At 62.3% G+C, this 115,343-nt stretch carries 91 protein-coding genes and 3 rRNA genes (2 of these 94 only partly in view); 48 read left to right on the plus strand and 46 right to left on the minus strand.

Annotation, left to right across the window (positions count from 1 at the left end; all coding sequences use genetic code 11):
* A protein-coding gene (locus KYT97_RS27465; RefSeq protein ID WP_425332411.1) for a stealth family protein crosses the window boundary here: on the plus strand, window positions 1-245 show its final stretch. 1,171 nt of this gene lie to the left of the window's left edge; the window shows 245 of its 1,416 coding nt (coding positions 1,172-1,416); its start codon lies off the left edge, out of view; its stop codon occupies window positions 243-245.
* Window positions 246-251: 6 nt separating this feature from the next.
* On the opposite strand, the gene KYT97_RS27470 is transcribed toward KYT97_RS27465, so the two are convergent.
* A complete protein-coding gene (locus KYT97_RS27470; protein WP_219111274.1) occupies window positions 252-1,169 on the minus strand; it encodes a phosphodiesterase in 918 nt (305 codons plus the stop codon).
* A 319-nt stretch (window positions 1,170-1,488) separates the two neighbouring features.
* Between KYT97_RS27470 and KYT97_RS27475 the strand changes: the two genes are divergently transcribed.
* Entirely contained in the window at window positions 1,489-2,859 is a 1,371-nt protein-coding gene (locus KYT97_RS27475) for a dicarboxylate/amino acid:cation symporter (protein WP_033236112.1), read from the plus strand.
* A gap of 58 nt (window positions 2,860-2,917) precedes the next feature.
* Here KYT97_RS27475 and KYT97_RS27480 read toward each other — a convergent pair whose 3' ends face one another.
* Both KYT97_RS27480 and KYT97_RS27485 read right to left on the minus strand, forming a co-directional pair.
* Window positions 2,918-4,012, minus strand: a complete 1,095-nt coding sequence (locus tag KYT97_RS27480; RefSeq protein ID WP_219111275.1) for an alpha/beta hydrolase — start codon at window positions 4,010-4,012, stop codon at window positions 2,918-2,920.
* A 120-nt stretch (window positions 4,013-4,132) separates the two neighbouring features.
* Window positions 4,133-5,227 carry an alpha/beta hydrolase gene (locus KYT97_RS27485; RefSeq protein WP_219111280.1) on the minus strand — a complete coding sequence of 365 codons (1,095 nt, stop codon included), beginning with the start codon at window positions 5,225-5,227 and terminating at the stop codon, window positions 4,133-4,135.
* A gap of 110 nt (window positions 5,228-5,337) precedes the next feature.
* Here KYT97_RS27485 and KYT97_RS27490 point away from each other — a divergent pair, with 110 nt between their 5' ends.
* Both KYT97_RS27490 and KYT97_RS27495 read left to right on the plus strand, forming a co-directional pair.
* The gene (locus tag KYT97_RS27490) at window positions 5,338-8,565 is read left to right on the plus strand and encodes a DEAD/DEAH box helicase (protein WP_219111282.1); all 3,228 of its coding nucleotides are present in this window, start codon (window positions 5,338-5,340) and stop codon (window positions 8,563-8,565) included.
* Window positions 8,566-8,677: 112 nt separating this feature from the next.
* Window positions 8,678-9,253 (plus strand): TerD family protein, encoded by a 576-nt coding sequence (locus KYT97_RS27495; protein WP_033235982.1) that lies wholly within the window; start codon window positions 8,678-8,680, stop codon window positions 9,251-9,253.
* Window positions 9,254-9,322: 69 nt separating this feature from the next.
* On the opposite strand, the gene KYT97_RS27500 is transcribed toward KYT97_RS27495, so the two are convergent.
* The 4 genes from KYT97_RS27500 to KYT97_RS27515 form a co-directional block, all read right to left on the minus strand.
* The gene (locus tag KYT97_RS27500) at window positions 9,323-10,639 is read right to left on the minus strand and encodes a plasmid pRiA4b ORF-3 family protein (RefSeq protein WP_219111284.1); all 1,317 of its coding nucleotides are present in this window, start codon (window positions 10,637-10,639) and stop codon (window positions 9,323-9,325) included.
* 325 nt (window positions 10,640-10,964) lie between these two features.
* A 5S ribosomal RNA gene (gene rrf / locus KYT97_RS27505) occupies window positions 10,965-11,081 on the minus strand.
* Between the two features lie 162 nt (window positions 11,082-11,243).
* A 23S ribosomal RNA gene (locus tag KYT97_RS27510) occupies window positions 11,244-14,377 on the minus strand.
* Between the two features lie 330 nt (window positions 14,378-14,707).
* A 16S ribosomal RNA gene (locus KYT97_RS27515) occupies window positions 14,708-16,225 on the minus strand.
* The 16S, 23S and 5S rRNA genes sit together here, the layout of an rRNA operon.
* Window positions 16,226-16,857: 632 nt before the next feature.
* Between KYT97_RS27515 and KYT97_RS27520 the strand changes: the two genes are divergently transcribed.
* Window positions 16,858-17,265: a VOC family protein gene (locus tag KYT97_RS27520; RefSeq protein ID WP_033236742.1), complete on the plus strand. Its 408-nt coding sequence runs from the start codon at window positions 16,858-16,860 to the stop codon at window positions 17,263-17,265.
* Window positions 17,266-17,334: 69 nt separating this feature from the next.
* On the opposite strand, the gene KYT97_RS27525 is transcribed toward KYT97_RS27520, so the two are convergent.
* On the minus strand, window positions 17,335-18,309 hold the full coding sequence (locus tag KYT97_RS27525; protein ID WP_033236741.1) for a sigma-70 family RNA polymerase sigma factor: 975 nt from the start codon (window positions 18,307-18,309) through the stop codon (window positions 17,335-17,337).
* A 90-nt stretch (window positions 18,310-18,399) separates the two neighbouring features.
* Between KYT97_RS27525 and KYT97_RS27530 the strand changes: the two genes are divergently transcribed.
* A complete protein-coding gene (locus KYT97_RS27530; protein WP_072782835.1) occupies window positions 18,400-19,185 on the plus strand; it encodes an HD domain-containing protein in 786 nt (261 codons plus the stop codon).
* Between the two features lie 683 nt (window positions 19,186-19,868).
* Window positions 19,869-25,355 carry an ATP-binding protein gene (locus tag KYT97_RS27535; RefSeq protein WP_219113158.1) on the plus strand — a complete coding sequence of 1,829 codons (5,487 nt, stop codon included), beginning with the start codon at window positions 19,869-19,871 and terminating at the stop codon, window positions 25,353-25,355.
* Window positions 25,356-25,409: 54 nt separating this feature from the next.
* On the opposite strand, the gene KYT97_RS27540 is transcribed toward KYT97_RS27535, so the two are convergent.
* Both KYT97_RS27540 and KYT97_RS31045 read right to left on the minus strand, forming a co-directional pair.
* Window positions 25,410-29,273, minus strand: a complete 3,864-nt coding sequence (locus tag KYT97_RS27540; protein ID WP_219113160.1) for a cation-translocating P-type ATPase — start codon at window positions 29,271-29,273, stop codon at window positions 25,410-25,412.
* Window positions 29,274-29,275: 2 nt separating this feature from the next.
* Window positions 29,276-29,713: a hypothetical protein gene (locus KYT97_RS31045; protein ID WP_245005939.1), complete on the minus strand. Its 438-nt coding sequence runs from the start codon at window positions 29,711-29,713 to the stop codon at window positions 29,276-29,278.
* 194 nt (window positions 29,714-29,907) lie between these two features.
* Between KYT97_RS31045 and KYT97_RS27550 the strand changes: the two genes are divergently transcribed.
* Window positions 29,908-30,855 carry an aldo/keto reductase gene (locus KYT97_RS27550; protein WP_033236751.1) on the plus strand — a complete coding sequence of 316 codons (948 nt, stop codon included), beginning with the start codon at window positions 29,908-29,910 and terminating at the stop codon, window positions 30,853-30,855.
* A 16-nt stretch (window positions 30,856-30,871) separates the two neighbouring features.
* Here the strand turns inward: KYT97_RS27550 and KYT97_RS27555 are convergent, their stop codons facing one another.
* Window positions 30,872-31,648 carry a hypothetical protein gene (locus KYT97_RS27555; RefSeq protein WP_033236739.1) on the minus strand — a complete coding sequence of 259 codons (777 nt, stop codon included), beginning with the start codon at window positions 31,646-31,648 and terminating at the stop codon, window positions 30,872-30,874.
* Window positions 31,649-31,796: 148 nt separating this feature from the next.
* Window positions 31,797-33,044, minus strand: a complete 1,248-nt coding sequence (locus KYT97_RS27560) for a hypothetical protein (RefSeq protein WP_233363604.1) — start codon at window positions 33,042-33,044, stop codon at window positions 31,797-31,799.
* Window positions 33,045-33,144: 100 nt separating this feature from the next.
* On the opposite strand from KYT97_RS27560, the gene KYT97_RS27565 reads away from it, so the two are divergent.
* Window positions 33,145-34,458, plus strand: coding sequence for a DUF5691 domain-containing protein (locus KYT97_RS27565; RefSeq protein WP_245005940.1), 1,314 nt, complete (start codon window positions 33,145-33,147; stop codon window positions 34,456-34,458).
* 60 nt (window positions 34,459-34,518) lie between these two features.
* Here KYT97_RS27565 and KYT97_RS27570 read toward each other — a convergent pair whose 3' ends face one another.
* The 5 genes from KYT97_RS27570 to KYT97_RS27590 form a co-directional block, all read right to left on the minus strand.
* Window positions 34,519-35,649 carry an acyl-CoA dehydrogenase family protein gene (locus KYT97_RS27570; RefSeq protein ID WP_219111287.1) on the minus strand — a complete coding sequence of 377 codons (1,131 nt, stop codon included), beginning with the start codon at window positions 35,647-35,649 and terminating at the stop codon, window positions 34,519-34,521.
* Between the two features lie 8 nt (window positions 35,650-35,657).
* Entirely contained in the window at window positions 35,658-36,833 is a 1,176-nt protein-coding gene (locus KYT97_RS27575) for an acyl-CoA dehydrogenase family protein (protein WP_033236736.1), read from the minus strand.
* 104 nt (window positions 36,834-36,937) lie between these two features.
* Window positions 36,938-37,384, minus strand: coding sequence for a hypothetical protein (locus KYT97_RS27580; protein ID WP_045069580.1), 447 nt, complete (start codon window positions 37,382-37,384; stop codon window positions 36,938-36,940).
* Between the two features lie 72 nt (window positions 37,385-37,456).
* A complete protein-coding gene (locus tag KYT97_RS27585) occupies window positions 37,457-39,991 on the minus strand; it encodes an ABC transporter permease (protein WP_219111289.1) in 2,535 nt (844 codons plus the stop codon).
* Between the two features lie 4 nt (window positions 39,992-39,995).
* Window positions 39,996-40,769 (minus strand): ABC transporter ATP-binding protein, encoded by a 774-nt coding sequence (locus KYT97_RS27590; RefSeq protein ID WP_033236733.1) that lies wholly within the window; start codon window positions 40,767-40,769, stop codon window positions 39,996-39,998.
* Window positions 40,770-41,026: 257 nt separating this feature from the next.
* Here KYT97_RS27590 and KYT97_RS27595 point away from each other — a divergent pair, with 257 nt between their 5' ends.
* The 4 genes from KYT97_RS27595 to KYT97_RS27610 all read left to right on the plus strand — a co-directional run bounded on the left by KYT97_RS27595 (window position 41,027) and on the right by KYT97_RS27610 (window position 45,644).
* Window positions 41,027-42,589: a long-chain-fatty-acid--CoA ligase gene (locus tag KYT97_RS27595; RefSeq protein ID WP_219111291.1), complete on the plus strand. Its 1,563-nt coding sequence runs from the start codon at window positions 41,027-41,029 to the stop codon at window positions 42,587-42,589.
* A gap of 22 nt (window positions 42,590-42,611) precedes the next feature.
* Window positions 42,612-43,013 (plus strand): YchJ family protein, encoded by a 402-nt coding sequence (locus tag KYT97_RS27600; protein ID WP_033236749.1) that lies wholly within the window; start codon window positions 42,612-42,614, stop codon window positions 43,011-43,013.
* Window positions 43,014-43,068: 55 nt separating this feature from the next.
* Complete coding sequence (locus tag KYT97_RS27605) at window positions 43,069-43,656, plus strand: AMIN-like domain-containing (lipo)protein (protein ID WP_219111293.1); 588 nt, start codon at window positions 43,069-43,071, stop codon at window positions 43,654-43,656.
* Between the two features lie 89 nt (window positions 43,657-43,745).
* Window positions 43,746-45,644, plus strand: coding sequence for an ABC transporter ATP-binding protein (locus tag KYT97_RS27610; RefSeq protein WP_033236730.1), 1,899 nt, complete (start codon window positions 43,746-43,748; stop codon window positions 45,642-45,644).
* Window positions 45,645-45,721: 77 nt separating this feature from the next.
* Here the strand turns inward: KYT97_RS27610 and KYT97_RS27615 are convergent, their stop codons facing one another.
* The gene (locus KYT97_RS27615; protein ID WP_033236729.1) at window positions 45,722-47,485 is read right to left on the minus strand and encodes a DEAD/DEAH box helicase; all 1,764 of its coding nucleotides are present in this window, start codon (window positions 47,483-47,485) and stop codon (window positions 45,722-45,724) included.
* Between the two features lie 102 nt (window positions 47,486-47,587).
* Between KYT97_RS27615 and KYT97_RS27620 the strand changes: the two genes are divergently transcribed.
* The 4 genes from KYT97_RS27620 to KYT97_RS27635 all read left to right on the plus strand — a co-directional run bounded on the left by KYT97_RS27620 (window position 47,588) and on the right by KYT97_RS27635 (window position 51,845).
* Complete coding sequence (locus KYT97_RS27620; protein ID WP_045069573.1) at window positions 47,588-48,415, plus strand: carbon-nitrogen hydrolase family protein; 828 nt, start codon at window positions 47,588-47,590, stop codon at window positions 48,413-48,415.
* A gap of 55 nt (window positions 48,416-48,470) precedes the next feature.
* Window positions 48,471-49,112 carry a phosphoribosyltransferase gene (locus KYT97_RS27625; protein ID WP_045069571.1) on the plus strand — a complete coding sequence of 214 codons (642 nt, stop codon included), beginning with the start codon at window positions 48,471-48,473 and terminating at the stop codon, window positions 49,110-49,112.
* Between the two features lie 108 nt (window positions 49,113-49,220).
* Complete coding sequence (locus tag KYT97_RS27630) at window positions 49,221-49,919, plus strand: hypothetical protein (protein WP_033236748.1); 699 nt, start codon at window positions 49,221-49,223, stop codon at window positions 49,917-49,919.
* A gap of 138 nt (window positions 49,920-50,057) precedes the next feature.
* Window positions 50,058-51,845, plus strand: coding sequence for an AMP-dependent synthetase/ligase (locus tag KYT97_RS27635; protein ID WP_033236726.1), 1,788 nt, complete (start codon window positions 50,058-50,060; stop codon window positions 51,843-51,845).
* A gap of 75 nt (window positions 51,846-51,920) precedes the next feature.
* On the opposite strand, the gene KYT97_RS27640 is transcribed toward KYT97_RS27635, so the two are convergent.
* The gene (locus tag KYT97_RS27640; RefSeq protein WP_095888554.1) at window positions 51,921-53,291 is read right to left on the minus strand and encodes an FAD-binding oxidoreductase; all 1,371 of its coding nucleotides are present in this window, start codon (window positions 53,289-53,291) and stop codon (window positions 51,921-51,923) included.
* The gene (locus KYT97_RS27645) at window positions 53,288-53,989 is read right to left on the minus strand and encodes a FadR/GntR family transcriptional regulator (protein ID WP_033236724.1); all 702 of its coding nucleotides are present in this window, start codon (window positions 53,987-53,989) and stop codon (window positions 53,288-53,290) included. Before KYT97_RS27645 ends, KYT97_RS27640 begins: the two co-directional genes overlap by 4 nt.
* 82 nt (window positions 53,990-54,071) lie before the next feature.
* On the opposite strand from KYT97_RS27645, the gene KYT97_RS27650 reads away from it, so the two are divergent.
* The gene (locus KYT97_RS27650; RefSeq protein ID WP_033236723.1) at window positions 54,072-54,689 is read left to right on the plus strand and encodes a cysteine hydrolase family protein; all 618 of its coding nucleotides are present in this window, start codon (window positions 54,072-54,074) and stop codon (window positions 54,687-54,689) included.
* A gap of 1 nt (window position 54,690) precedes the next feature.
* On the opposite strand, the gene KYT97_RS27655 is transcribed toward KYT97_RS27650, so the two are convergent.
* On the minus strand, window positions 54,691-55,332 hold the full coding sequence (locus tag KYT97_RS27655) for an alpha/beta hydrolase (RefSeq protein WP_033236722.1): 642 nt from the start codon (window positions 55,330-55,332) through the stop codon (window positions 54,691-54,693).
* Between the two features lie 82 nt (window positions 55,333-55,414).
* Between KYT97_RS27655 and KYT97_RS27660 the strand changes: the two genes are divergently transcribed.
* The gene (locus KYT97_RS27660) at window positions 55,415-58,858 is read left to right on the plus strand and encodes a TM0106 family RecB-like putative nuclease (RefSeq protein WP_219111296.1); all 3,444 of its coding nucleotides are present in this window, start codon (window positions 55,415-55,417) and stop codon (window positions 58,856-58,858) included.
* Here the strand turns inward: KYT97_RS27660 and KYT97_RS27665 are convergent.
* Together KYT97_RS27665 and KYT97_RS27670 are read right to left on the minus strand one after the other, a co-directional pair.
* Window positions 58,855-60,030 (minus strand): amino acid deaminase/aldolase, encoded by a 1,176-nt coding sequence (locus KYT97_RS27665; RefSeq protein WP_219111298.1) that lies wholly within the window; start codon window positions 60,028-60,030, stop codon window positions 58,855-58,857. The two genes, KYT97_RS27660 and KYT97_RS27665, sit on opposite strands and share 4 nt — an antisense overlap.
* Before the next feature lie 67 nt (window positions 60,031-60,097).
* The gene (locus KYT97_RS27670; RefSeq protein ID WP_033236720.1) at window positions 60,098-60,745 is read right to left on the minus strand and encodes a TetR/AcrR family transcriptional regulator; all 648 of its coding nucleotides are present in this window, start codon (window positions 60,743-60,745) and stop codon (window positions 60,098-60,100) included.
* Window positions 60,746-60,823: 78 nt separating this feature from the next.
* Here KYT97_RS27670 and KYT97_RS27675 point away from each other — a divergent pair, with 78 nt between their 5' ends.
* The gene (locus KYT97_RS27675) at window positions 60,824-62,137 is read left to right on the plus strand and encodes a D-arabinono-1,4-lactone oxidase (protein ID WP_045069558.1); all 1,314 of its coding nucleotides are present in this window, start codon (window positions 60,824-60,826) and stop codon (window positions 62,135-62,137) included.
* Between the two features lie 10 nt (window positions 62,138-62,147).
* Here the strand turns inward: KYT97_RS27675 and KYT97_RS27680 are convergent, their stop codons facing one another.
* From KYT97_RS27680 to KYT97_RS27695, 4 genes are all read right to left on the minus strand, one after another.
* On the minus strand, window positions 62,148-63,110 hold the full coding sequence (locus tag KYT97_RS27680; RefSeq protein WP_045069556.1) for an adenosine deaminase: 963 nt from the start codon (window positions 63,108-63,110) through the stop codon (window positions 62,148-62,150).
* 6 nt (window positions 63,111-63,116) lie between these two features.
* On the minus strand, window positions 63,117-63,878 hold the full coding sequence (locus KYT97_RS27685) for a crotonase/enoyl-CoA hydratase family protein (protein WP_033236717.1): 762 nt from the start codon (window positions 63,876-63,878) through the stop codon (window positions 63,117-63,119).
* 37 nt (window positions 63,879-63,915) lie between these two features.
* A complete protein-coding gene (locus KYT97_RS27690; protein WP_033236716.1) occupies window positions 63,916-65,109 on the minus strand; it encodes a class I adenylate-forming enzyme family protein in 1,194 nt (397 codons plus the stop codon).
* A 96-nt stretch (window positions 65,110-65,205) separates the two neighbouring features.
* Window positions 65,206-66,006 carry an enoyl-CoA hydratase/isomerase family protein gene (locus KYT97_RS27695; RefSeq protein WP_219111300.1) on the minus strand — a complete coding sequence of 267 codons (801 nt, stop codon included), beginning with the start codon at window positions 66,004-66,006 and terminating at the stop codon, window positions 65,206-65,208.
* A gap of 42 nt (window positions 66,007-66,048) precedes the next feature.
* On the opposite strand from KYT97_RS27695, the gene KYT97_RS27700 reads away from it, so the two are divergent.
* Entirely contained in the window at window positions 66,049-67,407 is a 1,359-nt protein-coding gene (locus KYT97_RS27700) for an FAD-binding oxidoreductase (protein ID WP_219111302.1), read from the plus strand.
* A gap of 164 nt (window positions 67,408-67,571) precedes the next feature.
* On the opposite strand, the gene KYT97_RS27705 is transcribed toward KYT97_RS27700, so the two are convergent.
* Window positions 67,572-68,375 (minus strand): hypothetical protein, encoded by an 804-nt coding sequence (locus KYT97_RS27705; protein WP_219111304.1) that lies wholly within the window; start codon window positions 68,373-68,375, stop codon window positions 67,572-67,574.
* 95 nt (window positions 68,376-68,470) lie between these two features.
* Here KYT97_RS27705 and KYT97_RS27710 point away from each other — a divergent pair, with 95 nt between their 5' ends.
* The 4 genes from KYT97_RS27710 to KYT97_RS27725 all read left to right on the plus strand — a co-directional run bounded on the left by KYT97_RS27710 (window position 68,471) and on the right by KYT97_RS27725 (window position 71,837).
* Window positions 68,471-68,617 carry a hypothetical protein gene (locus KYT97_RS27710; RefSeq protein WP_155276698.1) on the plus strand — a complete coding sequence of 49 codons (147 nt, stop codon included), beginning with the start codon at window positions 68,471-68,473 and terminating at the stop codon, window positions 68,615-68,617.
* A gap of 10 nt (window positions 68,618-68,627) precedes the next feature.
* Complete coding sequence (locus KYT97_RS27715; protein ID WP_141486235.1) at window positions 68,628-70,058, plus strand: MFS transporter; 1,431 nt, start codon at window positions 68,628-68,630, stop codon at window positions 70,056-70,058.
* A gap of 89 nt (window positions 70,059-70,147) precedes the next feature.
* Window positions 70,148-70,519, plus strand: coding sequence for a carboxymuconolactone decarboxylase family protein (locus KYT97_RS27720; RefSeq protein ID WP_219111307.1), 372 nt, complete (start codon window positions 70,148-70,150; stop codon window positions 70,517-70,519).
* Window positions 70,503-71,837 carry an MFS transporter gene (locus tag KYT97_RS27725; protein ID WP_187328603.1) on the plus strand — a complete coding sequence of 445 codons (1,335 nt, stop codon included), beginning with the start codon at window positions 70,503-70,505 and terminating at the stop codon, window positions 71,835-71,837. Before KYT97_RS27720 ends, KYT97_RS27725 begins: the two co-directional genes overlap by 17 nt.
* A 15-nt stretch (window positions 71,838-71,852) precedes the next feature.
* Here the strand turns inward: KYT97_RS27725 and KYT97_RS27730 are convergent, their stop codons facing one another.
* Both KYT97_RS27730 and KYT97_RS27735 read right to left on the minus strand, forming a co-directional pair.
* Window positions 71,853-73,337 (minus strand): DHA2 family efflux MFS transporter permease subunit, encoded by a 1,485-nt coding sequence (locus KYT97_RS27730; RefSeq protein ID WP_033236711.1) that lies wholly within the window; start codon window positions 73,335-73,337, stop codon window positions 71,853-71,855.
* A gap of 2 nt (window positions 73,338-73,339) precedes the next feature.
* Entirely contained in the window at window positions 73,340-73,963 is a 624-nt protein-coding gene (locus KYT97_RS27735) for a PadR family transcriptional regulator (RefSeq protein WP_219111309.1), read from the minus strand.
* Window positions 73,964-74,090: 127 nt separating this feature from the next.
* On the opposite strand from KYT97_RS27735, the gene KYT97_RS27740 reads away from it, so the two are divergent.
* Both KYT97_RS27740 and KYT97_RS27745 read left to right on the plus strand, forming a co-directional pair.
* Window positions 74,091-74,792: a GNAT family N-acetyltransferase gene (locus KYT97_RS27740; RefSeq protein WP_219111311.1), complete on the plus strand. Its 702-nt coding sequence runs from the start codon at window positions 74,091-74,093 to the stop codon at window positions 74,790-74,792.
* A gap of 25 nt (window positions 74,793-74,817) precedes the next feature.
* Window positions 74,818-75,843, plus strand: coding sequence for a glutathione S-transferase family protein (locus KYT97_RS27745; RefSeq protein WP_033236708.1), 1,026 nt, complete (start codon window positions 74,818-74,820; stop codon window positions 75,841-75,843).
* Between the two features lie 19 nt (window positions 75,844-75,862).
* On the opposite strand, the gene KYT97_RS27750 is transcribed toward KYT97_RS27745, so the two are convergent.
* Window positions 75,863-76,231 carry a VOC family protein gene (locus KYT97_RS27750; protein WP_095888734.1) on the minus strand — a complete coding sequence of 123 codons (369 nt, stop codon included), beginning with the start codon at window positions 76,229-76,231 and terminating at the stop codon, window positions 75,863-75,865.
* A 161-nt stretch (window positions 76,232-76,392) separates the two neighbouring features.
* Here KYT97_RS27750 and KYT97_RS27755 point away from each other — a divergent pair, with 161 nt between their 5' ends.
* From KYT97_RS27755 to KYT97_RS27775, 5 genes are all read left to right on the plus strand, one after another.
* On the plus strand, window positions 76,393-77,151 hold the full coding sequence (locus tag KYT97_RS27755) for a hypothetical protein (RefSeq protein WP_033236707.1): 759 nt from the start codon (window positions 76,393-76,395) through the stop codon (window positions 77,149-77,151).
* A gap of 54 nt (window positions 77,152-77,205) precedes the next feature.
* Window positions 77,206-78,246: an ABC transporter ATP-binding protein gene (locus tag KYT97_RS27760; protein ID WP_219111314.1), complete on the plus strand. Its 1,041-nt coding sequence runs from the start codon at window positions 77,206-77,208 to the stop codon at window positions 78,244-78,246.
* Window positions 78,243-79,016 (plus strand): ABC transporter permease, encoded by a 774-nt coding sequence (locus tag KYT97_RS27765; protein WP_219111315.1) that lies wholly within the window; start codon window positions 78,243-78,245, stop codon window positions 79,014-79,016. Before KYT97_RS27760 ends, KYT97_RS27765 begins: the two co-directional genes overlap by 4 nt.
* A 41-nt stretch (window positions 79,017-79,057) precedes the next feature.
* Window positions 79,058-82,807 (plus strand): ABC transporter ATP-binding protein, encoded by a 3,750-nt coding sequence (locus KYT97_RS27770; protein WP_219111316.1) that lies wholly within the window; start codon window positions 79,058-79,060, stop codon window positions 82,805-82,807.
* Between the two features lie 169 nt (window positions 82,808-82,976).
* Window positions 82,977-86,729: a multifunctional oxoglutarate decarboxylase/oxoglutarate dehydrogenase thiamine pyrophosphate-binding subunit/dihydrolipoyllysine-residue succinyltransferase subunit gene (locus KYT97_RS27775; RefSeq protein WP_033236703.1), complete on the plus strand. Its 3,753-nt coding sequence runs from the start codon at window positions 82,977-82,979 to the stop codon at window positions 86,727-86,729.
* A gap of 73 nt (window positions 86,730-86,802) precedes the next feature.
* Here KYT97_RS27775 and KYT97_RS27780 read toward each other — a convergent pair whose 3' ends face one another.
* Window positions 86,803-87,420, minus strand: coding sequence for a TetR/AcrR family transcriptional regulator (locus tag KYT97_RS27780; protein ID WP_033236702.1), 618 nt, complete (start codon window positions 87,418-87,420; stop codon window positions 86,803-86,805).
* 71 nt (window positions 87,421-87,491) lie between these two features.
* Here KYT97_RS27780 and KYT97_RS27785 point away from each other — a divergent pair, with 71 nt between their 5' ends.
* The 3 genes from KYT97_RS27785 to KYT97_RS27795 are packed head-to-tail and all read left to right on the plus strand — an operon-like array spanning window position 87,492 to window position 90,860.
* On the plus strand, window positions 87,492-89,066 hold the full coding sequence (locus tag KYT97_RS27785) for a flavin-containing monooxygenase (RefSeq protein ID WP_045069522.1): 1,575 nt from the start codon (window positions 87,492-87,494) through the stop codon (window positions 89,064-89,066).
* On the plus strand, window positions 89,063-89,893 hold the full coding sequence (locus tag KYT97_RS27790) for an SDR family NAD(P)-dependent oxidoreductase (RefSeq protein ID WP_045069520.1): 831 nt from the start codon (window positions 89,063-89,065) through the stop codon (window positions 89,891-89,893). The genes KYT97_RS27785 and KYT97_RS27790 overlap by 4 nt, the downstream gene beginning before the upstream one ends.
* Window positions 89,894-89,927: 34 nt before the next feature.
* Window positions 89,928-90,860 (plus strand): alpha/beta hydrolase, encoded by a 933-nt coding sequence (locus KYT97_RS27795; RefSeq protein WP_045069518.1) that lies wholly within the window; start codon window positions 89,928-89,930, stop codon window positions 90,858-90,860.
* On the opposite strand, the gene KYT97_RS27800 is transcribed toward KYT97_RS27795, so the two are convergent.
* On the minus strand, window positions 90,854-91,750 hold the full coding sequence (locus KYT97_RS27800) for a glycine betaine ABC transporter substrate-binding protein (RefSeq protein ID WP_219111317.1): 897 nt from the start codon (window positions 91,748-91,750) through the stop codon (window positions 90,854-90,856). The two genes, KYT97_RS27795 and KYT97_RS27800, sit on opposite strands and share 7 nt — an antisense overlap.
* Before the next feature lie 153 nt (window positions 91,751-91,903).
* Here KYT97_RS27800 and KYT97_RS27805 point away from each other — a divergent pair, with 153 nt between their 5' ends.
* From KYT97_RS27805 to KYT97_RS27820, 4 genes are read left to right on the plus strand one after another with little or no spacing between them, the layout of a single operon-like run.
* Window positions 91,904-92,845: an ABC transporter substrate-binding protein gene (locus KYT97_RS27805; RefSeq protein WP_141486246.1), complete on the plus strand. Its 942-nt coding sequence runs from the start codon at window positions 91,904-91,906 to the stop codon at window positions 92,843-92,845.
* A gap of 5 nt (window positions 92,846-92,850) precedes the next feature.
* Window positions 92,851-93,996: an ABC transporter ATP-binding protein gene (locus tag KYT97_RS27810; protein WP_045069515.1), complete on the plus strand. Its 1,146-nt coding sequence runs from the start codon at window positions 92,851-92,853 to the stop codon at window positions 93,994-93,996.
* A 4-nt stretch (window positions 93,997-94,000) separates the two neighbouring features.
* Window positions 94,001-94,684, plus strand: coding sequence for an ABC transporter permease (locus KYT97_RS27815; protein ID WP_033236696.1), 684 nt, complete (start codon window positions 94,001-94,003; stop codon window positions 94,682-94,684).
* Window positions 94,681-95,370, plus strand: a complete 690-nt coding sequence (locus KYT97_RS27820) for an ABC transporter permease (RefSeq protein WP_033236695.1) — start codon at window positions 94,681-94,683, stop codon at window positions 95,368-95,370. Before KYT97_RS27815 ends, KYT97_RS27820 begins: the two co-directional genes overlap by 4 nt.
* 69 nt (window positions 95,371-95,439) lie before the next feature.
* On the opposite strand, the gene KYT97_RS27825 is transcribed toward KYT97_RS27820, so the two are convergent.
* The 4 genes from KYT97_RS27825 to KYT97_RS27840 all read right to left on the minus strand — a co-directional run bounded on the left by KYT97_RS27825 (window position 95,440) and on the right by KYT97_RS27840 (window position 98,804).
* Complete coding sequence (locus tag KYT97_RS27825; protein ID WP_092807254.1) at window positions 95,440-96,633, minus strand: NAD(P)-dependent malic enzyme; 1,194 nt, start codon at window positions 96,631-96,633, stop codon at window positions 95,440-95,442.
* A gap of 297 nt (window positions 96,634-96,930) precedes the next feature.
* Window positions 96,931-97,335, minus strand: a complete 405-nt coding sequence (locus KYT97_RS27830; RefSeq protein ID WP_219111318.1) for a hypothetical protein — start codon at window positions 97,333-97,335, stop codon at window positions 96,931-96,933.
* Between the two features lie 3 nt (window positions 97,336-97,338).
* Window positions 97,339-97,953 carry a MarC family protein gene (locus KYT97_RS27835; RefSeq protein ID WP_165826381.1) on the minus strand — a complete coding sequence of 205 codons (615 nt, stop codon included), beginning with the start codon at window positions 97,951-97,953 and terminating at the stop codon, window positions 97,339-97,341.
* A complete protein-coding gene (locus KYT97_RS27840; protein ID WP_033234423.1) occupies window positions 97,950-98,804 on the minus strand; it encodes a PHP domain-containing protein in 855 nt (284 codons plus the stop codon). The genes KYT97_RS27835 and KYT97_RS27840 overlap by 4 nt, the downstream gene beginning before the upstream one ends.
* Before the next feature lie 120 nt (window positions 98,805-98,924).
* On the opposite strand from KYT97_RS27840, the gene KYT97_RS27845 reads away from it, so the two are divergent.
* Window positions 98,925-99,995 carry a magnesium and cobalt transport protein CorA gene (locus tag KYT97_RS27845; protein ID WP_045069510.1) on the plus strand — a complete coding sequence of 357 codons (1,071 nt, stop codon included), beginning with the start codon at window positions 98,925-98,927 and terminating at the stop codon, window positions 99,993-99,995.
* Between the two features lie 136 nt (window positions 99,996-100,131).
* A complete protein-coding gene (locus tag KYT97_RS27850; RefSeq protein ID WP_141486248.1) occupies window positions 100,132-100,584 on the plus strand; it encodes an SRPBCC family protein in 453 nt (150 codons plus the stop codon).
* A gap of 36 nt (window positions 100,585-100,620) precedes the next feature.
* Here KYT97_RS27850 and KYT97_RS27855 read toward each other — a convergent pair whose 3' ends face one another.
* The 4 genes from KYT97_RS27855 to KYT97_RS27870 all read right to left on the minus strand — a co-directional run bounded on the left by KYT97_RS27855 (window position 100,621) and on the right by KYT97_RS27870 (window position 103,979).
* Complete coding sequence (locus KYT97_RS27855) at window positions 100,621-101,205, minus strand: suppressor of fused domain protein (protein WP_033234425.1); 585 nt, start codon at window positions 101,203-101,205, stop codon at window positions 100,621-100,623.
* Window positions 101,206-101,276: 71 nt separating this feature from the next.
* Complete coding sequence (locus tag KYT97_RS27860) at window positions 101,277-102,383, minus strand: winged helix DNA-binding domain-containing protein (protein WP_219111320.1); 1,107 nt, start codon at window positions 102,381-102,383, stop codon at window positions 101,277-101,279.
* Between the two features lie 32 nt (window positions 102,384-102,415).
* On the minus strand, window positions 102,416-102,910 hold the full coding sequence (locus tag KYT97_RS27865) for a YflT domain-containing protein (protein ID WP_033234426.1): 495 nt from the start codon (window positions 102,908-102,910) through the stop codon (window positions 102,416-102,418).
* Between the two features lie 106 nt (window positions 102,911-103,016).
* Window positions 103,017-103,979, minus strand: a complete 963-nt coding sequence (locus KYT97_RS27870; protein ID WP_033234427.1) for an HpcH/HpaI aldolase/citrate lyase family protein — start codon at window positions 103,977-103,979, stop codon at window positions 103,017-103,019.
* A gap of 90 nt (window positions 103,980-104,069) precedes the next feature.
* On the opposite strand from KYT97_RS27870, the gene KYT97_RS27875 reads away from it, so the two are divergent.
* From KYT97_RS27875 to KYT97_RS27895, 5 genes are all read left to right on the plus strand, one after another.
* Window positions 104,070-105,356 carry a magnesium transporter MgtE N-terminal domain-containing protein gene (locus tag KYT97_RS27875; protein ID WP_141486249.1) on the plus strand — a complete coding sequence of 429 codons (1,287 nt, stop codon included), beginning with the start codon at window positions 104,070-104,072 and terminating at the stop codon, window positions 105,354-105,356.
* On the plus strand, window positions 105,353-105,901 hold the full coding sequence (locus KYT97_RS27880) for a DUF1003 domain-containing protein (protein WP_045069506.1): 549 nt from the start codon (window positions 105,353-105,355) through the stop codon (window positions 105,899-105,901). Before KYT97_RS27875 ends, KYT97_RS27880 begins: the two co-directional genes overlap by 4 nt.
* Before the next feature lie 114 nt (window positions 105,902-106,015).
* On the plus strand, window positions 106,016-107,476 hold the full coding sequence (locus KYT97_RS27885) for a lytic murein transglycosylase (RefSeq protein ID WP_245005941.1): 1,461 nt from the start codon (window positions 106,016-106,018) through the stop codon (window positions 107,474-107,476).
* Window positions 107,477-107,647: 171 nt separating this feature from the next.
* The gene (locus KYT97_RS27890; RefSeq protein ID WP_092807244.1) at window positions 107,648-108,508 is read left to right on the plus strand and encodes a lytic transglycosylase domain-containing protein; all 861 of its coding nucleotides are present in this window, start codon (window positions 107,648-107,650) and stop codon (window positions 108,506-108,508) included.
* 24 nt (window positions 108,509-108,532) lie between these two features.
* A complete protein-coding gene (locus tag KYT97_RS27895; protein ID WP_033234431.1) occupies window positions 108,533-109,669 on the plus strand; it encodes an Mrp/NBP35 family ATP-binding protein in 1,137 nt (378 codons plus the stop codon).
* A 10-nt stretch (window positions 109,670-109,679) separates the two neighbouring features.
* Here the strand turns inward: KYT97_RS27895 and tatB are convergent, their stop codons facing one another.
* The 4 genes from tatB to sigE form a co-directional block, all read right to left on the minus strand.
* Window positions 109,680-110,114, minus strand: a complete 435-nt coding sequence (gene tatB, locus KYT97_RS27900) for a Sec-independent protein translocase protein TatB (RefSeq protein WP_033234432.1) — start codon at window positions 110,112-110,114, stop codon at window positions 109,680-109,682.
* Between the two features lie 73 nt (window positions 110,115-110,187).
* Window positions 110,188-111,687 (minus strand): S1C family serine protease, encoded by a 1,500-nt coding sequence (locus KYT97_RS27905; protein ID WP_095888539.1) that lies wholly within the window; start codon window positions 111,685-111,687, stop codon window positions 110,188-110,190.
* 90 nt (window positions 111,688-111,777) lie between these two features.
* The gene (locus KYT97_RS27910) at window positions 111,778-112,113 is read right to left on the minus strand and encodes an anti-sigma factor (RefSeq protein WP_033234600.1); all 336 of its coding nucleotides are present in this window, start codon (window positions 112,111-112,113) and stop codon (window positions 111,778-111,780) included.
* Window positions 112,114-112,147: 34 nt separating this feature from the next.
* The gene (gene sigE / locus KYT97_RS27915; protein WP_033234434.1) at window positions 112,148-112,747 is read right to left on the minus strand and encodes an RNA polymerase sigma factor SigE; all 600 of its coding nucleotides are present in this window, start codon (window positions 112,745-112,747) and stop codon (window positions 112,148-112,150) included.
* A gap of 300 nt (window positions 112,748-113,047) precedes the next feature.
* On the opposite strand from sigE, the gene KYT97_RS27920 reads away from it, so the two are divergent.
* Complete coding sequence (locus KYT97_RS27920) at window positions 113,048-113,683, plus strand: O-methyltransferase (RefSeq protein WP_033234435.1); 636 nt, start codon at window positions 113,048-113,050, stop codon at window positions 113,681-113,683.
* Here KYT97_RS27920 and glgC read toward each other — a convergent pair whose 3' ends face one another.
* Window positions 113,684-114,898: a glucose-1-phosphate adenylyltransferase gene (gene glgC / locus KYT97_RS27925; RefSeq protein ID WP_033234436.1), complete on the minus strand. Its 1,215-nt coding sequence runs from the start codon at window positions 114,896-114,898 to the stop codon at window positions 113,684-113,686.
* A 109-nt stretch (window positions 114,899-115,007) separates the two neighbouring features.
* On the opposite strand from glgC, the gene glgA reads away from it, so the two are divergent.
* Window positions 115,008-115,343 carry the beginning of a glycogen synthase gene (glgA, locus tag KYT97_RS27930; protein WP_033234437.1) on the plus strand. 840 nt of this gene lie beyond the right edge of the window, so 336 of the gene's 1,176 nt are visible here — the first part of the coding sequence; it begins with the start codon at window positions 115,008-115,010; its stop codon lies off the right edge, out of view.

A 115,343-nucleotide genomic window follows, 5' to 3' on the forward strand; every position in this document is an offset into this window, starting at 1 on the left:
TGTACCACTACTACGCGCTGATGAGCGGCCGCTCCGTCGTACAGAAGTCGGCTACCGTCAAATACGTCGACACCACTGTCAAAGCCGGTTTGCGACAGATGAATTCACTACTCAAAGACCGTTCGATGGATTTCTTCTGCCTCAACGACGGTAGTGAACCGGAAATCGATCTCGAACTACGTACCCGTAAGGTCACCGAATTCCTCGAGAACTACTATCCCGTCAAAGCGCCGTGGGAGGCCTGACGGATACTACTGCGCGACGGCAATATCGTTGTGCTCACCGATGCGAATGCCTGCGTCCGCCAGACGCGCCGCAGCGTCGCGGGCGCTGACGGCCTCACCCACCGTATCGTCGCGGACAACGTCGTCGCGCTCGAGCGGCACTACCGAATGAACAATCGTGTCGGCGTACACGTGGACGAGATTGCAGCCTTGTGCGCTGTCTCGGCCACGCTGTCCGCCGACCGCTACGTTGAGGTCCTGGGTGTAGCAGGCCGACGATGCGACAGACACGGGAATTCCCGCGAACGTCGCCGACGTCGAGTAATGCAGGTGACCCGCCAGAATTGCCCGCACGTCACTTCCCCGGAGCACTTCGGCCAGCCGGGGCTGATCTCGTAGTTCGACCAGCACAGCCAGATCCTGGATACAGGGAATCGGCGGGTGGTGAAGGGCGAGAATCGTTCCGTCGGGCGCTGAAGTCGCTAATTGTGTTCGCAGCCAATCCAACTGGGCGTCGCTGATCGATCCGTAGTGGTGGCCGGGAACAGTGGAGTCGAGCGTGATGATGCGGAGACCGTCGATGTCGTAGACCCGATCGACCGACCGGGTCGACGGTGACTCGTTCAACAACCGCGTCCGGAAGTGTTCCCGATCGTCGTGGTTACCCATCACCCAGATGACCTCGGCACCAAGTCTGCCTGCCACCGGTTCCACGATCGATTTCAGCGTCTCGTACGCGTCCGACTCCCCTTTGTCGGTGAGATCGCCGGTGAACACCAACGCCCGCGGACGCGCCCCTGACGCCTCGACGCCGGCAAGAATCTGCCGCAGTCGAGCTGTCGCGTCGACGGCGCCGTACAGGTCCCCACCCTCGACGAGGTGCGTGTCGCTTATATGCACCAGGAAGTGCTTCGGACGTGGATATTCGGCATGTCGAACGCTCATCGGTCTCTCGCTTCCGCTAGCCGACGCGCAGGTACCGGTGCACCTACCGAACCTCGACAGTAGTCATCGAGTCTCCGGCCCTCGTTCACGCACACCCATGGACCGCCCGGAATCATCGGTAGTTGAAGCTGCGAGTAGAGTCTTCGCAGTGTTGTTCCTGACCTCTCGACGCTACGTCGACCTTCGCCTGCAGGCGAGCGCAATGTGTCCGCGCTCGGCCTGATAGACGCGTACCAGGAAACATTTTCACGAAACCCCGCCTGAACTTCTTCACGGCGTGCCGCGTTTCGCTCTCTTCAATTTTTTGAAAGGCATTGTCATGCCCAGCTCCACCTCTACCGGCGTGCCGGAATCAAAAACCCGGTTCCCCTCGTGGGCAACGTCATTCGGACCTCAGATTGTTGCCGGTCTGGTTATCGGTGTCATTCTCGGTCTGGTTGCCCGCGCGATGCCTGACGCCGCCGACGGCAATGTGAACTGGCTCGTCGGAACTGTCCAGACCATCGGCAGCAGCTACGTCAAACTGCTGACGGTCGCGGTCATTCCGCTGGTGTTCACCGCCATCGTCAGTTCCATCGCAAACCTGCGTCAGGTTGCCAATGCCGCTCGATTGGCTGTGCAGACTCTGTTGTGGTTCGCGATCACGGCATTCATCGCGGTCATCATCGGCATCGTCGTCGGCCTGATCACCGATCCCGGTTCACGTACCGACGTTGCCGTCGAATCTGCCAAGGAACCGAAGAGCTCCGGATCGTGGTGGGCGTTCATCACGGGCCTGGTGCCGAACAACTTCCTCGGCCTGGGTGCCAAGACGTCAGTCACCGAAGGTGTCGCGACAACCTCACTGAGCTTCAATGTTCTGCAACTGCTTGTCATCGCAGCGGCAATCGGAATCGCGGCGCTCAAGGTCGGCGCCAAGGCAGAGAAGTTCCTCGAGTTCAACGCTTCCCTCCTGGCAATCATCCAGAAGGTGCTGTGGTGGATCATTCGTCTCGCGCCGATCGGCACCGCCGGCCTGATCGCCACCGCCGTCGCAACCTACGGCTGGGACGCCATCGGATCGCTCGGTGTATTCACCGCCGCGGTCTACATCGGTCTGGCGATCGTCTTCTTTGTCGTCTACCCGGCTCTCATTGCTGCACACGGCCTCTCGGTTCGGAACTTCTTCTCCGGCGTCTGGCCTGCCACTCAACTCGGCTTCGTTTCCCGCTCGTCGATCGGCACACTCCCACTGACCGAACGCGTCACCGAGCGCAATCTCGGCGTGCCGCGCGAGTACGCGTCGTTTGCCGTGCCGCTGGGTGCCACCACGAAAATGGACGGTTGCGCCGCAATCTATCCCGCAATCGCCGCCATCTTTGTTGCCGGCTTCTACGACGTTCCGCTCAACTTCACCGACTACCTCTTGATCGTTGTCGTGTCGGTTATCGGTTCGGCCGCTACCGCTGGAACTACCGGCGCAACAGTCATGCTCACCCTGACGCTCTCGACACTCGGACTGCCGCTTGCCGGCGTGGGCCTGCTGCTTGCCGTCGAACCGATCGTCGACATGGGCCGTACGGCCGTCAACGTCACCGGGCAGGCACTCGTCCCGGTGATAGTGGCCAAGCGCGAAGGCATCCTCGACACGGCCCGCTTCAACGCGCCTCGCAACGGTAATCCGTTTGCCGAAGAACTCGTCGACGCATAATTCGGCCACACCAAAAGATGTCCCCGCACCGCGATCGGTGTGGGGACATCTTTTCTGGTCAGATACCGAGCGCCTTGGCCAAAGTTGGCCACGCTTTGGGGAAACGCTCACGCCAGTACGGCCACGAGTGCGTGCCGGTCGGTTCGTAGTCGATCGTGGCATCGATACCGAGTGCGGTGAGACGCTGGTCGAAAGCCTTGGTACACATGTGTGCAACCGCCTCGATACTGCCACCGACGACCAGACGATCGGCCAAGTCAGGCGTCTGCAAATTTTCGTTCTCGCCCGCCACGCCCGTCGCGACGGACAAGTAGATTTCCGTTCCGCGGAGTTGCTCGGCATTGAGGAGCGAATCGTGCGCTTCCCATTCCGGCCCGCCTGGAATCCCCCACATGTTGTCGGTGTTTCCGCCGCGCGACGTGACCGTCGATTGGATGCTGGCGCGCCCCCAGGTGTCCGTGGTCGAGTAGCACCCACTGAAACCCGCCACACCTTTGTACAGGCCCGGATTTCGGTGGGCGAGCATCATCGCACCCTGCGCGCCCATCGAAATGCCCGCAATTGCATTGACGCCGTTGGTGTTCAATCTCGCGTTCAGGAGCGAGGGCAACTCTTTCGCAATGAACGTTTCCCACTTGTGCAGTCCAAGTGCCGGATCCTCGTTCTCCCAATCCGTGTACATGCCGGCCTTGCCGCCGTTGATCATCACGACGTTGACGTTCTTGTCGGCAAAGAAATCCGGCGCGACGCCGTACCGCACCCACCCACTGGACTTCTCCTGAGCGTCGGCACCATCCAGGAGATAAAGGGTAGGTCCCGGCGCAGAGTTGTCCGCGGGAAGGATAACTTCGACGCCGACGTCACGTCGCAAGGCGGGAGATGCCACCGTCAGCCGAACGGACTGCGGTCCAGTCACGTTCTCTCCGACAATTGCGGGGGCCGTAATGCCGTCCAACAGTTGTGCTGGTGCCCCTGGGTCGCCCTGCATGGACCCGGGCACAGTCGAACCGTATTCCAACGTCTCGAGACTGTCGGAGATCGGCGTCGCGCCTACCGAAGTGATACCGAGCACCTGCAGTCCGAACACACACGCAGTGGTTACAACGATTCCCGCCCGCCTCACGGGGGTGAGCGGGGTCAGGCACTTCGACATCAGGCTCCCAAACAATTAAATACAGTCATTTGAAAGATACCGTGTAATTCGGACACACTCACCCGCTGGCCCATCGCACCACGCCTGATCAGCGGCGAAACGACAGCTGCGCATGTATCGTCAGACACCCAGAGCCTTCGACAGCGTCGGCCACGCCTTCGGCAAGCGCTCACGCCAGTACGCCCACGCATGGGTGCCGTTGGGCTCGTAGTCCACGGTGGCGTCGATATCAAGTGAACGCAATCGCTGATCGAACAACTTGGTGCACACCTTTGCGGCAGCCTCGATCCCGCCGCCGACAACCAGCCGCTCGAGCAGTTCCGGCGTCTGCAGCGTTTCATCCGCCCCGGGGGCGCCGTTGGCAGTGGAGATGTAGATCTCCTTGCCGCGCAGGCTTTCTGCGTTCAACACCGAATCATGTGCTTCCCACTCGGGCCCACCGAGCTCTCCCCACATATTGACCGGATCACCGCCGCGCGAGGTAATCGTCGCCTGCACGCTGGTTCGGCCCCAGGTATCCATCGTCGAATAGCAACCGCTGAACACCGCGACGCCGCGATACAGATCCGGATACCGATGAGCGAGCATCATCGCGCCCTGCGCACCCATCGACGTCCCGGCGATTGCATTGACGCCGTTGGTCCCGAAGTGAGCGTCGATCAACGGTGGCAACTCCTTCGCGATGAAGGTTTCCCACTTGTGCAATCCGAGCGCCGGATCCTCGTTCTCCCAATCCGAGAACAAGCTCGCTGATCCCCCGTTGATCATGACGACATGGGCATTCTTGTCAGCAAAAAACGCGGGGGCGCCGCCCATGGTCACCCAGCCGTTCGAGCCCTCACCACCGTCGACGCCCTGCAGCATGTAAAGCGTCGGGCGCGGAACCGAGTTGTCGGCCGGAAGTAGCACCTCGACACCCACCTCGCGCTTCAAGGCCGGCGACGCAACAGTCAGGCGCGACGCCTGCGCTCCGGTGTGCACTTCACCCACAATTGCCGGTGCCACTATGTCGTCGCGCAGAACTGGAAGCGGTCCGGGATCATCCCGAAATATCTCGGGAACACTCGATCCGAAATCGAAACTTCCGATACTGCCGGTGCTCTGCTGCGCGTTGGCCGTACCGGCACCGACCAGCGGCGCGGTCGCGACACACGCCGCGATCAGCGCGGCCCCGAGCTTCCCAATCCGCGCACGCGTGTTCACATGGACATTCATCCAGACTCCCAATTTCTAATCCGACAAAGTGAACATACCGTCCAGTTTAAAATCGGCGGTCATTACCGCTGTTTCACAGCGGTGTCGGACTCGCGGATTAGGGTGGAAAGATGCAGCCGGAATCAGTCCTAGTCCTCGACCTGGACCAAATCCGCGCTGTAGTCGGCACAACCACATTTCAACGCGGACTCGACTATTTCCGCCAAGGAGCCGTTCGCGAATTCGAGTGGGACGAGGCGACCCAGACTCTCGAAGGCGAGGTAATCGGCAACGAGGAGTACGTATCTACGGTCTTCCTCAGCCGGCGCACCCATAACAACACCACCAACGTCGCCACGATCCTCCGTGGCATTTGCACGTGCCCGGTGCGCATGAACTGTAAGCACGTCGCTGCCCTGGTCATAGCTGCCGCGGCGAGGTCCTCACAACCACCGGCGCCCAAGAACTGGGAAGACTCGATCCGGGCGTTACTTCGGCCGAATCCTGTCGAACGAGGCGCCAGTGATCTTGGCATTCAATTCACTCTGCGCACCAACGGCCCACGAAACCAACTACTGGTCAAACCCGTGCAACCAGGCGCGCGGGGATGGATTTCCGGGGGCCTCGCGTGGAACAAGCTGGGCAGCTTCCACCAACACCCGGCGCAACACATCCGGATACTCAATGACATCCACCTACTGATAAGTGCCAGGACGGCGTACCGCCACTACAACGCCACCGATTTCGATCTGGCGGACTTCCCCAGTCCTGGCCTGTGGGCGTTGCTCGCCGAGGCGCGCAATGCCGGCATCCCACTCCTCCATGCCAAGCCGAGCCTCGGACCAGTATTGATCGATGACGGAGTGGACGTGTGCATCGACGTGACGCACGGTCCGGACAACGGACTTCAGGTCACACCGCGCCCATTTTTCACGAACGACGGCGAGAGAACATCAGAGCCAACCCCACCGATCTGGGGAACAATCGGTAGCACTGTCCACGGCATCTACGCAGTCGACCACGACGGCAGAATCCGGTTGGCACCGCTGAACACCTCCGTCTCCCCCGCCCTCAAGGACTTCATCAACGCAGGCGACGCCATCGACGTGCCGGCAGAACACCGCGAAACCTTCACCTCCCGCTTCGCGGTCAGACTCAGCTCAATTGCCGACATCGTCTCCAGCGACAATTCGTACGCGTCACCCGAGATCAGCGGTCCGGTCCTTCACCTGCGAGCGAAGTACGGCGATGATCATCGTGTCGACCTGACGTGCGAGTGGCACTACACCATCGGGAACGATCGATTGACCGTAGGCGTGGGTGAACATCCCGGGTCACTCGACGGCCGCTCTCCAGCCAAGGAACAATCCATCCTCGACACCGTGAGCCCCCTGTTCGGCCCCTCCGACACCACTCGGCCACACACGCGAGAACTGGTCCACGGTTCATTGGCGGGCCTGGACACGATGCGATTCACACTCGATGTCCTTCCGTTGCTCCGTGACCATCCGGACGCTGACGTCACCATCGACGGGACACCAGCCAACTATCGCGCCACCGATGATTCGCTTGTCATCGGGCTCTCCACCAGCGCTTCGCCGGACAGCGTCGGATCGGACTGGTTCGACCTCGGGGTCACCGTCAACGCCGACGGCCAAGAAGTACCCTTTGCCGAAATCTTTGCCGCCCTCAGCATCGGCGCCACCGAACTGCTGTTGCCCGACGGCGCATACTTCAGCCTCGACAAACCCGAACTCCGTGAACTGCAACGCCTCATCGCGGAAGCACGCTCACTCCTCGACCGCCCCAACGGTCCGCTGCGAATCAGCAAGTTCCAAGCCGGACTCTGGGACGATCTCACGTCGCTCGGAATCGTCGAACATCAAGCAGCGCAGTGGAAAAAGCAGGTCGACGGGTTGCTCACCCATGCCTCCATCGACCACGTGGATGTCCCGTCGACATTGCTGGCCACATTGCGTCCCTATCAGGTCGACGGATTCCGGTGGCTCAATTTCCTTCTGGAACACGGACTCGGCGGAATACTGGCCGACGACATGGGGCTCGGCAAGACGCTTCAAACACTGGCGATGATTGCCCGTGCACGCCAATCCGATCCGGCGGCACCACCTTTTCTGATCGTTGCCCCGACCAGCGTTGTCTCCAACTGGAAATCCGAAATAGCCAGATTCACACCAGAACTCAGTACGGTCATCGTCACCGGGACACTCAAACGACAGAACCTCGATCTCACCGACATCGTTATCGGCGCCGACATCGTCATCACGTCGTACGCGTTGCTCCGCCTCGACTCCGACGCCTATTCTGCCAACAGCTGGTCCGGCCTCATCCTCGATGAAGCCCAGTTCGCAAAGAACCACAAATCCAAAGTCCACCAGTGCGCCCGAAAACTCGAGACGCCGTTCAAACTCGCCATCACCGGCACACCTATGGAGAACAACCTTTCCGAACTGTGGTCACTGCTTGCGATCACGGCTCCCGGACTCTTTCCGAATTCCGCCCACTTCACCGAACTGTACCGTCGGCCGATCGAAAATGGCGGGGACACAGCGCGATTGGAACAACTGCGCCGACGTGTCAAACCGTTGATGATCAGGCGCACCAAGGAGCAGGTGGTTCGCGACCTACCGGCAAAGCAAGAACAAGTACTCGAGATCGACCTCTACCCCAAGCATCGCGCGCTCTACGACACGCATCTCCAACGCGAACGCCAGAAGATCCTCGGCTTGCTGTCCGACGTCGACAAGAACCGTTTCACCATCCTCGCGTCACTGACACTACTTCGCCAACTCAGCCTCGACGCCTCGCTGATCGACGACAAGCACGCCACGATCCCGTCAGCCAAAGTCGACGCACTTCTCGAGCAATTGGACGACGTCATCGCCGGCGGACACCGCGCCTTGATCTTCAGTCAGTTCACCGGTTTCCTCAACGCCGTTCGCCGCCGCCTCGACGCCGATAACATCGAGCACTGCTATCTCGACGGCAGCACGCGCGACCGCGGCGACGTGTTGGAAAAGTTCAAAACCGGTGCTGCGCCAGTGTTTTTGATCAGTCTCAAAGCAGGTGGCTTCGGGCTCAACCTCACCGAGGCCGACTACTGTTTCATTCTCGATCCGTGGTGGAACCCCGCCACCGAAGCTCAAGCCGTGGACCGAGCACATCGCATCGGCCAAACCAAGAACGTGATGGTGTACCGCCTCATCGCCAAGGACACGATCGAAGACAAGGTGATGGCTCTCAAAGCCAAGAAATCCGCGCTGTTCGCCAGCGTGATGGACTCCGACGAGCTCCTCAGTTCCACTCTGGGCGCCGAAGACATCCGTTCGCTATTCGAGTGAACGCCAGGCTTGTCCCACCCCGTAATCTCGGGGAACGGTATGGTTATTTGTGAACGGACAACACAGAACTCACGAATGCGGATATCACCACATTCGAACGAGAGGAACCTGAATGGGCGTCACACTTGCCAAGGGCGGCAACGTATCTCTGTCGAAAGCAGCACCCAATCTGACCAAAATCGCTGTCGGACTTGGATGGGACGCACGAAGTACCAGTGGCGCTGACTTCGACCTTGATGCCAGTGCGTTGGTCACCGGCCCGGAACGCAAGGTACTTTCCGATCTTCACTTCGTGTTCTACAACAACCTACGGTCCCCTGACGGTGCCATCGAGCACACCGGCGACAACCTCACCGGCGAAGGCGACGGAGACGACGAGGTAATCAACATCGACCTCCCGGCGGTACCGCCCAACGTCACCAACATCTTCTTCCCGGTATCGATCCACGACGCCGACGCGCGCCTCCAATCCTTCGGCCAGGTCACCAATGCCTACATTCGCGTGGTCGACCTCTCCACCGGATCAGAGCTTGCTCGCTACGACCTGTCCGAAGATGCGTCCACAGAGACAGCCATGCTCTTCGGTGAGGTGTACCGGCACAACAACGAGTGGAAGTTCCGGGCAATCGGCCAGGGATACGCGTCAGGCCTAGCGGGCATCGCCCGTGACTACGGCGTCAACATCTGACATCGCGTCACGAACATGGGGTCCGAGCCTGAATCAGGCTCGGACCCCATGTTCGTTCCAGCGGTACTTTTAGCGCTGAAGGACTGCCCGCGCAAGATACTGCGCCCAGGGCATATCCGACGTCGAGATCATCCCTACCAGGTCGTATCCAATCGCGCCGACCAGATCGAGAACCTCGATCGTGGTGCCGGCAGACTTGCCCGGAATCGCAGGCTCTGCAACCAACACCGGGGACGATCGGATCTGGCCAAGAGTTCCCGCAACAAGGTGATGTCGATCCGACGGCTCCAGCCCCGCGGCAACAGCGAGCAGGACAAGAAGTTCAATCGCCCGCGCAGGTCCCGCCGACGCAACAGGAACCCCGTGGACAATGCAATTCCACAACACGTCTGCATCTGCACTCGCTGAACGCCCACGGCGAGTCAGGACAATCCGGCCCTTCAGCTTCCTGGCCAAACCCCAGCTTCGGAGCAGCACAAACAAACGCTGAGCCTTGGGAAGATTAACCGGGTCGAGTTCCGGCTGGTCCAGCGCCGCATCGACCGTCGACAGAAATGACTCGACATCGATTCCATCGTCACCGATCAACGTCAGCAACATCTGAAGCCGCGCGCCCACAGCAACACGTATCTGCGACGAAGACTCGGACCGATCATCGAGTCGCGCCATCGAAAAGACGTCATGCAACTCAGGTGCGCTGGCCGGCGCGAGCAATTCGAAAAGATTCCAGATATCGAAGGTGCGTGGGAACGACGCGATAGCGGACTCGCGCGCCACCGTTCCGACACAACGAGCCAAACGCTCGTTGACCTCCTCCAACACAAACTTATTCGGCTCGAAATCGGTTTGTGCCCACTCCAGAGTCCACTCCCGAGAGCGCAATTCCTCGGAAAGCAGCACCCGCAATAGTTGCTCGAATTCTTCAGGTCCCGCACATTCTTCGGGCGGGCACGCACCAACACCTTCGATGCACACCGCGGGTTTGTCCGCGGCCTCGTCGTCAACCGATTCGAGAGTCACAGAATGCCGCCAAGCACCGGCTCGTCCGTACCGGTACTGGATCATGTCACCGGGAGACATCAGAACTTCGTGAACGTGGACCTCGTTCTCGGCGACTGCGCTCTGGCCGCGGCTACGACGATCAGACACACGATTGCGCGGAGCGTATTCCAGAAAATCACCAGGAAACCGTGTGCCGATCTTCCGCCACGAATGTCCATGCATATCGTGCCAACCCATTGCCCGTTGAACTACGGCATGGAAATCGTCGAGCGTGAAATCGGAATCGACAATCAACCGCCGCGATATCTGCGTGGACACCTCTTCAAGCCGAATCGAGATTCGTAGACCTGCCGGCAATGAACCGCGCTGTGCACGCGAGTTCATCGAGGGATGTTCGGGCACAGCGGGAGTCTGCTGTGAAGCAGCGGGTTCTTGCTGATCCAATCCTGTCGGCACAAGTCGCAGGTGCGAGCCACTGGAGTTGCGGAGGCCAACCATAGCTGTTCACTATGCCACGAACTACTGACATCCCATGAGTTTTGTCGTCGCTACGTACCCTGTTTGCGGAGTTTTAACCCGCCAGTGATGGTGCGAACGGTACGTTCGGTCGATCCGAGGCGACGGGTGTACCGTTCGCTCGATCCCGGGGGGGGTGTTTCGGGGACACGAAAAAGCCCCCCAACAATGTTGGGGGGCTTTCTCAAGTTGTGTTCGGCGGTGTCCTACTCTCCCACACCCTGTCGAGTGCAGTACCATCGGCGCTGAAGGGCTTAGCTTCCGGGTTCGGAATGGGACCGGGCGTTTCCCCTTCGCTATGACCGCCGTAACTCTATGAAACTGTCACAGTAACCTCACTTTTTCGATCACCATGTGTTTCACCACCCGTCAACACCAATGTTTCTGGTGTTGGGGGATGGAGAAAACAAGGTTCTCTCAAAAGGTATCTGTGTGTTGTTTCAGATACCGCACAGTGGACGCGTAGCTTCTTTGTGGTAAGTCCTCGGCCTATTAGTACCAGTCACCTGCATACATTACTGTACTTCCAGTTCTGGCCTATCAACCCGGTGGTCTGCCGGGGGCCTTACCCCCTCGAGGGGGTGAGAAACCTCATCTTGGAACAGGCTTCCCGCTTAGATGCTTTCAGCGGTTATCCCTTCCGAACGTAGCTAACCAGCGGTGCTCCTGGCGGAACAACTGGCACACCAGAGGTTCGTCCGTCCCGGTCCTCTCGTACTAGGGACAGCCTTCCTCAAGTTTCTTACGCGCGCGGCGGATAGAGACCGAACTGTCTCACGACGTTCTAAACCCAGCTCGCGTGCCGCTTTAATGGGCGAACAGCCCAACCCTTGGGACCTACTCCAGCCCCAGGATGCGACGAGCCGACATCGAGGTGCCAAACCATCCCGTCGATATGGACTCTTGGGGAAGATCAGCCTGTTATCCCCGGGGTACCTTTTATCCGTTGAGCGACACCGCTTCCACTTGCCGGTGCCGGATCACTAGTCCCGACTTTCGTCCCTGCTCGACCTGTCAGTCTCACAGTCAAGCTCCCTTGTGCACTTGCACTCGACACCTGATTGCCAACCAGGCTGAGGGAACCTTTGGGCGCCTCCGTTACATTTTGGGAGGCAACCGCCCCAGTTAAACTACCCACCAGGCACTGTCCCTGAACCAGATCATGGTCCGAGGTTAGAGGTCCAATTCGATCAGAGTGGTATTTCAACAACGACTCCACGATAACTGGCGTCACCGTTTCACAGTCTCCCACCTATCCTACACAAACCGAACCGAACACCAATACCAAGCTGTAGTGAAGGTCCCGGGGTCTTTTCGTCCTGCCGCGCGTAACGAGCATCTTTACTCGTAATGCAATTTCGCCGAGTCTACGGTTGAGACAGCTGAGAAGTCGTTACGCCATTCGTGCAGGTCGGAACTTACCCGACAAGGAATTTCGCTACCTTAGGATGGTTATAGTTACCACCGCCGTTTACTGGGGCTTAAATTCTCAGCTTCGCTCCGAAGAACTAACCGGTCCTCTTAACCTTCCAGCACCGGGCAGGCGTCAGTCCGTATACATCGTCTTACGACTTCGCACGGACCTGTGTTTTTAGTAAACAGTCGCTTCTCACTGGTCTCTGCGGCCCCACCCAGCTCAGACAGTAAATGTCGTCACCAGACAGGGCCCCCCTTCTCCCGAAGTTACGGGGGCATTTTGCCGAGTTCCTTAACCATAGTTATCTCGATCGCCTTAGTATTCTCTACCTGACCACCTGTGTCGGTTTGGGGTACGGGCCGTGTGAAAGCTCGCTAGAGGCTTTTCTCGGCAGCATAGGATCACTGAATTCGCCTCAATCGGCTACGCATCACGTCTCAGGCTTATATGCGACCCGGATTTGCCTAGGTCACGCCCTACACGCTTACACCGGTATTACCACTGACCGGCCCAGCTACCTTCCTGCGTCACCCCATCGCTTGGCTACTACCAGATCAGGTCCCGTGCATCCACCAACTCGAGACCCGAAGGTCTTCTCGTGGCTTCAGGACGGTTAGTATCACTGATTCACCATGGGCGCGTTCACACGGGTACGGGAATATCAACCCGTTGTCCATCGGCTACGCCTGTCGGCCTCGTCTTAGGTCCCGACTCACCCTGGGCGGATTAACCTGGCCCAGGAACCCTTGGTCATTCGGCGGACGAGTTTCTCACTCGTCTTTCGCTACTCATGCCTGCATTCTCACTCGTGTGGCCTCCACGGCTAGGTCACCCTGCCGCTTCCATGGCCACACGACGCTCCCCTACCCATCCACACACCTGCCAGAAAATCCTTGGATCAACTGGGGGCTATTGCGTGAATGCCGCAGCTTCGGTGGTGTACTTGAGCCCCGCTACATTGTCGGCGCAGGATCACTTGACCAGTGAGCTATTACGCACTCTTTCAAGGGTGGCTGCTTCTAAGCCAACCTCCTGGTTGTCTTCGCGACCCCACATCCTTTTCCACTTAGTACACGCTTAGGGACCTTAGCTGGCGATCTGGGCTGTTTCCCTCTCGACTACGAACCTTATCGCCCGCAGTCTCACTGCCGCGCTCTCACTCACCGGCATTCGGAGTTTGGCTGATTTCGGTAAGCTTGTGGGCCCCCTAGACCATCCAGTAGCTCTACCTCCGGTGAGAAACACGCGACGCTGCACCTAAATGCATTTCGGGGAGAACCAGCTATCACGGAGTTTGATTGGCCTTTCACCCCTACCCACAACTCATCCCCTCAGTTTTCAACCTAAGTGGGTTCGGTCCTCCACGACGTCTTACCGTCGCTTCAACCTGGCCATGGGTAGATCACTCCGCTTCGGGTCTAGAGCATGCCACTATGATCGCCCTATTCGGACTCGCTTTCGCTACGGCTACCCCACACGGGTTAACCTCGCGACATGCCACTAACTCGCAGGCTCATTCTTCAAAAGGCACGCCATCACCCCCCACACCGAAGTGTGCAAAGGCTCTGACGGATTGTAAGCGCACGGTTTCAGGTACTATTTCACTCCCCTCCCGGGGTACTTTTCACCTTTCCCTCACGGTACTAGTCCGCTATCGGTCACCAGGGAGTATTCAGGCTTATCGGGTGGTCCCGACAGATTCACACCAGATTTCACGGGCCCGGTGCTACTTGGGTTTCCATTACAACAGTCACAAAGTTTTCGTGTACGGGATTCTCACCCTCTACGACAGGCCGTTCCAGACCACTTCCACTAACCTCATGATTTCTTACTGTTGGCCAACACGGCAGTATTGACAAAATGAACCCCACAACCCCACGAATGCAACACCTGCCGGCTATCACACACCCATGGTTTAGCCTCTTCCGCTTTCGCTCGCCACTACTCACGGAATCACGGTTGTTTTCTCTTCCTGTGGGTACTGAGATGTTTCACTTCCCCACGTTCCCTCCACACGCCCTATATATTCAGGCGCGGGTAACACGACATCACTCGTGCTGGGTTTCCCCATTCGGACATCCTCGGATCACAGCTCGGTTGACAGCTCCCCGAGGCTTATCGCAGCCTCCTACGTCCTTCATCGGCTCCTGGTGCCAAGGCATCCACCGTACGCTCTTCATTACTTACAACAAAGATGCTCGCGTCCACTGTGCAGTTCTCAAACAACACACAAACAACCACATTCACGTTGACACCAACACCCACCACAGTGGACCGGTATGACAACTTGCAGTTATTTGTCGTTACTTCCTAGAGAGGAAACACTCACGTGTTCTCTCAGGACCCAACAGTATGTCGATATAATTTGTTCTCCCACCAGCACTGAGGCCGGCAGTAATGAAAACGAATGCTTGTCAGCGTCCACCCATGAGCAACCACCGTTCCACATACGGGAACGAAATGGCCTCTGCTTTCCTCAACCACACCTGTGTGCGGCGAGCGAAAGAGATGCTCCTTAGAAAGGAGGTGATCCAGCCGCACCTTCCGGTACGGCTACCTTGTTACGACTTCGTCCCAATCGCCGATCCCACCTTCGACGGCTCCCTCCCACAAGGGGTTAAGCCACCGGCTTCGGGTGTTACCGACTTTCATGACGTGACGGGCGGTGTGTACAAGGCCCGGGAACGTATTCACCGCAGCGTTGCTGATCTGCGATTACTAGCGACTCCGACTTCACGGGGTCGAGTTGCAGACCCCGATCCGAACTGAGACCAGCTTTAAGGGATTCGCTCCACCTCACGGTCTCGCAGCCCTCTGTACTGGCCATTGTAGCATGTGTGAAGCCCTGGACATAAGGGGCATGATGACTTGACGTCGTCCCCACCTTCCTCCGAGTTGACCCCGGCAGTCTCTTACGAGTCCCCACCATAACGTGCTGGCAACATAAGATAGGGGTTGCGCTCGTTGCGGGACTTAACCCAACATCTCACGACACGAGCTGACGACAGCCATGCACCACCTGTATACCGACCACAAGGGGGGCCGTATCTCTACGGCTTTCCGGTATATGTCAAACCCAGGTAAGGTTCTTCGCGTTGCATCGAATTAATCCACATGCTCCGCCGCTTGTGCGGGCCCCCGTCAATTCCTTTGAGTTTTAGCCTTGCGGCCGTACTCCCCAGGCGGGGCGCTTAATGCGTTAGCTACGGCACGGATTCCGTGGAAGGAACCCACACCTAGCGCCCACCGTTTACGGCGTGGACTACCAGGGTATCTAATCCTGTTCGCTACCCACGCTTTCGTTCCTCAGCGTCAGTTACTGCCCAGAGACCCGCCTTCGCCACCGGTGTTCCTCCTGATATCTGCGCATTTCACCGCTACACCAGGAATTCCAGTCTCCCCTGCAGTACTCAAGTCTGCCCGTATCGCCTGCAGGCTCACAGTTGAGCTGTGAGTTTTCACAAACGACGTGACAAACCGCCTACGAACTCTTTACGCCCAGTAATTCCGGACAACGCTTGCACCCTACGTATTACCGCGGCTGCTGGCACGTAGTTAGCCGGTGCTTCTTCTGCAGGTACCGTCACTTGCGCTTCGTCCCTGCTGAAAGAGGTTTACAACCCGAAGGCCGTCGTCCCTCACGCGGCGTCGCTGCATCAGGCTTTCGCCCATTGTGCAATATTCCCCACTGCTGCCTCCCGTAGGAGTCTGGGCCGTGTCTCAGTCCCAGTGTGGCCGGTCACCCTCTCAGGTCGGCTACCCGTCGTCGCCTTGGTAGGCCATTACCCCACCAACAAGCTGATAGGCCGCGGGCCCATCCTGCACCGATAAATCTTTCCACCACCCACCATGCGATAGGAGGTCATATCCGGTATTAGACCCAGTTTCCCAGGCTTATCCCGAAGTGCAGGGCAGATCACCCACGTGTTACTCACCCGTTCGCCGCTCGTGTACCCCGAAAGGCCTTACCGCTCGACTTGCATGTGTTAAGCACGCCGCCAGCGTTCGTCCTGAGCCAGGATCAAACTCTCCGTTGAAGACTCTAGATATCGCTCACCCGAAAGCAAGCTAAATCAGTCATAGACAAAAAGAGTCAAATCACTAGCAAAAAAACTCAACTAGCAAAAAATGTGTCGGCAACCATTCAGACGGAAGAATGAACAATCACCAACGAAAAATACTCACACCCCGAACATCAGAACCGAAACCCGAAGGCCCGGAACATCATTCGACATGCGAAGTACCAAAATAATTTGGCACTGACATTCATCGACACACTGTTGAGTTCTCAAAGAACACGCGCACACCATCACCGCGACCTTCAGGCCACTCGCTCCGGGGCAACTTTTCCAGCCTATCCGATTCTCTGCACCGGCGCAAACCGGGCTGATCTTCGAAACTAACTGGAGTGTTCGCCAGGCACTTCGTACAACCTCGTGTCACTCACCCTCGCAGGTGGGAGTCGGTGTCCGTGTCGCTCTGACTTGGAATAAGTTACGCGAAGATCAACACAACACCAAATCGCCTGGTCACAGCGCTGCGAATAGTTAACAGAGGGAAATACTCACCAAGATCCCCGCTCCCCCGATGATTTTCTGCGTCTCGGATGGTCTGCATCTGTGAAAGGAACCAAACAACAGCGGTTCCACCCGACAGCAAGGAGTACCTGATGTCCCGACTGCTCTTCGTCAACATGCCTGTGAAGGATGTTTCCGCCACCCGTTCTTTCTTTGCCGGGCTCGGCTTCGAGTTCAACGACATGTTCAGTGACGAGAACACCGTGTCGATGATCGTCAGCGATGCGGCGACTGTCATGTTCCTGAACGAGCCCCGATTCGGCGACTTCATCGCGGACGACATCTGTGACACGTCGAAAGCCCGCGAAGCACTCATGTGCATCTCTGCCGAGAGCAGAGAAGAGGTGGACAGCTTTGTCGATGCGGCCATCGCGGCCGGCGGCACCAAGTGGATGGAGCCTCAGGATCACGGCTTCATGTACGGACGTGCATTCCGCGACCTCGACAATCACGTCTGGGAGGTCATGTGGATGGACCCGGCTGCGGCAAATCCCCAGTAGCGGCGAATCCGCAGTAAGACTGCAACCGTCAGGGGTTGTGCGCGGGTTTCGCGTGCAACCCCTGTTTTATTACAGCTCGGCTGGTAGACCGAACCTGGGGAACAGACTGAGATCGAAGAAGCAGGTCACATGCGATATCCCCGACTCGGTAACGTCGAGAACATGCAGCTGGAAGGCATGGTGAATACCGTCCTCCTGACGCATGTAGAGCCCGAACGCCGGCTGACCGTTGGCCGATGTAGGTAGTAGACGCATTGCCCCTGGCCCGTCGGCCGGGCATTTGTCCCCGATGAGCTGGCCGATCGCCTCGGGGCCGCGGTACCAACCCTCGAACGGCGGCATCTCCCAGACCGCGTCGCGCGTGAACAGCGCGACGATGGCGTCGACGTCGTAGCTCTCGAAGCTACGGACGTATTCACGCAGCAATGTTCGCGCTTCCCCGGAACTGGGTTCGATGAGAGTGTCTTCGGTAGGCGCGATATTGCTGATCTGTGCGCGCGCTCGTTGTAGAACGCTGTTGACCGCGGTCGTGGTGGTATCGAGAGCTTCGGCCACCTCTGCCGCTTTCCACTGCAACACGTCGCGCAACACCAACACTGCTCGCTGCCTCGGAGAGAGATGCTGCAGCGCCGCGATCAGAGCCAGTCGCACGGAATCTCGCTGCACCACCATGACGGCCGGATCGTTCACATCACCCAACGACGAGTCGGCAATAGGTTCGAGCCACGCGATCTCGCTGCGCTCGATCAACTCGTCGGATGGATCCGAACTGGGCGCACCCAACCCTGTCGGAAGTGGTCGCTTGGCGCGCCCTTCCAAGGCGGTCAAACACGTATTCGTCGCGATACGATAAAGCCAGGTTCGAAACGACGATTGGCCGCGGAAACCGTCGAACCCCCGCCACGCGCGGATGAATGTTTCCTGGACCTGGTCCTCAGCATCATGGATGGAACCCATCATGCGATAGCAGTGCGCCAGAAGCTCTCGCCGATACGGATCGGCAAGTGTCAGAAAATCGCTGTCCAACGCCTGATCGACTGTCATTTCCTCAGACTAGTTGCCAAAGCCGAGATACACAGGAGGACTCGAGGCAACAATGCATGTCATTTCCTGCCCCACAAACGAGAGGTTCCTATGCACGACACCACATCGATCAGCCGCACTTTCGACGCTATCGCTCTCAAAGAGATGGACCCAGCACTCCTTGCGCTCGCAGTCTTGGAGGCAGCGGAGCGGGCGTCCATTTCCGTCGAAGCCTTGCAGCAAGCGATGAATGTAGCCGCGCTCGCTCACATCGACCAGAACCGCAAGAACGGAATCAAAAACCCGGAGGACCCCTATATCGTCCACCCGTTGCGCAATGTTCTCAGGCTCCTCCGATACGGATGCGTCGATGCCGACGTTCTGGCGGCCACGGCTCTCCACGACACGGTGGAAGATCAACCCCGCGCCGTCATCGAACTGTTGTCCGGCCACCCGACCTCCGAAGAGGACAAATCCTTACTCCAACAGTTGGCATCACAGGCCATTTCGAATACCTTCGGCAGTCGAGTAGCGAATATCGTTGCAGCCGTTACTAATCCGATCAACGACAGTCAAGATGGAAATGCTGTCAGTTATCAGGATCATGTCGTGGCGGCAATTGAAGATCCCGCCGTATTTCTCGTCAAATTCAGCGATTTCGTCGACAACGCGGGCAGCGTGAAGCATCTCGGCGAGCCGACGCGAACAAGGCTGTCCGCCAAGTACGCCCCCCTGGTCCGGTATTTCCGCACGGGGGCAAGCACACTCGGTAACCAGTTGAATCTTCCCCAGTCCGGACTTGACGACATCACTCACCATCTCGACGAACTGGAGGCTCGACTTCCGGTCGAGAGCTCAGATCCCCGCGAGCCCGAAAGCACTTCTACAGCAACGTAACTGGCAGTCATCGCAGTGAGGCCTGGGTTGAACCCTTGCCGCGAGTCACTCGGGGCCGCGCCGGGGTAGATCCGATTAAACCTGTGAGACGCAATTTCCTTGCTCTGCATTTGCGTGGCGTTAACGTACTCGCCAGTAGTACCGACGGGTAACACTGGCCAGTAGCATAGGGCAAATTCAAAACTACTGCGCCAGAATCGAATTTGTTACCCACGAGTATTCGTTTTCGGCCCCGACTCGGCGCTCCGTGATCCGCATCACAACGCCGAAAGTGTCTGTGGCACAGCCAATTAAACGATAAGCGTTACCGCAGTTCACGTTGACTAATATTCTTGAATTCGCCCAGGTGACATGTGGGCGCACATACTGCATCCTTAGATAAACCAGGGACTCCCTGGAGGCAGAAACACTATGTTGCTATTTCGTGATTGGAGCGGTTCTGAGTCCATGCCACAGGCGTGACGCGTGCACTCGGCGTCACCGGACTCACGAACCCACATGGCAAACACCTGCAGATGCGTATCCGGGGGCTAGCAATTCGCATCACCGCAGTTTTTGTCACAGCAGCAGTGCCCACAACCCGGAGCAAGTCAAAACCACAGCATGACGGTATGTGACGCACGATCAGCCCATATCGCGTCGTACGCGACGTATGAATCTCATCAAGGACGGTGGCAGTGACAATGTTCAAACGAATCGCAGTGGTCAATCGAGGTGAGGCCGCAGTCCGCCTGATCAGGGCAGTACGCGAACTGAATGCTGAACACGACTACGGCATTCGCGTCATTGCACTGCACACAGAGGCCGAGCGTCGGGCCATGTTCGTTCGCCAGGCAGACGAGGGCGTAACGCTGCGCAGCACCGGGACCGGCAGCCCGTATCTCGACTACGTCGAACTCGAACGGGCGTTGCTGGCAGCCAAGGCCGACGCAGTCTGGGTCGGCTGGGGCTTTGTCGCCGAAGACCCGGCCTTCGCGGAGATCGTGGCAAAACTTGGCATCACGTTCATCGGCCCCAGTGCCGACGCCATGCGACTGCTCGGCGACAAGGTTGCCGCAAAGATCCTCGCCGAGAAGGTCGGCGTCCCCGTCGCGCCGTGGAGCGGTGGACCAGTCGACACGCGCGCCGACGCTCGTCGCCACGCACAGGCCATCGGCTACCCGCTGATCATCAAGGCTCGCAGTGGCGGTGGTGGACGTGGAATCCGCAAGGTCTGGGCCGAGGACGAACTCGAAGTTGCACTCGAGCGCACACAGGGTGAGGCCGAACGTTCCTTCGGCGATCCGGTCGTCTTCCTCGAACGCCTGGTCACCGACGCACGCCACGTCGAGGTGCAGATCATCGCCGACAACCACGGCAATGTCTGGGCCCCCGGCGTCCGCGACTGCTCGATTCAGCGTCGCAACCAGAAGGTCATCGAGGAATCTGCCTCCCCCGTCCTGACCGAAGAGCAGTCGGATCACCTCAAAGAGGTGTCGGCCGAACTCGTCAAGGCTGCGGGATACCAGGGCGCAGGCACTGTCGAGTACCTGTACCAGCCCGAGAACAAGCTGTTCACGTTCCTCGAGGTCAACACGCGCCTGCAGGTCGAGCACCCCATCACCGAGGTCACCACGGGCATCGACCTGGTCAAGCTGCAGATCCTTGTTGCCAGCGGTGAGGAATTGGTCGGCGATTGCCCTCCCGCATTCGGCCACGCCGTCGAGGCTCGTCTCAACGCCGAAGACGCCGACAACGATTTTGCGCCGGCACCCGGCACCGTCCAGTTGCTGAAGTTCCCCCTCGGCTCGGGTATCCGCGTCGACACCGGAATCGCAGCAGGCGACGTCATTCCTCCCGACTACGACTCGATGGTCGCCAAGGTCATCGCCTGGGGACGCACCCGCCCGGAAGCCCTCGCACGCCTGCGCACAGCGTTGCGGGAAACCACCGTCGTACTCGACGGTGGCACCACTACCAAGTCGTTCCTCCTCGATCTTCTCGATCGCGACGAGGTCATCTCGGCGTCCGCCGACACCGGTTGGCTGGACCGCACCGGCGCTCTGGATTCCACGACGCGTCGCGCCGACGTCGCGCTTGTCGCCACCGCGATCGACGCCTACGACGCCGAGGAATCGCTCGAGCGCGCAGCATTCCTCGCGTCCGCCCGTGGTGGCCGTCCCCGCGCCAACCACGCGATCGGCCGCACGGTCGAGCTGAATTACCAGGGTCAGGCGTACAAGCTGACCGTCGGCCGTACCGGTCCGCACAGCTATCGCGTCGACGGCGATGCCGGTGATGTCGAGGTGGACGTCGATCGGCTCGGCGACTTCGAGTCACGCCTTGTCATCGGTGATCGACGTTTCCACATCGTCTCCGTCGCAAGCCCGTCGCGCTACCTCGTCGAGGTCGACGGCATCAGCCACCAGATCAGCCAGGACGACGCCGGTGTTGTCCGCGCGCCCGCTCCCGCTGTGGTTGTCGCAGTGCCGGTTTCCGTCGGTGACGACGTCGAAGCCGGTTCTACCCTTGTGGTTCTCGAATCCATGAAGATGGAAACCGCGGTTCGCGCGCCGTATGCCGGAAAGGTCCGCGAGGTCCTTGCGACGGTCAACTCGCAGGTCGACGCGGGAGCACCGCTGCTGCGTGTCGATCAGGTAGGCGACGAAGCTGTCACCGAGAAGGCTCCGCGCGTCGAATTCGATCTGTCCGCTTCGACTTCCGGTTCGGACACCCGCTCCGACGCCCTGGCCCAGCTCGAAGCCCTGACCGCGATGATCAGCGGTTACGACGTCAGCGGCAAGCATGCCAATGCGGTTCTCGCCGAGTACGACGCACTGCGCAGCGCTCTCGAGTCGGAAGATCGCGAACTGGTGCAGGCGGAACTTGCCGTTCTGACGACGTTTGCCGATATCTGCGAGCTCTCCCGCAACAAGCCCACGTCAGGCGAGACGGAGAAGGACGAGTCCGTCCACAGCCCGCGCGAGCATTTCCACACGTTCCTGCATTCGCTGGACGTCGAACGTGAGGGCGTCCCGGCGTCGTTCCGCACTCGCCTCGAGCGCGCCCTGCGCCACTACGACGTCACCGATCTCGACGATCGTGTCGCCGTCGAAGAAGCTGTCTACCGACTCTTCCTCGCATTGCAGCGCATGGAAGCCCAGATCCCGGTCATCGCAGCACTTCTCGAAGGCTGGCTCGCCGGCGACAAGGCTCCCGGCTGCTCGGCGCAGGAACTGAACGAGGTCCTCGACCGGCTGATCGTGGCAACGCAGGTGCGCTTCCCGGTTATCGGTGACGTCGCCCGCAACCTTCGATTCCGGTTCTTCGACGAGCCGCGCATCCGCAAGGTTCGCGAAGACGTGTACGACGGTGTGCGCGGAAACATCGCGTACCTCGAAGAGCAGCCGGACGCTGCAGACCGCGCCAAGCGGATCGCCAATCTCGTGGCAACGCCGGAACCGCTGCTCGATCTCTTGGGCCGCAAGATCGGTCTGGGTAGCCGTGACGGCGGACCGTTGGTCGAGGTCATCACGCGCCGCTACTACAAGATTCACTCCTTCGAGGACGTGCGGGCATTCGAGCATGTCGACCGCCGCTTTGTCACCGGTAACTTCGACCTCAAGGGTGACGGCCTCCATCTGGTCTCGACCGTGGCCGAATTCGACGCTCTCGGAACCGCTCTCGACGACGTCACCACGATCGCGCAGGACGCCCCGGCCGGTCGCGGTCTGGTGATCGACATCTACCTCGACTGGCCGAACCAGCCGGCCGACGGTGACACGCTTGTCGAAACACTCCGAACTGCGCTCTCTCGCAACGAGACCGTCAACCGCTCACGCCGCGTGACGGTCATCGTCTGCAACCCGAACGGTGATCCGGTCCGCTGGGTCACATTCCGTCCCGTTGACGGAGAACTGGTCGAGGACCAGATCATTCGCGACATGCACCCGTTGACCGGTCAGCGTCTCGACATGTGGCGTCTGAAGAACTTCAACGGCAAGCGCCTTCCCGCCCCGGAGAACACCTACCTGTTCCACCTCTCCGCCAAGGAAAACCCGTCGGACGAGCGTCTGATCGCGCTGGCCGAGATTCGCGACGTGACACCGCAACTCGACGACGAGGGCCGGATGGTTGCGCTTCCCGCAATCGAACGCACCCTCGCCGCGTGCCTCGACGGTATCCGCCGCGCCCAGAGCCAACGCGGCGACAAGCGTCGGCTTGCCGCCAACCGGGTTGTTCTCTACGTGTGGCCTCTTGCGGACGTTCCCGCTGATCGATTCTCCGTGATCGCACAGAACGCCGCCCGCCTCACTGTCGGCGCCGGAATCGAAGAGATCACCCTGATCACGCGTCTCAAGGATCCCAAGGGCGGAGCGCCCGAAGAAGTTGCGTTGCGCTTCTCGTACCGCGCCGGCGCCGGAGTGGTCATCAACAAGACCACCCCGCCCACCGAGCCGCTGCTCCCCCTCGACTCCTACGCCCAGAAGGTGCAGAGCTCACGCGCTCGCGGCACCGTCTACCCGTACGAACTGGTGCCACTCCTCACCGGCAACAAGGGCACGTTTGTCGAGCACGATTTCGACGACGCCGGAGTTCTGGCTCCCGTCGACCGCCCGTTCGGCCTCAACAAGGCCGGAATTGTTGTCGGACTTGTCAACACGCCGACGCCTCGCTACCCCGAGGGCATGACACGCGTCGCACTGTTCGGTGATCCCACGAAAGCGCTGGGAACTGTTGCCGAGGCCGAGTGCTCCCGCGTTGTCGCTGCCATCGACCTGGCGGAAAAGCTGAACGTGCCCGTCGAGTGGTTTGCACTGTCCTCCGGTGCCACCATCTCCATGGACAGCGGTACCGAGAACATGGACTGGGTCTCACGCGGCTTGCGCCGGATCATCACGTTCACCCAGAACGGCGGCGAGATCAACATCGTTGTCACCGGCATCAACGTCGGCGCGCAGCCGTACTGGAACGCCGAAGCCACGATGCTCATGCACACCAAGGGCATTCTGGTGATGACCCCGGACAGCGCCATGGTTCTGACCGGCAAGCAGTCACTGGACTACTCCGGTGGCGTCTCGGCTGAAGACAACTTCGGCATCGGCGGCTACGACCGCGTCATGGGCCCCAACGGCCAGGCACAGTACTGGGCACCCGACCTCACGGCCGCGTGCGAAATCCTGTTCCGCCACTACGCGCACTCGTACCTCGCTCCCGGAGAACGCTTCCCGCGTCGGGCGAACACAGCCGACCCGGTCGACCGTGACGTGCGTAGTTTCCCGCACACCCACCCGTCGAGCGACTTCGAGACCGTCGGCGACGTCTTCTCGTCCGTCAAGAACCCGGATCGCAAGAAGCCCTTCGACATTCGGACGGTCATGCGTTCGGTGGTCGACCAGGACCACTCCGTGCTCGAGCGGTGGGCCGACATGGCCGGCGCAGACACCTCCGTGGTGATCGACGCGCACCTCTCCGGATACCCGGTCACCGTTGTCGGCATCGAGTCTCGCGCAATTCCGCGTAAGGGACACTTCCCCGCCGACGGTCCGGACACCTGGACGTCGGGAACGCTGTTCCCGAACTCGTCGAAGAAGACGGCCCGCGCCATCAACGCTGCAAGTGGCAACCGTCCGATCGTGGTGCTGGCCAACCTGTCCGGCTTCGACGGCTCCCCCGAGTCGCTGCGCAACATTCAGCTGGAATACGGCGCCGAGATCGGCCGGGCCATCGTCAACTTCGACGGCCCGATCGTGTTCTGCGTCGTCTCCCGCTACCACGGTGGCGCGTTTGTGGTGTTCTCCGGAGCACTCAACGACAACATGGAAGTTCTGGCCGTGGAAGGATCGTTTGCGTCCGTCCTCGGCGGCGCACCCGCCGCAGCGGTGGTGTTCACTCGCGACGTGAACACCCGCACCAACAAGGACCCGAAGGTTCAGCAGCTGGAATCGGATCTTGCCGCAGCGAAGGACGACACCGAAAAGGCACGCCTGCGAGTCGAACTGAGTGCCCAGCGCATCGCAGTGCGCTCCGACAAGCTCGGCGAGGTGGCAGCGGAGTTCGAGGCCATCCACAACATCCAGCGCGCCCGTGAGGTCGGATCGGTGGATGCGATCGTGCCTGCCGCCGAACTGCGTCCGCAGATCATCGCGGCCGTCGAGCGTGGCATGAAGCGCGCAGTCGCGCAGCAGTAATCACAGCAGACAGATGGCCCCCGTCGGATAATTCCGGCGGGGGCCATCTGTGCTTCAGCTCTTGTTCTCGGGCAGCACCAACCGCTCGATGACGGGCGAGGCGACGGCAGCTAGAGTCGTTGCGCCGCACGCACATCCGATTGCCTGTGCCCAGGCAAGCGGACCGAGTGGAGTGCAACCGAGGAACTGGCTCACGACCGGGGTACTGACAAGAATGCTGAGCACTCCAACGGACCCCACAGCCGTCGCGACTACCAGTGGACTTCTCGATTCGATCAAGGTTTGACCGAGCTGAGTACCCACCAACGCCACCAGAGCCACCGTCGACGCACGCCGCGCTCGACCGGTCATCCGGGCAAGAATCCACGCGGACAGAGCACCGGCCGCGGTTGCGCCGCCGCGGACGGCAATGGTGCGCCACAAGGCGTCCGCGTCCGTGGCCGGCGTATCGCTGCGGCCCTCGGCAGTCGGCGTACTCACTGCCAATGCCGCGGCGGGCAACGCATCGGTCATAAGATTGACCAGCAACATCTGCCGCGCATTGAGCGGAGATATCCCGGACAAAGCGCTACCCATCAAGGCAAACGCCACTTCACCCGCGTTACCGCCGAGCAGGACACCCACCGCGGAGCGCACCCGCTGCCATAACTGTGCTCCTTCGTCGAGCGCGTCGATCAGTCCACTGACCCGACCTTCCAGAAGGACGATGTCCGCGGCGCCCCTGGCGGGATCGCTTCCGCTGGACGCAACTCCGATACCCACGCTGGCAGCGCGGATCGCTGCAGCGTCGTTGGCGCCGTCACCCACCATCGCGCACACCGAGCCACTGGACTCCAGGGCATGGACAACCTGCACCTTGTGCTCAGGTGTCATCCGCGCGAACACGGTTCGTTCCGCGACCGCTGCCTCCTTTTCGGTGTGGGACATGTTCTCCCACTCCGAACCCGTGAGCACGTCATCCGGGTCCACGTCCAACCCCAACTCCCCCGCAACCGCTGCCGCGGTCAGTGGATGATCGCCGGTAATGACCCGCACGCCCAGTCCCCGGTCGCGAAGTTCCGCGACGAGTTGCCCGGCATCGGAGCGGAGCGTGTCGGAGAGCCCGAGCAGTCCGACCGGCTCCAGATCATGTGCGCAACACTCTTCCAGAAACTCGGGATCCTGCGCAGCACGCTGAGCGGCCGACTCGGACAGCTCACGCTGAGCCACCGCGATGACCCGGAGTCCGCGCTTTGCCATCTTCTTGACATGCCCTGAGGACACACGCTTTTTCGATGCGGCTGCATGCGAAACGAACTCGGGTGAACCTTTGAGGGCAATCCGATGCCCGATCAACGCGGCAGAATACGGCCGACCGGATCGGAACGGCACCATCGCCGACGCTTCCGCATCCTCGAATACAAGTGGATGCGCCAAAACGTCGTCGGCTGCACTGACAACAGCCGCGTCGGTCGAGTGAAAGACCTGATCTCCACTGTTACTCAAGGCACTTCGCGCGGCGACTTCCAGAATCCGATTTCCCCGCCACCCGTCGACCCGCTCTACTGCCGCGACGTGCAGATGGTTCTCGCTCAGCGTTCCGGTTTTGTCGAAGCACACCACGTCCACACGACCCAGCGCTTCGATCGAACGCGGTGAACGTACCAGCGCTCCCACCGAGGTCAGTCTGCGCGCAGCGGCCTGCTGGGCCAGAGTGGCAACCAACGGCAGACCTTCCGGCACCGCGGCAACGGCAACAGCGACGCCACCGGTCACCGCCTGCCGTAGCGCTGTGCCACGTAGCAGTCCTAGCGCGGTCACCAACGCCCCGCCGCCGAGACTGACGGGGAGCGTTTTTCGGGTGAGATCTCGGAGTCTGTGCGTCAATCCAACTTCGGGGCCACGCTGCGGTGCCCGGACATCGACTTTGCGCGCTTCGGTCTGCGAGCCCACGGCGGTCACCACTGCGCGAGCCGCGCCGGCAACGACGGTTGTGCCAGCGTAGATCATGCAGCTTCGCTCGGCCACCGGCACTCCCGGAGTGGGGTCGGTCTGTTTCTCGACCGGCATGGATTCTCCGGTCAAAGAGGATTCGTCGACCTCGAGCGAATCGACGTCGAGAAGCCGAGCGTCGGCAGGCACCACATCTCCGGATTCGAGAACGAGGATATTGCCGATTCTCAATTGATCTGCCGGAACCCGCTCAGGCTCCGACCCGTTCGATACCCGTCGCGCCAGCGGCTCCTGCACCCGAAGTAGTTCACGAACAACATGTTCCGAGTGCAGTCGCTGGATCGCAGACAGAGTGGCATTGCCGGTCAATACGGAGCCCACCAGAAATGCATCGATCGGCGAGCCCAGAATTGCACTGGCCGCCGATCCCGTCGCCAGCACCGGCGTCAAGGGATCCGACAACTCGGATCGGACCGCATCCAGAACGTCACGGCCCACCCGGACCGGCGCAGCGACGCGCGCCAAGCTTCCGGATCGTGTTTCAGCCGGCGCCTTCTCGTCGGGCGACGGTAGTTCGTGTAGCACTTCGTCGGTACCCAGTTCATGCCAGTCGTTACGCGAGGAACCTTCGGGTACTTCGACACCAACTGCCGAGCGCGCCAACCTGAACCCGGTCCACAGCGCGGCGCCGGCCCCGACCGTAATCGGCCCCGGCCCGCGTCCGCGTACGCCGGGAAGCATGACCAATGCACCCAGGACCGAAGCACCGCTGGATAATTCGACGCCGCGTCTCGTCGCCGCCCGCGCCGCCGGCAGAGCATGCAGCACGCGCCATACTCCGGCAAGGTCGTGTTCGAGGATATCCGCCGACGGCGGCGCCCGATCAGGCTCGGCCACACCGATCCTGAGCACAGCGGGCCCGGAGAGGCGGACTGAACTGACCACGCAGACATGTGCGCGGGCTTCCGACAGCGTCGTCAGCGCCGATTCCAAAGCCCGGTCGACCTCTCGGTCGCTGTCGCCGGGAACCTCGAGGAGTTCGTCGAAACCGCCGCGCAGAGACCCGAGAGTGTCGACATCGAGGCTGACGGCGCGCACCCCAGCAATCCGCAATTCCGCTACTACGGCTTGTGCCAACGGTTTGCGGGTGGGACGCACAAGCACATCCGCGCCGCCGATCCGATGCCAGCCAACAGTAAGCTTGTCGTTTCCCAGTTTTCGCCGCGAACGGTTCCAGATATGAACCCGGTCCGAGTCCGCGACACCGCGGATGTCTGCCACCCGAAGCTCCTGTGTGAGGAGTACACGCGGATCGATCAGAACTGTGTCGACCCGGTCGAGCCGCCGAGCGGCACCGGGGTCGACAACCAGCGATCCCTCGCGCTGCCACAGCTCCCTCGTCAGTACTGCGGCAAACGCCTCTCGGGAAATCCGCAACGCCCGCGGCGCCGCAACGCGCACTGCCGTCGATGCGATCTCGGAATTCTGTGTGACAGCACCGATCACAGCACCACTTGCCAACTGGGCCAGCGCTACTCGCTCCGCGTGACGCTCACCTTGCCCGCGGCTCTCACCGTCCGGCACCTCCGACGACGCGGCAACACCCCACTCCTGCGATGCATTACGCAGGCTCCAGGCCTCGCCGAGCAGCAGCGACCGCATGCCGAGATCAACCGTCAACGCCGCAGGGGCCTGTGTCACCACGTCGGTCACCGACTTGGCCGATTCGAGGATCAGATCGGTCAATTCGCGCCCGAGCATACGTTCCAACTGCTGACGCAGAGCCGGTTGATGATGCAGGACCGAGACGCCGGCCGCGAGCAACGACGATCCAGGCAGGTTCGGTACCCGCGTCACCGAACCTGCCAGTGCCGGAACAATTCCCGCGGCCGCAATGGCCGTACTGAAGGCCCGTCCGATCAATTGGCGCTCGGCCGTGGATCGAAACGGCGTGGACAGAAGTCCGGTGAGTCCGGCTGGGAACATACTCACGCCACCGGTCCCGGTTTGGTCGTATATTTTTCCGGCGTGCCCACACCTGCCACCTGCACAGAACCAGGCGTCTGGGCGGCACCCAGTTCCGCTCTCCCAGTCTTTTCGATTTTCTTCGCCTCACCTTCTCTCTCACCGCGACGATCCCGCTCACCGTCGGGACGATCCCACTGCCGTAGCACGACGGCCGCGCCGCCCACGCCCAGTAGGATCGGCCACTCGACCAAACCGGCAGCACCCATCGCCGCGAGTGTGAGAACAGCCGTCGGCGTCGACTTGCTTCCTGCTCGCATACCGTCGCGCATGCCACCGACCGCGCCCCGGATTCCGCCGTTCACTCCTCCGACAACGCCACCACCCACGGCTCCCACCGCACTGGTGGTCACGCTCGCCGCGCCCGTTACTACCCGCGTCGCTTCACTGACCATCGACATCGGACTCTCCTTCTCACAGTCCGTCGAACAAGGTTCATTACCAATTGGCCATACCCCACACCGCCAGAGGCAATCACGAACAGCAAGGATTTCGACCCGCTCTCCGGACGCCACACCCCCTACGAGACTGCTACGCGGTACGGTTCGAACGTCGGCGAATGGCGTCGACGTTGCATCGACGGGAGTTCTGCGCAGTGGCGAAAATCGGCAGCTCGGATATCGACATTTTTCGGTTGTCCTTGGGCGGCAACCCCTTCGGGTGGACCGCTGACGAGGCGACGTCCTTCGAGATACTCGACGCCTTTGCCGAATCCGGCGCGAACTTCATCGACACCTCGGACTCGTACACCGCCTCCGCACCGGGTAACTCCGGCGGAGAATCCGAAACCATCATCGGAAAGTGGATCACCGATCGCGGGCTCCGGGAAGACATAGTCGTTGCCACCAAGGTCGGCAGCCACCCCGATTTCAAGGGTTTGAAGGCAGAAACCATCGCCGCGGCAGCGGACGCGTCACTTCGCCGCCTTCAAGCCGACCGCATCGATCTGTACTACGCACACTTCGACGACCCGAGTACACCGCTCGAGGAAACTCTCGAAGCGCTCAACGCACTGGTCGAGAGCGGCAAGGTTCGATACCTCGGAATCTCGAACTACACCCCCGAACGCGTGCGCGAATGGTTGCGAATCACCGAGGAGAACGGGTACGCGCGACCCATAGCGCTGCAGCCCCACTACAACCTGGTGCACCGGAAATCGTACGAACCGGAGCTCGCGAAGATCGCCACCGACAACAACATCAGCGTCTTTCCCTACTTTGCACTCGCGTCCGGGTTCCTCACCGGAAAGTACCGAACCCGCGCGGATATCGACGGAAGTCCCCGCGAACGCATCACGGCAAGTTACTTCAGCGACGCAGGCCTGGCGGTGGTCGACGCGATTGCCGAGATCGCCGAAAATCACACCTGTGAAATGTCGACCGTCGCTTTGGCCTGGCTGCTGACCCGGCCCGGTATCACCGCGCCCATTGCCAGCGTCAGCCGAGTGGAACAGCTTCCGGCGCTACTCGACGCACCGGATCTGGTGCTCACGTCGGATGAGCTCGACCTGCTCGAACAAGTGTCTGCAGCAGTGGGAGCTTAGGCGCAGTGACGGGAGCTTAGGCGCTTCGGCGGTGCCGCGAACCCAACGCGGCGCCGTCGACAGTCCAGAACACCCAACCGTCGTAGCTCTCGATATCTCCGGAAATATGTCCGGTGACAGCATTCGCAGCAGCTGTCGGGTTGGGGAACCTTCGTCCCTCCATGGGGCCACGCATGATTTCGAGTACACCGCTCGTTTCGTCGAATCGACCGATCCAGCGGTACCCGTGGCAATCGGCGCTCACCTCGACGCGCAGATCGATCACCGGGATCTCGTCGTCGGCGGCGCTCGCACGACGCTTCTTGACGACAACCGCAGTCTTCGCGCGCTTCGGTGCTACCGGCGCTGCAACCTGGATGCTCGGATCCTTGACCGCAGCGACGCCCAGAACGTCCCAGCGGTCATGACCGTGGGCAACTCGTCCACGCGCAATCGCGTGATGCCCCGTCCGGGTGCGACCCGGGGTGTCCATCATCCACAGATCGACCTCGGACCGGATATCGTCCGCCACCTCCACCGACGGCAGCATGAAGAACTGGTGAGGCGTAATCGCAAGATCGACAAAAACCCAGAACTCGGAGCGAGTGTCGTCGCTCTCGATCGACTCGTCCTGGCGCCTGGCCTGCCAATCACCATCGAGCTTGGACCGAACCCGGACGATGCGGGTACTGCCGTCATTGCCCGTCACCTGCACCGGGTTGCGGCGCGAATGCGTCAACCGCACGGCCTGGCCCCCACGCTGGGTTACTTCGGAAATGAACGCGTTGATGCCACGACTTGCGGTGTCTTCCATGGTCGACTTTCTTGAAGCTGTTGCGCCCGGTATCGCCAGATCGGCCTGCGGGTGAGGCGCCAGCGAACAATTGTCGCGTCCAACGCCCGGCGAATCCGGCTCACGGCCGGCTACTTACCTCGACCTTACCGCGCCCTCGCTTCAACACCTAAGGTGCGGGCCGCTCGTTCCCAGAGGTCAGAAGTGCGATGTCGCCGTACAGCGCCGCACGGTGGGCGAACATCAACTCCTCGACACCGTCGAATTGATCCCCGACATAGTGCGTGTTGGCTGCCGACAACTCCCGCGATCCGGACCGCGCGAGCAGGTCGTCGATGCGGCTGTCCAAGCTCGCGGCATGTGCAACCGCGCGCTGCGAACTCAGCTGATCTTCGGCCCGGGAGACCAGGTCACCGATCCGCGCCAATGCCGCAACTCGCTCGACCAACTGATCCCACACTGCGCCGAGGGCCCGTATTCGCGAGTCGATCGAAGCTCGGGTTGCCTCGTCGCGCGCAAGGTCAGCGGCCTCGTCGAGTTCGGCGAGAATCGACCGCAACGCAACCGTATCCACGGATATCTGGGTGATCTCGTCGGCAAGGTCGAGTTGATTGCGTTGGACGACAAAATGATCGGAATGCCAGGCATTCGATGACTCGATGCGGTCGTACACGTTGCCGGCCAGATAGAGCAGCGCGTCATATTTCCCGGCCAGGCCGCCGTCGTCGTGTGGCGCCAAGCCGTCGAGCACCTCGGCCACACGACGGCCGGCGTCGGCGAGGACTCCGGAACCCTCGATACTTGCCAACCGTCCGGCGAGTTTGTCGAGTGCCGCGCTCCCGCTACCGGCAACGGAGCCCAGTCCAGTAGTCGACTTCGCCGGAACCGGCGTACGCGTGAGTCCGACGAACAGGGCTTCGCGCTGCTCCACGTCGAGATGTAATCCATCACGCCGATCCTTGCGAATAGCGCGGACGCTGCTGGCAAAATGGCGATTGGACCGAACGACCGCCGAGCGCGCGGTGTTGACGCGTTTCTCCAGGGCCTGCACACGTCGTTCCAGAACAACCTGCACCGGACCGATTCGGGCAGCGCTCAGCCGTCGACATGTTCGCGTGTACTCGTCCGTCAGGTACCTCAGTTCGGACCAACCACCGATATCCGGGAACGACCGTCCGACCGCGCGGCGATCGGCCATGATCGCCCGGGTCTCGTCGTCGACGTAGCCACCGGCCAACAACAGCGCGACTTCGGTGGACAACTCAGGGCGATTCGATTCGACGATTCCTGCTTCACACCAGGTTCGAACATGGCTGGAAATCAGGGCACGACGTTCGGCAACCGACACATCTGCACCACTGTTAACTTCCGCCCCACTGGTTCCATCACCCACCGTGACGCCGTGAATTTCTGCCATGTCAAGCCTCCCAGGTGCCGCTGTCCACTCTCCCAGAATCTCGACATCCGCGCCGATACCCCGAGTGAAAGTCGACACACCCCTGCCTTACCGTAGGCAAGTGATCTCGCTGCGAACCGACAGAACGGCAGAGCGTCCGACGCTCCCCGCGTCGGCGATCGCACACGTGATGTCACTACTCGAGACGCGGTCACCGTCGTTACCCGAGTGGTTCGAGGTTGCCGAGGCCTACCGATACGTTGCCCCCGCACCAACTGTTCCCGCACTCATGGAGGCTGCCCGCACGTACCTCGAGCATCGCGAGGCGCTCCTTCGCCTCGCGGGACCGCGCGGACAGTATCTTGCAGACCACAATCCAGCCTGGGCACAACTACGGCGCGTCGGATCACGCCGCGACGAACTGTGGCTCTCACCGGACCCGGACGATCGACTTGCCTGGTTCGACTACATCCGAACAGTTGACCCCGCGCTCGCAACAGAAGAACTCGACATCGCGTGGCACAACGAACCCGCAGATTTACGGCGTGAGTTCCTGAGCCGGTTGAGCGTCGGCCTGGGCGAGCACGACTACGACATTCTCGAACGCGGACTCGACGATCCGTCGCCGCCGGTCCGTGAACGTTCGATCCAACTGCTCCGCCAACTTCCCGAGTCCCCGTTTGCCGAACGTATGGCTACCCGGGCTCGCACCTGGGTGCGGCTCGAGACCAAACCCCTGCGGCCGCGCCTCGTCATTCGGCTGCCCGGTTCACTCGACGACAAAGCCCCACGCGACGGTATCGAAGATGTCGGGGCCCAGTACAAGGGAATCGGCAAATGGTGGCTGCGGCAAGTGGTCACGGCTACTCCCTTGGCATTATGGGAAGCGATGATCGGTTCACCACACGACGTTCTTCGCATTCCCATCGAGAAACAATGGCACGAAGTGATGACCGAATCGTGGACCGCCGCAACAGTTCTGCAGAAGAACCCGGCCTGGGCATCGGCTTTACTCGAGCGGGACGGCCGAAACACCGACCGCCGCGTCGTCGCAATTGCACATCCCCGCGAACGGATCGCGTACATCCTTGCCGGCCATGCCGACAGCTACCTTCTCGGCGTCGACGGCAGTGCCCTGTTGGACGGCATCGACCGCCCCTGGCCTCTGGCGATTGCCCACAAACTTGTCAGCGCCCTCGAATGCGAAGCCGCCAAACACACTGCCTCCGGCGAAGAACTGGGCATCCACTCTCGCCACAGCCATTACTCGACGCTGCGAAGCGCGCAAGCCAGGTTCCCCCTCGAGGCCGGTGCACTACTGCTGGACGCGGCAGAGCGCACTGCGTCCACCGACTGGCAACGGGCGTTCACCGAGACCGCCTCACACATCGAAGCGCGCCGAATCCGGTTGGACGTGCTCCGGGGCGGACAGTGACAAAATCGGGGCCGCACCCCGCGACTGCGGAATGCGACCCCGATCAGCTCTCGTGAAAGATCAGACCGCAGTGACCATTTCATGGTCGGCAACGCCCGCAGCCAACACACGCAAGTGATCCTCGGTGCTGCCGAGCGTGTGTTCGATGGCAACAAGCCTGCTCACGTAATGACCCACCGGATACTCCGCCGTCATACCGATGCCGCCGTGCATCTGAATTGCTTCCTGACCGATCAGCCGCGCCGATCGCCCGATCTGCAACTTGACCCGAGACGCGATGACCGGATCGACCACACCGTCGGCCAGCGACATAGTCGCGTACAAACTCATGCTGCGCGCCAACTCGAGCGACACGTACAGGTCTGCTGCGCGATGCGTCAGCGTCTGGAACTTGGCCAGCGGAACCCCGAACTGCTTGCGGGTCTTGAGGTATTCGGTGGTCAGGCGCAGTGCCTCTTCCATCGCCCCGACAGCCTCGGCACACAAGGCGGCCTGCTCACGGATCTGAGCGGCCTGGATCAGAGCCGAAGCGTCGCCGCCCTCACCGAGCGCCTCGGCGGGAGTATCGGTGAACTCGACCTGCGCACCACGCAAACCGTCGTGAGTTGCGTACGACTTGCGCACCAGACCCGATGCGTCACTCTTGACCAGGAACAGGCCCACTCCGCCGCTCGGCAAGCACGCGCTCACAACCAGGATGTCCGCAGTCCCACCGTGGCCGACCGGATTCTTGATGCCGGTGATGATCCAGCCGTCACCTGCCGGCGTTGCCGTCGTCGCGCGCTGCGTTGCAGGCCAACGAATTCCAGGTTCCTGATCGGCAAACGCCAGGAACGTGACACCTTCGGCGACTCCAGGAAGGATGGACGATCGCTGCTCGGCGCTGCCACCTTCGGAGATCAGGCCACCCGGCGTCACGACTGCGTCCAGAACCGGCTCGGGCGCAAGTCTGCGACCGATCTCGGTCATGACGGCACCGATCTCGACGGGACCCGCGTCCATTCCGCCGTCGCCCTCCGAGAACGTCAGACCAAGTAGTCCGACCTCCGCCAACTGCTTCCACACCTGCGGGCTCCACCCAGGCTCTGCGTCGGTAGTGGCATTTCGTTTTTCCGCGTCGTAGCTACGTGCGAGAAGATCCTTGGTGGTGTCACGAAGAAGCTTCTGTTCGTCATTGAGTTCGAAGTCCATGCCACGCCTCACAATCCGAGGATCGAGGAGGCGATAATGCTGCGCTGCACTTCGCTCGATCCGCTGTAGATGGATACCTTGCGGTAGTTCAGGTAAGCCGGGGCCGAGTGCTGTGCCCAGCCCGCCGACGCGATGTCGGTGCCAGCGTCGAACGGCAGCGAATCGGGGCCGGCGACGTCCATCAGCAACTCGGTGCTGGCCTGCTGCAATTCGGAGCCACGCAACTTCAGCAAGGAGGAAGCCGGGTTCGGCTTACCGTCCGCGGACCCTGCGACAACACGCAGTTGGGTGAGCTCCAGCGCAAGCAACTCGTTTTCGAGCTCGGCCAGGCGCGCGGCGAACAAGGGGTCTTCGAGAAGCGTCCCGTTCCCGACCTTGACTTCGGCTGCACGCGCTTTTGCCTGAGCCACACGAACTTTGGAGAAACCGACGCGGGTGACGCCGGTGCGCTCGTTGCCGAGCAGGAACTTGGCGTAGCCCCAGCCCTGATTCTCCTCGCCGACCAGATTCTCGCCCGGAACGCGGACGTCCTCGAAAAAGACCTCGTTGACCTCGTAGCCACCGTCGATCAGTTTGATGGGACGGACCGTCACACCCGGCGTCTTCAGATCGACCAGGATGAACGAGATTCCCGCTTGCCGCTTGGGCGCATCGGGATTGGTGCGAACGAGGCAGAAGATCCAGTCTGCGTGCTGACCGAGCGTGGTCCAGGTTTTCTGGCCGTTGATCACCCAGTCGTTACCGTCACGGACAGCGCGAGTCTTGAGCGACGCGAGATCGGAACCTGCCTCTGGCTCCGAAAATCCTTGGCACCACCAGATATCGAGGTTGGCCGTCGCGGGGAGGAACTTCTCTTTCTGTTCCTGCGAACCGAAAGCCGCGATGACCGGTCCGACCATGTTCGCGTTGAACGCAAGTGGCTCCGGAACAGACGCCAACTGCAGCTCGTCGAGCCAGATGTTGTGCTGAACCGGAGTCCAATCCTTACCGCCCCACTCGACCGGCCAGTGCGGCACGGCCAGGCCGTGGGCGTTGAGGATTTGCTGCGACTCGACCATCCGGTCGCGCCCCAGCTCTTCCCCGTGGGCGTACGCGTTCCTGGTCGATTCAGGAATCTGTGTGCGGAAGAAAGTCCGCATTTCGTCCCGGAACGCCAGTTCCTCGTCGGTCAACGCCAGATTCATCGTGATTCCTTCGCACTCGAAACCGGATTCATGTTCGACTCGACCGTACCCCGATCGCTCACGACAAGGCTAGGACACCCGGAGAAACGGCGGACCGAATCCGACTACACGGTTTTCAAAACCAAAAGGAACCCACCACCAGCTGGGTCGATGCTCGTTTCGACGTTCAGATCCGGGGCCAATCGCGAGAGCCGATCGAGCAACCACTCCGACGCGTCCTGGGCGTCGTCCTTGCCGGGGCAACGTGCAACCGCGACCCGGCCACCTTTACGTTCGAGTTGCTCCACAACACCGATGATCGGCGCGGGATCAACCACGAACAACCGATCCGGCCACGCCACAACAGGTTTGACAGCACCCTTCTTGGTGTTGCACGCGCGATGTGCGAGTCGCTCCACACCGCCCTTGGACTTGCCGCCCTTCTTGGCGGTGTTGATGCTGTCGACACTCGGGCCACGCGGATCGTTCACCGACATATCGGGGTCGACGGGCTCGTCACACAGCCAGCAGCGCCAGGATTCACGATCGCCGACTTCTTGAAGAGTAATCATGGGTAGCAACGCTACCCGTGCGCACTTTTGGCAGCGTGAACAGCCAAAAGTGCGCACGTGCGGCTCAGCCGCCTAGAGGTCCGCGATCGCCTCCAGCGGCTTCGTCTTGGCCGCTCGATTGGCCGGCCACAGTGCCGCGAGCACACCGACGATGCCGGAACCGACCAGCATCAACGCAACCTGACCCCACGGAATCGTGATCTCGCCCAGGCCCTGGTCCCGGAGCGTGCTGACGAATCCCCAACCGAATCCGATGCCGAGCACCACGCCGACGGCCGCGCCGTAGACCGCGATGAGAACGGATTCGAGGTAGATCGTGCGCCGCATCTGAGCCCGCTGCATACCGACCGCCCGCAGCATGCCGATCTCTCGACGGCGTTCCACAACCGAAAGAGCCAAGGTGTTGATGATGCCCAGAATCGCGATCACCACCGCCAGCGCCAGGAGTCCGTACAAAATCGCAAGCAACGTATTGATCTGCTGCCCTTGAGTTCCCTTGAACTCCTCACGATCCTGAACCTGGACAACCACGTACTTTTCCGTGGCCTGCTCGAGTTCTCCGCGCAAGGCTGTCACATCGGCACCCGGTTTCGCTTTCACCAGAACGGCAAAATCAGGCAGGCTGGTTGCCGGCATCAATGCCTGATACGCCTCGTCCGAGACGATCCACGAACCGATCAGCTGGTTGTCCTCGAACACTCCTGCAACAACAACCGGGTACTGGGTCCCGTCCGCGCCGACCAACGTCTGCGTCGATCCGACTGTCCAGCCGTTGTCGGTCGACGTGGTCTGCGAGACCATCATGTTGTTTCCGGACAGGTCGGCTGTTCCGTCGACGATGTTGTAGTCGAGCACCCCGTCGATCGGACCGTCCAACGACGCACCCTGCTCGTCCTGTCCGTTCACGGTCGCCCGAACCCCGTGCAGCGACGTTGCACTCTGCACATCCGGGAGCGCGCGCACTGCGTCGGCTGCGCCTCGCGGCACGCCCACCGCATTGGGACCCGTCAGGATGTAATCCGCGGTCACGCCAACGTCGATCAGTGCATTGATACTCGCCTTGGCCGAAGAACCGAACACGCCGATGACCGTCACCAGCATCAAGCCCAAGGTCAGGGCAAAGGCCGTGGCCGCGGTACGACGAGGATTGCGGACCGCATTGGTACGCGCCAGACGGCCCACCGAGCCGAACGGTTTCGCGAAGACAACACCGAGCGCACCCACGATGGGCTGCGACAGCGCAGGAGAACCGAGCAGAACTGCGATGATCAGCGCAAAGGCTCCGCCGCCGACGGTCAGCGCCGCACCCTGACCGGTGCCCCTCGAACCGACAACCACCAGGACGACGCCGAGAACACCGAGAATTGCGCCGATCAGCGTCCGGACACGGAGCGAGTCACCGGTAGAAGCGAACTCCTCGCGCATCGCGGCAACCGGCGGAACCTTGGACGCCCGCCGCGCAGGCGCATAGGCACTGAGCGTCGTCACGACAACGCCGACAACCAACGCGACAACAACCGTCCGTGGGCTGACCTGCAGCGAGCCCTCCGGCAATCCGACGTCGAAGGCATTGAGCAACCCGCGCAAACCGTAGGCCAGTCCGATACCGGCCACCAATCCGATGACACTGCCGATCAATCCGACGATCAACGCTTCGGTGACGACGGATCGGCCGACCTGAGCCCGGCTCGCACCCACGGCACGCAACAGTGCCAATTCACGCAGCCGCTGCGCCACGATCATCGAGAAGGTGTTGTAGATGATGAACGTGCCGACCAACAGAGCAATAGCGCCGAACGCCAGCAGGAAGTAGTTGATGAAGCTGAGCGCGGTATCGACCTCGGCCTTGGTCTCCTCACGGACCTCGTCTCCGGTCTGCACCTGCAAGTCCGGGAAGACCTGCTCCACCCGTTGTTGCATCTCGGTCTGCGACAGACCGGTACCGGCTACGTCGATGTAGTCGACATGCTTACCGTCCGTGAACAGGCTGCGTGCCTGCTCGTCGGTGAACAACGCTCCGATGAAACCTCCGGTGTCACTACCGGACCCCTCGTAGATACCAGTCACCGTGACATCGACGATTCCTCGCGCCGGCACCAGTATCCGAGCCTGGTCACCGACCGACAAACCCGCTTTCTCCATCGCACTCGCATTCAATGCGATATCTCCGGCAGCCTTAGGTGGGCCACCTTCCGAGTACGGATCGGGCGGTGTGATCGCCCGCTCTGCCGGCAAGTACGACGTACCGATGCTCGGAGCGCCACCTGTTTGCACGGCACCACCGTCTGCGTTGATCAGAACGATCTGTCCACTCACGGCAGGTGCCACGGCGCGAACTCCGTCGATGGCTGCCAGCTTGTCGACATCCTCGATCGGAACGCCACTGGTGTTGCGATCCGGCATCGACACCCGGACGTCGACGCCCTGAGCGGTGTTCTCGAAAATCGAGTCGAACGTCTTCTGCAACGTATCCGTGAACACAAACGACCCGGCGACAAACGCCGTACCAAGCACCACCGACAACACGGTGAGCGCCAACCGCACCTTGTGCGCCGCCAGGTTACGCAACGACACCTTGCGCATCGGCGAATTGGTTATCGAAGCCATATCGTCAAGCTCCGGCTTCTACGTTGACCGGAACCTGCGGAGCATCCAGACGCTTCATCCGATCCAGAACGGAATCGGCCGTCGGCTCACGCAGTTCGTCGACAATCTTGCCGTCCGCCAGAAATACGACGCGATCCGCATACGCAGCAGCGCGCGGATCATGCGTCACGATCACCACGGTCTGACCGAACTCGTCCACCGCGGACCGCAGAATCGACAGAACCTCACCGGAGGAACGCGAATCGAGATTGCCCGTTGGCTCATCCCCGAAAATGATCTCGGGCTGACCGGCCAGAGCCCGCGCACACGCAACACGCTGTTGCTGCCCACCCGACAACTCACCCGGCCGGTGATCCAGGCGGTCCTTCAAACCGAGCTTCGTCAGTACATTGTCCAACCACGCCGGATCGGCCTTGCGCCCCGCGATATCGAGCGGCAACGTGATGTTCTCGAGCGCCGTCAGCGTCGGCACCAGATTGAACGCCTGAAAAACGAATCCGATGCGGTCGCGTCGTAGCGCCGTCATCTGTTTGTCCGACAGTCCGGTCAATTCGGTGTCACCGATGAGCACCGACCCGGAACTCGCCGAATCCAGACCGGCCAGGCAATGCATCAGCGTCGACTTGCCCGAACCCGACGGGCCCATGATCGCCGTGAACTCACCCCGAGCAAAATCGGCGGATACAGCGCTGAGTGCATGCACCTGGGTATCCCCGGTGCCGTACGTCTTGGACAGGCCGACAGCGCGGGCCGCGACATCTTGGGCGTGCGAACTCATGATCGCCTTTCGTCTTCACTTCGGTGGGTCTTCGTCGGTGGAACTTCTTCGATGGAACTTCTTCGGTGGATCGAGCACCCCACAGCACGCGGGCACCAACTGGCACTGCTCCATCCTGTCGTCTACTCGACGCCACCGCTATCAGGGACCACCCTGATTTCCACAGGGACTCCCCTGAGTTGTCAACGGAAAACACACATGCGGACGCCAACCGCCCACTAGCCTTGTGACACACATCACTCGAGAAAGGTGGTCCGATGTCCGACGCCGCCACTGCAATCATCTTCGATCAACTCGAACACTGGGCGAGCGTCAAACCCGAAGAACCGGCCGTGACGTTCCAGGAAACCACCTATACGTGGGCCCAGTGGCACGGTCGCATCCTGCGCATCGCGGGCGCACTCGCCGAATCCGGGATCGGACCGGGAGACACCGTCGCCTTCCTGGACAAGAACCATCTCTCCTGTCTCGAAATCACTTATGCCGCTTCACTACTCGGGGCCGCAAATGCCATTCCGAACTGGCGGCTCGCCGGCGAGGAACTCGACTACATCCTTGGCGACTGCGGGGCACGCATCCTATTTGTCGGTAACGAACTCCTCCCTCAGGTCGTTGCCATGCGCGATCGCCTCACCGCCGTCGAACTGATCATCGCCGTCGGTAGCGAGAACGACGAATTCGAACCGTGGCTCGACGAAGCCCCGCCGTTGGCAGCTCGTCCCGTAGTCACCGCCGACAGCACAGCCCTGATCCTCTACAGCTCCGGAACGACCGGACGCCCCAAGGGAGTTCAACTCACTCACCGAAACCTGTTCGCGCACAGCAACAATGTCCTCGAACTCCTACCGAAACACGATGACGACATATTCCTGGTCGCCATGCCGATGTTCCACGTCGGAGGAACCTGCTACGCCATCATGGCAATTCACGCAGGCGGACGCTGTTATTTCACCCGCGAAGCTGACGGACCGTCGATCTTCGCCGGCCTCGCCGCAGGCGCAAACATCGCATTCCTGGTGCCACCCGTCATCGCCGGTGTCCTGGCAGCAGGCGATCAGGCCGTCGCCGCCTTCCGCGCCTTCAAACGCATCACCTACGGCGCAGCCCCTATGCCTCTGCCTTTGCTGCGAGGAGCGCTGGCGGCCTGGCCGGACACCGAGTTCGTCCAGGTCTACGGCATGACCGAAATGGCCGGTGTTGTCACCGCTCTCATGCCTGACGTCCACCGCGACGAATCGCAAGTCGAACGCATGGCATCGGCGGGCACTGCCATTCCGGGGGTCGCGATGCGCATCGTCGATCCCGTCACTCTCGAGGACACCCCCGCCGGAACCGTCGGAGAACTCTGGTGGCGATCGGAGCAATGCACGCCGGGATATCTCAACAAGCCCGAAGCCACTGCTGAAACAATCACACCGGACGGTTGGCTGCGCAGCGGCGACATGGGCCGCGCCGATTCCGAGGGATTTGTCTTCATCGAAGATCGCCTCAAAGACATGATCATCACCGGCGGAGAGAACGTCTACTCACCCGAAATCGAACGAGTCCTCGTAGAGCACCCCGCCGTCGCCGAAGTCGCCGTAATCGGCGTACCGGACAACCGGTGGGGCGAAACCGTCAAAGCCGTGGTCGTCCTGCATGCCGACACCCAGATCGCCGAAGCCGAACTGATCACGTACACCCAGGGGCGTCTCGCAAAGTTCAAGTGCCCCACCAGTATCGATATTGTCGAGATACTCCCGAGGAATCCGACGGGCAAGATCCTCAAACGAGATCTTCGTAAGCCGTACTGGGACAACCACGAAAGCAAGCTGGTCTGAGCTCGCGTGCTGTAATGGGGTGGTGACCTCACGCCGCCCCATTACCGCCCAACTCTGCCCGTGTGGCACCGGCAATTCCGTCGCCGACTGCTGCGGCAAATATCTCGAGGGTGGTGCGTCCGCACCGACCGCTGAAACTCTCATGCGCTCGAGGTACACGGCATTTGCCCTCATGGACACCGACTATCTGAAACGGACCTGGCATCCCGATCACCGTCCCGCCACATTGGATCTGGACCCGCACCAGCGTTGGACCGGGCTCGAGATTCTTTCCACCGAGCGCGGAAGCCTGTTCGATTCCGACGGCACAGTCGAATTCCGCGCCCACTACTCCTACGGGACCGAACGCGGAAACCTCCACGAGCGCAGCAGATTTGCTCGAATCGACGGCCGCTGGCTCTACGTCGACGGCGATATCGGTTAGGTAACTCCGCGCACGCCGTCGCAGAGCCACGGACTGAGAGTCCTACGATCGAACCATGACAACGAACCGGACTAAATCAGTTGCCGCCATCGCTGCCATCATCGTGGGGGCCGGCCTGACCGCGTGCTCACAGACCGCAGAGACCACACCGACCGCCGTCACCACCTCGGTCTCCGCGACCACGAGCGCCGCAGCCGCAGAACCCGCGCCAACCGACAGCTCGGACAAAACCGCCGCAGCCGTCGCAGAATCGAAGCTGACCGTCACCGACGTCCGGATCGGCTCGCACGAGAACTTCGACCGCGTCGTGTACGAGATGGGTGGAACCGGAACCCCCGGATGGCGCGTCAAGTACGTCGACGCGGCTGTTCAGGAAGGCAGCGGCGAGCCCATGGAGATTGCCGGCGGCGCAATAATCCAGGTGCTGATCGACGGTTCCGCCTACCCGTTCGACAGCGGCGTGGAACAGTACTCCGGCCCGAACCCCGTCCCCGGAATCGCTGGTGGAGTTGTCACCGAAGTCAACGGGTCGTCGGTCTTCGAAGGTGTCACACAGTCGTTCGTCGGCGTAACGGAAAAGCAGCCATTCTCGGTGACGCTGCTGACGAACCCCACGCGTGTGGTGGTAGACGTAGCCAAGTAGTGGGCTTGACCTCAAGCACACTCGAGGTTTTACCTTCGTGTCGTACCGGCCGCGTAATCTTCGTGGCCGGCGACCGAAGGGCCTGACACATGAGTATGGAAGTCACCGCGTGGAACGCGATGTACAACGCGATGCACGCGCAAGACGACAAGCGGCCTTTTTCGAAGGCGACGCTGAAAAGAATCGCGACGTTCGCGATTCCGCAGAAACGCAACCTCAGCTGGTACCTCCTTCTGAGCGTGGTGACGGCGGCACTCGCCGTCGCAACACCGGTCCTGGCAGGCCGGGTGGTCAACGCGATAGTCGGCGGCGACGCCGTCAAGGTTGTGGTCATCCTGGCGGTGTTGATTGCGATTGTGGCGATTCTCGAAGCCGCACTCGGACTGCTGACACGCTGGCTCTCCGCGAGTATCGGCGAAGACCTGATCTTGCTCCTGCGGACCACGGTGTTCGACCACGTCCAGAAAATGCCTATCGCGTTCTTCACCCGCACGCGCACGGGAGCTTTGGTCAGCCGCCTCAACAACGACGTCATCGGCGCCCAACGCGCGTTCAGTGACACCCTGTCCGGAGTGGTCAGCAATCTGGTCACGCTGGTGATCACGCTGATCGTCATGCTCGGCATCTCCTGGCAGATCACCGTCCTCGCACTACTGCTCCTGCCGATCTTCGTGATTCCGGCCAGGCGCATGGGCGCCCGGCTGGCGGCTCTCAATCGTGAAGCCGCCAACCATAATTCGGTGATGAGCACCCAGATGACCGAGCGTTTCTCGGCGCCGGGCGCAACGCTGGTCAAACTGTTCGGACGCCCGACACAAGAGTCTGTCGAGTTCGCGGTGCGTGCCCGACGCGTGCGCAACATCGGCGTGCGGACGGCCATGCTTCAGTCCGTTTTTGTCACGGCCCTGACGCTCGTCTCAGCCTTGGCTCTAGCCCTCGTCTACGGCCTCGGCGGCTACTACGCCTTGCGCGGGCAGTTGGACGCCGGTGCCGTTGTCTCGATGGCGTTGCTGCTGACTCGGCTGTACTCCCCGCTGACGGCTCTCGCGAGCGCCCGAATGGACGTCATGAGCGCCCTCGTCAGTTTCGAGCGAGTCTTCGAAATACTCGATCTCGCGCCGTTGATCACCGAGAAGCCCAACGCTGTCGCGGTACCGGACGGGCCCGTGTCCGTCGAGTTCAAGAACGTGAAGTTCGCATATCCGTCGGCGGACAAAGTGTCCCTCGCATCGCTCGAAGAAGTGGCGATTCTCGACAGCCGCGGCGGCGAGAACGTACTCCATGAACTGTCCTTCCGCACCGAAGCCGGCCAGATGGTTGCGCTCGTCGGAACATCCGGCGCCGGTAAATCCACCATCGCCCAAATGATTCCGCGCCTCTACGACGTGGATTCGGGTTCCGTCGAACTTGCCGGCGTCGACGTCCGCGACCTCAGCGCCGACTCCATCCGCGAAACCGTCGGTATGGTCACCCAGGACGGGCACCTGTTCCACGAGAGTCTCCGGTCCAATCTGCTACTCGCACGACCGGGTGCGTCCGAGACCGAACTCCGCGAGGTCCTCGAGCGTGCTCGCCTCACCGCTCTGGTCGCGTCACTGCCGGAAGGACTCGACACCGTTGTCGGCGAACGTGGCTATCGACTATCAGGCGGTGAGCGTCAACGCCTCACCATTGCGCGGTTGTTGCTCGCCCAACCTCGTGTTGTCATCCTCGACGAAGCCACCGCCCATCTGGATTCGACGTCCGAAGCTGCGGTTCAGGAAGCACTCGGTGAAGCTCTTGCCGGCCGGACAGCAGTCGTGATCGCGCACCGCCTGTCCACCATTCGCGCGGCCGATCTCATCCTGGTCGTCGAAGCGGGCCGCATCATCGAGCGCGGAACGCACACCGAACTGCTCGCTCACAGCGGTCGGTACGCCGAGCTGTACCGAACCCAATTCAACACCGGCAGTAAAGATTCCCACGATCTCGAGCCCAGCACCCTCTGATACAGAAACAGGCTACAAAAAACAGGCGCTGCTCCCCTTGAACGGGAAGCAGCGCCTGTTAGTTTTCGAGAAGAAGATCAGCTGTCGTAGCGATCGCGTCCGCCACCACGACTGTCGCGTCCACCACGGTCGTCACGACCACCGCGGCCGCTCGGGCGTCCCTGCGGCGGGCCGAAGTCAGGCTGCAACTGGATCAGGACGCCGGAGATACGCGTCCGTCGCAGAGCCTCGAGGGTCTCGTTGGACAGATCTGCCGGCAACTCCACGATGGAGTGATCGGGACGAATGCTGATGTGTCCGAAGTCGCTGCGACGCAAGCCGCCCTCGTTGGCGATGGCACCGACGATGGCACCCGGCACTACGCGATGACGCTTACCGACCGCGATGCGGTACGCCGCCAACTCCTGGCCCTCGGGTCCACGCGAACGCGGAGCCGGACCGTCGTCGAATCGGCGCGGCGGACGCGGTTCGCGCGGCTCACGCTCACGACGCGGCGGTGCCGGCGGCTCGGGAGCGAGCAGGAAGGCGTCGCCGTCACGCGACTGCACTGCCAAGGCGGCAGCGATGTCGATGAGCGGAACATCGTGTTCCTGGTCGTAGTCCTCGATCATCTTGCGGAACAGCGCCAGGTTCTCGGATGCCAGGCTCTCGGTGATGGAGTCACCGAACTTGGAAACACGCTGCGCGTTCACGTCGTCGACGCTGGGCAACTGCATCTCGGCCAGCGGCTGGCGGGTTGCCTTTTCGATGGACTTGAGCAGATGACGCTCACGCGGAGCGACGAACAGCAGCGCGTCACCCTGGCGTCCGGCGCGACCCGTACGGCCGATGCGGTGGACGTATGACTCGGTGTCGTGCGGGATGTCGTAGTTCACGACATGCGAGATGCGGTCGACGTCCAGACCACGCGCAGCGACGTCGGTGGCCACGAGGATGTCGAGTGCACCGTTCTTGAGCTGACCGATGGTCCGCTCACGCTGCGTCTGCACGATGTCACCGTTGATGGCGGCAGCGGAGTGCCCGCGAGCGCGCAGCTTTTCTGCCAGCTCTTCGGTGGCCTGCTTGGTGCGGACGAAGATGATCATCGCCTCGAAGGCCTCGACCTCGAGGACACGGGTCAACGCGTCGAGCTTGCGCTGGTGCGCGACCTGGATGTAGCGCTGCGTGATGTTCGACGCCGTCGAGGTCTTGGACTTGACCGTGATCTCGACCGGGTTGTTCAGGTACTGCTTCGAGATGCGACGGATGGAACCGGGCATCGTCGCGGAGAACAGGGCAACCTGCTTCTCGCTGGGGGTGTCGCGGAGGATGCGCTCGACGTCCTCCTGGAAACCCATCTTGAGCATCTCGTCGGCCTCGTCGAGAACGAGGTACTTGAGGTTGGTCAGGTCCAGAGTGCCCTTTTCGAGGTGGTCGATGACACGACCGGGCGTACCGACCACAACGTGCGCGCCGCGCCGCAGGCCGGACAGTTGGACACCGTAGCTCTGGCCGCCGTAGATCGGCAGGACGTTGAGGCCGGGGATGTGCGCGGAGTACTTGCCGAATGCCTCGGCAACCTGCAACGCGAGCTCACGTGTCGGAGCCAGCACCAGTGCCTGCGTCTGCTTGATCGACGTGTCGATCCGCGACAGGACGGGAACCGCGAAGGCCGCGGTCTTACCGGTACCGGTCTGGGCAAGTCCGACGACGTCCTTGCCTTCGAGCAGCGGCGGAATGGTGGCAGCCTGGATCGGCGAGGGCGACTCGTAGCCCACGTCAGACAGTGCCTTCAGTACCCGATCATCGATGTCGAGGTCGGCAAATGTTGGGGGTTCGGGGTCACGCTCAATATCACTCATTTGACCAGCAGTTTAGCCGAAGGAGTATAGACACGAGAACCGACCTGCTGAACTATTCCGGTGTATCCGCGTTCACCGGGCGTTTCGCCTAGCGTAAGAAGCATGACAGAAGACGCCGCCAACAGCCCCTCTCGGACCGTCGTTGCCGTTGCCCAGTTCGCCCCCGACATGAACAAGGAGGCGAACCTGAAGTCACTGCGCACTCTGGCGTCCGATGCCGCTGGTCAGGGTGCAAAAGTGCTGGTCGCTCCCGAGTACTCGATGTTCACGCCGCCGCGCAGCGACGAGCGCCTGATCGAGTCCGCCGAGGACCTCGGCGGAGACTTCGGAACCGGGCTGTCCGCCATTGCCGCGGAGTTCGGGATCTTCGTCGTCGCCGGAATGAACGAACGTCTGCCCAACGTGAGCAGGATCTCCAACACGCTTGTCGCGATGGACCCGCGCGGCGAATTGGTTGCCACGTATCGCAAGCTTCACCTCTACGACGCGTTCGGCTACCTCGAATCGGCAGTGATCGCGCCTGGCGAGATCGAGGACCCACAGACCTTTCAGTGCGACGGCTTCACCTTCGGCCTCCAGACCTGCTACGACCTCCGGTTCCCCGAAGTCACCCGCAGGATCGTCGACGCCGGCGCTGACGTCCTGCTCCTACCGGCGCAGTGGGTACCCGGGCCGTTGAAGGAAGACCACTGGACCACGCTGATCCGGGCGCGCGCGATCGAGAACACCATGTACATCGCCGCAGCGGATCAAAGCGCCCGCGGCGGCGCCGGTGCCAGCATGATCGTCGACCCCATGGGTGTGGTGCTGTGCTCTCTCGGCGAGCAAGTGGGTGTGGCGACCGCGCAGGTCAGCCGCAGCCGAATCGACGAGGTCCGCGAAAAGAATCCCGCCCTCTCACTGCGTCGGTTCACAGTTACCGAACGGTGACGGGAGAACCGAGTAGCGTCGGAAGTATCGAGGTCACACCTCAATCAGGACAGCTATGGCACAGTACCGAGACCGATTTGCCGCAGGCCGGGCCCTTGCTGCGATGTTCGCCCGGTCGCTGGACGCCGCGCGACTCCACGATCCCGTCGTTCTCGGACTGCCGCGCGGCGGCGTTCCTGTCGCGATCGAGGTCGCGTCGGCGCTGGATGCACCGCTCGACATCCTCGTAGTACGCAAACTCGGCTCCCCCCGAAATCCCGAACTGGCTCTCGGTGCCATCGGCGAAGGTGACACCCGCGTACTCAACCACGACGTGATTGCCGCCGAGCGGGTATCACCGCAAGCGCTGGCGCGGGTCGAAGAGTCCGAGCGAGCAGAACTCGAGCGTCGGGCACACCTCCTCCGGGCCGGCCGCCCGGCAGTTCCGCTCAGCGGGCGAACGGCCGTCATCGTCGACGACGGAATGGCGACGGGAGCGAGTGCCGCTGTGGCGTCGGCATGTGCCAGGGCGCAGGGTGCAACGGGAGTGATCGTTGCCGTCCCCGTCGCATCACCGGAATCGATCCGCCTGCTTGCCGATTCGGCCGACCGCGTCATATGTCCCTTCGTTCCGGCGATACTCGGTGGGGTCGGCGCGGCCTTCGACGACTTCCATCAGCTGACCGACTCCGAGGTCGTTGACCTGCTCGAAGGATGAACTTCTCGACTTTTCAGAAAACTTGTGTGATGTGTGCAACATTTTGCGCCTCGGTGCCGATAGCCCGTGTGGAGCAGAAACGACACAGGCAGTTTTCTGGAGGACATCGTGAGCATCTCGACCGATACCGTCGACGTAGTCGCAGCAGCATGCCGCGACCGATTAGGCGACCCCTCTGCATGGGTGGCTTCCGACGCCTACCGCGCGAGCCTGGCCCTGTGCATCATCGAGTCCGTGCAGTCCAGTTGCGGCCACAGCGAAGTTGCCGTCGTCGACCGGTACCTCGCCTACCGGCAAGCTCGTGAATCCTTACCAGTGACCGACGGCGCACGTGAACTCCTCCGAACCTTCGAGGAAGCGGGCAGTTCCGACCAATGGGCCGGCAAGATCGGCTCGTACAAGCGTCGATACACCGCGACCGGCGTTCCGATCGAGGCACGACACATCCAGCAGGTCGCCGAGCGCTTGCATCACCTGCACATCAACTCTGTCGAAGATCTTCTCGCCGCCGCTGATTCCGATCACTCACTCGACGCCGTCCGGCAAGCGTGGACCGAAGCGTGCGGCGACGACGCGGAAGTCACCTGGGCACATCTGCTGATGCTGGCAGGTATCCCCCACACCGATCTGGGCACCGCCGCCGACACGTTCATCAGCACAACACTCGGCACGACGGAACCACTGACGGACGCGGCCGAGATACTCGCAGCAACCGCGGAGCAACTGGGAGTGGATTCAGACAGATTGGACTACGCAATCAGGCGCTGGCTGTCGATCCACGGGCGGTCGTTGGAGCGCGCCGCATAAGTAACCCGCAACATCGAGTAACACTAATTCCCTGGTCGGGGCCCAACTGGATCTACCGAATAGTAACGACAGTGCAAAATAACGACTAATGTGATGCAATGCACATCGAAGTTATCGGTAGTCACTGGAGGGGTCAAAGTGCGTGAGTTTTCAGTTCCACAGACGTTCACAATTCCGGAGAACGCGTCAATGGCGGATTCGGTGTTCCGGCACGCCAGCGAAGACCCCACATTCGTGCCGTTCCAGCGACTCGTCAACGGCGCGTGGGTCGATGTCACAGCAGCCGAATTCGCCAAGCAGGTCTCGGCCGTAGCGAAGGGGCTGATCGCGTCCGGAGTCGAGCTCGGCGACCGCGTCGCTATCCTCTCGGCAACACGCTACGAGTGGGTTGTCACCGACTACGCGATCTGGACAGCCGGCGGCTGCACCGTCGCCATTTACGAAACCTCTTCCCCCGATCAGGCGCAGTGGATCCTCGAGGATTCGGCTACGTCTCTGCTGATCGTCGAGACTGCCGATCACGCCACGAACATCAAGGACGTCACCGAAGCCGCCGCGGCGCTTCGTGAGGTCCTCGTCATCGAATCGGGCGCTCTCGAAGACCTGACGAGTCGCGGCGCCGCAATCACCGACGAAGAACTCGAAACCCGTCGTCACCAGGTCACGGCCGCATCGCCGGCAACGTTGATCTACACCTCCGGCACCACTGGCCGCCCCAAGGGCGTCCAGCTGACACACGCCAACTTCTACGCAGAGTCCGCCGCGTGCCGCCTGGCCATGCCGGAATCCATGGTTCCCGGCAAGAAGACCCTGATGTTCCTGCCGCTCGCTCACGTCTTCGCGCGGGCAATCTCCTTCGGCGCCTTCGACTCCAAGGTCACCGTTGGCCACACGTCGGACCTCACGACACTCCTCGAGCAGTTTGCCGTGTTCAAGCCGACCTTCATTCTCTCGGTTCCGCGAGTATTCGAGAAGGTGTTCAACTCGGCACGCCAGAAGGCAGTCGACGGCGGCAAGGGCAGCATCTTCGACAAGGCAGCAGCAACGGCCATCGAGTACAGCGAAGCGCTCGAAAAGGGCGGCCCCGGCATCGCACTCAAGCTCAAGCACGCTGTGTTCGACAAGCTTGTGTACTCGAAGCTGCGTGCGGCCCTCGGCGGCGACTGCGAACGTGCGGTCTCCGGCGGCGCTGCACTCGGAGCCCGCCTGGGTCACTTCTTCCGTGGCGTCGGCATCCCGATCTACGAGGGCTACGGCCTCACCGAGACCAGCGCCGCCATCACGGTCAACACCTCCGCCGCGCAGCGCGTCGGAACCGTGGGCAAGCCGATCAACGGTCATGCCGCTCGCATCGCAGACGACGGTGAACTCCTGGTGCAGGGTCCGGTGGTCTTTGCCGGCTACTGGCACAACGAGAAAGCCACTGCAGAGTCGATCATCGACGGCTGGTTCCACACCGGTGACCTCGGATCGATCGACAACGAAGGCTACGTCTCGATCACCGGGCGCAAGAAAGAAATCATCGTCACCGCAGGCGGAAAGAACGTCGCACCGGCCGGTCTCGAGGATTCACTCCGCGCTCACGCTCTGATCAGCCAGTGCCTCGTGGTCGGTGACGGCCAACCGTTCATCGGCGCACTGATCACACTCGACCTGGAAACCCTGCCCGGTTGGGTCGAGCGCAACGGCCTGCCGGCCGGAAGCCCCATCGCCGATCTGATCAAGAATGCCGATCTGATCGCCGAAATCGACTCCGCGGTCGCGGACGCGAACAAGAAGGTCTCGAACCCGGAGCAGATCAAGAAGTACACGATCCTCGAGGTCGACTTCACCCAGGAGGGCGGCGAACTGACCCCGACGCTCAAACTCAAGCGAAACATCATTCACGAAGCACACAAGGGTGCGATCACGGATCTGTACGCCTGATCTCACAGCAAGCATGTGGCCCGGTTCGCCAATGATTCACATCGTTGGCGAACCGGGCCATTTCTGTATGACTGCTCAGATACCGCGACCGGGGTTCAGGATGTTCCTCGGGTCGAAGGCGGCTTTCACCGAGAGCATCAACTCACGTTCGACGGAACCGATCATGTCGGACATGTACGGCGCCTTGAGAACTCCGATGCCGTGCTCACCGCTGATCGTGCCGTCCAGTTCGAGTGCCGCATGCACGATGTCGTCGAACGCCCCACGCGCGCGATCCTGCGCGCCCAGTTCCCCGGCGTCGAACACGATGGTGGGATGGAGATTTCCGTCTGCCGCATGACCGAAGGTTCCGATGGTCACCGAGTGCCGCTCAGCCGCGTCCTGGATACGTTCGAGCATTCGGGGCAACGCCGGTACCGGGACGGCAACGTCGTCGAGTAGCACGGTTCCCATCGCCTCGAGCGCCGGCAACGCCATGCGACGCGCGGCGGTGAACGCGTCACCTTCCTCGGGATCGTCGGTGTGGAACACCTCGGTTGCGCCGACGCGCGTGCAGGCCGCCGCGCAGTCTGCCGCTTCCTGCACGGCAGATCTACCGTCGCATTGAATGAGAAGCATCGCCCCTGCCGATTCGTCGAGACCCATTCTCGTGAAGCGGTTTACAGCGTCGATGGTCACTGCGTCCATCAACTCCAACTGACACGGTTCGGCAACCGCGGCGACGGCCAGGACCGCCTCGATCGCTTTCTCCGCCGAGTCGAAGAACGCAACAACCGTGGTTGCAGCCGTGGGCGCGGTCCGCAGCCGCATCGTGGCTTCGACGATGACGGCAAGCGTCCCCTCGGAACCAACCAGGAGATGGGTCAGGTCCAGACCGGCCACATTCTTGCGAGTCTTTGCTCCGGTGCGGATCACGCGACCGTCGGCGAGAATTGCGGTGAGCGCCGCGACATGGTCGCCTGTGACCCCGTATTTGGCGCAACAGATACCACCGGCATTGGTGGCCAAGTTACCGCCGATGCTCGAGATTGCCCGGCTACCGGGGTCCGGAACATACCAAAGTCCTTGTGCGCGAGCCGCCTCCGCAAGATCGCCGTTGATCACACCAGGCTCCACTGTTGCCGTGCGGGCCGCGGCATCTATGTCGAGAATGCGATTCATACCCGCAACGCTGAGCACAATGCACCCGTCGAGAGCATTGGCAGCACCGGCCAAACCGGTTCCTGCGCCGCGTGTCACGACCGGAATGGAGAGTTCGTGGGCAACCGTCATCGCCGCGGCGACATCATCGACTGACGTTGCCTTGACCAGAGCCGCCGGAACACCGGCGGTGGTCAGCAAGGATTGGTCCCGGGTATAGGCGCCCATCCGATCGGGATCCGTGGTCGCCTTCTCCCCCAGCACTTCCCGCAGTCGGTCTCCCAACATGTCCACCGTTGTCGTCATTTCGAGTGTCCTTCGTAGAAACCTCGCACATGCTTCTCGACAAGCTGTGCCGCATAATCGGATTCACCGGCCGCAATCGCATCGGCGATGGCTTCGTGTTCCGCGAGCAGCACCCCGAGAGTGGCCGCCGAGTCCTCGACCGCCGCGAGTTCACTCATCAGATAACCGGCGATACACTCGCGCAGAACCGTCATCACCAGCGCAAAGGCGCGGTTCCCGCTGGCACCCGCCAAGGCGACGTGAAAGTCGACATCCGCGTCGTGGAACGCGGACGCGTTGTTGTTCTCGGTGGCGCGACGCATCTCCTCGATGGCAACGCGCGCAGCACCAGGAACCTCACGGACACCGCGCAGTGCCGCGGCTTCGAGGAGCACCCGCAATTCGACCAAGTCCGGAAGCGGAACCGCACCCACCTGCACAGCCGTGCTCAACGCCGTGGCTGCAGAATCGGCTGTGTTCTCGTGCGTCACCTTGGGACGCGCCGTCGACACGGTGTCGGCACCGGTCACCAACCCTTGCGCCTGAAGTACGCGCAGCGCTTCGCGGACGGTGGAGCGGCCCACCGAAAAAGCCTGTGCCAGTTCCTGCTCCGTTGGCAAGGACTCGCCGACCGGTAGAGACCCGTCGAGAATCGCGTCTCGGAGCCTGCCGGACACCGCAAGGCTCAGCGGAATACGCGAGAGCGGAGTTATGTCCATGTCGCCGACGCTACCTCTTGCCTGCTTGTCAGACAAACTGTTTAATGAAAGTGGCCCGAAACACACAACCAAAGGTGTCGACATGACCGAAAAGCTCGAGTTGGACCCCGCAACCACCGCAGTCGTGCTCATCGAATACCAGAACGACTTCACCACCGAAGGCGGCGTCCTTCATGACGCTGTCGCTCCCGTGATGGAATCGACCGGACTACTGGCGAACACCACGGCACTGGTCGAGGCCGCTCGCTCCGCCGGTGTCACAGTTATGCACGCGCCGATCACGTTTGCCGAGGGCTACAACGAGATCACCTCGCACCCGTACGGAATCCTCAAGGGCGTCGTGGACGGAAAGGCATTCGTCAAGGGCAGCTGGGGAGCGGCAATCGTCGACGAACTGACTCCACAGGACGGCGACATCCTCGTCGAAGGCAAGCGCGGTCTCGATACTTTCGCGAGCACCAACCTCGATTTCATCCTGCGCAGCAAGGGAATCCGCACGATCATCCTCGGCGGATTCCTGACCAACTGCTGTGTCGAGTCCACCATGCGCACCGGCTACGAAAACGGTTACCGCGTCATCACTCTCACCGACTGCGTCGCTGGAACCTCAGCAGCAGAACACGAGAACGCCATCACCTACGACTACCCGATGTTCTCGCACCCGGTGACGTCCAAGGAAGTGCTCGACGCACTCGCCTGATTCAACGACTGTGCGCGAGAAGGAAATCGCGGCTCACGGCAGTGACGCTGGTGTGCACCTTCTCGTGCAACAGGTCGTGGCCCGCATCCTCGAATTCCCGCATCTCCACATTCGGCAGCGCCGACGCCCAGGTGCGCACCGGCTCGATCGGTGCCATCCGGTCGTCGACGCCGTGCACCACCAGAACCGGGATCCCGGAATCGGCCAAGTCCGCCCACCCGCTCTGGGCAACCGCGTTGCGCGGGATTCCACACAGGACAGCCGACACAAAATGATGATCCTGATGCGTCAGCATCGACAGCGCGGTCACGGCGCCGAGGGAATGCCCCATGACCGCCTGCGGGATACCTGGTAGCGCTTCGCGGGCGATATCCGCCAAGGTCGCGGCATCAGCGGCGAGATCGGACAACGGCGCCGCCACGCCCGGTTCCCCTTCGGACAGTCCGTGCCCGGTGTGGTCGATCGCCCAGACCTCGATGCCGGAAGACGTGAGAGCGTCCGCAAATCGGTGGTACTGACCGCTGTGTTGCCCCAGCCCGTGCAGGAACACCAGTGACATCGCCAGCGACTCGTCGCAGGAAGCGGGCCACCGCCGAAAATGGACCTGACCGCGTCGACCGTCAAAAAAGGGCATGGTGGACATTCTGCCTGGCTCACGGGCATTGCGACGTGCCTGACATGTCCAACCCGCCGTTTTGTCGGTCATCGCTGGCACAATCGCCCCTGTGTTCCTCCTCGATGATCAGATCATCTACAGCGCCAGTGACCTCTCGGCGGCCGCTACATGCGAATTCGGCCTACTGCGGCGACTCGACGCGCGAACCGGGCTGATCAAGGCGGAGGGCGTCGACGCCGATCCGATGCTGGAACGAACGTCCGCGCTCGGTCAACACCACGAGCGCGAACAGTTGGAGCGGTTCATCGCCGAACACGGCGACGGTGTGGTTGTCATGGAACGGCCCGAACACACCCGCGCCGGGCTTACCGAAGCAGCACTCGCCACCGTCGAAGCCCTACGCTCCGGTGCCCCCGTCATCTACCAGGGAACGTTCTTCGACGGCCGGTTCCTGGGGTTCTGTGATTTCCTGGTGCGCGAGGGCGATCGGTACGCGGTGTACGACAGCAAGCTGTCGCGGCACGCGAAGGTATCGGCACTCCTACAGTTGGCCGCCTATGCGGACGCGCTGGGCCGCAACGCAATCGCCGCCTCCGACCAGGTGCATCTGATGCTCGGCGACGGCAGCACGTCGTCCCACGACATCGGTGACATCGCGCCGGTGTTCTCGGCAAGCCGAGTCAAGCTCGAGCAGGTTCTCGACGAACATCACGCCGAGGGAACACCCGCCGAGTGGCTCGACGGCCGGTACCTGCGCTGCGGACGGTGCGATACGTGCAGCGTGGAAGTCGAGAACCATCGTGACCTGCTCCTGGTGGCTGGTCTCCGGGGCAATCAGCGGATGCAGCTGATTGCCGCCGGCATCGGGTCGATCGATCAACTGGCCGTCAGCACCGAACCCGTCGACGGTATCCGCCGCGACACTCTGGACAAGTTGCGCGCGCAGGCCGCGTTGCAGTTGCGCCAGGAACAATCCGGCGAGGCCGAGTTCCACATCTACAACGCGTCCGTGCTCGGGGGGCTACCCGTGCCGGACGACGGAGACATCTTCTTCGACTTCGAGGGTGATCCCCTGTGGGCGGAGGACGGTTCCACCGATTGGGGGCTGGAGTACCTGTTCGGCGTCGTCGAAGGTCCGGCGGAGAACTACGTGTTCAAGCCGTTCTGGGCACACGACCGCGCCGGTGAACGCCAAGCGCTCGTCGACTTTCTCGACTACGTGACCGCGCGGCGCGAGGCTCATCCGGGCATGCACGTCTATCACTACGCGGCCTACGAGAAGTCCGCACTTTTGCGACTCGCCGCGCGTCACGGCGTGGGCGAGCAGGTAGTGGACACGCTGCTGCGCGAGAGTGTGCTCGTGGATCTGTATCCGCTCGTCCGCTCGGCCATGCGAATCGGGGCTCGCTCGTACAGCATCAAGAAACTCGAACCGCTGTACATGGGAGAACACGGCCGGGACGGCGACGTCGTCAATGCCGCGGCGTCCGTGGTTGCGTACTCCGACTACTGCGAGCTACGCGAGCGCGGCAAGGACGACGAAGCCAGTGAACTGCTGCAAGGCATCTCCGACTACAACGAGTACGACTGCGAATCGACTCTCCGACTGCGTAATTGGTTGGTCGATCGAGCAGCCGAACACGACATCACCTTGCGTCCGCCGACAGGACAGATCGCCCTGCCCGTCGAAGACCTCACCGAAACCGAAATCGCATTGCGTGAATTCGCCGGGCACAAAGCCGGCCCGACGCGAACCGCCGAGCAACACGCCGCAGCCCTCCTCGCTGCGGCGGTCGGGTACCACAGCCGAGAGAAGAAGCCGCACTGGTGGGCGCACTTCGATCGCTTGTCGGCCCCCATCGAAGATCTTGTCGATGTCCGTGACGTGATGGTGGTCGACGTGCCAGACATTCAAGCAGACTGGCACAAGAACACCGCCAGGCAGAAGCCGCGACGGCACATCCAGTTGACGGGCACCCTGGGCACCGGCACGACGTTGAGCCCCGGCACCGACATGTTCGCGCTGTACGACGTTCCCTCTCCCGACGCCGTTGCCGGCGACAATCCGGCGCAGCGCGGCACCAACGGCGTGAAGATAGTCTCGGTCGAAAAATCCGGCAATCTCGACGTTGTCACCATCGAGGAACTACTCCGAGGTGACGAGTTCTCCGAGACTCCCGTTGCGTTGGCTCCCGGACGCCCTATTCCGACGGTGCCGATGGAAAAATCCATCGCTGCAGCGGCATCAGAAGCCTGCGACGGATTGCCCGGGTTGCCGCGCCGCGCGGCGGTCGACATTCTGCGTCGACTCACGCCTCGAACCCTGTCCGGCGACGCGCTTCCACCGGTCGGCGAAGGCAACGACTACGCGTCCGCGATCACGGCTGCCGTCCTCGATCTGGACGACTCCTATGTTGCGGTGCAGGGCCCACCCGGCACCGGTAAGACGTACACCGGGGCGCGAGTGGTCAAGGCTCTGGTGGAGCAGCACCAGTGGCGTATCGGTGTTGTTGCGCAATCGCATTCGGTGGTGGAGAACATGCTGGGCGGCATAGTCAAGGCCGGCCTCGATCCGGCGCTGGTCGCGAAGAAGGGCAGCCGGAGCCGAATTGCGGAGTGGACCGACATCACGCCCCAGGAGTTCCCCCGCTTCCTGTCCGAAGCGGAATCCACTGGCTGCGTCATCGGTGGCACCGCGTGGGATTTTGCGAACACCGATCGAGTGCCCCCTGGCAGCCTCGATCTCCTTGTCGTCGACGAAGCCGGACAGTTCGCGCTGGCCAACACCGTTGCCGTTGCCGTCTCCGCTCGGAATCTGCTGCTGCTCGGCGATCCGCAACAACTGCCGCAGGTCAGCCAGGGAACTCATCCCGAACCTGTTGACGAATCCGCTCTCGGCTGGCTGGCCGAAGGGCACGGCGCCCTGCCGCCGGAGTTGGGATACTTCCTCGAAAAGACGTGGCGGATGCACCCCGACCTGTGCGCGCCGGTGTCGGCGCTGTCCTACGAGGGCAAGCTGCTGTCCCAGGAATCGGTAAGCGCTGCACGGAAACTCGACGGTCTGGCAGCGGGCGTACACACGGTGTACGTCGACCATTCCGGCAACTCGACGTATTCACCCGAAGAGTCTGCCGTCATCGTGACGCAGATCCGCGAACTCCTCGGCACGCCATGGACCGATCCCAGCGAGTTCGACGGCACCCGGCCCCTGACCGAGGCGGACATTCTGGTGGTCGCGCCCTACAACGCCCAAGTGGGCACCATCGAGCGCGATCTCACCGAAGCGGGATTCACCGACGTCGAGGTGGGTACCGTCGACAAGTTCCAGGGACGTGAAGCGGCAGTCGCCATTGTGTCGATGGCAGCGTCCGCAATCGAGGACGTTCCACGAGGCATGTCATTCCTACTTTCGCGCAACCGCCTCAATGTTGCTGTCTCACGCGGAAAATGGTGCGCCATCATCGTCCGGTCGTATGCACTGACGCAGTACATGCCGACCACGCCGGCGGGGCTGGTGGAACTCGGCGCTTTCATGCGCCTGACAGCCGGCTAGCCGAAGCACTGCCCGTCGCCGCGATACGTCGGTACCGTGGTGGCGGTGCCGTCGGCATCGACCAGATTCACGTGGTCGAAACGCTCACACAATTCGCCGGCCTTTGCGTGGCGGAACCACACTCGGTCACCGATCGCGATGTCGCCGGCAACCCGTCCTGTGACCGGCGTCTGCACCTCGCCTGCGCCTTCGTTGCGGAGCAATTTCAGACCAATTGGGCGCATCGGTTTCGGAACCCTCGCGGCGCCGGCCGGTCCGGAGGCTATGTACCCGCCGCCGAAGAGGGTGGTGACCTTCGGGGTCGGCTTGCGAACCGCGGAGAGTGCGAAGAACAGGGCGGGGTCCGGCCGGAAGGCGCGGTACCTGTCGAAGAGCGTCGGCACATACAGCCCCGAACCCGCCGTCACCTCGGTGACCACCGGATCGGCAGAACTGACTTCGAGTGATCCGGTACCGCCACTGTTCACGATCTCGAGGGTGCCCACCGCATCCGTGACCGCAGAAACGACAGCACCTCGCCGGTGCGACAGTTCCCGGGCGGAGGCCTTCTTGACCCAGCCGATCGGCGCGCTGGTGTCCGGTAGTCCGGCGATCTGCGCTTCGTAGAACATGACACCGACGACGGAAAATCCACGGGACCGCGCACGCACAGCCAGTGCGGCAACATCATTCGGTTCGCGGAGCGGAGAGCGTCGTACCCCCAGGTGAATCGGCCCGATCCGCAGGGACGCGTCCACGTCGAGGCACACCCGAATCGGCGCGGCGCCTGGCGCAGCTGATCTGATGACATCGAGTTGAGCGTCGTCGTCGATCATCAGCGTGATCGCCGTTATCGCAACCGGATCACCGGCGAGTGCGGCCAACGCTCCACGATCCACGGTGGGATATCCCATCAGGATGTCGCGGGCGCCGAGACCGACCAACCACAATGCCTCCCGCAGTGAGTAGGCCATGATTCCGCGAAAGCCACCCTGCTCGGTGAGCCCACCGCCCAGTGTTTCCTCGAGAACGGCGCGGCACCGGACCGACTTACTCGCAACGCGCACCGGTGTTCCCCCGGCCCGGCGAATCAGATCGGCGGCATTGCTGCGCAGAGTTGTCAGGTCGAGAGCGGCCAGGGGCGGGTCGAAATCAGCAGTAGCGGATGTCAGTCGATCCAGTGTTGTGGTCACGTGTGTCCCATCGTCGCGGCGTCGCGGTCAAGTCAACACCTGAATTGGACGCATGTCCATGACGGGGTCAGTGCTGCGCCTCGATCGCCTTGCCTGCGATGACCTGAACCATTTCGCCGAATTCCGCAATGGTGGCGTCGGAATCACGATCAACGAGCCAGCGCAAGACCAATCCGTCGATCATCGCCAGACTCCATCTCGCCAACGACTGCAAAGACTCTGTCCAGACAGTTCCGGAAATCGTGGCGCATTCTTCGAGAAATGCAATGGCATGCTCGTCCATGATCCGGTACTGATCGCTGGCGACGGCACCGGCACGCTCGGCCCCGAGGTTGCGGCTACGCAGAGCTTGCGCGGTGATTTCGTAGGTCAGCAACTGCCGATCAGGCGTCACCTCGATGAGCGGCCACATCCCGGTCAACCCGATGTGCAGCAGTTCCTTCAGCCCTTGGATCCCGGTCAGATCAGGCGCGTGGCGAACCTGCCCGAAGGCATGCTGGAGCGATTCGCTGAGCTGAACAATCAACGTCTCGCCCATCGCGGCGATGAGCTCCTCTTTGCTCTCGAAACAGTAGTGAACTACGCCGAGCGATACGCCCGCCTCTTCGGCTACAGCACGGACCGTCACTGAACTCACGCCGCGCTGTTCGGCAATGGAAATGGCGGATTCGATCAATTGTGTGCGGCGCTCGTCCGCCGGAAGCCTGTTGAGCATCCCATGATGTTAGAACGGAGATCGGAAAAACTAGGCACAATGCTTGCTTGGACGAACGTCCAAGTACATGATTGTCCAATGGCTTCGGATATCTGGCAGAACTGGGCAGGCACTCAGAGGGCTTCACCACGACAATGGGCAACCCCGCGGAACACCCGTGAACTCGCAGCACTTGTCGTCGAAGCCGCAACACGAGGGTGGCACGTGAAGGCAGTCGGAGCTGGCCATTCCTTTACCGGTGCGGCGGTCACAGACGGAGTTCTTGTCAGCCTCGACAACTTCTCCGGGATCGAATCGATCACGCCCACCGACGACGGCGCGCTGGTCACGGTTCTCGCAGGCACGCGCCTGCGCGCCCTCAACGAGGCGTTATGGCAACGCGGGTACGCCATGACCAACCTCGGCGACATCGACGCCCAATCTCTCGCGGGAGCCCTTGGCACCGGAACCCACGGAACCGGCGCCGCGTTCGGTGGACTTGCGACGCAGATTCACGGCCTCGAAATCGTGACAGCCGACGGAGCAATCGTCACAGCGTCCGCGGATCAAAATCCGGAACTGTTCGAAGCTGCCCGCATCGGCCTTGGCGCGATCGGCATCATCACCAAGGTCACCCTCGCGTGTTCGCCTCGGTTCACATTGCGCGCCATCGAAAAACCCGACACGCTGTCCCACATTTTGGACACCCTGGACGACGAGTGCAGGACCGTCGACCACTTCGAGTTCTACTGGTTCCCCCACACAGATCGGGTCCTCACCAAACGGAACACACGCCTGCCCGGCGACACACCGTTGAAGCCCGTCAGCGCGATCCGAACCTTTGTCGAGGACGAATTCATGTCGAACACGCTCTTCGAGGGCGTCAACCGCATAGCCACCCTGGCGCCGGCCGCGATACCCACCATCAACCAGATATCGTCACGCCTGCTCGGCGCCCGGGAATTCACCGACCGCAGCTATCGGGTCTTTGCATCGCCGCGCCGCGTGAAGTTCAAGGAAATGGAATACGCCGTCCCGGTCGAACACGTCAAAGGTCTACTCCACGAGATCAATCAGTGGCTGCAAAGGACTGGAACCAACGTCGCGTTCCCCGTCGAGGTTCGTTTTGCCGCCGCCGACGACCTCTGGCTTTCCACCGCCAACGGGCGCGATACCGCGTACGTCGCCGTGCACCAGTATCACCGCCGGTCCGAGACCGAGTACTTTGCCGCAGTCGAAGCGATGGCAAAGGCCGTCGACGGCCGGCCGCACTGGGGGAAAATGCACAACCGGACCGTCGACGACCTACGCCCGACGTACGACAAACTCGACAACTTCATTGCTGTGCGAGACAAGTACGACGCGGATCGTGTGTTCGACAACGACTACCTACGCCAAGTGCTCGGCGCCTGAGTTCGCTTCGCTAACGCAGCAATTCCGCTTTCCGCGATTCACTGGCGAACGACGCCTTGATGGAATTGCGGGCCAACGTCTCACGTTCGGACTCGGTCAGCCCGATTGCTCGACCGAGTTCGGCGAAGTTGTCGTCGACGTACCCGCCAAAATATGCCGGATCGTCGGAGTTGACCGTCACGATCAGCCCGAGGTCGAGCATCGTTCGCAACGGATGATCCTCGAGCTTGTCGAACACCCGAAGACGAACGTTCGACAACGGGCAGACCGTCAGCGGAATCTCCTCGTCGACCAACCGCTCGACAAGCGCCGGATCCTCGAGTGCGCGGACACCGTGATCGATACGTTCAGCACCGAGGATGTCGAGCGCCTGCCAGATGTACTCCGGCGGGCCTTCCTCACCGGCGTGGGCGACCACGTGAAGCCCCTCGGCGCGAGCCCGCGCAAACACGTCCTCGAAGAGCGACGGCGGGTTACCCACCTCCGCAGAATCGAGGCCCAGACCGACAATCGGAGCCTGCAACCGGATGATCTCCGAGAAGATCTCCTCGGCATCTCTGACGGGTTGATCGCGCAGAATCGCGGCAATCGCGCTGCTGCTGAGTCCGAACTCCCGCTCACTCGATGCAACGGCGTCCATGATTCCGTCGAGAACCTCGGTCAACGGAACGCCTCGGACCACGTGCGCTTGCGGGTTGAAGAAGAACTCGGCGTGCGATACGCCGGCAGCGGCAGCACGGCGGAAGTACGCCCGCGTGAGATCCGCAAAATCCTCGGCTGTGCGCAGAACGGCCATGTTGGCAAAGTACAGATCGAGGAACGACTGCAGATCCGAGAACTCGTACCGGGACTTCAGATCTTCGATGTCCTTGTACGGCAAGTCCATTCGATTTCGCTCGGCGAGGCGGTAGATCTGCTCGGGCTCTAGTGAACCCTCGATGTGCATGTGCAATTCGGCAACTGGTGTAGCCATGTCGTGTTACCGACCCTTCCATACCGGCGCGCGCTTCTCGGCAAAAGCCGTCGCGCCTTCACGTGCGTCCTCGGATACGAAAATCGGTGCCAACAACTGCATCTGGTTGGCAAATGCCTCGTCGTCCGACCATCCGGCGGCCTTGACCATGATCTCTTTGGTGACCGTGACGGCGAGCGGACCGTTACGGCTGATGCGGTCGGCGAGATCCAGCGCACCGTCCAACGCCTGACCTGGTTCTGTCAGTGTGTTCACAAAACCGTACGAGTGCGCTTCCTCCGCTGTGAAAGCGTCTCCGGTCAAGGCATATTCCAGGGCCTTCTGATACGGAATGCGCTTGGGTAGACGGAACAATCCGCCGGCGCCTGCGACCAGACCCCGCTTGACCTCGGGGATACCGAACTTGGCTTCGCGAGAGGCAACCACCAGATCGGTGGCCAGCACCAACTCGGTGCCGCCTGCCAAGGCAAAGCCCTCGACCGCCGAAATGATCGGCTTTCGCGGCGGCCCCTCGGTGAAACCGAGACCGCGGCCCGGAACCAGTACGTTCTCGCCGGCCACAAACGCCTTGAGGTCCATACCGGCACAGAAATTTCCGCCCGCACCGGTCAGCACTGCCAACGACAGCTCGTCATTACCGTCGAGTTCTTCGACAGCTGCTGCCAATCCGTGGCTGACCGCGGCGTTGATCGCGTTTCGTGCCTCGGGCCGGTTGATCGTGATGATCAGCGTCCGCCCACGCCGCTCGGTGAGAACCTCGTCTGCCATGCATCTCCCTCTCGTAGTCTTTCGACACCGCGCATGCTCATGCTGCGTTTCGTTCGACAATACGGACGAAGCCCTCCGCATCGATCTGTGCGGTGTCATGGGTGCAGAACCAGCCCTGCATGAAACGCGACGACGTCACTTCCGGCGAATTCCAGTACCGACGCGCGACACTCGGCCCGCGGCACCACAGTTCGCCGTATCCCCCCGGTGCATCGGGGCCGTACAACGCGACTTCCATTCCGCCAAAAGCGATTCCCACGCTCCCTAAATGTGTCGAAGCCGATTCGATCGGCAAGATCAGACCTCCGCCACACGTCTCGGTCTTTCCCCAACCCATCACATGCTGAGCGGCCGGAAACGCCGCCAGTAGCTTGTCTTCCTGCTCGGCCGTTACCGGAGACCCACTGCAGTCCACCCACTTCACCGATCGCGAGGCTGCTCGCGCCGCCGGACCCACCGCAAGCAATCGTGGTTCGAGGAGATCCTCGGGGCGCCCGGTGAGAATGTCGACGGTATGGGCGGACTCACGCCAAAAATCACCCGCCACAACAACGGTGCCGCCGATCACCAACGTGGCGAGCACATGAACAAGCTCCCGGACGGATCGAAAATCGCTGTCCACCAGAAGATTCCGCACACCCTCGACGCCGTAGTCACGCGAATGCAGAAGCCCTTCGATTGTCGAGAGCACATTCTCGTTGCTCAATTCGACGCCAAGCATCGCGCCGGACGGATCCGCCGTGTACGCCAGAACCGCCAACTCGTCCGGCGCAGCACCGTCGTCGATGAACGGAACCCCGTGCGGCAATTCCCCATCGAGCACCAACACCGATCCACTGTCCGCAATCACCGCGGAAACCTCCGCGTCGCCCCACGCCATGCCGAGAGACACCGGAACCCCACCGGCCAGAATGACTCCGAGGCACGCTTCCAGCCACCGAACGCCGGCCGCAAACCGGATGGCCACCCGATCGCCGATCTCGATTCCCCGCGACTTCAACCCGCCGGCCACCCGAGACGCTTCAGCCCACAGTTCGGCGTAGGTGACCTGTTCTCCGTGGACTTCCTCGACCGCAGTTCGCCCGGCGAACCGGTGCACCGCAACGTCGAGTAACTCCGACAACGACGGATCCAACTGCCGGTAACGCAGCAGACCGTCCGTCGCCCGACTGACCCGCGTATCCGTGAGCAGCCCATTCGAACAGTGATACTCCACAAGCCTCGACCGCATCTGTACCTCCACAGACCGTGACAAACCCACACCCGCGCCATTCGACTATATGACGTGAGTCACAGGTAGTGGAGCACTCTGGCGATACCCGTGTGCTTACTTGCCTGTGTAGACGGCCTTTCCTGGACCTACATCGAGGAAGCTGCGCACGGCGCCGCGAAGGTCCTCGGTCTCGAACAGCGCCCCCGACACTGTCGGTGTCACCGCATCGGCATGAGCGATACCGCCGGAACGCCACGCCGACACGATCTGCTTGGTCGCATCATGTGCCCGCGTCGGCCCGTCAGCCAACCGCGCTACAAGTGCCCGCGCGGCTGCGTCGACATCGTCGTGAACGGCATTGACCACACCCCATGATGCAAGCGTCGCCGCGTCGTACAGATCGCCCGTCATCACCAGTTCGCGAGCGCGTCCGGAACCCGCACGCTCGGCCAGGCGTTGCGGCCCACCCATCGACGGCGTCAACCCGACCACTGTCTCCACCAGTCCGAACTTCGCCTTGGGCGCGGCGAGAATGATGTCGCAGGCCAGCGAAATCTCGAACGCAGCCGTCAGCGTCAACCCATGCGCGGCGTAGACCACCGGACACGGAAGCGCCTCGAGTGGATGGCAGATCTGCGCAAAAAGCTCGCGCCACAACTCGGCGCCCTGCTCGGCAGTCAAACCGTCGAAAACATGGACGTCGACGCCGGCCGAGTTGACCTTGCCCTCGGCCCGCAGCAACACCGCGCGCGGCGGCGCAGCCGTCAACGACGCGATATCCGCGATCACTGCGTCGAACATCGCCTGATCGAACAAATTGAGCGGTCCGTGAGCAAACGTCAGCACAGCAACCTCGGCACCGCCATCGGTGATGATTCGCTCGAGACGGGTGGGATGCGTTTCGGAAGCAGTCATGGCCGTCACCTTGCCACACCGCGGGCGACATACGATCAGGGAGTGGACGGTCTGAGAAAAGCGCTTGCCGACGTTGTGGGACAACGGTTCGTCACCGACGATCCCGATGTTCTGCGCTCCCGCTCGGTCGATCACACGGGCAGATACAGCGGACGTGCCCAGGCCCTGGTCCGCCCGGCCGACACCGTCGAAGTAGCCGCAGCACTCAACATCTGCCGACACTTCGGCGCACCCGTCACCGTGCAGGGTGGACGCACCGGACTTGTCGCCGGAACCGTGCCCGAACACGACGACGTCCTGCTCTCCACCGAACGTCTCACAACAATCGGCGAGGTCGATGCCGCCGCGGGGAGGATCACCGTCGACGCGGGAGTGACACTCGCACAAGTACATTCCGCTGCTGCCCACGCCGGACTGAAGTTCGGCGTCGACATCGCGTCGCGTGATACGGCGACAATCGGCGGTATGGCTGCCACCAACGCCGGTGGGCTGCACACGGTTCGATACGGCAACATGGCGGAGCAGGTCACCGGACTCGAAGTTGTTCTTCCAGACGGCACCACCGTGCGCCGTGAGGTAGCCGTCCGCGTCGACAACTCCGGCTACAACCTGCCAGCGCTCTGGGTGGGCAGCGAGGGCACTCTCGGGGTGATCACACGCGTCGACCTGGCACTTCACCCCGTGCCGAGACACCGCGTCACAACACTCACCGGGTTCGATTCACTGGGCGCCGTTGTCGACGCGGGACGCATTCTGCGCACCGTCGGCGGCGTCGACGCGCTTGAACTACTCGACGGCCGCGGATTGGAACTTGCTGCGAACCGACTTGGCGCCGGCGTTCCGACGGGACGCCGATGGTATCTGCTGGCAGAGGTATCCGGCGCCCACGACCCTTCCGAAGACGTGAGCGCAATCATGGACCGGATCAATCCACCGGATGCGCCCGCCGTAGCGCTCGACACGGCCGGTTCGGCCCGATTATGGTCTGCACGTGAATGTTTCGCGGAAGTCGTAGGATTGTTCGGACCACCTCTCAAGTTCGACGCGGCACTCCCCCTTGACACACTGGCGGCATTCGCGGACTCGGCGGTCGGCGTTGTCGCAGAATACGCACCGGAAGCGATCCCGATCCTGTTCGGTCATGTGGCCGAAGGAAACATCCATCTGAACGTCCTGAATTGCCCCGACGCCGACGCCGTCTACCTCCGCATTCTCGAACTGGTGCGTCACTACGGCGGAAATATCAGTTCCGAACACGGAGTCGGCTCGCTCAAACGCAATTACCTCGACATGGCGCTCACGCCGGAGGACATCGGCGCGATGTGGGCGATCAAGCGAGCCTTCGATCCGGACGACTTTCTCAATCGTGCAGTGATGTTTCCCGACTCCCTTCGGCGCTGACTACTAGACGCTGTGGACCTTTCGGCTTCGGTTGTCCTGCAGGGCAATCAGCGCGCACCTTGCCGCACAGCGTGCCGCGGCAAGAACCACAGGATGCCTGGCTACCGCCCACGCCCGTCTGGCAATTGACGGGGCAGCCTCATTCTGCATGTCGGCGTTCGAGTTCAGTGCCCGTGGTGAGCGTGTGCGTGCTCTGACACGGGCGCGGTCGCATTGTCGGCAGTCAGAGTGAATTCGGCCGTACGCACCACTCCGTCGTGTTTGAAGTCCAAGAACAATCGGTAATCCTCAGCGCTCGGCATGGTGGCGTAGAAGGTGATTGCCGGCCCGGCTGGGGTAACGCCGTCACCGGGATGGCCGTCCGGGTGGACGTGGAGATACGCGAGGTCGGAGGCGCGCAGCGCAACCAAATGCCCATAGGCGGCGAGGTAGGGCTGCAAGTCTGTGACCGGGTGACCGCCTCGGCTGACCGAGAGCGTGAGCTTCGATGTCTGGCCGGCGTGGGCTGCGCCGTCGAGGGAGACGATGTAGCCGTCGACCGTCGTGGTGGCGGCCGCAGCAGGCAACGGCCGGGGGTCATAGGCGCCGGAAACGTGTACATCCGCGCTCAGCGTGATTCCGTCGCCCCCGTCAGGAGTGAAGTCGGCGAAGACCCGATACTCCCCTGCATGCGCGAAATCTACTGAAACATGCCAGGTTCCGGACGCGTCCAGTTCGGGATGCACGTGCTGGAATCCGGTCAGGTCGCGGCCGACCACGATCAGATGTAGCTGCTTGTCGTGAGTATCCGTGTACCCGATCAACGGAGATCCGGTCGCATCCACGATCCGGAACTGCAGGGGTACGCGACTGCCGACGGCCGCCTCCGACGTTGCCAATTCCAATGTGTAGCCGTTTTCGCTGAACATCTTGCCCTCCAAAGGTTGGGTCGACGGCACTTCCGTTGCCGTCTGCGTTGGGTTCTTCACTTCTTGAAGTCGAACCTGTTGCAATTTGTACCATACCCCCCTAGGGTATGCAACGAACAAAACAAATCACTCCGAATTCACTCGAAGGAGATCCGATGCGCACCTACGCCGAGCGCCGGCCGATCGAGTTCGAAAAGCGCACTATTTCCGGGCATTTCATCGATCCGCAGCCTCGATGTCGCGACGCCTCGACTATGACACTCCCAGACCTCGCAAACATGATGCATACCCCGTACCCGTAAGGAACTCAGAATGTCCACACAACCTAGATCCACCCGTAAGTGGTGGGCGTTGGCGTTGATCGCCGCCGCTCAGTTCATGGTCATCATGGACACCTCGATCATCGGTGTCGCTCTCCCCCAGATGCAGAGCGATCTCGGCTTCTCCCAGGAAGGCCTGACCTGGGTCTTCAATGCCTACGTCATCGCCTTCGGCGGGCTGCTCCTCCTCGGCGGGCGCCTGTCGGATCTGTTCGGCGCGCGCCGAGTGTTCACCGCCGGTTGGCTGATCCTGCTGATCGGTTCCGTCGTCGCCGGTGCCGCCGGCAACGTCGCCGTCGAACTTGCCGGTCGCGCAGTTCAGGGCGCAGGAGCAGCACTCATCGCGCCGTCCGCCCTGACCCTGCTGATGATGCTGTTCGGCAGCACGCAAAAGGAGATGACCAAGGCGCTGTCCATCTACGGTGCCGCGGCGCCGGCCGGCGGTACTGCCGGAGTGTTCCTCGGCGGCGCCATAACCGAATACGCCAGCTGGCCTTGGGTTTTCTATCTGAACATCCCCATCGCAGTCATCGCATTGATCGCCACGCCCATCCTGATGCCGAATGCACCGGCACGCACCGGATCGATCGACTTCCTCGGCGCACTGGCGGTCACCGCAGGCCTCGCCGTCGGAGTCTTCGGCATCGTCAGAGCACCTGACGTCGGTTGGGGATCCGGGCAGACATGGCTTGCGCTCGCCGTCTCGGCCGCATTGTTGGGCGCATTCGTGTTGATCCAGTCCAAGCGTCGGGAACCACTGGTGCGGCTGGGAATCTTCAAGGCGCCCAACCTCGGTGCCGCGAACGTCGCTCAGCTCGTCCTCGGCGCGGCCTGGATACCGATGTGGTTCTTCCTGAACCTGTACCTGCAGCAAGTGCTCGGATACAGCGCCTTCCCCGCCGGCGCAGCTTTGTTGCCGATGACGATCTTCGTCATGCTCGGCATGATCGTCGTCGCGCCACGGGCCATGGCGCGCTTCGGTGCGAAAGCAATGATCGTCGCCGGTTTGCTGGTGCTGGGAATCGGATTGGGGTGGATGTCCTTGATCCGGCCCACCGGTAACTTCTGGGTCGACGTGCTGCCGGCATCGTTGGTGGCCGCGGCCGGTATGACGCTGGCGTTCATTCCTTCACTGGGTACGGCGATTTCGGCTGCACGCCCGGAAGAGGGTGGACTGGCTTCGGGCATCGTCAATGTCAGTTACCAGGTCGGCTCGGCTGTCGGCCTCGCGGTGATGACCGCGATCGCAGCAGTGTTCGGCGCTGATCAACTCGGTGACCTGACGGAGTTGACGAACGGGTTCTCCGCGGTGTTCCTCGGTGCCGCCGCCATCGCAGTGGTGGGCGCAGTAATCACCGCGGTCGTGATGCGGTCGACCAAGGTCGAAGAGCCTGAAACCGTTCACTCCACCGTCAATTCTTGACCAACTCCGGTGGTGGGGGGGGGGGGGGGGGGGCCCCCCCCCCCCCCCCCCCCCCCCCCCACCACCGGCGGAACCACTGAGGACTCGTTATGTCGCGCCTTGCATCTCTCACACCGGCCACCGCTGTCGGTGCATCGAAAGACCTTCTCGCCGAACTCGTCAACCGTCACGGACAGGTCGGTGACATGGTCGCGGCGATGGCTCATTCGCCCGCCGTACTGGGTGGCTATCTGCAACTCAGTACGGGCAATGAAGCGAGCGAAACTCAGCCAATGATCGAACTCGGACTTCGCGTCTATCGAGAGCCTGCCTCGACTTCCGACGAACACATCGCGGGCCTTCGAGCGTACGGCTACGGTGATCGCGAGATCGCCGATGTAGTCGGGATCGTCGCCCTCAATATCCTGACCGGAGCTTTCAATCTTGTCGCGGGAGTGAAACCAGATGAACCGGACCGCTAGGACCGCACCGGAACGGAACAGCCTGCGTCTGTTCGCGATTCGCGACTACCGCCTACTCTTCAGCGCCCAGATCATCGCACTGTTCGGCACAGGGTTGGCGACGGTGGCACTCGGCCTGCTCGCGTATGACTTGGCGGGACCGTCCGCAGGGGCGGTGCTCGCCACCGCGTTGACGATCAAGATGTCCCTGTACGTCCTGATCGCCCCACTCGCGGCGGCGTACGTCGACCGATTGCCGAGACGGGCTTTCCTCGTCGCACTCGATGTCATTCGCGCGTCGGTGGTGATCGCGTTGCCCTTCGTCAGCGAGATCTGGCACATCTACGTGCTGGTGGGTGTTCTCCAAGCTGCGTCGGCAGCGTTCACACCCACATTCCAGGCGGTCATCCCGGACATCGTGACCGACGAGGCCGATTTCACCCGCGCACTGTCGGCATCGCAGGTCGCTTACACGATGGAAAGCCTGCTCAGCCCGGTTCTCGCAGCGGTCGCGCTGTCCTTCATGACGTTCAACCTGTTGTTTGTCGCCACCTCGGTGGGCTTTGCCGTCTCCGCACTACTCGTGCTGGCCACCCGAATCCCCAACGCCCGTCCCAGCACTCACCGAAACGCGTGGGACCGGATCGCGTCGGGAGTGCGGATCTTCGTGACCACGCCGCGACTGCGCGGCATCATGGCACTCAATCTCGTGGTGGCAGCAGCGGGCTCGATCGTCGTGGTCAACACCGTCAACTACGTCCGCGACCAACTCGGCGGAACCCAATCCGACGTGGCCTGGATGCTGGCCGCATCGGGTAGCGGTACGTTGCTGACCGCGCTGGCTCTTCCCCGCGTCCTCGACCGAACCGCCGAACGCACCGTGATGACAGCAGGTTCCGTCGTCCTGGTCTTCAGCGCAAGTGCGGCAGCGTCCCTCGCCGTTGCCGGTGTGTTCACGTGGATTCTCACCGCCGCGGTGTGGGCGCTCATCGGCGCCGGGATGGCCATGATCGTCACCCCGACCGGAAAGGTGCTTCGACGGTCGGTAGACCCCGCAGGTATTCCGGAAGTGTTCGCAGCCCAATTCTCCCTGTCGCACCTCGCCTGGCTGTTCACCTATCCGATTGCCGGATGGGTTGGCACCAGCGCGGGATTCGCGCTCACCTGGAGCATCCTCGCAGCCCTTGCCGCGGTGGGAGCCGCCTCGGGATGGGTGCTGTGGCCTCGCGAGGCGAGCACCGAAATGCCCGCCCCGTCGACCGCCGGTGCAACGCACGACGCTACACAAGGAGAATGCACCTTGGCCGCAACCCAGTGCGCCTGCGCTCGCCCCATCTGAGCCGGGACGACTTTCTCAATCCTTCAGTGATGTTTCCCGACTCGCTTCGGCGCTGACAGCCATCGCCGTGTCATGGGCGTCGCCGCGCTGCGGCCGTTCGAAGCACACCGACGCCACGAATCCGACGAGGAGTACCGCGGCCGGGAGCCACACGGACTGCGACATCGCGGTGCTGAACGGTTCGCGGACTACCTCGGGCAGATGTCCGACGCCGGCTTCGGAGCTGCCGCCGGTGAGGCCCTGTGCAGCCAACCGCGCGGTGATCAACGCGCCGATCGCGGCGCTACCGAGAACCGCACCCACCTGGCGTGTGGTGTTGTAGACACCGGCTCCGGCACCCGCTTGCAGGGGCGGAAGATTGTGCGTGGCTGTGGCGGCCAGCGGCGACCAGATGCACGCATTCGCGAATCCGATGAGGCCGATCGGCAGCAACAGCTCCCAAATCGCGACATCGGGGGTCATCACCATCGCCAGCCAACCCAGTGCGATGGCAAACAACGCGAAGCCGGTTCCGGCAATGTAGCGAGGGTGCGTCTTGTCGACGAGTTTGCCGACGATCGGCGCAAAAATACCCGTCAGCACGGCCATCGGAACGAGCAGCAATGCCGATTGTGTCGGCGAGAGTCCGCGTACCGCCTGGGTGTAGAACATCAGCGGCAGCACCATCGACGTGATGGCAAAGCCCATTGCCGTGATGGCGACGTTGGCGAGTGAGAAGTTGCGATCCTTGAAGAGTCCGAGCGGCAGCAGTGGTTCGTTCTTGTTGCGTGACTGGTAGAAGACGAACACGACGAGCAGCAGCACGCCCGCGCCGATCAGGCTCCACACGAATCCGTTCCAGTCGTACGAGCTTCCCTCCTGGATTCCGAACACCAGCAGGAACATGCCCGCGGCACTGAGAATCACCCCGGGGATGTCGAATTTGTGTTCGCTCGTGGGCAGCGACGGAACCAGCTTCCACGCCAGCAGGAAGGCAATCACACCAACCGGGACGTTGACGATGAAGATCCATTCCCAGCCGAGATTGTCGACCAGAACGCCACCGGCGAGCGGTCCGACCAGGGTGGCAACACCGGCAACGGCGCCCCACAGACCCATGGCCGCGCCGCGCTTGTTCGGCGCAAAGGTACGGGTGATGACGGCCATCGTCTGCGGCGTCATCATCGCGGCACCAAAGCCCTGGAAAGCCCTTGCAACGATGAGAAGTTCGACGCTGCCGGACAAACCGCACCACAATGAAGCGGCGGTGAACAGGACGAGTCCGATCATGTACAGGTTCTTGGGCCCGAACCGATCACCCAATCGACCCGTAACCAGCAGCGGCACAGCGTAAGCCAGAAGGTAGGCGCTCGTTACCCAGACCACCTTGTTGATGTCGGTTCCGAGGTCCTCCATGATCGCCGGATTGGCCACCGCAACGATCGTGCTGTCCACGAGAATCATGAAGAACCCGATACACAGCGCCCACAGCGCGTGCCAGGGATTGACCTGCTTTTCCATCTTCAGTCCTTAGGTAGTGCGGACGAGCCTGCTGAGCCGGCCAGCCGGTCGAGAAGTTCTTGTGAGAGCCAGGGCATTTCGCCGCTCTCGATGTCTGTCACCAACACGCCGATCCACTCTCGTTCGGCGACGGTCAGTGCGTGGGCGTAATCGGCGCCCACCGTGAAGATTCGTGGCTTTTCCGCGGCCTTCAACGCTTCGTAGTCGGCCTCGAATTTCGCAATCGTCTCGTCGAGATGCGCGAGACGTATCCGGAGCATCCGACACGCAGTTGCGGCGGACAGGTTATGCATTTCTGCGAGCGCAAGAGGCAGGCGCGGATACTCCCGGACCGGAACCGCCAACATCTCCCGCAATTGGTGCTCGAGGGCGCTCCGGCCTCGATCGGTGATCTCGTACGTCGTCCGCTCCGGCCGATTGCCTTCACGATCCGTCCCGATCGAAGTGAGCAGTTCCTGCTTTTCCAGCCTCGACACCGTGTGATAGAGCGAGCCCGGCTTGATCTTCACAAGCTGATCCCCCCGGCGGACCGAGGCGAGTTGATACATCTCGTACGGGTGCATCGAACGCTCGGACAGCAGGCCCAGAACGGTGATTCCCAAGGGCGTCAATGACACATCACCCATGAGATCCCCCTCTCCGGACAAGAACAATTGACTATTTCTTGACTATTCCACCTGAAATAGTCCACATGGAATATACGACGCCGGGCCATCTCGATCAACCCACCCGAACCGGACTAGCGTGTAGCGAGTGGACGACCATCATCTCGACATCATCCGACTCGCGTGGGCCCGAGAACTGGGCTTGGGCGACTCCGCATTGCGTCCGGCGCATACCGCTCGCGTCGACGACGATCACAACGATCTGATCCACGTACTGCAACTCGCCGAGGCAGCAGCCGTCGTCGGACCGCAATGGTTTACGCAGCGCACCGCGAACGAGGCCGCCGCCTCACTGCTGGACCCAACGCGACTTCTCGAACTCACCAAGGATCACGGCGGCCGACTCACATCGCACACCGAGCTCGCATTCCTTCCCGACTACACGGATCACACACCCGCAGAACAACTTCTGATCAGCCGCGAGCGATCCGACGCAATGAACGTGGCCAGATCCTGCCCACCCGACGACGCCACAGTTGCCGACCTGAGCGCCAAGGACCACTGGTTCACAGCACTCGGGGATGATCACCAACCCCTCGCCTGCGCGGCCTACCGCGAGTTCCAAGGATTCGTCGCGGATCTCACGGTGCTCACCGATCCCGCGCAGCGGCGGCGCGGTTTGGCTTGCGGAACAGTCTTTCTCGCTGCCGAAGACGCTCTCGACGCCGGTCTGATACCGCAACTCCGCATCCCGAGCGGACATCTCGGCGGCGCCGCAATCGCACGCGCACTCGATTTCACCGTCCTGGGAATACACACCACGGCGCAGGTCCAACGACGTATTGTGTAGAGACACGCGATCGAGAGGAATCTCCATGAACGCGGACAACTCTGCAACATTTGTCGAAGAAGGCCGCGAATTCACTCGCGACACCAACTACATTGCCGCACGTATCACCGAGGACGGCCGCGACGGATATCCCGTCGAACCGAATCGCTATCGATTGATTGTCGCGCGCGCCTGCCCATGGGCGAACCGCGCCATCATCGTCCGCCGACTCCTAGGCCTGGAAGATGTTCTGTCGATGGGAATCTGCGGACCGGTCCACGACAAACGCAGTTGGACTTTTGATCTCGACCCCGGCGGCGTCGATCCGGTTCTGAAAATCCCCCGACTACAGGACGCATATTTTGCCCGCGACCCCAATTACTCGCGCGGCATCACGGTGCCTGCGATGGTGGAGATCGCGACCGGCAAGGTCGTCACCAACAACTTCCCGCAGATCACACTGGATCTGTCCACCGAGTGGAAGAAGTACCACAGAGAAGGGGCACCGGATCTGTATCCGGAGGCTCTCCGCACCGAAATCGACGATGTTGCAGAACAAGTGTTCCGCGACGTCAACAACGGTGTCTATCGCTGCGGCTTTGCCGGATCCCAGGAAGCCTACGACAAGGCATACGACCAACTGTTCGCGCGACTGGACTGGCTGACGGAACGCCTTGCACGGCAACGTTTCCTGGTCGGCGACACCATTACCGAAGCGGACGTCCGACTGTTCACGACGCTAGCCCGATTCGATCCCGTCTACCACGGCCACTTCAAGTGCAACAGAAGCAAACTCACCGAGATGCCGGTGCTGTGGGACTATGCCCGTGACCTCTTCCAGACCCCCGGGTTCGGCGACACCATCGACTTCACCCAGATCAAGCAGCACTATTACATCGTTCATTCCGACGTCAATCCCAGCCAGATCGTTCCCAAGGGACCCGAACTGACGCACTGGCTCGAACCACATGGCCGCGAACAGCTCGGCGGCCGGCCGTTCGGAGACGGCACACCGCCGCATCCACCGATCCCGAGCGAGGTAGTGCCGCAAGAACATTGGGCGACACGGTAACCCGAGATCAGGTAAAGAACTACTCTCCGCCGTACGTTCCGAAACTCCAGAACACACCCTCAGGATCACGGCACGTGAAACCCCGCGAACCGTAATCTTCGTCGCGAAGACCCTGCGTGATCACGGCACCGGCGGCAACAGCCTGATCATGGAGGCCGTCGGCATCGTCGACAACGATGTACACAGAACCTACTCCCGGCGGTAGACCGGCAATCGACGAATCGGCACGGGGCGAACCCAGCATGATCCCACCGCCACCGGGCCAGTCGAGCTGAGCATGCGCAACGACGTCACCGTCGGCGTACAGCGCTTTCTCCACAAAGCCGAAGGCCTTCACAAGAAAATCGACAGCCGCTCGGGCATCGGCATACACCAGCGTCGGCCACACTACGGTTCCCACAGCATCGGTTCCCACAGCAGTCCCCTTCCCTCTAGTACTACCCAGCACAAGCCTATGGCGCAGGCCACCTGCTCCGCTGTAAAACTTCACCTATCCTCGACAGCGAAGTTCACCGATTGCAGAGTGGACACCTGTGGAGGGGCAGAGCGATGGCCAAGTCGATCGACAACGCAAGCAGCAACGACGCCGGGCGGGTCGAGAAAATCCTCATCTCGGTACTCGACAACGGCAGCCGCCTCCAGGCGCCGGCCGTCGCCAAATACGTGGAGCACGTCAGGCACTCGCATCCGGACGAGTCTCCGGCCCAGATCATCGATCGACTCGAGAAGATGTTTCTCCTGGCCGTCACAGGAAGCGGCAGCGCGGTCGGCGCCACAGCCGCAATCCCCGGCGTCGGAACTGTGGCATCGATCGCCGCGGTCGGCGCGGAGTCGGCATTCTTCCTCGAAGCATCGGCACTTCTCACTCTGGCAGTCGCGTCGGTCCACGGAATCTCCATCGAGAACCACCAACAACGACGCGCCCTCGTCCTCGCTGTCGCCCTCGGCGAATCCGGCATGGAAATCGTCCAGAAGGTCACCGGGGTCACCGCCAAGAACTGGGGCACCGCGATCACCAGCAAAATCCCGAGTTCCACGATGCGCGGAATGAACAGCACGCTGGTCCGCAAGTTCGTGATGAAATACGCCGCAAAGCGAAGCGCACTCATACTCGGCAAGCTGGTGCCCGCCGGGATCGGCGCGGTCATCGGTGGCGCAGGCAACCGCGTCATCGGTAAGGGCGTCGTCAAGAATGCACGCGACGCCTTTGGCCCGGCCCCGGCGCGCTGGACCGATCACCTCGTCATTCTCCCCGAGGACGACTTCACGCCCGATCCCGCCACCACCACTCGGGTACTCCGCGGATAACAGCCGAGAACGTAGGCTCGACACAACACAACGTCCGTCGACGCGGGAGCATCTTTGACCAGTAGTGCACCGGGGCGGGTCTCCGCGCCCATCGAAGTTCGCGGTTTGACCAAGACGTTCAACGCGGCACGGGCGGTCAACGACCTGAGCTTCGACGTCCACGCCGGCTCGATCACCGGCTTGCTCGGCCCCTCAGGCGCCGGAAAAACCACGACTCTGCGCATGCTGCTCGGTTTAGTGACGCCCAGCGATGGATCCGCGACGATCAACGGTCTCCCCATCTCGAAATTGGCATCGCCCGCCCGGACTGTGGGTGCCGTCCTCGACACACGTGGCCTCCATCCAGCGCGGACGGCGCGCGCTCACCTCGACATCTACGCTGCCGCGATCGGCCTGCCCGCCCAGCGAGCGACACAGGTTCTCGCGGCAGTCGGACTCAGTTCGGCGTCCGACCGGAGAACCGGGCTTTTCTCATTGGGAATGCAGCAACGGCTCGCACTTTCCGCCGCGCTGCTCGGGGACCCGGAAATCCTGGTGCTCGACCAACCCACCCACGGACTCGACCCCGAAGGCACGGCCTGGTTACAGCAGTTCTTGACGACGTTTGCCGAGTCCGGGCGAACCGTGCTGATCACGGGCCAGGCGCTACGCGAGGTGGAACCCGTCGTGGACAACCTGGTGCTTCTGAGCGCCGGTTCTCTGGTCTACGACGGCAGTGTCGAGGCCCTCCGCGCATCACATCAGAGTCGACTGATGGTCTCGTGCTCCAACCCCGCGCTGTTCGCGACGGCGCTGGCCGCCCGCGGGATCACGGCGGCCACGATCGCACCGGACGGCCGACTCGCCGTCAGCGGTACCGACAGCGACGCACTTGCTCCGGTTGCGGCAGCCTCCGGCGTCACGATCTTCAGTGTCGTCGCTGATCACGCGGATCTCGAGCAACTGTTCGTGGCCATGACCACACCGCACTATGCCACCGGCCATCCCGGACACGGTCCGCCATCCAGCCATTACGGCCCGCCATCCGGTCACTACAGTCCACCGTCGGGCTACTACGGTCCCACCGCCTACGGACCGTCGGGAGGCCACCGGTGACGACGCTCGCACAAGCAGAAATCAAGAAGGTCCTCTCGCTGCGCTATTGGTGGGCACTCGCTGTGGTACCAGTCGTTGTTGCGCTCGCGGCCGCGTCGTTCACTCGTCCGATTGTCGAGGCCATTGCCGAGCGAGCCGACACCGCGTTCGACGTGAATCTCGTGTCCACTGCCATCGCGGTTGGCGGACCCACCACCATCGCCCTCGTCTTTGCGGCGTTGTTCGGTGCAACCGCCGCGGGCAACGAATTCACCTACGCCACATACACCACGACATTCCTCACCGCCCGCGGACGCGACGCGGTGTTGGCCGCCAAATTGGGTGTTGTTGCCGCATTCGCGGTCGGATACGCACTGGTAGTGCAGGTCGTTGCCGTCGGCGCGATGATCCTGTTCACTCGCGACTTCAGCTTCACCGCGGATCTGTTTGCGATCTGTGGCGTCGGAATAGTCGCCTGCGCGCTGTGGGCATTGATCGGTGCAGGCGTCACACTGCTCGCCGGCTCACAAGTGGTCGGCATGCTGTCCGTGGTCGGCTGGTTCGTCTTCGGTGAATGGATTCTGCGAGCCTTGGCCTTTGCCGTCGGTGCCGACGGTATCGGCAAGGCACTGCCGGTGTCGGCCACCCTCGGAGTGCTGGTCAATGCCGCGCCGTCGATCGACATCGACGTGTTGAGTTCCTGGCCGGGTGCAGCGATGATCCTCGCCGCGTGGGTCGTCGCACTCGTCGGGGGCGGCTGGCTGCGCACCAGGATGCGCGACATCACCTGAGTGATCAAGCGTGTCTGCCCCCGGGTCTACCGTGGATCGAGATGAACACGATCGCTGACAACCCGGGGTGGATACGCCGACTGGTCCATGCCTGCTGGCTGCACCGCCGGCTGGCAATCGGCGCGCTCACCGTGACGGTGGTCGCCGCAACCATCGACATTTCCTTCCCGCTGCTCACCCGCTATGCCCTCGATGCGGCCGGCGAGCAGAACGCCGGCACCGTCATCACACTCACCGCACTCGCTATCGCCGGCTTGGCGATCGTGCGCTTCGCCTGTCAGTACGGCCGACGAATGCTGGCCGGTCGTCTCTCACTCGACGTCCAGCACGACTTGCGACTCGCGTTGCTCGGTTCCTTGCAGCGACTCGACGGCCGCGGGCAGGACGACATCCGCACCGGGCAGGTCGTCTCGCGCTCGATCTCCGATCTGCAACTCGTGCAGGGTCTGCTCGCGATGGTCCCGATGTCCGCCGGCGCCCTGCTGCAATTTGTGCTGGCCATCGGCATCATGACGTGGCTCTCGCCCCTGCTCACCCTCATCGCGCTGGCGATCATCCCCGCTGTCGGGCTTGTGGTCTTCCTGATGCGACCGACCCTCTACGCCGCCACCTGGTCGGCGCAGCAGCGCGCCGCCGACCTCGCCCAGCACGTCGAGGAAACCGTCACCGGGGTTCGGGTGGTGAAGGGATTCGGGCAAGAAGAACGAGCAATCGATCAACTCGAGAAACACGGCCGAACGCTCTATAGCGAACGGATGCGCGTGGCCCGGATCAACTCCCGTTTCACGCCGACGATGGCCGCACTACCCCAACTGGGCCAGGTGGCAGTGATCGCTGTCGGTGGTTATCTTGCACTCCACGGCCAGATCACCATCGGTACTTTCCTCGCGTTCGCGACCTACATCGTGACGATGACCGCGGTCACGCGCACGCTGTCCTCCGTCGTGGTGATGGCACAACTCGCCCGCGCCGCCGTCGAACGCGTCTACGACGTAATCGGCGCGGGGCCCGACATCGCCGAACCCGACCATCCGCTCGATCTCCCCGACGGACCGCTCGGGGTCACGTTCGACGACGTCACTTTCGGCTTCGATTCCGACCGCCGTGTCTTGTCCGGTCTCGACCTGCAGATCAAACCAGGCGAGACCGTCGCCGTCGTCGGACCAGCCGGTTCGGGAAAAACAGCACTGTCGCTGCTGCTCCCCCGCTTCTACGCGCCCGAGTCCGGGACCATCAGTCTCGACAGCGCCGACGCGTCGCTGCCGATCAGCGAACTTCGCAGCGAGCAACTCCGCGCTGCAATCGGCCTGGCCTTCGACGAGCCGTTCCTGTTCTCCGACACCGTCGCCGCCAACATCGCCCTAGGCCGCGCGGACGCGTCCGCCGACGACATCCGCGCAGCGGCCGCAATGGCCCACGCCGACGAGTTCATCGAGGCGCTTCCGGACGGTTACGACACCGTTGTCGGTGAACGCGGTCTGACGCTCTCAGGCGGGCAACGTCAGCGCATCGCGCTCGCGCGCGCCCTACTCGTGAACCCTCGAATCCTCATCCTCGACGACGCCACCTCGGCCGTCGATGCTGCCACCGAAGCGGTGATCTTCGACGCGTTCCGGGCCAGGCGGAGGCAGACAACTCTCATCCTTGCGCACCGCCGATCGACCCTGACCCTGGCTGATCGAATTGCCGTCCTCGACCAGGGGCGGATCATCGACTCCGGGACGGTCGACGAGTTGGAAGCGCGGTGCCCACTGTTTCGGGCCCTTTTCGCCACATCGAGCGATGAGCCGGCAGACATCGACCCTGCACTTACCGACATCGCACCTTTCGATCCAGACCACTCCGAACCCACTGCCGAGCAACTGTGGCCTGCGGTATCGCCTGCCGATTCGGCAGGTGCGGCCGGTGCTCTGGCCATCACCCCGTCGTTGGAGGCTGCGCTCGACGCGTTGCCACCGCTGCGCGAGGCTCCGACCACCGACACCGCACAACTTCGCGAGTCCGATCCGCAGTTCTCACTGCTTCGGATACTCCGCCCGGTTCGCTGGATTCTGGCGGCAGTCGTCGTGTGCCTGACTCTTGATTCCGCTGCGACGATTGCCTTCCCGTCACTGGTTCGGTACGCCATCGACCACGGGGTTGTCGACAAGAACTCAGGGACTCTCACCGTCGCGGCGATACTGGGCGCGCTGCTGGTGGTGGCGGGCTGGGCGATAGTCGCTGTGATGACGGTCCTCACCGCCCGAGCGGGCGAGCGGGTCCTGTTCGGGCTACGTATCCGCAGCTACGCACACCTGCAGAGGCTTGGTCTCGACTACTACGAGCGCGAACTGTCCGGGCGGATCATGACCCGGATGACCACGGACGTCGACGCACTGTCGTCGTTCATCCAGACCGGAATGTCGACCGCAATCGTGAGTGTCCTGACGATAGGCGGCATCGCGATCGCCCTCCTCGTCACCGATGTGACCCTGGCGTTGGTGGCGCTCGCCGTCATTCCGCCGCTCATCATCTCGACCCTGATCTTCCGAAAGTTCTCCGCAGTGGCGTACAGCCAGTCCCGCGAGCGGATCTCCATGGTCAACGCGGATTTCCAGGAGAACATCACCGGGTTGCGGGCAGCGCAGGCCTACCGCCGGGAAGAGGGCGCGGCACGCCGATTTGCCGAGCGCGCCGAAAGCTACCGCCGGTCACGGATGCGTTCACAGCGGGCAATTTCGCTGTACTTCCCGTTCATCGCGTTTCTTTCCGATCTCGCACTTGCGGGTGTGGTCTTCATCGGAGCCCGTCAGGTGTCCGACGGCTCGACGTCCGCGGGTGTTCTGATCGCCTTTGTTCTGTACCTCGGCTTGTTGTTCGGACCGATTCAGCAACTCTCACAGGTGTTCGACGGTTACCAACAGGCAAACGTGGGGCTCAAGCGGATCGGGGATCTTCTCCGGACGCCCAGTTCCATCGAAACAGCCGACTCCGCGGACCTGATCTCCCTCGACGGACACCTGGACGGCGACGTTCATCTGCGGGATGTCGGCTTTCGATATTCCGGCGCCGAGGTCGACGCCCTCACCGATATCGACTTACACATCCCTGCCGGAACAACCGTGGCCCTGGTCGGACGGACGGGCGCCGGGAAGTCGACGGTGGTCAAACTACTGGCCAGGTTCTACGATCCGACCAGCGGATCAGTGCAGGTCGACGGCACCGACATCCGTGATTTTCACCTATCGCAGTACCGCCACAGGTTGGGCGTCGTACCGCAGGAAGCTCATCTGTTCACCGGCAGCGTCGCGGAGAACATCGCCTTCGGTAGACCTGACGCGTCGAATGTCGATATCGAGCAGGCCGCACGCGCGGTCGGTGCACTGCGCGCGATCGCCGACATGCGCGGCGGCATGAATCATCCGGTCGGGGAACGCGGACAGGGACTGTCGGCCGGACAGCGACAGCTCATCGCACTCGCGCGCGCCGAGTTGGTCGACCCGGACCTCCTGCTGCTCGACGAAGCGACCGCGACGCTTGATCCCGCGACCGAGAAAATGGTCCTCGAAGCAAGTCGGTCGGTCACCCGGAAAAGGACCTCGATCGTTGTTGCACACCGCCTCGCGACGGCCGCACGTGCCGACCTGATTGTCGTAGTTGACCGGGGACGTATCGTTGAATACGGCCCGCACGCGCTCCTGCGGTATGCCAATGGTCACTACTCGAGACTCTGGGATGCATCTAGGGCGCGCGAAGGGAATAATCTGTCAGCGAGAACTGTCGTCGAAGGTAACCCCGTCGCACGGCAGTAGTGACAGATTTGTACCGCCGAGTGGCGTCGCGAAGTCGAAAGATTACGCGCCGCCGTGAGACAGATCACAAATTGTGTGCCGCACAATTGCTGGTCACACGCTCGGGCTAATCTCATGTATATAGGCGCTCTGATCGGGTACCGAAATAGAAACGAGGCGAACACCTGCCGTGAGCAGCAGTTCTACATCCCAATTCGGACAGAACCAGTGGCTGGTTGACGAGATGTACCAACGCTTCCAGGACGATCCGTCGTCCGTGGATCCGAGTTGGCACGAATTCTTGACCGATTACTCGCCGGAGTCGGCGAACACGGGGGGTGGAAACGGAACTGCCACGAACGGCAACGCAGCCGCCCCCGCCGCTGTACGCACTCCGCCTGCTGCTCCCAAAGCCGCTCCGCCCGCACCCCCGGCTCCGCCGAAGGCCGCTGCGCCCGCGGCCAAGCCCGCCGCAGCGCCCGCTGCCAAGCCCGCCGCAGCGCCTGCGGCCAAGCCCGCCCCGGCCGCCAAGGCCGCTCCCGCGAAGCCGGCTCCGGCCGGCGGCGCGGAAGAGACGAAGGTTCTTCGCGGCGCGGCAGCCGCAGTAGTCAAGAACATGTCGGCCTCGCTCGAGATCCCGACCGCTACCAGCGTTCGCGCGATCCCCGCGAAGCTGATGTTCGACAACCGCATCGTCATCAACAACCACCTCGCGCGCACTCGCGGCGGCAAGATCTCGTTCACCCACCTGCTGGGCTACGCGATCATCCAGGCAGTCAACGCGTTCCCCAACATGAACCGCCACTTCGCCGAGATCAACGGCAAGCCGCACGCGGTCACCCCCGAGCACACCAATCTCGGACTGGCGATCGACCTTCCCGGTAAGGACGGCAACCGCTCACTGGTCGTCGCCGCTATCCGGAACACCGAGGCGATGAACTTCGTCCAGTTCCACGCCGCGTACGAGGACATCGTCCGCCGCGCCCGTGAAGGCAAGCTCACCGGCGAAGACTTCACCGGAGTGACCATCTCGCTGACCAACCCGGGCGGCATCGGCACGGTTCACTCCGTCCCCCGCCTGATGAAGGGCCAGGGTGCCATCATCGGTGCCGGCGCGATGGAGTACCCCGCCGAGTTCCAGGGCGCAAGCGACGAGAAGCTGGCCGAGATGGGCGTCGGCAAGCTGATGACGCTCACGTCGACGTACGACCACCGCATCATCCAGGGTGCCGAATCGGGCGATTTCCTTCGCACGATCCACAACCTGCTGATCAGCGACGAGTTCTACGACGAGATCTTCCACGCACTCGGCAACCCGTACGAGCCGGTTCGCTGGCGCAAGGACGTGCCGGAAGGCGCGGTCGACAAGAACACCCGCGTTCTCGAACTGATCGCGGCCTACCGTGACCGCGGCCACCTCATGGCCGATACGGACCCCTTGCAGTTCGTCAAGGACAAGTTCCACAGCCACCCCGACCTCGACGTCATCAGCCACGGCTTGACGCTGTGGGATCTGGACCGCGAGTTCAAGGTCGGCGGCTTCCACGGCAAAGAGAAGATGAAGCTGCGCGACGTGCTCAGCGTGCTTCGCGACGCGTACTGCCGCCACGTCGGTGTCGAGTACACGCACATCCTCGAGACGGATCAGCGTCAGTGGATCCAGGATCGCGTCGAAGGGCATCACGCCAAGCCGACGGTTGCTCAGCAGAAGTACATCCTGAGCAAGCTCAACGCTGCCGAGGCTTTCGAGACCTTCCTGCAGACCAAGTACGTCGGTCAGAAGCGCTTCTCGCTCGAGGGTGCCGAGACCGTCATTCCGATGATGGACGCCGTCATCGACCAGGCTGCCGAGCATCAGCTCGACGAGGTTGTCATCGGCATGCCGCACCGCGGTCGCCTCAACGTGCTGGCAAACATCGTCGGCAAGCCGTACTCGAAGATCTTCACCGAGTTCGAGGGCAACATGAACCCGGCCGCCGCTCACGGCTCCGGTGACGTGAAGTACCACCTCGGCGCTTCGGGCACCTACATCCAGATGTTCGGTGACAACGACATCGCCGTGTCCCTGACGGCCAACCCGTCGCACCTCGAGGCCGTCGACCCGGTTCTCGAAGGCCTGGTTCGCGCCAAGCAGGACATCCTCGACAAGGGCGAAGAGGGCTTCACCGTTCTCCCGCTCATGCTTCACGGTGACGCGGCATTTGCCGGTCAGGGTGTTGTCGCGGAAACGTTGAACCTCTCGCTGCTGCGCGGATACCGCACCGGCGGCACCGTGCACATCGTCGTGAACAACCAGGTCGGTTTCACCACCGCACCGGAGCACTCACGCTCGTCCGAGTACTGCACGGACGTCGCGAAGATGATCGCCGCACCGGTATTCCACGTCAACGGCGACGACCCCGAGGCATGTGTCTGGGTTGCTCAGCTGGCTGTCGACTTCCGTGAGAAGTTCGGCAAGGACGTTGTCATCGACCTCATCTGCTACCGCCGCCGCGGTCACAACGAGGGCGACGACCCGTCGATGACCCAGCCGGCGATGTACGACGTCATCGACACCAAGCGCAGCGTTCGTAAGAGCTACACCGAGTCCCTCATCGGTCGCGGTGACATCTCGCTCAAGGAAGCCGAAGACGCACTTCGCGACTACCAGGGCCAGCTCGAACGGGTCTTCAACGAGGTCCGTGAGCTCGAGAAGTTCCAGCCCGAACCGTCGGAGTCCGTCGAACTCGACCAGACTCCCCCGGCTCGCCTCACGACGGCTGTTGCTCCCGACGTTCTCGAGCGCATCGGCGACGCGTTTGTCAACGTTCCGGAGGGCTTCACCACCCACCCGCGTGTCAAGCCTGTCGCGGAGAAGCGACGCGAAATGGCCCGCGAGGGTCACGTCGACTGGGCGTTCGCCGAGTTGCTCGCGTTCGGTTCACTGGCCGAGCAGGGTGCACTGATTCGCCTTGCGGGTCAGGACTCCAAGCGTGGAACGTTCACGCAGCGTCACTCTGTGCTGATCGACCGGAAGACCGGCAACGAGTACAGCCCGATCGCCGAGATCGCTGCCAACGCCGGCAACGGTGGCAAGTTCATGGTCTACGACTCCGCACTCACCGAGTACGCGGGTCTGGGCTTCGAATACGGCTACTCCGTGGGCAACCCGGACGCACTTGTGCTGTGGGAAGCGCAGTTCGGTGACTTCGTCAACGGCGCGCAGACCATCATCGACGAGTTCATCAGCTCGGGCGAAGCCAAGTGGGGTCAGCTCTCCGACGTCGTGCTGCTTCTGCCGCACGGCCACGAAGGCCAGGGCCCGGACCACACGTCCGGCCGCATCGAGCGTTTCCTCCAGCTGTGCGCCGAGGGTTCGATGACGGTTGCCGTTCCGTCCACCCCGGCAAGCTACTTCCACTTGCTGCGTCGCCATCACCTCGACGGCATCCGCCGCCCGCTGGTGGTATTCACGCCCAAGTCGATGCTGCGTAACAAGGCTGCGGTCAGCAACGTCGAAGACTTCACCACCGGCAAGTTCCGGTCTGTCTTCGAAGAGCCGAACATCGAGAGCGGCGAAGAGTCGCGCGATCAGGTCAAGCGCGTTCTGCTGGTCAGCGGCAAGCTGTACTGGGAGCTCCTGGCGAAGAAGCACAAGGACAACCGCAACGACGTCGCCATCGTGCGCGTCGAGCAGCTGTACCCGGTGCCGAAGCGTCGCCTGCAGGAAACCTTGGACCGGTACCCGAATGCAACCGAGTACCGCTGGGTTCAGGAAGAGCCGGCCAACCAGGGCGCATGGCCGTTCCTCGGCCTGGCTCTGCCGGAACTCCTGCCCGGCACGTTGAGCGGTATCCGTCGCATCTCGCGTCGTTCGATGTCTGCACCTTCCTCGGGTTCGAGCAAGGTTCACGCCGTCGAGCAGCAGGAAATCCTCGACGAGGCATTCCTGCCGACCAACTGATTTCTTGAAGTAGGGGCCGGGCCTCACATTCCGTACGGAGTGTGAGGCCCGGCCTTTTCTCTGTTCGCCGGTGCTATCGCAGCAGTTCCGGCGTGACGGTCAGCCCTGCGGCAGCGGACGCAAGAGCAGGCAGAGCGTTCACCGTGAGCTCGATGAGTTCTTCGCGGCTGATTGCCGGGGATCGGAGCCAGCTGATGGTTGCTTCCTCGACAAACGCGATCCAGCCTCGTACTGCCAGCTCGACCTGCGGGGTTCTCGGCAACCCGATGGTGGGTAGCTGATCGAGAGTTCGCGCCGCCATGACGTCGCGGGTCTGTTCGAACACTTCTCGCATGTGCGGATCTCCGCTGGCGGTTCCCCGCAACAACGAGACATACGTAGTGCGATTTTCAGTGACGTAATCGACGTACGATGCCAGAACCGACCGTAATGTCGCGATCGGATCATCGGTTTCGATGGGCTCGGTTCGGGCGAGCATCTGTTGGCTGGTGTGCCGGACTATCGCCAGGTGGAACTCGCTTTTGGACGCGAAGTAGTGGAACAGCAAGCCTCGGGAGACACCTGCTTGATCGGCAATGTCTTCGACCGATATCTGTTCGAGTGGCCGTTCGGCGAGCATGCGAGCGCCGAGGTCGATCAGTTGCGCTCGGCGTTCGTCCGGACTCAGTCGCGTGCGCTTGGCTCCGTCCATAATCGACAGACTACTGAATAAACGTCAATAAGCTATTGACCGTTCGTCAACAACGGCATATCGTTCCATACATGAGTCTCCCAGTTACAGATACTTCAGCATCTGCCGCGGATACGCGCTACGTGAACACGCTGATCATCGGCAGCGGTTTTGCCGGTCTCGGCGCTGCCATCAAACTGGCGCAGGCCGGGATCACCGACTACGTAGTTGTCGAGCGAGGCAACGACGTCGGCGGAACCTGGCGTGACAACAGCTACCCGGGCGCTGCGTGCGACGTGCCGTCGCATTTGTACTCGTACTCGTTTGCACTCAACCCCGAGTGGACGCGTTCCTTCTCCACTCAGCCCGAGATCTACAAGTACATCCAGTCCGTCGCAAACCGTCACAAGGTACTGGACAAGCACATCTTCGGCTGCGACGTTCTCTCCGCGCACTGGGACAACGATCGCGCACACTGGAAGGTCTCCACCACCAAGGGCGAGTTTGTCGCCAAGATCGTCGTGTCGGCTGTAGGCGCTCTGTGCGAGCCCGCCCTCCCCGACATCAAGGGCATCGACGGCTTCAAGGGCGAGATCTTCCACTCCTCACGCTGGAACCACGACGCCGACCTGACCGGCAAGCGCGTCGCCGTTATCGGCACCGGAGCGTCGGCCATCCAGATCGTCCCGGCCATCGGCAAGAAGGTGTCACAGCTCGACGTGTACCAGCGCACCGCGCCGTGGATTCTGCCCCGCGCAGATCGCGAGTACACCAAGATCGAGCACCTCGCGTTCAAGTACCTCCCCGGTTTCCAGAAGCTGTGCCGCACCGGCATCTACTGGATGCGCGAGACCCAGGTTGTCGGCCTGGCAAAGGCGCCGATCTTCATGAAGCCCCTGCAGTTTGCCGCCGAGCGTCATCTCAAGGCCCAGATCAAGGACAAGGCCCTTCGCAAGAAGGTCACCCCCAACTTCCAGATCGGCTGCAAGCGCATGCTGATCTCCAACAACTACTTCCCCACCCTTGCCCAGGACAACGTCGACCTGGTGACAGAAGGAATCGAGGAAGTTACCGCCACCGGCATCGTGTCGAAGACGGGAACCACGCGTGAGATCGACGCGATCGTCGTGGCCACCGGTTTCCACGTCACCGACTCCCCCACCTTTGCGGGAATCTTCGGCAAGGACGGACGCTCGCTCGCCGAGGTCTTCGAGGACACCGGCATGCAGGGATACAAGGGCGCAGCCGTTGCCAACTTCCCCAACATGTTCTTCCTCGTCGGCCCCAACACCGGTCTCGGCCACTCGTCCATGGTGTTCATGATCGAATCGCAGCTCAACTACCTCGTCGACGCGATCGCCACCATCGACAAGTACGACATCGGCACCATCGAGGTTCGCAGCGACAAGCAGGAAAAGTACAACAAGGACCTGCAGGCAGCGATGTCCAAGAGCGTCTGGAACAACGGCGGTTGCGCCAGCTGGTACATGGACAAGCACGGAAACAACACCACCCTGTGGCCCGGTTTCACCTTCCAGTTCCGCAATGCCACCAAGCATTTCGACCTCGCGGCGTACCGTAGCGTCGCCACGTCCGATCTCGGCGCCGTCGGCACCGGAACCACATCACAGATCGACCTCGACGACGAGAAAGCAGTAGCACAATGAGTGATTTTGTTGGCAAGGTTGTTGTCATCACCGGAGCGGGATCGGGTATCGGCCGCGCACTCGCACTGAACCTGGCCGGGCAGGGTGCGAAGTTGGCGATCTCCGACGTCGACACCGTCGGCCTCACCGAGACCACCCGCCTCGTGGAAGCTCTTGGTGCCCAGGTGAAGTCGGACCACCTCGACGTCACCCAGCGCGAAGCGGTTCTCGAGTACGCCGACGCGGTTGCCGCCCACTTCGGCAAGATCAACCAGATCTACAACAATGCGGGTATCGCGTACCACGGCACATTCGAGAAGTCCGAATTCAAGGACTTCGAACGCGTCATGGATGTCGATTTCTGGGGAGTTGTCAACGGCACCAAAGCATTCCTGCCGCATGTCATCGCATCCGGCGACGGCCACATCATCAACATCTCGAGCCTGTTCGGCTTGCTGTCGATGCCCGGTCAGAGTGCATACAACTCGGCAAAGTTCGCAGTTCGCGGCTTCACCGAGTCACTGCGCCAGGAGATGCTGATCGCCAAGAGCCCGGTGAAGGTGACCTGTGTGCACCCCGGCGGAATCAAGACGGCCATCGCGCGTAACGCCACTGCCGGACCGGGCGAGGACCTCGCGTCGTTCTCCGAGTTCTTCGATCGCAAGTTGGCGCGCACCACTCCTGAGGATGCAGCCAAGACCATCGTGAACGGGGTTCGCAAGGGCAAGCCACGCGTCCTCATCGGCATGGACGCCATCGCACTCGACGCCTGGGTCCGCCTGGTCGGTTCGGGATACCAACGCGTCGTGGCCACCATCGCCGGCCGCGTGATGCCCAAGTCCCACTGAGCTTTCCACTTTCACACAGTCAGGAGCCCTGCCGGTGAGCACGTTCACCCTTCCGCTACCCGTTGTCGCCTTCTTGTTGAAGCCGTACTTCCGTCTGGCCTTCAACTCGCGACTGCCGTATCGGGTTCAGCGTTTACTGCTCGAGGCCGGAGCTCCCCTGCAGCAGATTCCAGCGGGCGCCGTTGTGCGTCCGCTGGAACTCGCCTGCCGACCCGCCGAGCGGATCACAGTCGGAGCAACCGAACGCCCGTCGGCAGTGCTCTACTTGCACGGCGGCGCCTACACGCTGGGCTCGCTGAGCACACACCGCAGCCTGGCAGCACATCTGGCACGCGAATCTTCCCGCGCTGTCTTCACGTTGGATTACCGGCTCGCTCCCGAGAATCCTTATCCCGCAGCGCTCGACGACGCCGCAGCGGCGTACATGCAACTGATCACCGAATTCGACTACCGACCCGAGCAGGTTGCCATTGCCGGCGACAGCGCCGGCGGCGGTTTGGCGGTCGCAACGGCACTTCGCCTCATCGAGCGTCACGGCGTACAGCCCGGGGCGTTGGCACTGATCTCACCCTGGGTGGATCCCGGGGATCGCAGCGCCGGGAAGAAAGCCGATCTGGTCGTCAACACCGGCTGGTCGTTCGACGCCGCCGACGCCTACCTCGGACACGGCAACCGCACAGATCCCGGCTACGCACCCATGCATGGAAACCTCGAAACACTGCCGCCCACAAGGATTCACATCGGATCGGGCGAAGTCCTCTACCCTCAGGTCGTGGAGTTCGCAGACAAACTCACCGCGGCCGGCGTCGACGTGTCACTGGTCGAATACGCACGGTTGTGGCATGTCGCGCACGCCCAGGCGTCGCTGGTCACCGAAGCCGCCGACGCAGTAGCCGATCTGGGGCAATTCCTGGAATCACACGGAGCCAGGGCAGCGGACAATTCAGCCGATGCGGCCAGTCATTGACGGGTGTCCCACCAGGATCGCGCCACCGCTGACGGCGTTGCCTGCCCGCGTCGGACCTGGTCGATCATCGCGGCAAGGTCTGTCGTGGACAGTTCACCCGCAACAACACTGAGCGCTTTGACTGCGGGATCACTCAATGCACCGGTCCGAAACAGTGGAACGACGTTCTGCGCAGCCAGGATGTGATCCGGATCGGCCAGCACTGTGACAGCGGTTGACTGAGCCAGGGGCGAGAGCGTCGTAGTTCCGAAGGCGGTGGGTTCGGTCGCAGCAGTGTCCGATGTGTCGGCTGCCGATTGCTCGACGCGCGCAAAAGTACAGTCAGCGCCTTCCGCTAATTGTTCCAGTGCACCATCTTCGATAAACCGTGGTGATACAACGGCAACGGTCTCGGCGCACGAGGGTGCAAATGCCCCGAGGGTGCGCGACTGAGTCCCCGATGCGGAATCGCGTCCCAACGCCACGACGGCCCGGTCTTCTGCGGTTGCATAGTCTGCAACCGAAAGACCCTCGGGCAGAGAACGACTCAACGCTTCGAAGACGTCGTCAGCGGTGCGGGCCGGATTCTGCGGTTCGTAATAAGTCAGTAGTGAACCGGTGAACTCGGGTACCAACGTCACACGCGCGGCATCGAGCGCAGCAAGTGCGTCCGACCGTCCGCCGGTGAGTTCCTCGACTCGACTTGGCACCCCCGACGACGCCAACACGGTTGCGTACACTTCGGCCAGGACCGAACCCTCCACCGACTCCCCCGACGCCACGACTACCTGCTCGGTCGGGGCACCGGCGTCGTTCCCTATCACCGAATCGCTGGTGCTGCATCCGGTCAGAACGGGCAGGACCAGCACTGCTGCAACAACTGTCGAATACCTCGCGCGTGCAGATAGCACCGAACCCTCACATTCCGTTCCCACTGATCGAATACCGTGCCTTGTCGGTACCTATCGTTACACTTGCCTGGCGATGCGCGGTAACCAGTCCTACTCGAGTGACACTCGGGTGACGGGAATGGTTGTCGACGCCCGAAACACGGAAGGACGCACATGCGCACCTCACGATTTCGTTCCAGCCGTCTGCTCGTAGCAGCGGCAACTGTCCTCTCACTCGCTGCGCTCACTGCGTGTGGCAGCAGTGACAACAGCGACAGCAGTTCGGACCCCAACACCGTCGTCGTGGGTTCGGCAAACTTCACCGAGTCCGAGATCATTGCCAACATCTATGCGGAAGCACTTCGCGTCAACGGTTTCGACGTGTCCACTTCGTTCAACATCGGTAGCCGCGAGGCCTACATTCCGGCGTTGAAGGACGGCTCGATCACCCTCATCCCCGACTACACGGGCAATCTTCTGCAGTATCTCGATCCCGCTGCCACCGCGACCAGTTCCGAGGACGTCCTGGCGGCTCTGCCGGCGGCATTGGGTAGCGAATTGGCCATCACCACGCCCGCGTCGGCGGAGGACAAAGATGCCGTAGTCGTCACCAAGGAAACGGCCGACAAGTGGAACCTGAAGACCATCGCCGACCTGGCGCCGCATTCCGCCGAGGTCAAGTTCGGCGCGCCGGCCGAATTCCAGGAGCGCCCCGTCGGCCTGCCCGGGTTGAAGGCAAACTACGGACTCGACATCTCGGCCTCCAATTTTGTCCCGATCGCGGACGGCGGTGGCCCGGCAACGGTCAAGGCACTCGCATCCGGTGACATCACCGCCGCAAACATTTTCACGACGTCGGCGTCGATTCCGGCCAACAACTTTGTTGTCCTCGAAGACCCGAAGAACAATTTCCCCGCCCAGAACGTCGTGCCGGTGCTGCGCGCATCGGCATCGTCCGACAAGCTCGCAGCCGTCCTCGACGCGGTCTCGGCAAAGCTGACCACCGAGGAACTGCTCGATCTCAACGTGGCGGTGTCCGGCGACGCCAAGACGGAACCGGCCGCAGCAGCCAAGGCGTGGATCTCGGCGCAGGGCCTCGACAAGCCGGTCTCGTAACCCACGTGATCACCTTCGAGGGAGTCACCAAGCAGTTCCCGGACGGCACCACCGCAGTTGATCGACTCGATCTCACCATCGAGGCCGAGTCGTTCACGGTGTTCGTCGGTCCGTCCGGGTGTGGCAAAACAACGTCGATGCGGATGATCAACCGGATGATCACGCCCACGTCGGGCACAATCCGCGTCGACGGCCGCGACATCTCGCAGACCGACGCGGTGACCTTGCGACTCGGTATCGGCTACGTCATCCAGAATGCCGGGCTGTTGCCGCACCGGACCGTCGTCGACAACGTCGCAACGGTTCCGGTGCTGCGGGGTGAATCTCGCCGCGCCGCACGTAAAGCCGCACTGGGTGTTCTCGAACGCGTGGGTCTCGATCCGTCACTGGCGACGCGCTACCCGGCGCAGTTGTCCGGCGGGCAGCAGCAGCGAGTGGGTGTCGCCCGCGCGCTGGCTGCCGATCCGCCGATTCTGTTGATGGACGAACCCTTCAGCGCCGTCGATCCGGTGGTTCGTGAGGACCTGCAAACCGAAATGCTGCGCCTGCAAAGCGAACTGAAGAAGACCATCGTCTTTGTCACGCACGATATCGACGAAGCCGTCAAACTGGGCGACCACATCGCGGTCTTCGGTCCGGGCGGTCGCCTGCAGCAGGTAGCCGCGCCGCGCGACGTATTGGCCGCGCCGGCTACGGATTTCGTGGCCGGTTTTGTCGGACGTGATCGCGGATATCGAGGACTGTCCTTCCGCAGCGCGGACGAGGTGCCGCTGCACTCCATCCGGACGGCCACCGAGTTGGAACTGACATCCCTGAGACTCGAATTGGGTGAATGGGTGCTCGTTGTCAGCGAGTCCGGTTCACCCCTAGGCTGGATCGATGTCACCGGTGTCGAGGGCATACGCGCCGGACACACTCTGGCACAGTCGACGTCAGCCGGCGGCTCTCTCTTCGGCCCGGGCGGCGATCTTCGGCAGGCGCTCGACGCGGCCATCTCGTCACCGTCCGGAATCGGTGTTGCCGTGGATGCCGAAGGTGCGGTGATCGGCGGCATTCTGGGCTCCGAGGTTGTGGCTAAATTGGCCGAGCAACGTCGGCGCGAGGACCAGGAACGCAATCGACTCGCCTTCACCGAAGGGTTCGGGGTGTAGCGGCGTGCGCTGGCTCATCGACAATTTCTCGACGGTTCTGGATTACACACGAACACATCTGTATCTCGCGCTGGTGCCGTTGGCGGTGGGCTTGGTCATTGCCCTTCCCGTCGGCACGGCAATTCGGAATATCCGATGGCTGCGCCGAATCACGTTGACCTTGGCCAGCATTGCGTTCACCATTCCGTCATTGGCACTGTTTGTCACCATCCCGCAGATCTTCGGACTCAAGACACTCGATCCGCTCAACGTCATCATCGCGCTCAGTGTGTATTCCACCGCACTACTCGTCCGCGCGGTCCCGGAAGCATTGGATTCGGTGCCCGCCAACGTCATCGATGCCTCGACGGCCATCGGCTTCACCGCACTGCGCCGGGCATTGACCGTCGAACTGCCCCTTGCGCTGCCGGTTCTGATCGCAAATGTCAGAGTGATTGCGGTGACCAACATTTCGCTGGTGTCGGTGGGTTCGCTGATCGGTATCGGCGGTCTGGGAGTTCTGTTCAAACAGGGCTACGACCGGGACTACCCCGACCAGATCGTGGCCGGCATCATCGCCATCGTGGTCCTTGCACTGGCCCTCGATTTGATCCTGTATCTGCTCGGCAGGTTCCTGACCCCGTGGACCAGAACTCCGTCCGCATCGAAGGTCCCCGCGATCGTCACGGCCGAAGGTGAGCCGGTATGAGTATCTTCACCGGCGCCTGGGAGTACCTGACCAATCCCGACAACTGGAGCGGCGACACCGGAATCGGCACCCGAATCCTGCAGCACCTCTGGTACAGCCTGCTGGCCGTCGCCCTCGCCGCAGTGATCGCGGTCCCGATCGGCCTGATCATCGGGCATCTACGACGCGGTCAGATCGTGGTGGTCAGTCTTGTCAACGCACTGCGCTCACTTCCCACGCTCGGCTTGCTGACGTTCCTCGTCCTGCTCATGGGGCTGGGAGTGATGCCCCCGATCCTCGCACTGGTCATCCTCGGCATTCCGCCATTGCTCGCCGGAACGTATGCCGGCATCGCCAGTGTCGACCGTGACGTCGTCGACGCGGCGCGCGCAATGGGGATGACCGAGACGCAAGTACTGCTGCGCGTCGAGGTTCCCAATGCGCTTCCGCTCATTCTGGGTGGGCTCCGAAACGCCACACTGCAAGTCATCGCGACCGCGACTGTTGCCGCCTACGTCAATCTGGGCGGCATCGGACGGTACATCTTCGACGGAATCGCGCTGTACAAGTACGACCGCGTTGTTGTCGGCGCAATCTTGGTCGCGGTGGTTGCGCTTGTCGTGGACGGCGTACTTGCACTGGTCGTGTGGGCTTCCGTCCCGGGAACCGGCAGACTGCGACGCACCCCGAACCTCGCACGCGTGTAGCTGCCCACGCAAAAACCCCGACCGAAACCTTGTGTGCGGGTTTCGATCGGGGCTTTCGAGGAGTCCCTCTTAGCTGGTCACGCCCTCAGCGTGCGCTGCGGCCGCGACGGCTTCCGCAACTGCGGTCGCCACGCGAGGGTCGAGTGGGCTCGGAACAATCTTGTCCACGGCCAACTCGTCGCCGACCACCGACAGGATCGCCTCGGCGGCAGCGAGCTTCATACCTTCGGTGATGCGACGGGCGCCGGCGTCGAGCGCGCCCTTGAACACACCGGGGAAGGCAAGCACATTGTTGATCTGGTTCGGGAAGTCACTGCGGCCGGTAGCCACGATCGCCGCGTACTTCGACGCGGTCTCGGGGTGAATCTCCGGATCCGGGTTCGAGAGCGCAAACACGATCGACTCGGGAGCCATCGACGCGATGAGCTCCTCGGGGATCTTGCCCGCCGAGACACCGAGGAAGACGTCCGCTCCGGCCAAAGCCTCGACGGCACCGCCGTGGACACTGCGCGGGTTGGTGCGCGACGCCAGCTCTACCTTGATGTCGTTGAGGTCGCTGCGCTCGCTGGAGATGATGCCTTTCGAGTCGAGCACGACGACATCGCTGATACCGGCGGCGAGCAGGATGTTCGCACACGCGACACCCGCTGCACCCGCACCGGAGATGACAACCTTGAGTGTGGTGATGTCGCGGCTCTGCACCTTCACGGCGCCCTTGAGCGCAGCGAGAACCACAATCGCGGTGCCGTGCTGATCGTCGTGCATGACGGGGCAGTCAAGTGCCTCGATGACCCGCTTTTCGATCTCGAAGCAGCGCGGCGCCGAGATGTCCTCGAGGTTGACCGCGCCGAAGCTCGGACGCAGACGGATCAGAGTCTCGACAATCGCGTCGGGATCGGTGGTGTCGAGCACCAGCGGGATGGAGTTGAGTCCGGCAAAGCTCTTGAACAGAGCGGACTTGCCCTCCATGACGGGCAACGATGCGCGGGGTCCGATATCGCCCAGACCGAGAACCGCCGTGCCGTCACTGACGACGACAACCAGTCGGTTGGTCCACGTGTAGCGATCGGCAAGGGTCTCGTCAGCGGCGATGGCGCGGCTCACCTGAGCCACACCCGGCGTGTACGCGATCGACAGAGCGCGCTGCGTATCGAGCGGCGCGGTGGTCTCGACCGACAGTTTGCCACCGACGTGAGCGGCAAAGATTTCTTCGTCGGTCAGCTCGACCTTGGGTACGTTGATGGCTTCAGTCACAAGGGACACAATGACACTCCTGATATGACCAGCCGCACTCGGGGCTGGGTTACTGGGAAGTAGTGATCTGACGGCCGAAACAGAACGTTAGCAACGGTCAGAGTCTTTTCTTCCGTGAACAACTGCAGAGAAGAAGAGCATTCGGGTGCGCAAGAAAGTTGGCCGCAATACATCCGAAGCGTCATGGTGTTGGGCGGGTGAGCCCTGGCAGATCCATGCAATTTCTTCATGGCCGGGCTGTGGCGCCGCCTACGAAGTCCCTCCAGTTTGCCACCTGCGCGCGATCACAATCAAATCCTTCGGTCCCTAACCCCACCACTGCGTCACCAGCAGCACCCCGGCAGTTACGAGCACAACCACGGACGCGGCTATTGCGGCAACGCCGCGGCGACGGTCACAGAAGATCTGTGCGGCCAGCGCCACTACCGACGCCACGATGTGCGCGGTGATCGATGTGGTGCCCGGTCCGGGAAAGCCCCGATTGCCTCCCAGATACGCCGACGCGATCACCACGACTGTGAGAACAACGATTCCAGCCGCGACGGTCCCACTGAGCGCACGCAGACCACGAATCAACGCCCACTGCTTGGTGTCCGGAGCATCGTAGTAATCGTCGTAGCGGTCGTCGTAGTCGTACGAGTTGTCGTAGGCATTGTCGTCCCGGTATGCGTCGTAGCTGTTGTTGTCGTAACCGTTGTTGTCGTAAGTCACGATCTACGCTCCCGTGATGAATCCGCGGACGGACTCCGCGATGAGTTGAACGGCGATGGCGGCAAGCAGCAAACCTGCGATGCGGGCCAGCAGCGAGATTCCGCCAACACCGAGCACACGGATCAAGGCGGTCGAGAATCGCAGCACTATGAACAGAACGAGGTGAATCGAGATGATCGCCAAGGCGATCGCAAGGTACGACGCCGCGTCACCGTCTGCCTGGGCGACAAAGACGATGACCGCGGCGATCGCGCCGGGGCCGGCCATCATGGGCGTTCCCAGCGGAACCAGGGCCACGTTGACGTCGTCGGCGCCCTGCGGACGGTTGGACGTCTTGCCGGTGAGTAGTTCGAGAGCGATCAGCAGAAGGAGCAATCCGCCGGCGCCCTGCAATGCGGGTATGCCGATGTGCAGATAGTTGAGGATTGCCTGCCCGCCGACCGCGAAGACGGAAATTACGGCGAGCGACACTGCCGGTGCCTGCCACGCCGCGCGGTTACGGTCTGCGCGGTCCTTGCGGCCGACCAGGGACAGGAACACCGGAATGACTCCGGGTGGGTCCATGATGACAAAGAGGGTGATGAAAACCGTGAGGTAGAGCGTCGTGTCCAACATCAGTGTTTCAGCACCTCGACGCCTGTTGCCGCCGACATCAATTCCTCGAAGTCGGCGGGGTCGGTGAGCTCGTCGCCGAGGTCGATCGTCTTGTTGTCTCCGTGGTAGTCCGATGATCCGGTCACCGCGAGGCCAAGTTCGCCGGCCAATCCACGAAGGAGAGTCCGATCTGCGGGCGCATGATCCGGGTGATCGACTTCGAGTCCGCCGAGTCCGGAGGCCGCCAGATCGCGAATGTGGCCTAGGGCGAGAACACGACCACGGGTGCGCGCACGACCGTGAGCGATCACCGTCACTCCCCCGGCCGCTGCGACCAGTTCGACGGCGTAGTCGATCGGCGTGTCGTATTTCGGGACGTCGTAGCGCCCGCGGGTTGCCAACAAGTCCTTGAAGGCTTCACCGATGCTCGAGACCACGCCGGCCCGCAGCAGAGCCGCTGCGATGTGCGGACGCCCCACAGAAGGACCAGCCGACGCGAGGATTTCGTCCGGGTCGATCGGCAGCCCGTCGCGGGCCATCAGAGTCGCCATCGTGCGGATTCTTTCGACCCGTTCGCCGCGTAGCCGCTCGCGTTCCTTGGCGAACTCGGGGTGGTCCGGGTCGAACAGGTACGCCAGGAGGTGCACCGCGACCGGCCACCCGTCCTCACCTTCGCCTTCACACGACATTTCCATGCCACGGACGAGTCCGAGCCCGGCAGGCAGTGCGCGCTCCGCCTCCGCCCAGCCGGCGGTGGTGTCGTGATCGGTGAGCGCGACAACGTCGAGTCCGGAGTGGGCAGCAGCGCGCACCAGTTCGGCGGGGGTGTCCGTGCCATCTGATGCGTTTGAGTGGGTGTGAAGGTCTATTCGCACCGCTCCAGTCTGTCAGCAATCCGCAAGACCATCTCGCTCCGGTCGATTGCCTGAGATCCTGACGTACGATTGCGCGGCAGCAATAGTGCGCTTCGCCTATCTGCGGAGGGAGTAGACACAGTGCCGTCACTACCGAACTGGTCGAACGGCAAATCAGCTCCGCCACCGTTGCCGAGGATTCCCGTCCCCGCAGCTCGTGCCATTGTGGATTGTGCTGTGTACGTGGACGGCACCAGGCTCCCGGGAAAGTTCACTCACAACGCCGCTCTCGATGAAGTGCGCCGACGCGGAAAGGGATTCGTCTGGGTTGGGATCCATGCTCCCGACGAATCCCAAATGCAGGACGTGGCAAAGACTTTCGGCCTACACGAGTTGATGGTCGAGGATGCCGTCCACGCACACGAGCGACCCAAACTCGAACGCTACGACGACGTCATGTTTCTCGTCCTTCGAACCGTTGTCTACGTTCCGCACGATTCCGTGGAGACGGCTAACGAAATCGTGGAGACCGGCGAGATCATGGTGTTCGTCGGTCCGGACTTTGTCGTCACTGTTCGGCACGGTGACCATTCCGAACTGGCGAGTGTCCGCAAAGCCCTCGAACAGCTACCCGAGCGTCTCGCCATGGGACCGTGGTCCGTTCTCCATGCCATCACCGACCACGTCGTCGACACGTACCTGTCGGTGACACAACTGGTGGAGCAGGACGTCGACAACATGGAAGAGTTGGTGTTCAACCCACGTAACAGCGTGGCGGTTGAGCACATCTACCTGCTGAAACGGGAAATCGTCGAACTTCGACGGTCGGTCACCCCGCTCGGCATGCCACTCCTGCAACTGACACAACCAGCAGGCGGGTTGGTCCCCAAAGAGATCAGACGCTATTTCCGCGACGTCCGAGACCATCACACCATCGTCTCCGAACGCATCTCCGAGTACGACGAAGTACTGAGTTCGCTCGTGGACGCTGCTCTGGCAAAGATCGCGGTACAGCAGAACACCGACATGCGCAAGATTTCGGCGTGGGTGGCGATCGCGGCGGTGCCGACCGGAATCGCCGGCATCTACGGCATGAATTTCGAGAACATGCCGGAACTGGGCTCGCAATACGGATATCCGATGGTGATGGTGTTCATCGCATCGGTGTGTGTCGGGTTGTTTTTTCTGTTCCGCCGAAACAACTGGCTCTAACTCTGTACTTAGCTACAGTCCAAGCGGACAATGAGTTGTGGGTACCAACACGCATCACGTGTACCCGCGGGCCCCTCGCATCGAAATCACCGCACCCGAAAAATACCTTGCCACAAGCAAATTCGGAGGAGCTACGATGCCTACAGTTGAGCAGTCAGTAATAGTTTCGCGCGCGGTTCCGGAAGTCTTTCAGTACCTCAGCACCGCTGAGAATTGGCCGAACTGGGACAACTCGATTGTCGAATCCCGGCAGATCACGGATGGCCCGGTAGGAGTGGGGACCCGCTGGCAGGGGGCCAGCCGAATACTGGGCAAGCGCATCGACTGGACCGCCGAGTTCACGGAATACGATGCGCCCAAGCGAACTTCGGCGAAGTCTGTCAAAAGCCCGGTCGCTTTCACGCTGACCACTACGTGCGAGGAAGTCGAGAAGGGCACGCGCGTCACCTATCGACTCGACAGTGAAAGTGGCCTTGGCGGAGTGTTCGGCAGAATGGCAGACCCGCTTGTCACCAAGGCATTCGGCCGATCCCAGCAGGCCAGCCTGGAGAATCTGGCCGACCTTCTCGATAACGAAGCCGCACAATAAGATCGGAGCGACACGGCAGTTAGAGCGACACGGCAGTTAGAGCGACGCCGCCGCTCGGTGCGGATCTCGGACGTCGATGCCCGCCTCAGCCCAGGCTTCACGTAGTGCACCTGCACCGCGCAGACGGACCCAGGCTGCTTCGGTTCCGGTTATGGGGACCACGGCGAGGAACCGAACCGGATCCATCGGCTCGGGGAGCGTCAGATCTTCAATCCCGCTGTCACTGAGAAGGACTGCAGTAAAAGCTGCGCCCTTCCACAGGGGCTCCCCGAGGTCGAGCAGCGCATCGTCGAGCAACACGATGCCCTCGACCGACGGGGCCGCCGCCAGAACAGCCAAGGTGCGCGCGATTCCCGACGCAATACCGGTGCCGCCGCGCAGCGAGAGCACCAGTTCCGCCCGGGGTCCGCGTGTGGGATCGGCGACCAGATCACCCGGATCGCCCATGGGGTGCCGCGAGCACCCCAGTGTTGCGTAGTGCACCACTGAGTCGGGAGATTCGAATCTGAGCACGTCCAGCGGCTCGACACCCAGGAACGTCACCGAGGCCGCAGCCGGCTCCGGCCCCTCGATATTGGCAACGAGGTGCGCGCGGACGGAGGACACAACACTGTCAGACACGCGTCCATCTAAGCACCATCACGGCGCTGATCGCAGCGCAGAGGCCGGGGCGCTTCAGAACGCCTGTTTTGCTAGGTGAGAATTTCGACGGATATCTCGTGCTTGGAGATCGTCGGATGCAGAAATCGCAGCAATGAACGCGCTTCCCTCTCGATGGATGACATGGCGGTTTTCGACTGCTGCGAAAACAGTGACACCGTCAATCGCGCGGTATCACCTTTCGCGGATTCTGCGGCGAATCCCACAACCTTCCCTCGTACCAGCACGGCGGGTTTGATTATTCCGTTCACCGTGAAGACCCGAGTTCGGTACTGCTCATCCATGATTCGCGAGCGATCCGCATGCGAGAGCAAAATGTTGTCGAACGGAGCCAAGATCCGGACGGGTGGTGTGCCGTCGTCCGGGCGTGGAGCGCCTGGCAGGTCGAACAGTTCCGTCCCCTTCTCGTTCACGAACGTCATCAGGTTCGGACGTAGTCGCTCGAAAACCTCTGCCAGCCTGGTTAATCCCGACCACGCCTGGGCGTCCTTCACACTCGCCGGACCGAAGGCAGCGAGATAGCGCAACACCAGGGCGTCTGGAACAGGAGTCGAATCCAGCTCTGTGCCCAGCCAACTCTCCAGCGTGGTCAACGCGGGCGGTCCCGATCTACCCCACAACCCGCGAGGCGGTACCTGGACCATCGGCAAGAGTCCCCTGATCCCGTGCGCGAGTCCTTCCGGAGAGCGCCCTGGAAAGCGTTCGGCCAGAAGCGGCCTCATCTGCATCTGCGTAAGTGGCCCCTCGGAAACAAGTTCGCGGCCGGCCTGCGCAAGAGCGGCCAGATCCATTCCGCTCAGCGCCGCCCGGTGCGCGGTGTTGGTGTGCAGATCACGGTCCATAATCGACTGAACCGTGCCACGGAAGGATGCGGCATCAGCGGCCGACATCACAAATACCGTTCCGCGCATCGCAACCAGACGCACCACCTGCCGACGCTCGATCAGTGTCGACAACTCTTCTGCCGCAAAGTTTTTGACACGGGCCCACAGAGCAAGGTACGGCGGCGTCGGGGCCTGCGCCTGCAGACCGGCCAGGTGTTCGACGGCCGCGAGGGCAGTGACGTCAGCCCGCTCCAGCAGGAACTGACGCGCAAGGGTCGCCCGACCGAGGGCGCGATCGGTCAGTACACGCGTCACGGTTCCCTCGCGCTCACCGTGCACTGAACCGATCAGATCGCGAGCTTCGCGAGGAGATCGCGGGCAGCCTCGGCTGTCTTCGGCTCACACAGCACGTCGTACCGACCGGCCACCAACTGCATGGTCGAGGCAAAATCTCGCTGGCCGCGCGTCGCTGCGTACGGGATGGTTGTGGTGATCACGCCGAAGATGATGCCGCCGACGATGCCCGTGATCAGTGGCCCGATGAAGCTGGTCGTGAAGAGACCCAGGAGAAGGCCGAAGAACACGCCCAGCCACGCGCCGGACACCAGACCGCCGCCGATCACCTTGGGCCACGTGAGCCGGCCGAGAACCCGTTCGACCTGCATCAGATTCACACCGACGATGGTGACGTCCTGGACCGAGAATTCCTGATCGGACAGGTAATCGACGGCGCGCTGCGCCTCCGCGTAGGTGGGGTACGACCCGATCGGCCAGCCCGAAGGTGGTGTCGGCAACGCTCCACGGCGCGACCCATTCGGCGATTGTGCGAGCGGATTGGACATGGGTGATCGTGCTCCTTGTTTCGGGCGCGTCATCCGTGACTGAACAACGCGAGACATACAAACCTATTGTGCCCTTTACCTACCCGATTTGTTCGACCACAGCTGATCAGGCGTGTTCTGGTGGAGTGAATTCCGTTGTCCGGGCCATACCCGCTGCCCGGCCTTTCGCGGAAATCACCAGCGCCATCTTGCGACTTGCCTCGTCGATCATCTCGTCGCCGAGCATCACGGCTCCCCGCCCACCGCCGGCCGCGGAGGTGTGGAATGCGTAGGCGTCCAAGATCAATTCAGCGCGATCGTAATCTGATTGCCTCGGGCTGAACACCTCGTTGGCCGCTTCGATCTGAGTCGGGTGCAGTACCCATTTGCCGTCGAAACCCAATGCTGCAGTGCGGGCAGCGCTGCGCGTGAACGCCTCGACGTCACGAATCTGGAGGTACGGACCGTCGATGGCCTGAACCCCGTGCGCCCGCGCAGCCATCAGAATGGTCATCAGGATGTGGTGATAGGCGTCACCACGGTCGTAGCCGTCCGGCTGCTCTCCGACCACCAGGGTGCGCATGTTCAAACTCGCCATGAAATCTGCCGGCCCGAAGACCAACGCCTCGACCCGCGGGCTGGCCGTGGCAATCGCATCGATGTTGGTCAGGCCGATCGCGTTCTCGATCTGGGGTTCGATGCCGATTCGTCCCACTTCGAGGCCGTTGGCCTTTTCCACCTGAGTCAACAACAGATCAAGTGCCTGCACGTGGCTCGCATCGGGAACTTTGGGCAGCAGAATCGCGTCGAGGTGAGCACCCGCCCGGCCGACAACCTCGACAACATCGGCGTACGTCCATTCGGTGGTCCAGTCGTTCACCCGAACCACCTTGACCTGCTTGCCCCATCCGTCCTCGGCCAGCGCGTCACCGACGGCTTCGCGTGCGGCCTGCTTCGCCAACGGTGCGACCGCGTCTTCGAGGTCGAGGAAGATCTCGTCGGCCGGCAGTCCCTTTGCCTTGTCGATCATCTTGCGACTGCTGCCGGGAACGGCGAGAACTGATCGGCGGGATCGGTTACGTGATGTCATCTCTTTTGAGTGCCCTTCAGAGGTATCGACTCGTACGTTTTCGGCGTCTCTGTTGCAGATAATGACGCGTGAGGAATTAGCCTTGCAATCATGGCAGCAGCAGGCAAGGTATTTGCAGCCAGGCTGGCCGGCCTGGTTGTCCTCGGCCCCGACGGTGAGTCGATCGGGCGAGTGCGTGACGTCGTGATCACCGTCCGCATCGGACGCCAGCAACCGCGGGTGCTCGGTTTGGTGATCGAAATGTTCACGCGCAAACGCATTTTCGTGCCGATGTTGCGTGTCACCGCGATCGAACCGGGTGCCGTCACACTGACGACCGGCAATGTCAGTATCCGGCGATTCACCCAGCGCCCCGGCGAAGTTCTCGCTCTTGCACAGGTACTCGATTCACATGTGCGAGTGGACGACCCGGAGTTGACCGAACTCCACGGCGTCGACGCCGTTGTTGTCGATCTGGGTATCGAATCGAGGCGCACCCGCGATTGGGTGGTGTCGAAGGTAGCGGTCCGTGGCCATCGCGGACGCCTGGGACGCCGGGCCGCGATCCACATCGTGGACTGGCAGCACGTCGCCGGACTTACCCAGAGTGACCTGTCACTGCCGGGGCAGGGCGTCGCCCACCTGCTGCTGCAGTACGAGGGCATGCGTCCGGCCGACGTCGCCAACGCGATGCGTGAACTTCCGGAGAAGCGCCGACACGAGCTAGCCGTAGCTCTCGACGACGAGCGTCTCGCCGACGTCGTGCAGGAACTACCTGCCGACGATCAGACCGATCTCCTCATGCACCTCGAAGTGGAACGGGCGGCCGACCTCCTCGAGGCGATGGACCCGGACGACGCTGCCGACCTCCTGGGCGAGTTGCCCGAAACCGAAGCGGAATCGTTGCTGCAGTTGATGGACCCGCAGGACTCGGAACCGGTGCGCCGACTCCTCGAACACTCCCCCGATACGGCTGGTGGTTTGATGACGCCGGAACCGGTGGTACTGACGGCGTCGACCACGGTGGCGGAAGCTCTCGCCCGGGCTCGCAATTACGACGTCACGCCCGCGTTGTCCAGCATGGTATTCGTCGTCAGACCGCCGACGGCCACGCCGACCGGACGCTACCTCGGGTGTGTTCATCTGCAGAAGTTGTTACGTGAACCGCCGGCAAGCCTGGTCGGCGGAATTCTGGACAGCGACCTACCCAGTCTCGGCGCCGACGATTCGCTTGCTGTCGTGACGCGATACTTCGCGACGTACAACCTGGTGTGCGGACCGGTGGTGGACGACGAGAACCACCTGATCGGCGCGGTCACCGTCGACGACGTTCTCGATCACCTTCTGCCCGAGGACTGGCGCGAAGACGATTCCGACGACGAGGGGTTGGTCCGATGAGCGATCGGTCTTCCAGCGCCCGTCAGCGCCTAGAGACTCCCCGTGGGAGTCGGCGGTTCCACATCGACTTCGATGTCGAAGCGGTGGGCCGGGTCAGCGAGCGTATTGCGCGTTTCCTCGGCACGGGTCGCTACCTGGCGATTCAGACGATCATCGTCATCGTTTGGATCGCACTGAATGTCTTTGCGGTCAGCTTGCAGTGGGATCCCTATCCGTTCATCCTGCTCAACCTGGCGTTCTCGACGCAGGCCGCGTATGCGGCACCGTTGATCCTCCTGGCCCAGAATCGGCAGGAGAACCGAGACAAGGTCTCGCTCGAAGAGGACCGGATTCGCGCCGAACAGACCAAAGCCGACACAGAGTTCCTCGCCCGGGAACTCGCTGCTCTGCGTATCTCCCTCGGCGAAGTCGCGACTCGTGACTATCTGCGACGCGAACTCGACGAGATCAAATTGCTCCTCACCGCCGAACACGAACCGCCCCAGAAGAAGAAGCATCGCGAATCAGGTTCCTCGAAAAAGAGTCTCGACAGCCGGGATTCTTAGCTGAGGGTTTACTGAGTTTTGCTGCATAGACCGAGACCGATATGTAACGTAAGTCACAGACTCTTATATATATCGGTGGGTACTCCGAACCCGGGCTACCAGCAAAGGGGAATCGTGCGCGTACGAGGATTGATCGCAGCGTCCACGCTACTGGGGGGCCTACTCGCGGCCACCGGACCGGCAGCCCTTACCGCAGGTAGTGCCCCTGCAACGGGATCACCGATACCCATTGCGCTCGCAGGTAACGCCGTGAACGCAGCGGACAGCCCCGATTTCCTTCCGACACCTCGCACGGTGCGAACGCAACGATCGGCACCACCGAGCACTACCGCAACAACCACCGCACTGGACCCCGCAGCCGCAACAGTTGTCCTGACCTCACTGGGCATCCCCGAGATCGTCCTCAACGCCTACCGCTCCGCGGAACTGGTGATGATGACGGAGGCACCAGGCTGCGGCGTCCCGTGGCATCTTCTGGCCGGTATCGGCCGAATCGAATCGGGCCATGCCAACGGTGGACGCACCACCCCTGTCGGCACCACTGTGACGCCGATCTTCGGCCCGGTGCTGGACGGCCGCCTGGCCGGCAACCAGATCATCACCGACACCGACAAGGGCCTGATCGACGGCGACCCGACCCACGACCGCGCCGTCGGCCCCATGCAGTTCATTCCGTCGACGTGGGCGCACTACGCCAGTGACGGCAACGGCGACGGTGTTACCGATCCCAACAACGTGTTCGACGCGGCACTCTCGGCGGCCAAATATCTCTGCAGCGGCGGGCTCGATCTCCGCAACCTCGATCAGGAGACCAAAGCCGTTCTCCGATACAACAATTCCGCGGCGTACGCCGCAAACGTGATCATGTGGTCGACGGCGTACAAGAGTGGAGTCCTCCCGTCCGGATCGCTGCCGTACACCGGCGGAATCAACACCGGGAGCATCAACGCCGGTAGCTCCGACGCCACGTCCACTGCGGCCATTCTCGCTGCTGCGGCGGCAGTCGATCCGACGGCCGAGAAGAAGGACGGCGATCAGGCAACGTCCGCAGCTACTCCCGCGCCACTACTCCCCGGCCTGCCTGACATGCCGGCACTCTCGCCGGATCTCCAAGCGCTGATCCCACCCGGAGTACTCCCCACCACACCGAACCCGTCAGCACCCGGGCTGGCCTCACCCGCCGCGCCCGGTCCTGCCACCAACCCACAGGCTCCGACCGGACCGATCATCCCACTGCCCGTACTCACGTCACGCGGCCTCGTGTGGCCGATTCTGACGCCGACAGGCTGGACGTGGCCAGACGACATGTGCGTGATCCTCCCGGATCCCGTAGCACTCGCGCAGTTGCAGCCCGGAATCCACCTGCCGTGCGCCATGCCGACCGCTGAGGCGTCGACCACCGGGCCGGCCCCCGCCACCGACGCCACGACGGCAACTCCGTCGTCCGTCCCGGCGACTACATCCGACGCCGCGCCCGCTGCCGTGGCGCCCTCACCCGCTGCCGCACCGGCACCCGCGCCCGCACCCGCACCCGCACCACTGCTGCCGGGTTTGCCGTTCATGCCCGTCGCATAACGGTCACGTCGCGATAACGCTCGCGCCGGAAAAATCACGATTGAACTGCGTCGACGGCACAGATCTGCCCACTTAGATCACGGTTGAGTAACGGAAGTGCAACAAATCAGGTAGCCTCGATTCCGTCATTGAACGGAAAACCCCGATTTCGGGGTCCAGGAGGCAGTAACAGTGGGTCGGCACAACAAGAAGACAGATTCGCACATCCGTCGCAACTCGGTCATCGCGCTTTCCGGCCTCATTCCTATCGGTTTGGTTACAGCAGCGAACTCCGCCGGAGCGGCATCCGATATGCCTTTCGTCAATGCCGCCAGCGCCGAAACCGCCGTGGGGTCACTCGAGACCCCAGCCACGCAGGAGCCGCAAGCTCAGATCCTTCCCGTCGCCGACCTGGCCGCAGCGCCGGTAGTTGCCGAGCCCGCCCCGCTCGCACCGGTCCAGGCCACACCCCCACTGCCCGCTTCGATGGCCGAAGGCGCCCTCGGCATCCCCAGCGTGAGCGTCGCCGCCTATCAGAACGCCGAGCGCATCCTCGCTGTCGAGAACCCCACCTGCAACATGCAGTGGACCCTGATGGCAGGAATCGGCCGCGTCGAATCCGGCCACGCCCACGACGGCAAGGACGCCGACGCAAACGGCAACCTCTTCGAACCTGTCATCGGACTGCCCCTCAACGGCAGCCTCCCCGGCCAGGCCGTGATCATGGACACCGACGGCGGCGCACTCGACGGCGACACCGTCTACGACCGCGCAGTCGGCCCGATGCAGTTCATCCCGTCCACGTGGACGCAGTACGCCGGCGACGGCAACGGTGACGGCATCTCCGATCCGCAGAACCTCTTCGACTCGGCACTGACCACCGGAAAGTACCTGTGCGACGGCGGTTTGAACATGCAGGACCTCACGCAGGCCGCCAAAGCAATCCATCGCTACAACAACTCGGCTGCCTATGTCGCCAACGTCCTGGCCTGGACTGCCGGTTACTCCACCGGCATCGTGCCCGCCGCATCGGACCTGCCTCGCATTCACTGATCTGCCGACACCTACCATGGAGTCATGTCCGCACTGACCGAGTCCGACGTTCGCTCCGCGCTCGCGCGAGTTCTCGACCCTGAGATCCGCAAACCCATCACCGAATTGGGGATGGTCAGGAACATCACGCTCGCGCAAGACAACAGCGTCGACATCGGGATCTACCTCACCACCGCAGGGTGCCCGATGCGCACCGAGATCACCGAGCGCGTCACCAAGGCAGTTGCCGACGTCGCCGGTGTTGGTGCCATTCGCGTCGAACTCGACGTGATGGACGACGCGCAGCGCACGGAACTTCGCAAGTCGCTGCGCGGCGACTCCGCCGAACCGGTGATCCCCTTCGCCCAGCCCGGCTCTCTCACCCGTGTGTACGCCGTCGCCTCCGGCAAGGGTGGCGTCGGAAAGTCCAGTGTGACAGTCAATCTCGCGGCGGCACTAGCAGCACGCGGCCTGTCCGTCGGTGTTCTCGACGCCGATATCTACGGTCATTCCATCCCTCGTATGCTCGGTACCGACGCCAAGCCAACGCAGGTCGAGAAGATGATCATGCCGCCCGTCGCGCACGACGTGAAGATGATTTCCATCGCCCAGTTCACTCAGGGCAACACCCCAGTCGTGTGGCGTGGCCCGATGCTGCACCGCGCGCTTCAGCAGTTCCTGGCCGATGTCTTCTGGGGCGATCTGGACATCCTTCTGCTTGACCTTCCGCCCGGAACGGGTGACATCGCCATCTCGGTGGCCCAGCTCATCCCGAGCGCCGAGATTCTGGTGGTCACCACTCCGCAGCAAGCAGCCGCCGAGGTTGCCGAGCGCGCCGGTGCCATCGCACTACAGACCCGTCAGCGTGTTGCCGGCGTCGTCGAGAACATGTCGTGGCTCGAACTGCCGGACGGCACCCGCATGGATGTCTTCGGAACGGGCGGCGGCCAGACGGTATCCGATCGCCTCACCAAGGCAGTCGGCGCGAAGGTTCCGCTGCTCGGCCAGATTCCGCTCGATCCGTCGGTTCGCGAAGCCGGTGACGCCGGCACGCCGATCGTGCTGAGTGCACCGGAGAGCGCTGCCGCGAAGGCATTGACGGAGATCGCGGACAAGTTGGCCGTCCGTCAGCGCGGACTCGCCGGAATGTCGCTCGGCATCAACACTGTGCGCAATATGTAGCGGGTTGCGCTCAGGTTGCGTCGAGGTCGACCGGTGGACGCTCTCCGGCTGCGAGAGGCTTGTCCTTCGTGAGTGACATCGGTTCCTGAGCGCCACTCTGGGGCTTCACACCGCTGCCGCCCTGGGGCTTGACACCGCTTTGGGACTTCTTGTCGAAGTCTCCGGTGAAGAGGGAGTCGTCTCCGTCGAGAAGATGCTGGGTGATCACAGCGCGCGGGGTCATCCCGCGCAGCTTGTTCAGATCTGCGAGTGGTTTACGCAGATCCTCGAAGTCGGTGCCCAGTTCTTCCTTGAGCTGATTCTGGGCTCCGGAAGCATATTCACGTACCTGCCTCAGTGATCGTGTAACCCAGGAGACCGCGCCCGGAAGCCGCTCAGGTCCCAAAATGACCAGAGCCGCTACGAGGAGGATCATGAACTCGCCCCAACCGATGTTGCCAAACACAGGGCAAGCCTACTGTGTGTCCGGTTGTTGCGCGCAGGTCCGGATCAACCTCACAGCAACCTCGTAGGTTCTCTCAGTCCGAAACCGGCGTGACCGATATGTCTACCTGGCGTCCCTCGCGGATCAACGCGACGTTGACCGGCTGACCGATCGACGCGGCGTTGACCGCCACAACAAATTCGTCGGCGCCTGTCACTTGCCTGTCCCCGACCTTGACGATGACGTCACCCTCGACGATTCCGGCTTGTTGCGCCGGGCTTCCGTCACGGACGTTGGCGACCGCAGCACCACTGGTGGCGTCGTTGACGACGGTGCGAACATTGACGCCGATATCCGGGTGGCGTACCGAACCGTCTCGAATGATGGCCTGCGCCACCTCGGTGACCGTGTCGATCGGGATCGCAAAACCGAGACCGACGGAACCGCCCGATTCGCTGAGCATCGCGGTGTTGATGCCGATGACGCGGGCTTCCGCATCCACCAGAGCGCCACCGGAATTGCCGTGGTTGATGGCCGCGTCTGTCTGGACGGCGTCGATCACCGCGTTGGTATCGGTGCCCTCTCCGGACAACCGCAACGGACGGTTCAGGGCGCTGACGATTCCGCGTGTCACAGTCTTGCTCAAACCCAACGGGGAACCGACGGCCACGACGTCGTCACCTACCTGGACGTCTTCGGAGCGTCCGAGTTGTGCAACCGTCAGATTGCTCGCCGACACCTTCAGCACCGCGAGGTCCGTCTTCACGTCGCGGCCGACAATCTGAGCGTCGGTCTTGGTGCCGTCGGAAAAGATGACCTGGATCCGAGCGTTCTGGGCCGGCGGAGCGGCCGAGGAGATCACGTGGTTGTTGGTGACGATGTATCCCTTGTCGTCGATCACGACGCCCGAACCGGTGCTTCCCTGATCGCCGACGGCAACTTGGATGGAGACAACGGACGGCAGCACCGCGTCGGCGACCTTCGCGACATCGGATTGCGGCTGTTCACCACCGCCGGACTGCACCAACGTGACATGTGAACTGGTGAGGGAACTTCGGTCGGCGGTGATCACCGTCGCGAGCAGTCCGCCCACCAGGGCAATCACAAGTGCCATTCCGGCGAGTGCAGCCAGCGCGGATGGCGCGACCTTACGCCCGAACAGTACGTCTCGGACATCCAGTTTCGGTGCGGGAGGCAAACTTTCGGGTTGGGTTTCCTGCGCGGGTGAACCAAGAGCCACCGACGACGCCGGATCACGCCACGGGTCGTTCGGGACTTCGTCTTCGGGTTCGGATTCCGTGTCGGCTTCGGGATCACGGCCGATGGATTCCGTGGCGCCCTCGGGGCGACCGAACGCCTCTGCGAGAACCGGATCGGGCGAACCGACTACAACACCGGGCGTCTGAACGCTCCGGGCAGCTGCCTGGGAGAAGGAACCGTCGACGCCGCTCGGCCTACTGAATGCCTGCTGCGACGCCGGATCGATCTGTGGCCGATACACCGGGCGGGGTTCCAGAACAGGCGCGTCTGCCGGTCGATCCACCGAACCGTTTGCCGAAGTAACCGAACCGTTCGCCGAAGTATCGGTATCCACGCCGGAATGCCCCCTCTGTCCGTCAGTCACGCGTTCCAGTATCACTGATCGGCGGATGCACGGCGTCGCTGACTGGGCCGAAAGGACAGGTCATTTACGCCAGCGGCGTGAAAGGCGTTTGCCGATCGCGCCGAAACCGGCGTCCGATCCCGGTGAGGTATCGGCAGTATTGGTCGTGCAGGTCGGAATTGCGCTGAGCAGACCGACAAGCGACAGTGGCATCGTCATCTCGCCGCTCCGCCGGAGCGCACCACGGGCCTGTTGCTGTGCATCGACCGCAGCCGTGCATTCAGCACACAGGGAGATGTGGTGTGAGGCCCGAAGATAGGCCTGCATGCGAAGTTCTCCGTCGACGTAGGCGGCAATTGCCTCACTTGCCAGGTGTTCGGTCGAACCGAACTGGCGGGGTGCCCGCGCCTCCGTCATTCGTCCCTCCAGATGATTGACCAACGTTCCCCCGTCAGACGCCGACACGTTCGGAATCACCGGCGCGTTGTGCTGCTGCCAGATGATCGCGAATCGCTTGTCGTCCACGGTGGATACGGCTCCGAACCGTTCCGAGCTTGACTCCCAGTGTGGCACCGATTTCCTCGTACGACAGACCTTCGATGTCACACAGCACAACAGCGGCCCGGAAATCCGGTGCCAAGGAGTCCAGTGCGGCCTGAAGATCGGCGTCGAGACGGGCGTCGTGGTAAATCTGCTCGGGGTCCGGACCGGCCGACGGTACGCGGTCGTAGTCCTCCGGGAGCGCTTCCATGCGGATGCGGTTGCGTCGGCGAACCATGTCGAGGAACAGGTTGGTCGTGATGCGGTGCAGCCAGCCTTCGAACGTGCCCGGCTGGTAGTCGGAGAGGGAACGGAACACACGAATGAACGTGTCCTGGGTCAGATCTTCTGCGTCCTGCGCGTCGCCTGACAGGCGGTACGCAAGGCGGTACACGCGGTCACCGTGTTGGCGGACGAGTTCGTCCCACGACGGCATGGCCGACTTCTCACCCGTTGCGTCGAAAACAGCAGTACCGATCAATTCGGAATCCACAGCCGATTCCGTCGTCATTACTTCCGACTCTCGAGGGCGAGGCTCGTCGTTGATCTGGAAAATAAGTGGATCCTCCTGGTCTTTTCGCACCGCGCGGTCAGCTCACGTGATGATTCGAACAACCGAACACCGAGGCGTTTTGTTCCCGGATCACCTTTGATCAGCTCATCCATCGCCGCCGGATGTTCCGTGCACTTCCGGCGATGTAGATACCCTCTCGCACCGCGGTGTGCATGCCATATGAAGAGGCTGAGGGATTCCTGAGAATCTGTCAGGGTGCGCGCCTTGCAGCGTCAATGCGACCGGCCCGATAACCTCATGAGCGTGACCCACGCCGAACAGATACTCCGCCACGTCGAGGACGTTGTTTCCGAGGACGAGATTTTTACCGCGGCGCGGGACCGAGCGTTGGACCTCGGCACCGCACCCGTGACGCCCGCAGTCGGCGCGACACTGGCGATGTTCGCCCGCATGCTCGGCGCGAGGACGGCGGTCGAAGTCGGTACAGGAGCCGGTGTCAGCAGCCTGTGGTTGCTGCACGGTATGCGCGACGACGGTGTCCTGACCACTATCGACAGCGAACCCGAGCATCAGCGCGCAGCCAAATTGACGTTCCGTGAAAGTGGAATCGCTCCCGCTCGCACCCGGTTGATCAACGGCAATGCACTCGACGTGTTGCCGCGCCTCGCCGACGGTGGATACGACTTGGTCTTCGTCGATTGCACCCCGGTCGATCAGCCGCACTACGTGCGTGAAGGTATCCGGTTGCTGCGTCCGGGCGGTGTGATCGTGCTGCACGACGCTCTTGCGGGTGGTCGCGTCGCCGACCCGTCGGCCCGTGATGCCACGACGGTGGCCGTCCGCGAAGCCGCCAAGGCCATCGCGGACGACAAGCGTCTGGTACGGGTGTTGCTTCCGCTCGGTGAAGGGCTGCTCTGCGCCAGCAAGCTCTAGCTAGATCCAGACGCCTTTACCGATTGCGACGACTCCACCGGAGCTGATCGCAAATCGTTCGCGGTCTCGTTCGAGGTCGACGCCGATGATTTCGCCGTCACCGACAACAACGTTCTTGTCGAGGATGGCTCGGCGCACGACTGCTCCCTTGCCGATGCGCACTCCTGGCATCAGGACGCTTCCTTCGACGGTGGCGCCGTCCTCGATCATCACGTTCGAGCTGAGAACCGAGTTGCGCACCGTGGCGGCGGACAGGATCGATCCGGCGCCGACTATCGACTCCTGAGCTAGGCCGCCCTTCACGAACTTGGCCGGTGCCAGGTTCTCGGTGGCGCCGCGGATGGGCCAGCGGCGGTTGTACAGGTTGAAGATGGGGTGGACGGAGACGAGGTCCATGTGTGCGTCGTAGAAGGCGTCGAGGGTACCGACGTCGCGCCAGTAGCCGCGGTCGCGGTCGGTCGCTCCTGGAACGACGTTGTCCTTGAAGTCGTATACCGAGGCTTCGCCGGCTGCGACGAGGGCGGGGATGATGTCGCCACCCATGTCGTGATCGGAATCGGAGTTCTCGGAGTCGGCGCGGATGGCGTCGACCAATACCTTCGTGGTGAACACGTAGTTACCCATGGAGGCAAAGGTGGAATTGGGGTCGTCTGGGGTGCCGGGCGGATGAGCCGGCTTCTCGAGGAACTGCGTGATGCGCCCCGACTCGTCGCTGTCGATGCAACCGAAGGCAAACGCCTCACTGCGCGGCACCCGGATACCGGCGACGGTCACTCCCGCACCGGAGTCGATGTGGTGCTGCACCATCTGCTCGGGGTCCATGCGGTACACGTGGTCGGCGCCGAACACCACGATGTACTCGGGGTCTTCGTCGTAAACGAGGTTGAGCGACTGCAGGATTGCGTCGGCGCTGCCGGTGTACCAGCGCGGCCCGAGTCGCTGCTGCGCCGGGACCGGGGTGATGTACTCACCCGCAAACCCGGACAACCGCCACGTCTGCGATATATGTCGGTCGAGTGAATGCGACTTGTATTGCGTGAGCACACAGAGACGCAGATAGCCCGCGTTCACCAGGTTGCTCAACACGAAGTCGATCAGTCGATAGGCGCCGCCGAACGGCACCGCTGGTTTAGCTCTATCCGCCGTCAGCGGATAGAGACGTTTGCCCTCGCCCCCGGCGAGCACGATTCCAAGCACATGCGGCTGGCTTCTCACACGCTTAACCTATCCGCACTCCGGTGGTCCCGCTAGCGAAGCGGGCCGCGACACTCTCGAAGTGCGCCGGCCGGTAGCCGGATCGACCACGGGCGGTTAGGTTTAGCCGGTGCGAGTCGCGATGATGACCAAGGAATACCCACCGGAGATCTACGGCGGTGCAGGCGTGCACGTCACCGAGCTGGTCGCTCAGTTGAAACGGCTCGTCGACGTCGACGTTCACTGCATGGGAGCGCCGCGCGACGACGCGATCGTCCACTCCCCCGATCCCGCGTTGGACGGCGCCAACCCCGCGTTGACAACGCTGTCCACCGAGCTTCGGATGGCTGCGGCCGCAAGCGGTGTCGATATTGTCCATTCCCATACCTGGTACACCGGACTGGCCGGGCATCTGGCGTCGGCGCTCTACGACGTCCCCCACATTCTGACCGCGCATTCGCTCGAA

It is taken from the genome of Rhodococcus globerulus (genome assembly GCF_019334125.1).
Taxonomy (GTDB): domain Bacteria; phylum Actinomycetota; class Actinomycetes; order Mycobacteriales; family Mycobacteriaceae; genus Rhodococcus_F; species Rhodococcus_F globerula.

Bases quoted from the DNA above. Each gene is read 5' to 3' on its own strand.
- KYT97_RS27680 (WP_045069556.1), bottom strand. From the start codon at position 63,110: ATGGCTACACCAGTTGCCGAATTGCACATGCACATCGAGGGTTCACTA.
- KYT97_RS27485 (WP_219111280.1), bottom strand. From the start codon at position 5,227: ATGAATGTCCATGTGAACACGCGTGCGCGGATTGGGAAGCTCGGGGCC.
- KYT97_RS27620 (WP_045069573.1), top strand. From the start codon at position 47,588: ATGACAGAAGACGCCGCCAACAGCCCCTCTCGGACCGTCGTTGCCGTT.
- KYT97_RS27870 (WP_033234427.1), bottom strand. From the start codon at position 103,979: ATGACATCACGTAACCGATCCCGCCGATCAGTTCTCGCCGTTCCCGGC.
- KYT97_RS27535 (WP_219113158.1), top strand. From the start codon at position 19,869: ATGTTCAAACGAATCGCAGTGGTCAATCGAGGTGAGGCCGCAGTCCGC.
- KYT97_RS27910 (WP_033234600.1), bottom strand. From the start codon at position 112,113: ATGACGGAGGCGCGGGCACCCCGCCAGTTCGGTTCGACCGAACACCTG.
- KYT97_RS27560 (WP_233363604.1), bottom strand. From the start codon at position 33,044: ATGGCAGAAATTCACGGCGTCACGGTGGGTGATGGAACCAGTGGGGCG.
- KYT97_RS27555 (WP_033236739.1), bottom strand. From the start codon at position 31,648: ATGGAAGACACCGCAAGTCGTGGCATCAACGCGTTCATTTCCGAAGTA.
- KYT97_RS27540 (WP_219113160.1), bottom strand. From the start codon at position 29,273: ATGTTCCCAGCCGGACTCACCGGACTTCTGTCCACGCCGTTTCGATCC.
- KYT97_RS27580 (WP_045069580.1), bottom strand. From the start codon at position 37,384: ATGATTACTCTTCAAGAAGTCGGCGATCGTGAATCCTGGCGCTGCTGG.
- KYT97_RS27730 (WP_033236711.1), bottom strand. From the start codon at position 73,337: ATGGAAAAGCAGGTCAATCCCTGGCACGCGCTGTGGGCGCTGTGTATC.
- KYT97_RS27690 (WP_033236716.1), bottom strand. From the start codon at position 65,109: ATGCGGTCGAGGCTTGTGGAGTATCACTGTTCGAATGGGCTGCTCACG.
- KYT97_RS27785 (WP_045069522.1), top strand. From the start codon at position 87,492: ATGAGTCTCCCAGTTACAGATACTTCAGCATCTGCCGCGGATACGCGC.
- KYT97_RS27820 (WP_033236695.1), top strand. From the start codon at position 94,681: ATGAGTATCTTCACCGGCGCCTGGGAGTACCTGACCAATCCCGACAAC.
- KYT97_RS27520 (WP_033236742.1), top strand. From the start codon at position 16,858: ATGTCCCGACTGCTCTTCGTCAACATGCCTGTGAAGGATGTTTCCGCC.
- KYT97_RS27500 (WP_219111284.1), bottom strand. From the start codon at position 10,639: ATGAACTCGCGTGCACAGCGCGGTTCATTGCCGGCAGGTCTACGAATC.
- KYT97_RS27525 (WP_033236741.1), bottom strand. From the start codon at position 18,309: ATGACAGTCGATCAGGCGTTGGACAGCGATTTTCTGACACTTGCCGAT.
- KYT97_RS27615 (WP_033236729.1), bottom strand. From the start codon at position 47,485: ATGAGTGATATTGAGCGTGACCCCGAACCCCCAACATTTGCCGACCTC.
- KYT97_RS27770 (WP_219111316.1), top strand. From the start codon at position 79,058: ATGAACACGATCGCTGACAACCCGGGGTGGATACGCCGACTGGTCCAT.
- KYT97_RS27780 (WP_033236702.1), bottom strand. From the start codon at position 87,420: ATGGACGGAGCCAAGCGCACGCGACTGAGTCCGGACGAACGCCGAGCG.
- KYT97_RS27530 (WP_072782835.1), top strand. From the start codon at position 18,400: ATGCACGACACCACATCGATCAGCCGCACTTTCGACGCTATCGCTCTC.
- KYT97_RS27495 (WP_033235982.1), top strand. From the start codon at position 8,678: ATGGGCGTCACACTTGCCAAGGGCGGCAACGTATCTCTGTCGAAAGCA.
- KYT97_RS27715 (WP_141486235.1), top strand. From the start codon at position 68,628: ATGTCCACACAACCTAGATCCACCCGTAAGTGGTGGGCGTTGGCGTTG.
- KYT97_RS27880 (WP_045069506.1), top strand. From the start codon at position 105,353: ATGAGCGATCGGTCTTCCAGCGCCCGTCAGCGCCTAGAGACTCCCCGT.
- KYT97_RS27875 (WP_141486249.1), top strand. From the start codon at position 104,070: ATGGCAGCAGCAGGCAAGGTATTTGCAGCCAGGCTGGCCGGCCTGGTT.
- KYT97_RS27610 (WP_033236730.1), top strand. From the start codon at position 43,746: ATGAGTATGGAAGTCACCGCGTGGAACGCGATGTACAACGCGATGCAC.
- KYT97_RS27710 (WP_155276698.1), top strand. From the start codon at position 68,471: ATGCGCACCTACGCCGAGCGCCGGCCGATCGAGTTCGAAAAGCGCACT.
- KYT97_RS27735 (WP_219111309.1), bottom strand. From the start codon at position 73,963: ATGGGTGATGTGTCATTGACGCCCTTGGGAATCACCGTTCTGGGCCTG.
- KYT97_RS27675 (WP_045069558.1), top strand. From the start codon at position 60,824: ATGGCTTCGGATATCTGGCAGAACTGGGCAGGCACTCAGAGGGCTTCA.
- KYT97_RS27850 (WP_141486248.1), top strand. From the start codon at position 100,132: ATGCCTACAGTTGAGCAGTCAGTAATAGTTTCGCGCGCGGTTCCGGAA.
- KYT97_RS27790 (WP_045069520.1), top strand. From the start codon at position 89,063: ATGAGTGATTTTGTTGGCAAGGTTGTTGTCATCACCGGAGCGGGATCG.
- KYT97_RS27595 (WP_219111291.1), top strand. From the start codon at position 41,027: ATGTCCGACGCCGCCACTGCAATCATCTTCGATCAACTCGAACACTGG.
- KYT97_RS27655 (WP_033236722.1), bottom strand. From the start codon at position 55,332: ATGTCCACCATGCCCTTTTTTGACGGTCGACGCGGTCAGGTCCATTTT.
- KYT97_RS27475 (WP_033236112.1), top strand. From the start codon at position 1,489: ATGCCCAGCTCCACCTCTACCGGCGTGCCGGAATCAAAAACCCGGTTC.
- KYT97_RS27720 (WP_219111307.1), top strand. From the start codon at position 70,148: ATGTCGCGCCTTGCATCTCTCACACCGGCCACCGCTGTCGGTGCATCG.
- KYT97_RS27670 (WP_033236720.1), bottom strand. From the start codon at position 60,745: ATGCTCAACAGGCTTCCGGCGGACGAGCGCCGCACACAATTGATCGAA.
- KYT97_RS27695 (WP_219111300.1), bottom strand. From the start codon at position 66,006: ATGACTGCTTCCGAAACGCATCCCACCCGTCTCGAGCGAATCATCACC.
- KYT97_RS27920 (WP_033234435.1), top strand. From the start codon at position 113,048: ATGAGCGTGACCCACGCCGAACAGATACTCCGCCACGTCGAGGACGTT.
- KYT97_RS27685 (WP_033236717.1), bottom strand. From the start codon at position 63,878: ATGGCAGACGAGGTTCTCACCGAGCGGCGTGGGCGGACGCTGATCATC.
- KYT97_RS27470 (WP_219111274.1), bottom strand. From the start codon at position 1,169: ATGAGCGTTCGACATGCCGAATATCCACGTCCGAAGCACTTCCTGGTG.
- KYT97_RS31045 (WP_245005939.1), bottom strand. From the start codon at position 29,713: ATGTCGATGGTCAGTGAAGCGACGCGGGTAGTAACGGGCGCGGCGAGC.
- KYT97_RS27605 (WP_219111293.1), top strand. From the start codon at position 43,069: ATGACAACGAACCGGACTAAATCAGTTGCCGCCATCGCTGCCATCATC.
- KYT97_RS27865 (WP_033234426.1), bottom strand. From the start codon at position 102,910: ATGTCCAATCCGCTCGCACAATCGCCGAATGGGTCGCGCCGTGGAGCG.
- KYT97_RS27625 (WP_045069571.1), top strand. From the start codon at position 48,471: ATGGCACAGTACCGAGACCGATTTGCCGCAGGCCGGGCCCTTGCTGCG.
- KYT97_RS27805 (WP_141486246.1), top strand. From the start codon at position 91,904: ATGCGCACCTCACGATTTCGTTCCAGCCGTCTGCTCGTAGCAGCGGCA.
- KYT97_RS27745 (WP_033236708.1), top strand. From the start codon at position 74,818: ATGAACGCGGACAACTCTGCAACATTTGTCGAAGAAGGCCGCGAATTC.
- KYT97_RS27590 (WP_033236733.1), bottom strand. From the start codon at position 40,769: ATGAGTTCGCACGCCCAAGATGTCGCGGCCCGCGCTGTCGGCCTGTCC.
- KYT97_RS27585 (WP_219111289.1), bottom strand. From the start codon at position 39,991: ATGGCTTCGATAACCAATTCGCCGATGCGCAAGGTGTCGTTGCGTAAC.
- KYT97_RS27725 (WP_187328603.1), top strand. From the start codon at position 70,503: ATGAACCGGACCGCTAGGACCGCACCGGAACGGAACAGCCTGCGTCTG.
- KYT97_RS27650 (WP_033236723.1), top strand. From the start codon at position 54,072: ATGACCGAAAAGCTCGAGTTGGACCCCGCAACCACCGCAGTCGTGCTC.
- KYT97_RS27640 (WP_095888554.1), bottom strand. From the start codon at position 53,291: ATGACGACAACGGTGGACATGTTGGGAGACCGACTGCGGGAAGTGCTG.
- KYT97_RS27570 (WP_219111287.1), bottom strand. From the start codon at position 35,649: ATGGACTTCGAACTCAATGACGAACAGAAGCTTCTTCGTGACACCACC.
- KYT97_RS27480 (WP_219111275.1), bottom strand. From the start codon at position 4,012: ATGTCGAAGTGCCTGACCCCGCTCACCCCCGTGAGGCGGGCGGGAATC.
- KYT97_RS27490 (WP_219111282.1), top strand. From the start codon at position 5,338: ATGCAGCCGGAATCAGTCCTAGTCCTCGACCTGGACCAAATCCGCGCT.
- KYT97_RS27645 (WP_033236724.1), bottom strand. From the start codon at position 53,989: ATGGACATAACTCCGCTCTCGCGTATTCCGCTGAGCCTTGCGGTGTCC.
- KYT97_RS27895 (WP_033234431.1), top strand. From the start codon at position 108,533: ATGTCCGCACTGACCGAGTCCGACGTTCGCTCCGCGCTCGCGCGAGTT.
- KYT97_RS27755 (WP_033236707.1), top strand. From the start codon at position 76,393: ATGGCCAAGTCGATCGACAACGCAAGCAGCAACGACGCCGGGCGGGTC.
- sigE (WP_033234434.1), bottom strand. From the start codon at position 112,747: ATGACGACGGAATCGGCTGTGGATTCCGAATTGATCGGTACTGCTGTT.
- KYT97_RS27575 (WP_033236736.1), bottom strand. From the start codon at position 36,833: ATGAATCTGGCGTTGACCGACGAGGAACTGGCGTTCCGGGACGAAATG.